Source organism: Pseudomonas sp. FeN3W (assembly GCA_030263805.2).
In the GTDB taxonomy this organism is placed as follows: Bacteria; Pseudomonadota; Gammaproteobacteria; order Pseudomonadales; family Pseudomonadaceae; genus Stutzerimonas; species Stutzerimonas stutzeri_G.
This window is the reverse complement of record CP136010.1, coordinates 4,587,521-4,701,111: the sequence shown is the minus strand read 5'-3', so window position 1 is coordinate 4,701,111 and position 113,591 is coordinate 4,587,521. Positions and strand designations below refer to the sequence as shown.

The 113,591-nt window shown below is 63.9% G+C and carries 109 protein-coding genes and 2 pseudogenes (2 of these 111 running past the window's edge); 38 read left to right on the top strand and 73 right to left on the bottom strand.

Features of this window, described 5'->3' with window-relative positions; translation table 11 throughout:
* The 3 genes in view from sppA to rluC are tightly spaced (each overlapping or abutting the next) and all read right to left on the bottom strand, a layout consistent with a single transcriptional unit that may run on beyond the window.
* A protein-coding gene (gene sppA, locus P5704_022190; protein ID WOF78673.1) for a signal peptide peptidase SppA crosses the window boundary here: on the bottom strand, positions 1 to 42 show its 5' end (the start). It extends 942 nt beyond the left edge of the window; the window shows 42 of its 984 coding nt (coding positions 1-42); it begins with the start codon at positions 40 to 42; the stop codon falls past the left edge of the window.
* Positions 32 to 718, bottom strand: coding sequence for an HAD-IA family hydrolase (locus P5704_022185; GenBank protein WOF78672.1), 687 nt, complete (start codon positions 716 to 718; stop codon positions 32 to 34). The genes sppA and P5704_022185 overlap by 11 nt, the downstream gene beginning before the upstream one ends.
* Positions 711 to 1,664 carry a 23S rRNA pseudouridine(955/2504/2580) synthase RluC gene (gene rluC, locus P5704_022180; protein ID WOF78671.1) on the bottom strand — a complete coding sequence of 318 codons (954 nt, stop codon included), beginning with the start codon at positions 1,662 to 1,664 and terminating at the stop codon, positions 711 to 713. The genes P5704_022185 and rluC overlap by 8 nt, the downstream gene beginning before the upstream one ends.
* A 557-nt stretch (positions 1,665 to 2,221) precedes the next feature.
* Here rluC and rne point away from each other — a divergent pair.
* On the top strand, positions 2,222 to 5,350 hold the full coding sequence (gene rne / locus P5704_022175; GenBank protein ID WOF78670.1) for a ribonuclease E: 3,129 nt from the start codon (positions 2,222 to 2,224) through the stop codon (positions 5,348 to 5,350).
* 105 nt (positions 5,351 to 5,455) lie between these two features.
* Positions 5,456 to 5,892, top strand: a pseudogene (locus P5704_022170) (IS3 family transposase).
* A 434-nt stretch (positions 5,893 to 6,326) separates the two neighbouring features.
* Here P5704_022170 and murB read toward each other — a convergent pair.
* The 8 genes from murB to P5704_022130 all read right to left on the bottom strand — a co-directional run bounded on the left by murB (position 6,327) and on the right by P5704_022130 (position 13,159).
* Entirely contained in the window at positions 6,327 to 7,346 is a 1,020-nt protein-coding gene (murB, locus tag P5704_022165; GenBank protein ID WOF78669.1) for a UDP-N-acetylmuramate dehydrogenase, read from the bottom strand.
* Positions 7,343 to 7,807, bottom strand: a complete 465-nt coding sequence (locus P5704_022160) for a low molecular weight protein-tyrosine-phosphatase (protein ID WOF78668.1) — start codon at positions 7,805 to 7,807, stop codon at positions 7,343 to 7,345. Before P5704_022160 ends, murB begins: the two co-directional genes overlap by 4 nt.
* A gap of 1 nt (position 7,808) precedes the next feature.
* Positions 7,809 to 8,573, bottom strand: a complete 765-nt coding sequence (kdsB, locus tag P5704_022155) for a 3-deoxy-manno-octulosonate cytidylyltransferase (protein ID WOF78667.1) — start codon at positions 8,571 to 8,573, stop codon at positions 7,809 to 7,811.
* Positions 8,570 to 8,755 (bottom strand): Trm112 family protein, encoded by a 186-nt coding sequence (locus P5704_022150; GenBank protein ID WOF78666.1) that lies wholly within the window; start codon positions 8,753 to 8,755, stop codon positions 8,570 to 8,572. The genes kdsB and P5704_022150 overlap by 4 nt, the downstream gene beginning before the upstream one ends.
* A gap of 45 nt (positions 8,756 to 8,800) precedes the next feature.
* A complete protein-coding gene (lpxK, locus tag P5704_022145) occupies positions 8,801 to 9,805 on the bottom strand; it encodes a tetraacyldisaccharide 4'-kinase (GenBank protein ID WOF78665.1) in 1,005 nt (334 codons plus the stop codon).
* Positions 9,805 to 10,233, bottom strand: a complete 429-nt coding sequence (locus tag P5704_022140; GenBank protein WOF78664.1) for a biopolymer transporter ExbD — start codon at positions 10,231 to 10,233, stop codon at positions 9,805 to 9,807. The genes lpxK and P5704_022140 overlap by 1 nt, the downstream gene beginning before the upstream one ends.
* Positions 10,230 to 10,862, bottom strand: coding sequence for a MotA/TolQ/ExbB proton channel family protein (locus P5704_022135; GenBank protein WOF78663.1), 633 nt, complete (start codon positions 10,860 to 10,862; stop codon positions 10,230 to 10,232). Before P5704_022135 ends, P5704_022140 begins: the two co-directional genes overlap by 4 nt.
* A gap of 71 nt (positions 10,863 to 10,933) precedes the next feature.
* Entirely contained in the window at positions 10,934 to 13,159 is a 2,226-nt protein-coding gene (locus tag P5704_022130) for a DNA internalization-related competence protein ComEC/Rec2 (protein ID WOF78662.1), read from the bottom strand.
* A 150-nt stretch (positions 13,160 to 13,309) separates the two neighbouring features.
* On the opposite strand from P5704_022130, the gene P5704_022125 reads away from it, so the two are divergent.
* Positions 13,310 to 13,825, top strand: a complete 516-nt coding sequence (locus P5704_022125) for a DUF2062 domain-containing protein (GenBank protein ID WOF78661.1) — start codon at positions 13,310 to 13,312, stop codon at positions 13,823 to 13,825.
* 6 nt (positions 13,826 to 13,831) lie between these two features.
* Here the strand turns inward: P5704_022125 and P5704_022120 are convergent, their stop codons facing one another.
* Genes P5704_022120 through P5704_022110 form a run of 3 tightly spaced genes read right to left on the bottom strand, consistent with a single transcriptional unit; the run spans position 13,832 to position 17,029 of the window.
* A complete protein-coding gene (locus tag P5704_022120; protein ID WOF81310.1) occupies positions 13,832 to 15,076 on the bottom strand; it encodes a lipoprotein-releasing ABC transporter permease subunit in 1,245 nt (414 codons plus the stop codon).
* Positions 15,076 to 15,774 carry a lipoprotein-releasing ABC transporter ATP-binding protein LolD gene (lolD, locus tag P5704_022115; GenBank protein ID WOF81309.1) on the bottom strand — a complete coding sequence of 233 codons (699 nt, stop codon included), beginning with the start codon at positions 15,772 to 15,774 and terminating at the stop codon, positions 15,076 to 15,078. The genes P5704_022120 and lolD overlap by 1 nt, the downstream gene beginning before the upstream one ends.
* Before the next feature lie 7 nt (positions 15,775 to 15,781).
* Complete coding sequence (locus tag P5704_022110; GenBank protein ID WOF78660.1) at positions 15,782 to 17,029, bottom strand: lipoprotein-releasing ABC transporter permease subunit; 1,248 nt, start codon at positions 17,027 to 17,029, stop codon at positions 15,782 to 15,784.
* 36 nt (positions 17,030 to 17,065) lie between these two features.
* Between P5704_022110 and P5704_022105 the strand changes: the two genes are divergently transcribed.
* From P5704_022105 to P5704_022095, 3 genes are read left to right on the top strand one after another with little or no spacing between them, the layout of a single operon-like run.
* The gene (locus P5704_022105) at positions 17,066 to 17,701 is read left to right on the top strand and encodes a PilZ domain-containing protein (GenBank protein WOF78659.1); all 636 of its coding nucleotides are present in this window, start codon (positions 17,066 to 17,068) and stop codon (positions 17,699 to 17,701) included.
* A 3-nt stretch (positions 17,702 to 17,704) separates the two neighbouring features.
* Positions 17,705 to 18,013, top strand: a complete 309-nt coding sequence (locus P5704_022100; GenBank protein ID WOF78658.1) for a phosphodiesterase — start codon at positions 17,705 to 17,707, stop codon at positions 18,011 to 18,013.
* A complete protein-coding gene (locus tag P5704_022095; GenBank protein ID WOF78657.1) occupies positions 18,010 to 18,732 on the top strand; it encodes a glycerophosphodiester phosphodiesterase in 723 nt (240 codons plus the stop codon). Before P5704_022100 ends, P5704_022095 begins: the two co-directional genes overlap by 4 nt.
* A gap of 143 nt (positions 18,733 to 18,875) precedes the next feature.
* Here the strand turns inward: P5704_022095 and sthA are convergent, their stop codons facing one another.
* From sthA to P5704_022045, 10 genes are all read right to left on the bottom strand, one after another.
* On the bottom strand, positions 18,876 to 20,270 hold the full coding sequence (sthA, locus tag P5704_022090; GenBank protein WOF78656.1) for a Si-specific NAD(P)(+) transhydrogenase: 1,395 nt from the start codon (positions 20,268 to 20,270) through the stop codon (positions 18,876 to 18,878).
* 166 nt (positions 20,271 to 20,436) lie between these two features.
* The gene (gene nqrM / locus P5704_022085) at positions 20,437 to 20,664 is read right to left on the bottom strand and encodes a (Na+)-NQR maturation NqrM (GenBank protein WOF78655.1); all 228 of its coding nucleotides are present in this window, start codon (positions 20,662 to 20,664) and stop codon (positions 20,437 to 20,439) included.
* Positions 20,661 to 21,584 (bottom strand): FAD:protein FMN transferase, encoded by a 924-nt coding sequence (locus tag P5704_022080; GenBank protein ID WOF81308.1) that lies wholly within the window; start codon positions 21,582 to 21,584, stop codon positions 20,661 to 20,663. The genes nqrM and P5704_022080 overlap by 4 nt, the downstream gene beginning before the upstream one ends.
* 130 nt (positions 21,585 to 21,714) lie before the next feature.
* A complete protein-coding gene (gene nqrF / locus P5704_022075; protein ID WOF78654.1) occupies positions 21,715 to 22,938 on the bottom strand; it encodes an NADH:ubiquinone reductase (Na(+)-transporting) subunit F in 1,224 nt (407 codons plus the stop codon).
* A 15-nt stretch (positions 22,939 to 22,953) separates the two neighbouring features.
* Positions 22,954 to 23,562, bottom strand: a complete 609-nt coding sequence (gene nqrE, locus P5704_022070) for an NADH:ubiquinone reductase (Na(+)-transporting) subunit E (GenBank protein WOF78653.1) — start codon at positions 23,560 to 23,562, stop codon at positions 22,954 to 22,956.
* Positions 23,562 to 24,236, bottom strand: coding sequence for an NADH:ubiquinone reductase (Na(+)-transporting) subunit D (locus P5704_022065; GenBank protein ID WOF78652.1), 675 nt, complete (start codon positions 24,234 to 24,236; stop codon positions 23,562 to 23,564). Before P5704_022065 ends, nqrE begins: the two co-directional genes overlap by 1 nt.
* Positions 24,233 to 25,027 (bottom strand): Na(+)-translocating NADH-quinone reductase subunit C, encoded by a 795-nt coding sequence (locus P5704_022060; GenBank protein WOF78651.1) that lies wholly within the window; start codon positions 25,025 to 25,027, stop codon positions 24,233 to 24,235. The genes P5704_022065 and P5704_022060 overlap by 4 nt, the downstream gene beginning before the upstream one ends.
* A complete protein-coding gene (locus tag P5704_022055) occupies positions 25,020 to 26,231 on the bottom strand; it encodes an NADH:ubiquinone reductase (Na(+)-transporting) subunit B (GenBank protein WOF78650.1) in 1,212 nt (403 codons plus the stop codon). Before P5704_022055 ends, P5704_022060 begins: the two co-directional genes overlap by 8 nt.
* Before the next feature lie 3 nt (positions 26,232 to 26,234).
* Positions 26,235 to 27,572, bottom strand: a complete 1,338-nt coding sequence (locus P5704_022050) for a Na(+)-translocating NADH-quinone reductase subunit A (protein WOF78649.1) — start codon at positions 27,570 to 27,572, stop codon at positions 26,235 to 26,237.
* 334 nt (positions 27,573 to 27,906) lie between these two features.
* Positions 27,907 to 29,358 (bottom strand): glyceraldehyde-3-phosphate dehydrogenase, encoded by a 1,452-nt coding sequence (locus P5704_022045; GenBank protein WOF78648.1) that lies wholly within the window; start codon positions 29,356 to 29,358, stop codon positions 27,907 to 27,909.
* Between the two features lie 158 nt (positions 29,359 to 29,516).
* Between P5704_022045 and mfd the strand changes: the two genes are divergently transcribed.
* The 4 genes from mfd to P5704_022025 all read left to right on the top strand — a co-directional run bounded on the left by mfd (position 29,517) and on the right by P5704_022025 (position 36,598).
* Positions 29,517 to 32,963, top strand: a complete 3,447-nt coding sequence (mfd, locus tag P5704_022040; GenBank protein WOF78647.1) for a transcription-repair coupling factor — start codon at positions 29,517 to 29,519, stop codon at positions 32,961 to 32,963.
* On the top strand, positions 32,964 to 33,482 hold the full coding sequence (locus P5704_022035; GenBank protein WOF78646.1) for a CsiV family protein: 519 nt from the start codon (positions 32,964 to 32,966) through the stop codon (positions 33,480 to 33,482). It begins immediately after the preceding gene.
* A gap of 73 nt (positions 33,483 to 33,555) precedes the next feature.
* Entirely contained in the window at positions 33,556 to 35,886 is a 2,331-nt protein-coding gene (locus tag P5704_022030) for a DEAD/DEAH box helicase (protein WOF78645.1), read from the top strand.
* A 145-nt stretch (positions 35,887 to 36,031) separates the two neighbouring features.
* A complete protein-coding gene (locus P5704_022025; protein ID WOF78644.1) occupies positions 36,032 to 36,598 on the top strand; it encodes a hypothetical protein in 567 nt (188 codons plus the stop codon).
* A gap of 37 nt (positions 36,599 to 36,635) precedes the next feature.
* Here the strand turns inward: P5704_022025 and sugE are convergent, their stop codons facing one another.
* The 6 genes from sugE to zwf all read right to left on the bottom strand — a co-directional run bounded on the left by sugE (position 36,636) and on the right by zwf (position 42,826).
* On the bottom strand, positions 36,636 to 36,956 hold the full coding sequence (gene sugE, locus P5704_022020) for a quaternary ammonium compound efflux SMR transporter SugE (protein ID WOF78643.1): 321 nt from the start codon (positions 36,954 to 36,956) through the stop codon (positions 36,636 to 36,638).
* Between the two features lie 369 nt (positions 36,957 to 37,325).
* Positions 37,326 to 38,189, bottom strand: coding sequence for an aldo/keto reductase (locus P5704_022015; protein WOF78642.1), 864 nt, complete (start codon positions 38,187 to 38,189; stop codon positions 37,326 to 37,328).
* Between the two features lie 12 nt (positions 38,190 to 38,201).
* Positions 38,202 to 39,830 carry an NADP-dependent glyceraldehyde-3-phosphate dehydrogenase gene (locus tag P5704_022010; GenBank protein ID WOF78641.1) on the bottom strand — a complete coding sequence of 543 codons (1,629 nt, stop codon included), beginning with the start codon at positions 39,828 to 39,830 and terminating at the stop codon, positions 38,202 to 38,204.
* 70 nt (positions 39,831 to 39,900) lie between these two features.
* On the bottom strand, positions 39,901 to 40,638 hold the full coding sequence (locus P5704_022005) for a bifunctional 4-hydroxy-2-oxoglutarate aldolase/2-dehydro-3-deoxy-phosphogluconate aldolase (GenBank protein ID WOF78640.1): 738 nt from the start codon (positions 40,636 to 40,638) through the stop codon (positions 39,901 to 39,903).
* An 18-nt stretch (positions 40,639 to 40,656) separates the two neighbouring features.
* Positions 40,657 to 41,370, bottom strand: coding sequence for a 6-phosphogluconolactonase (gene pgl, locus P5704_022000; GenBank protein ID WOF78639.1), 714 nt, complete (start codon positions 41,368 to 41,370; stop codon positions 40,657 to 40,659).
* A complete protein-coding gene (gene zwf / locus P5704_021995; protein WOF78638.1) occupies positions 41,357 to 42,826 on the bottom strand; it encodes a glucose-6-phosphate dehydrogenase in 1,470 nt (489 codons plus the stop codon). The genes pgl and zwf overlap by 14 nt, the downstream gene beginning before the upstream one ends.
* A 171-nt stretch (positions 42,827 to 42,997) precedes the next feature.
* On the opposite strand from zwf, the gene P5704_021990 reads away from it, so the two are divergent.
* On the top strand, positions 42,998 to 43,867 hold the full coding sequence (locus P5704_021990) for a MurR/RpiR family transcriptional regulator (GenBank protein ID WOF78637.1): 870 nt from the start codon (positions 42,998 to 43,000) through the stop codon (positions 43,865 to 43,867).
* Between the two features lie 66 nt (positions 43,868 to 43,933).
* On the opposite strand, the gene P5704_021985 is transcribed toward P5704_021990, so the two are convergent.
* The 4 genes from P5704_021985 to mdtD all read right to left on the bottom strand — a co-directional run bounded on the left by P5704_021985 (position 43,934) and on the right by mdtD (position 48,745).
* On the bottom strand, positions 43,934 to 44,893 hold the full coding sequence (locus P5704_021985) for a glucokinase (protein WOF78636.1): 960 nt from the start codon (positions 44,891 to 44,893) through the stop codon (positions 43,934 to 43,936).
* Positions 44,890 to 46,716 carry a phosphogluconate dehydratase gene (edd, locus tag P5704_021980; protein WOF78635.1) on the bottom strand — a complete coding sequence of 609 codons (1,827 nt, stop codon included), beginning with the start codon at positions 46,714 to 46,716 and terminating at the stop codon, positions 44,890 to 44,892. The genes P5704_021985 and edd overlap by 4 nt, the downstream gene beginning before the upstream one ends.
* Positions 46,717 to 46,824: 108 nt before the next feature.
* Entirely contained in the window at positions 46,825 to 47,085 is a 261-nt protein-coding gene (locus P5704_021975) for a hypothetical protein (protein WOF78634.1), read from the bottom strand.
* 232 nt (positions 47,086 to 47,317) lie between these two features.
* Complete coding sequence (mdtD, locus tag P5704_021970; GenBank protein ID WOF78633.1) at positions 47,318 to 48,745, bottom strand: multidrug transporter subunit MdtD; 1,428 nt, start codon at positions 48,743 to 48,745, stop codon at positions 47,318 to 47,320.
* Positions 48,746 to 49,017: 272 nt separating this feature from the next.
* On the opposite strand from mdtD, the gene P5704_021965 reads away from it, so the two are divergent.
* The 4 genes from P5704_021965 to P5704_021950 are packed head-to-tail and all read left to right on the top strand — an operon-like array spanning position 49,018 to position 52,142.
* On the top strand, positions 49,018 to 49,551 hold the full coding sequence (locus P5704_021965; protein ID WOF78632.1) for an iron transporter: 534 nt from the start codon (positions 49,018 to 49,020) through the stop codon (positions 49,549 to 49,551).
* Entirely contained in the window at positions 49,551 to 49,889 is a 339-nt protein-coding gene (locus tag P5704_021960) for a cupredoxin domain-containing protein (protein WOF78631.1), read from the top strand. The genes P5704_021965 and P5704_021960 overlap by 1 nt, the downstream gene beginning before the upstream one ends.
* Positions 49,890 to 49,911: 22 nt before the next feature.
* Positions 49,912 to 50,769, top strand: coding sequence for an FTR1 family protein (locus tag P5704_021955; protein ID WOF78630.1), 858 nt, complete (start codon positions 49,912 to 49,914; stop codon positions 50,767 to 50,769).
* Positions 50,766 to 52,142, top strand: a complete 1,377-nt coding sequence (locus P5704_021950) for a 4Fe-4S binding protein (protein WOF78629.1) — start codon at positions 50,766 to 50,768, stop codon at positions 52,140 to 52,142. The genes P5704_021955 and P5704_021950 overlap by 4 nt, the downstream gene beginning before the upstream one ends.
* 49 nt (positions 52,143 to 52,191) lie before the next feature.
* On the opposite strand, the gene P5704_021945 is transcribed toward P5704_021950, so the two are convergent.
* The 3 genes from P5704_021945 to P5704_021935 all read right to left on the bottom strand — a co-directional run bounded on the left by P5704_021945 (position 52,192) and on the right by P5704_021935 (position 55,132).
* Positions 52,192 to 52,887, bottom strand: a complete 696-nt coding sequence (locus P5704_021945; protein ID WOF78628.1) for an anaerobic ribonucleoside-triphosphate reductase activating protein — start codon at positions 52,885 to 52,887, stop codon at positions 52,192 to 52,194.
* A complete protein-coding gene (gene nrdD / locus P5704_021940) occupies positions 52,884 to 53,039 on the bottom strand; it encodes an anaerobic ribonucleoside-triphosphate reductase (protein ID WOF78627.1) in 156 nt (51 codons plus the stop codon). The genes P5704_021945 and nrdD overlap by 4 nt, the downstream gene beginning before the upstream one ends.
* A 74-nt stretch (positions 53,040 to 53,113) precedes the next feature.
* The gene (locus P5704_021935; GenBank protein WOF78626.1) at positions 53,114 to 55,132 is read right to left on the bottom strand and encodes a ribonucleoside triphosphate reductase; all 2,019 of its coding nucleotides are present in this window, start codon (positions 55,130 to 55,132) and stop codon (positions 53,114 to 53,116) included.
* Between the two features lie 230 nt (positions 55,133 to 55,362).
* On the opposite strand from P5704_021935, the gene P5704_021930 reads away from it, so the two are divergent.
* Positions 55,363 to 56,040, top strand: a complete 678-nt coding sequence (locus tag P5704_021930) for a Crp/Fnr family transcriptional regulator (GenBank protein WOF78625.1) — start codon at positions 55,363 to 55,365, stop codon at positions 56,038 to 56,040.
* A gap of 99 nt (positions 56,041 to 56,139) precedes the next feature.
* A complete protein-coding gene (locus P5704_021925; protein ID WOF78624.1) occupies positions 56,140 to 56,526 on the top strand; it encodes a putative zinc-binding protein in 387 nt (128 codons plus the stop codon).
* A 232-nt stretch (positions 56,527 to 56,758) separates the two neighbouring features.
* On the opposite strand, the gene P5704_021920 is transcribed toward P5704_021925, so the two are convergent.
* The 5 genes from P5704_021920 to norR form a co-directional block, all read right to left on the bottom strand.
* On the bottom strand, positions 56,759 to 57,253 hold the full coding sequence (locus P5704_021920) for an SCP2 sterol-binding domain-containing protein (GenBank protein WOF78623.1): 495 nt from the start codon (positions 57,251 to 57,253) through the stop codon (positions 56,759 to 56,761).
* Positions 57,247 to 58,137, bottom strand: coding sequence for a U32 family peptidase (locus tag P5704_021915; GenBank protein WOF78622.1), 891 nt, complete (start codon positions 58,135 to 58,137; stop codon positions 57,247 to 57,249). The genes P5704_021920 and P5704_021915 overlap by 7 nt, the downstream gene beginning before the upstream one ends.
* A 14-nt stretch (positions 58,138 to 58,151) precedes the next feature.
* Entirely contained in the window at positions 58,152 to 59,147 is a 996-nt protein-coding gene (locus P5704_021910) for a peptidase U32 family protein (GenBank protein ID WOF78621.1), read from the bottom strand.
* A gap of 202 nt (positions 59,148 to 59,349) precedes the next feature.
* Positions 59,350 to 59,559, bottom strand: coding sequence for a hypothetical protein (locus tag P5704_021905; GenBank protein WOF78620.1), 210 nt, complete (start codon positions 59,557 to 59,559; stop codon positions 59,350 to 59,352).
* A gap of 72 nt (positions 59,560 to 59,631) precedes the next feature.
* On the bottom strand, positions 59,632 to 61,158 hold the full coding sequence (norR, locus tag P5704_021900; protein ID WOF81307.1) for a nitric oxide reductase transcriptional regulator NorR: 1,527 nt from the start codon (positions 61,156 to 61,158) through the stop codon (positions 59,632 to 59,634).
* A gap of 145 nt (positions 61,159 to 61,303) precedes the next feature.
* Between norR and ytfE the strand changes: the two genes are divergently transcribed.
* The 4 genes from ytfE (at position 61,304) to P5704_021880 (ending at position 63,613) form a co-directional block, all read left to right on the top strand.
* Positions 61,304 to 62,023 (top strand): iron-sulfur cluster repair protein YtfE, encoded by a 720-nt coding sequence (gene ytfE, locus P5704_021895; protein ID WOF78619.1) that lies wholly within the window; start codon positions 61,304 to 61,306, stop codon positions 62,021 to 62,023.
* Positions 62,020 to 62,535, top strand: coding sequence for a DnrO protein (locus tag P5704_021890; protein ID WOF78618.1), 516 nt, complete (start codon positions 62,020 to 62,022; stop codon positions 62,533 to 62,535). The genes ytfE and P5704_021890 overlap by 4 nt, the downstream gene beginning before the upstream one ends.
* A 134-nt stretch (positions 62,536 to 62,669) precedes the next feature.
* Positions 62,670 to 63,353 (top strand): Crp/Fnr family transcriptional regulator, encoded by a 684-nt coding sequence (locus tag P5704_021885; GenBank protein WOF78617.1) that lies wholly within the window; start codon positions 62,670 to 62,672, stop codon positions 63,351 to 63,353.
* 68 nt (positions 63,354 to 63,421) lie between these two features.
* Positions 63,422 to 63,613 carry a DnrP protein gene (locus tag P5704_021880; protein ID WOF78616.1) on the top strand — a complete coding sequence of 64 codons (192 nt, stop codon included), beginning with the start codon at positions 63,422 to 63,424 and terminating at the stop codon, positions 63,611 to 63,613.
* 112 nt (positions 63,614 to 63,725) lie between these two features.
* Here the strand turns inward: P5704_021880 and dsbG are convergent, their stop codons facing one another.
* From dsbG to dsbD, 3 genes are read right to left on the bottom strand one after another with little or no spacing between them, the layout of a single operon-like run.
* Positions 63,726 to 64,493 carry a thiol:disulfide interchange protein DsbG gene (dsbG, locus tag P5704_021875; protein WOF78615.1) on the bottom strand — a complete coding sequence of 256 codons (768 nt, stop codon included), beginning with the start codon at positions 64,491 to 64,493 and terminating at the stop codon, positions 63,726 to 63,728.
* Positions 64,490 to 65,305: a TlpA disulfide reductase family protein gene (locus tag P5704_021870; protein WOF78614.1), complete on the bottom strand. Its 816-nt coding sequence runs from the start codon at positions 65,303 to 65,305 to the stop codon at positions 64,490 to 64,492. The genes dsbG and P5704_021870 overlap by 4 nt, the downstream gene beginning before the upstream one ends.
* Positions 65,305 to 67,041 (bottom strand): protein-disulfide reductase DsbD, encoded by a 1,737-nt coding sequence (gene dsbD / locus P5704_021865; protein WOF78613.1) that lies wholly within the window; start codon positions 67,039 to 67,041, stop codon positions 65,305 to 65,307. Before dsbD ends, P5704_021870 begins: the two co-directional genes overlap by 1 nt.
* Before the next feature lie 138 nt (positions 67,042 to 67,179).
* On the opposite strand from dsbD, the gene P5704_021860 reads away from it, so the two are divergent.
* Together P5704_021860 and P5704_021855 are read left to right on the top strand one after the other, a co-directional pair.
* On the top strand, positions 67,180 to 67,857 hold the full coding sequence (locus P5704_021860; protein ID WOF78612.1) for a response regulator: 678 nt from the start codon (positions 67,180 to 67,182) through the stop codon (positions 67,855 to 67,857).
* A complete protein-coding gene (locus tag P5704_021855) occupies positions 67,854 to 69,176 on the top strand; it encodes an ATP-binding protein (protein ID WOF78611.1) in 1,323 nt (440 codons plus the stop codon). The genes P5704_021860 and P5704_021855 overlap by 4 nt, the downstream gene beginning before the upstream one ends.
* An 8-nt stretch (positions 69,177 to 69,184) precedes the next feature.
* Here P5704_021855 and P5704_021850 read toward each other — a convergent pair whose 3' ends face one another.
* Complete coding sequence (locus P5704_021850; protein WOF78610.1) at positions 69,185 to 70,549, bottom strand: heavy metal sensor histidine kinase; 1,365 nt, start codon at positions 70,547 to 70,549, stop codon at positions 69,185 to 69,187.
* Positions 70,546 to 71,229, bottom strand: a complete 684-nt coding sequence (locus P5704_021845) for a heavy metal response regulator transcription factor (GenBank protein WOF78609.1) — start codon at positions 71,227 to 71,229, stop codon at positions 70,546 to 70,548. Before P5704_021845 ends, P5704_021850 begins: the two co-directional genes overlap by 4 nt.
* 212 nt (positions 71,230 to 71,441) lie before the next feature.
* Here P5704_021845 and P5704_021840 point away from each other — a divergent pair, with 212 nt between their 5' ends.
* The 6 genes and pseudogenes from P5704_021840 to P5704_021815 all read left to right on the top strand — a co-directional run bounded on the left by P5704_021840 (position 71,442) and on the right by P5704_021815 (position 76,159).
* On the top strand, positions 71,442 to 71,699 hold the full coding sequence (locus tag P5704_021840; GenBank protein WOF78608.1) for a heavy-metal-associated domain-containing protein: 258 nt from the start codon (positions 71,442 to 71,444) through the stop codon (positions 71,697 to 71,699).
* A 20-nt stretch (positions 71,700 to 71,719) separates the two neighbouring features.
* Positions 71,720 to 72,166, top strand: coding sequence for a DUF411 domain-containing protein (locus P5704_021835; GenBank protein WOF78607.1), 447 nt, complete (start codon positions 71,720 to 71,722; stop codon positions 72,164 to 72,166).
* Between the two features lie 209 nt (positions 72,167 to 72,375).
* Positions 72,376 to 74,175, top strand: a pseudogene (locus P5704_021830) (copper resistance system multicopper oxidase).
* Positions 74,176 to 74,186: 11 nt separating this feature from the next.
* Positions 74,187 to 74,507, top strand: coding sequence for a hypothetical protein (locus tag P5704_021825; protein ID WOF78606.1), 321 nt, complete (start codon positions 74,187 to 74,189; stop codon positions 74,505 to 74,507).
* Positions 74,497 to 75,471, top strand: coding sequence for a copper resistance protein B (locus P5704_021820; GenBank protein ID WOF78605.1), 975 nt, complete (start codon positions 74,497 to 74,499; stop codon positions 75,469 to 75,471). The genes P5704_021825 and P5704_021820 overlap by 11 nt, the downstream gene beginning before the upstream one ends.
* Before the next feature lie 10 nt (positions 75,472 to 75,481).
* Positions 75,482 to 76,159 (top strand): cytochrome c, encoded by a 678-nt coding sequence (locus P5704_021815; GenBank protein ID WOF78604.1) that lies wholly within the window; start codon positions 75,482 to 75,484, stop codon positions 76,157 to 76,159.
* Between the two features lie 38 nt (positions 76,160 to 76,197).
* Here P5704_021815 and P5704_021810 read toward each other — a convergent pair whose 3' ends face one another.
* Complete coding sequence (locus tag P5704_021810) at positions 76,198 to 76,737, bottom strand: DUF3087 domain-containing protein (protein ID WOF78603.1); 540 nt, start codon at positions 76,735 to 76,737, stop codon at positions 76,198 to 76,200.
* A 132-nt stretch (positions 76,738 to 76,869) separates the two neighbouring features.
* On the opposite strand from P5704_021810, the gene P5704_021805 reads away from it, so the two are divergent.
* Entirely contained in the window at positions 76,870 to 77,370 is a 501-nt protein-coding gene (locus P5704_021805) for a GNAT family N-acetyltransferase (GenBank protein ID WOF78602.1), read from the top strand.
* A 15-nt stretch (positions 77,371 to 77,385) separates the two neighbouring features.
* On the opposite strand, the gene wrbA is transcribed toward P5704_021805, so the two are convergent.
* Both wrbA and P5704_021795 read right to left on the bottom strand, forming a co-directional pair.
* The gene (gene wrbA, locus P5704_021800) at positions 77,386 to 77,985 is read right to left on the bottom strand and encodes an NAD(P)H:quinone oxidoreductase (GenBank protein WOF78601.1); all 600 of its coding nucleotides are present in this window, start codon (positions 77,983 to 77,985) and stop codon (positions 77,386 to 77,388) included.
* Positions 77,986 to 78,068: 83 nt separating this feature from the next.
* Entirely contained in the window at positions 78,069 to 78,767 is a 699-nt protein-coding gene (locus P5704_021795; protein ID WOF78600.1) for a pirin family protein, read from the bottom strand.
* A gap of 227 nt (positions 78,768 to 78,994) precedes the next feature.
* Here P5704_021795 and P5704_021790 point away from each other — a divergent pair, with 227 nt between their 5' ends.
* On the top strand, positions 78,995 to 79,336 hold the full coding sequence (locus tag P5704_021790; protein WOF78599.1) for an FKBP-type peptidyl-prolyl cis-trans isomerase: 342 nt from the start codon (positions 78,995 to 78,997) through the stop codon (positions 79,334 to 79,336).
* 46 nt (positions 79,337 to 79,382) lie between these two features.
* Here the strand turns inward: P5704_021790 and mdoH are convergent, their stop codons facing one another.
* The 6 genes from mdoH to P5704_021760 form a co-directional block, all read right to left on the bottom strand.
* Complete coding sequence (gene mdoH / locus P5704_021785; GenBank protein WOF78598.1) at positions 79,383 to 81,959, bottom strand: glucans biosynthesis glucosyltransferase MdoH; 2,577 nt, start codon at positions 81,957 to 81,959, stop codon at positions 79,383 to 79,385.
* The gene (locus tag P5704_021780) at positions 81,952 to 83,478 is read right to left on the bottom strand and encodes a glucan biosynthesis protein G (protein WOF81306.1); all 1,527 of its coding nucleotides are present in this window, start codon (positions 83,476 to 83,478) and stop codon (positions 81,952 to 81,954) included. Before P5704_021780 ends, mdoH begins: the two co-directional genes overlap by 8 nt.
* 187 nt (positions 83,479 to 83,665) lie before the next feature.
* Positions 83,666 to 85,957 (bottom strand): beta-glucosidase BglX, encoded by a 2,292-nt coding sequence (gene bglX, locus P5704_021775; protein ID WOF81305.1) that lies wholly within the window; start codon positions 85,955 to 85,957, stop codon positions 83,666 to 83,668.
* 98 nt (positions 85,958 to 86,055) lie between these two features.
* Positions 86,056 to 86,835, bottom strand: a complete 780-nt coding sequence (locus P5704_021770) for a PhzF family phenazine biosynthesis protein (protein ID WOF81304.1) — start codon at positions 86,833 to 86,835, stop codon at positions 86,056 to 86,058.
* 144 nt (positions 86,836 to 86,979) lie between these two features.
* Positions 86,980 to 87,690, bottom strand: coding sequence for an LrgB family protein (locus tag P5704_021765; GenBank protein WOF78597.1), 711 nt, complete (start codon positions 87,688 to 87,690; stop codon positions 86,980 to 86,982).
* Complete coding sequence (locus P5704_021760) at positions 87,687 to 88,052, bottom strand: CidA/LrgA family protein (GenBank protein ID WOF78596.1); 366 nt, start codon at positions 88,050 to 88,052, stop codon at positions 87,687 to 87,689. Before P5704_021760 ends, P5704_021765 begins: the two co-directional genes overlap by 4 nt.
* Before the next feature lie 300 nt (positions 88,053 to 88,352).
* Here P5704_021760 and ccoG point away from each other — a divergent pair, with 300 nt between their 5' ends.
* Positions 88,353 to 89,771, top strand: a complete 1,419-nt coding sequence (ccoG, locus tag P5704_021755) for a cytochrome c oxidase accessory protein CcoG (protein WOF78595.1) — start codon at positions 88,353 to 88,355, stop codon at positions 89,769 to 89,771.
* A 34-nt stretch (positions 89,772 to 89,805) separates the two neighbouring features.
* The gene (mapR, locus tag P5704_021750) at positions 89,806 to 91,215 is read left to right on the top strand and encodes a GntR family transcriptional regulator MpaR (GenBank protein WOF81303.1); all 1,410 of its coding nucleotides are present in this window, start codon (positions 89,806 to 89,808) and stop codon (positions 91,213 to 91,215) included.
* Positions 91,216 to 91,242: 27 nt separating this feature from the next.
* Here the strand turns inward: mapR and P5704_021745 are convergent, their stop codons facing one another.
* The 3 genes from P5704_021745 to P5704_021735 all read right to left on the bottom strand — a co-directional run bounded on the left by P5704_021745 (position 91,243) and on the right by P5704_021735 (position 94,125).
* Positions 91,243 to 92,580, bottom strand: coding sequence for a diguanylate cyclase (locus P5704_021745; GenBank protein WOF78594.1), 1,338 nt, complete (start codon positions 92,578 to 92,580; stop codon positions 91,243 to 91,245).
* A 122-nt stretch (positions 92,581 to 92,702) separates the two neighbouring features.
* On the bottom strand, positions 92,703 to 93,506 hold the full coding sequence (locus tag P5704_021740) for a Zn-dependent hydrolase (protein ID WOF81302.1): 804 nt from the start codon (positions 93,504 to 93,506) through the stop codon (positions 92,703 to 92,705).
* 25 nt (positions 93,507 to 93,531) lie between these two features.
* The gene (locus P5704_021735) at positions 93,532 to 94,125 is read right to left on the bottom strand and encodes a glutathione S-transferase family protein (protein ID WOF78593.1); all 594 of its coding nucleotides are present in this window, start codon (positions 94,123 to 94,125) and stop codon (positions 93,532 to 93,534) included.
* A gap of 134 nt (positions 94,126 to 94,259) precedes the next feature.
* Here P5704_021735 and P5704_021730 point away from each other — a divergent pair, with 134 nt between their 5' ends.
* On the top strand, positions 94,260 to 94,820 hold the full coding sequence (locus P5704_021730; protein WOF78592.1) for a TetR/AcrR family transcriptional regulator: 561 nt from the start codon (positions 94,260 to 94,262) through the stop codon (positions 94,818 to 94,820).
* Between the two features lie 31 nt (positions 94,821 to 94,851).
* Here P5704_021730 and P5704_021725 read toward each other — a convergent pair whose 3' ends face one another.
* Positions 94,852 to 97,932, bottom strand: a complete 3,081-nt coding sequence (locus P5704_021725; GenBank protein WOF78591.1) for an efflux RND transporter permease subunit — start codon at positions 97,930 to 97,932, stop codon at positions 94,852 to 94,854.
* A 5-nt stretch (positions 97,933 to 97,937) separates the two neighbouring features.
* Complete coding sequence (locus P5704_021720; protein ID WOF78590.1) at positions 97,938 to 99,038, bottom strand: efflux RND transporter periplasmic adaptor subunit; 1,101 nt, start codon at positions 99,036 to 99,038, stop codon at positions 97,938 to 97,940.
* 93 nt (positions 99,039 to 99,131) lie between these two features.
* Here P5704_021720 and P5704_021715 point away from each other — a divergent pair, with 93 nt between their 5' ends.
* The gene (locus P5704_021715) at positions 99,132 to 99,767 is read left to right on the top strand and encodes a TetR/AcrR family transcriptional regulator (GenBank protein WOF78589.1); all 636 of its coding nucleotides are present in this window, start codon (positions 99,132 to 99,134) and stop codon (positions 99,765 to 99,767) included.
* 32 nt (positions 99,768 to 99,799) lie between these two features.
* Here the strand turns inward: P5704_021715 and P5704_021710 are convergent, their stop codons facing one another.
* The 7 genes from P5704_021710 to ppc form a co-directional block, all read right to left on the bottom strand.
* A complete protein-coding gene (locus P5704_021710) occupies positions 99,800 to 100,576 on the bottom strand; it encodes a class I SAM-dependent methyltransferase (GenBank protein ID WOF78588.1) in 777 nt (258 codons plus the stop codon).
* 65 nt (positions 100,577 to 100,641) lie between these two features.
* The gene (locus tag P5704_021705; GenBank protein ID WOF78587.1) at positions 100,642 to 101,334 is read right to left on the bottom strand and encodes an extensin family protein; all 693 of its coding nucleotides are present in this window, start codon (positions 101,332 to 101,334) and stop codon (positions 100,642 to 100,644) included.
* Between the two features lie 68 nt (positions 101,335 to 101,402).
* Positions 101,403 to 102,263, bottom strand: coding sequence for a DUF72 domain-containing protein (locus P5704_021700; protein WOF81301.1), 861 nt, complete (start codon positions 102,261 to 102,263; stop codon positions 101,403 to 101,405).
* A gap of 11 nt (positions 102,264 to 102,274) precedes the next feature.
* Complete coding sequence (locus P5704_021695) at positions 102,275 to 102,619, bottom strand: hypothetical protein (GenBank protein WOF81300.1); 345 nt, start codon at positions 102,617 to 102,619, stop codon at positions 102,275 to 102,277.
* A gap of 64 nt (positions 102,620 to 102,683) precedes the next feature.
* Positions 102,684 to 103,361 (bottom strand): tRNA (adenosine(37)-N6)-threonylcarbamoyltransferase complex dimerization subunit type 1 TsaB, encoded by a 678-nt coding sequence (tsaB, locus tag P5704_021690; protein ID WOF78586.1) that lies wholly within the window; start codon positions 103,359 to 103,361, stop codon positions 102,684 to 102,686.
* A 143-nt stretch (positions 103,362 to 103,504) separates the two neighbouring features.
* Positions 103,505 to 104,152: an adenylate kinase gene (adk, locus tag P5704_021685; GenBank protein ID WOF78585.1), complete on the bottom strand. Its 648-nt coding sequence runs from the start codon at positions 104,150 to 104,152 to the stop codon at positions 103,505 to 103,507.
* 245 nt (positions 104,153 to 104,397) lie between these two features.
* The gene (gene ppc, locus P5704_021680) at positions 104,398 to 107,037 is read right to left on the bottom strand and encodes a phosphoenolpyruvate carboxylase (protein ID WOF78584.1); all 2,640 of its coding nucleotides are present in this window, start codon (positions 107,035 to 107,037) and stop codon (positions 104,398 to 104,400) included.
* 224 nt (positions 107,038 to 107,261) lie between these two features.
* On the opposite strand from ppc, the gene P5704_021675 reads away from it, so the two are divergent.
* The 3 genes from P5704_021675 to P5704_021665 all read left to right on the top strand — a co-directional run bounded on the left by P5704_021675 (position 107,262) and on the right by P5704_021665 (position 109,112).
* On the top strand, positions 107,262 to 107,612 hold the full coding sequence (locus tag P5704_021675) for a pilin assembly protein (GenBank protein WOF78583.1): 351 nt from the start codon (positions 107,262 to 107,264) through the stop codon (positions 107,610 to 107,612).
* Positions 107,613 to 107,886: 274 nt separating this feature from the next.
* Positions 107,887 to 108,279 carry a DUF4398 domain-containing protein gene (locus P5704_021670; GenBank protein WOF78582.1) on the top strand — a complete coding sequence of 131 codons (393 nt, stop codon included), beginning with the start codon at positions 107,887 to 107,889 and terminating at the stop codon, positions 108,277 to 108,279.
* Positions 108,280 to 108,329: 50 nt separating this feature from the next.
* Positions 108,330 to 109,112 (top strand): OmpA family protein, encoded by a 783-nt coding sequence (locus P5704_021665; protein ID WOF78581.1) that lies wholly within the window; start codon positions 108,330 to 108,332, stop codon positions 109,110 to 109,112.
* Between the two features lie 92 nt (positions 109,113 to 109,204).
* Here the strand turns inward: P5704_021665 and P5704_021660 are convergent, their stop codons facing one another.
* The 5 genes from P5704_021660 to lysS form a co-directional block, all read right to left on the bottom strand.
* Positions 109,205 to 109,531 (bottom strand): hypothetical protein, encoded by a 327-nt coding sequence (locus P5704_021660; GenBank protein ID WOF78580.1) that lies wholly within the window; start codon positions 109,529 to 109,531, stop codon positions 109,205 to 109,207.
* 58 nt (positions 109,532 to 109,589) lie between these two features.
* Complete coding sequence (locus P5704_021655) at positions 109,590 to 110,336, bottom strand: TIGR00266 family protein (GenBank protein WOF78579.1); 747 nt, start codon at positions 110,334 to 110,336, stop codon at positions 109,590 to 109,592.
* Positions 110,337 to 110,398: 62 nt separating this feature from the next.
* A complete protein-coding gene (locus P5704_021650) occupies positions 110,399 to 111,058 on the bottom strand; it encodes a Bax inhibitor-1 family protein (protein ID WOF78578.1) in 660 nt (219 codons plus the stop codon).
* A 50-nt stretch (positions 111,059 to 111,108) separates the two neighbouring features.
* A complete protein-coding gene (locus tag P5704_021645; protein WOF78577.1) occupies positions 111,109 to 112,404 on the bottom strand; it encodes a flavohemoglobin expression-modulating QEGLA motif protein in 1,296 nt (431 codons plus the stop codon).
* 90 nt (positions 112,405 to 112,494) lie between these two features.
* Positions 112,495 to 113,591, bottom strand: the 3' portion of a protein-coding gene (gene lysS / locus P5704_021640) for a lysine--tRNA ligase (GenBank protein WOF78576.1). It continues 406 nt past the right edge of the window; only the last 1,097 of its 1,503 coding nucleotides appear in the window; the start codon falls outside the window, past its right edge; it ends in the stop codon at positions 112,495 to 112,497.

The window sequence follows — 113,591 nt, the reverse complement described above, 5'->3', positions numbered from 1 at the left end:
ATCCTTGGATTCGTCCACCGGAGCGTTCCACTCATCCGACATTTGCATTCACCTCAGGAACCGCCAAGGAGCGCAGCCAATCGCCAAGCTCCGAAAAATGATTGATTGCAGTGCGCGGCTTGCACTGCTGCAGGATGTGCAGCGGTTGCGCACCATAAGCGACAGCCACGCCATCCACACCCGCGCGATGAGCCATCTGCAGGTCAAACACCGAATCACCGACCATCAGCGCCTGCTCCGGGCGCGCACCGCAGTGAGCAAGAATCTGATGAATCATCAGTGGATCGGGCTTGCTCGCCGTTTCGTCCGAACAACGAGTGATATCGAAGAAGCCTTCCCAACCCTGCCCAGCCAAAACACGATCAAGACCACGACGCCCCTTTCCAGTCGCGACAGCAAGCATATACCCGGCATCACGAAACTCGGCTAATGCCTTGGCGACCCCCGGATAAAGAGCTGAAGGCTGAGCCTCCAGAGACAGATAATGCTCGCTGTAGCAGTGACGGAAATCTTCGATCAGCGCGACATCTGCCTGAGCCGGATACAACACACCAATCGCTTCCGGCAACGCCAACCCGATGATGCCTTTGACCAAGGCATCATCGAGCTGCGGCAAGCCACAATTTTGCGCCGCAACATGTATCGACTCGACAATACGGCCGATCGAGTCGACCAAGGTACCGTCCCAGTCGAATATCAGAACCCGGTAATCACTCACCGAGACGCTCCAGTGTTCGCGCCCACATTTCGTCGACGGGCGCCTCCAGGGATAATTCACCGCCATCAGGTAGCGGAACCTTCAGCGCGTATGCATGCAGGAACAATCGCTTACCGCCCAGCTCGCGAATCTCGCGAGTGAACTCCTCATCACCGTACTTGCTGTCGCCGGCGATGCTGTGTCCGGCATGGCGCGCATGCACACGAATCTGATGCGTGCGACCGGTGACCGGCTTGGCCTCCACCAATGTCGCGAAGTCACCAAAGCGACGAAGCACGCGAAACAAAGTCAGCGCCTCCTTGCCATCCTCAGTCACTTCGACCATTCGCTCACCAGAGCGCAGCGTGTTCTTCAGCAGCGGCGCATTGACCTGCTTCTTCGAGGTTTCCCAACGACCACGCACCAGAGCCATGTAGCGTTTGTCTACACCGTCACCGCGCAGCGCCTGATGCAGGTGGCGCAACATGCTGCGTTTCTTGGCGACCATCAGCAGACCGGAGGTATCACGATCCAGGCGATGCACCAACTCAAGCTCTTTGGCATCAGGGCGTAGCTGTCGCAAAGCCTCGATCACCCCGTAGCTGAGCCCGCTCCCACCGTGCACCGCTATGCCGGCCGGCTTATTCAGCACGATGAGCGCCTTGTCCTCATGGACAATGGCCTTTTCCAGCCTTTCCAGTAGTCCCTGAGCAAGCGGCTCAGGCTCGTCGCGCTCGGCCAGGCGCAACGGCGGCACGCGCACCAGATCGCCGGCTTGCAGCTTGTACTCAGGCTTGATGCGCCCCTTGTTCACACGCACCTCGCCCTTGCGCAAGATGCGGTAGATCAGCGTCTTGGGCACGCCTTTGAGCTGGTTACGGAGAAAGTTATCAATGCGCTGGCCGGCAAGTTCCGGCGCGACCTCGAGTATTTGCACTGCGGAGGTCTGGGAGGGGGTATTGGTCATCGCGGCATCATATCAATTTTCATGGAATTGAAGCACTTAAACATTGCTGTTATAGTCGCGAACGCCGCCAAAAGCGGTCAGGTCCAGGGATGCCAGCGATACCGCCAACCCAGACCGGCAAAAAATGTTCTAGGACGTGAGGCCGTCCGACGGAGCTTCCCTCAAGTAGCGGAGAAGTTGCGAAACAAGCCTTGAAGACATGATGCGTGCCCCCTTTGGGGAATCGCGATAATCGACAACCCGCTCCCCGGATTCTGCGAGCGGCACCCGATTTTCAAAGTATGCGTGTTGGGTGGAGATGCACAGCATCGGATTGCGTAGCAAAGGCTTTCACAGACGCTTCATTCCGTCCGCTACCGATGCCTGATTCCTCCTCCCGAACCATTGCTTCTGTTCCGACAGCAAGCAGGAGACGTCGTCGCGACGCCGGCCCATTTGGCCGCACATCGCTGGACACTGGAGTGCCTTACAACCATTCCTGACTCACCTGACACCGACCGCGAGAGTCGTGTGTGCCGAACGCCGTTTCCGGATGCCACGGAAACCGACGGTACTACATGAAAAGAATGCTAATTAACGCAACTCAGCCCGAAGAGTTGCGTGTCGCACTGGTTGACGGCCAACGCCTGTTCGACCTGGACATCGAATCGGGTGCCCGCGAGCAAAAGAAAGCCAACATCTACAAGGGCAAGATCACCCGCGTCGAGCCCAGTCTCGAAGCCGCTTTCGTCGACTTCGGCGCAGAGCGCCACGGCTTCCTCCCGCTCAAGGAAATCTCCCGCGAGTACTTCAGCAAGGCCCCCGAAGGCCGCGTGAACATCAAGGACGTCCTGCGCGAAGGCCAGGAGGTCATCGTCCAGGTCGAAAAGGAAGAGCGCGGTAACAAAGGCGCCGCCCTGACCACCTTCATCAGCCTCGCCGGCCGTTACCTGGTGCTGATGCCGAACAATCCGCGCGCTGGCGGCATTTCGCGCCGCATCGAAGGCGAAGAGCGCAACGAATTGCGTGAAGCCCTCAACGGTCTCGACATTCCTGCCGACATGGGCCTGATCGTCCGCACTGCCGGCCTGGGCCGCTCCAGCGAAGAGTTACAGTGCGACCTCGACTACCTGTTGCAGCTCTGGACTGCAGTCAAGGAAGCATCCCAGGATCGCCCTGCTCCCTTCCTGATCTATCAGGAATCCAACGTCATCATCCGCGCCATCCGCGACTATCTGCGCCAGGACATCGGCGAAGTGCTGATCGACAGCGTCGAAGCGCAGGATGAAGCGCTGAGCTTCATCCAGCAGGTCATGCCGCAGTACGCCAGCAAGATCAAGCTGTACGAAGACTCGGTACCGCTGTTCAACCGCTTCCAGATCGAAAGCCAGATCGAGACGGCCTTCCAGCGTGAAGTGAAACTGCCCTCCGGCGGCTCAATCGTCATCGATCCGACCGAAGCGCTGGTGTCCATCGATATCAACTCGGCGCGCGCTACCAAGGGTGGCGACATCGAAGAAACCGCCCTGCAGACCAACCTGGAGGCGGCCGAGGAAATTGCCCGCCAACTGCGTCTGCGCGACATCGGCGGGCTGATCGTCATCGACTTCATCGACATGACGCCAGCCAAGAACCAGCGCGCCGTCGAGGAGAAGATGCGCGAGGCGCTGGAAGCCGACCGTGCACGCATCCAGGTCGGCCGCATCTCGCGCTTCGGTCTGCTGGAAATGTCCCGCCAGCGCCTGCGCCCGTCTCTGGGCGAGACCAGCGGCATCGTCTGCCCGCGCTGCAACGGTCAAGGCATCATCCGCGACGTCGAATCGCTGTCGCTGGCGATCCTGCGCCTGATCGAAGAAGAAGCCCTCAAGGACCGCACCGCCGAAGTACGCGCCCGCGTGCCCTTCCAGGTCGCCGCCTTCCTGCTCAACGAAAAGCGCAACGCGATCACCAAGATCGAGCTGCGCACTCGTGCGCGTATCTTCATCCTGCCGGACGATCACCTGGAGACGCCGCATTTCGAAGTCCAGCGCCTGCGCGATGACAGCCCGGACATCGTCGCCGGCCAGGCCAGCTACGAGATGAGCCAAAGCGAAGCCGAAGAGGCCCAGCCGATCAGCTCCACCCGCACCCTGGTGCGCCAGGAAGCGGCGGTCAAGACCGCACCGCAGCGCACCGCTCCGGCAGCCGCCGCAGCGCCAGCCGAAGCACCCACTGCCACGCCGGCACAGGAACCAAGTCTGTTCAAGGGCCTGATCAAATCCCTGGTCGGACTGTTCGCAGGCGAGACGAAAGAACCGCAGGCCACAGCCGAAGTCGAGAAGAAGCCCACCTCGCCGCGCCCGCAGCGCAACGACGAGCGCCGCAGCGGACGCCAGCAGAACCGTCGTCGCGATTCGCGCGGCGGCCGTGACGAGGAGCGCAAGCCGCGCGAAGAGCGTCAGCCCCGTGAGGAGCGTCAAGCTCGCGAGGAGCGGCAGCCACGCGAAGAGCGTCAGCCGCGCCCACCACGCGAGGAGCGCAAGCCCCGCGAGCAGGCCGAAGCTGCCGAGAGCCAGCCACGCCGCGAGCGCACCCCGCGCGAGGAGCGCAAGCCTCGCGAGGAGCGCAAGCGCGAACTTCGGGCCCCAATCGACGAAGCTCCGGTAGCGGTAGCTGCAGAAGAAGAGTCGGTCGAACGGCAGCCACGCGCTCCGCGCGAAGAGCGCAAGCCGCGCGCCGAGCGGCAGGCCCCGGCAGCCGCCGATGAGTTGCTGCAACAGGCCGAAGAGGCGAGTGAAGCGGATGATGCCCAGGACACCAACGAGGGCAGCGAAGGCAACGATGGGCGTCCGCGTCGCCGCTCCCGCGGTCAACGTCGTCGCAGCAATCGCCGTGAGCGTCAGCGTGATGCCAACGGCAACGAAATCGAGGAGGTCGACGAGAGCAACGCCCCGGTGAAAACCGAGGAAATCGCCGTCGCGGCAACGGCAGCTGCCCTGGCCGCAAACACCGCCGACACCGAAGCTGCTCCGCAGGCCAAACTTGCTGATGACGCCGTGATTCAAACCAGCGCCGAAGGTGTGGCGACGATCATCGAGCATGCGCCGAGCGTGGAAACCACGGACGAGCAGCGTACTGCGGTCGAGCAGCCGATGACTGTCGAAACTGCAGACGAGACCCCGCCCCACGCTGCCGAAGTTGCGCCGAGCGAAGCACCGCAATTCGCCCAAGCCGACGTCGCTTCGCAGCCTGCCCCGGAGCCGGTGGTCGAGAAAGTCGAAGTCGCCCCGGCCGCGGCGCCGGTGCTGACGCCTAGCGGACGCGCGCCTAATGATCCGCGCGAGGTTCGTCGCCGTCAGCGTGAAGCCGAGCGTCTGGCCAAGGAAGCGGCAGAGGCCGAAGCCAAGGCAGCAGCGGAGCAACCGCTGGCCAGCCCGGAGATCGTCGCCAGCGAGCCAGTCGTCGAAGCGCAAGCCGAGCAGGTTGCGGAGCCGGTGCCTGCCGACGCCCAGCCCGAGCAGATCGCCGAGCCGATCGCCGCTCCTCAGGAGCAGCCGCTCACCGAGACTGACGTGCCCGCCGAACAAGCGCAGGTGTCGGCCGCTGAAGTGGAGGAGCAGAAGCCAGAAGCCCCGACCAACGAGGAAGTGGCTCAGCTCTCATCTCAGCAGTCGGAACAAGCTGCAGAAGGCGATCAGCCAGATAACCGTGAGAAGCCGCAAGGCTAAACACCACTGGCGTAAAAAAGGGATGCTTCGGCATCCCTTTTTTTTGCTCTTTGTCCCGTCCTGAATAGGGTTTACACCTTCTGATCTGCTTTTCAGGAGGATGCGATGGAAACAGCAAAAAGGCGTAGCCAGCGGGACTACACGATGACCTTTAAATTATCGGTCGTCGATCAGGTCGAAAAAGGCGAGCTGAGCTACAAAGAGGCTCAGGAGCGTTACGGGATTCAAGGCAAGACGACCGTTCTGACATGGTTACGCAAGCACGGTCGGCAGAACTGGAATCCAGGCGCATATCTTGGCTCGCCGAGGATGGGATCCATGTCTGAGCAAAACCGCCCATTGACGCCAGAGCAGCGCATCAAAGAGCTTGAAGAGCAGCTCGCTCTGTCGAATCAGAAGGCACAGTTTTTCGAAGCTGTCGTGGATGTCTTGCAAACCGATTACGGTCTGTCTGTCGTAAAAAAGCGTCCCGGCAAGTCCTCTCGCAAAAACGAATCCAAAACCTGAGCATCAGCAGGGCTTGCCAGTTCATGGGGATAACCGCGAGCGTCCGCACCTGTCTTTGAGATATCAAACGCCCGATGCGATGCACCGGGCATTTGGGTGAAACAGGTGTAAACCTATTTCAGGACTAGACACCCTATCCTGCCCTGCTCGGAACTAAACCATCGCCCCGGTTCTTGAAGAGCAGACGCCAGAAGGCGAAGGCGTGCGACGCAGTCGGCGAGACTATTCATTGCCTCATCTCTCCCCAAGAAAGCCAGTCGCTGCAAGCCTGAGAAGCCGGACCGGCTGCAGGTCGAAATTTCCGACTCTAGATCGCTCACATCCGAAGCACATCGCAGGCTCTGCTTGATTACGCGCCAGACAGATTGAAGTGCGAGAGCAGACCAACTCAAGAGATACACGAGCAACCAGCCAGGCATCTGAAGGGCCTGAGCTTCAGAGCGGCCAAAACTGACCATACGACTCGCAGTCAGAGCACGTTTGGCTCGATCTCGAGAGTGACGCCGAAGCGCTCCAGCACATCGGCCTGGATACGTCGCGCCAGGTTCAGCAGCTGCTCCCCGGTGGCCTGACCATGGTTGACCAACACCAACGCCTGCAGCCGATGCACCCCCGCGTCCCCGTCACGAAATCCCTTCCAGCCGGCCTTCTCGATCAACCAGCCAGCCGCCAGTTTCACTCGACCGTCGCCTTGCGGATAACCGACCAGGTCGGGGTAACGGAGGCGCAGCGCTTGAGCAGCGGCAGCCGGCACCAGCGGATTCTTGAAGAAGCTCCCGGCGTTGCCCAGCTGCTGTGGGTCCGGCAGCTTTTCACTGCGGATGGCACAAACCGCTCGACTCACATCCTGCGCGGAGGGCGTGGTGATCCCCTGCTCCGCCAAACGCTGGCGAATCGGCCCATATTCAAGATGCAGTACCGCCTGGCGTCGCAACACGAAACGCACTCGCAGAATCAGAAAACGCCCGGGCTGTCGTTTGAACAGACTGTCGCGATAACCGAATGCGCAGTCGTCCAGGCCGAACTCGTGGAGCATTCCGGTTTCGCTATCCAGTGCAGTGAGTCCTGCAAATACGTCCTTGATCTCGACACCATAGGCACCGACGTTCTGGATTGGTGATGCGCCAACAGTCCCTGGTATCAGACTCAGATTCTCCAGGCCCACCAGGCCTTGCTCCAGCGTCCAGAGCACGAACGGATGCCAGGGCTCACCTGCTTCAGCCTCGACCAGAACCTGCTCGTCAGACGCGTCGATGATTTGCTTGCCACGGCTGGCCATATGCAGGACAAGCGCCGGCACATCACCAGTCAACAGCAGGTTGCTGCCCCCACCGATCGGCAACAGCGGAACGTCGAGCCGCCGCGCCTGGGTGAGCGCGTCGCGAACATCCTCATCGTTATGAGCAGCCGCGAAGTAGCGCGCACGCTGATCGACAGCGAACGTGTTGAATGCCTTGAGTGATCGATTCGATTCGAGAATCAGGCTCACAGTCGCCCCTTCAGCTCCACGAGCAGTGCATCACAGGCCTCCTCGAGGAGATCCAATACTTCCTCGAAGCCACCTGTCTCGCCGTAGTAAGGGTCTGGCACCACGTCACGCGCCAGGCCATAACGGCGTAACAACAGATCGAGCTCCGCCCTGCCCGCTTCGGGGCGCAAGGCCTCCAGTCGAGCCAGGTTATCGTGATCCATCGCCAGGATAAGGTCGAAACGCAGGAAGTCTTCCGGCTGCACCTGACGCGCGCGCAGCGCGGTCAGCCGATAGCCACGTTTGCCAGCCGCATCGCAGGCGCGCGGGTCCGGAGCCTTGCCCACATGCCAATCGCCGGTCCCCGCAGAATCGATCTCGATCCGACTGCCGAGCCCGGCCTGCTCGACGCGCTGGCGAAACATGCCTTCGGCAGTGGGCGAGCGGCAGATGTTGCCCATGCAGACGAACAGAATTTTCATCTCAGCCACCCAGCAGACGACGGACCCGCTCCAGGTCTTCCACGGTATCGACCCCCGCAGGCGGCGCCTGTACTGCGTCTGCAACGTGAATACGCTGGCCGTGCCAGAGTGCGCGCAGCTGCTCCAGGCACTCGGTATCCTCGAGCCAGCAAGGGCCCCAGGAAACGAAATCAGCGAGGAAACTGGCGCGATAGGCGTAGATGCCGATGTGCCGACGGTACGGCACGCCAACAGGCAGTGCGCTGCGATCGGAGGCAAACGCATCTCGTGCCCAGGGCAGCGGCGCCCGGCTGAAGGTCAGTGCCAGGCCATTGATGTCCGAGAGAACCTTTACCACGTTGGGATTGAATAACGCCTGAGCGTCTGCCAAAGGTTCGGCGAGCGTGGCGATGGCCACCTCGGAGTGCGCAGCCAGATTGGCGGCAACCTGATCGATGACAGCCGGAGGAATCAGCGGCTCATCGCCCTGCACATTGACCACAATGGCGTCACTCGGCAGGCCAAGCTGCTCGCACACCTCAGCCAGCCGGTCGGTGCCGGAGTTGTGGTCGGGACGGGTCAACACAACCTGCGCACCGAATGCCGCACAGGCCTCGACGATGCGCGAATCGTCGGTGGCGATGACCACGCGCTGAGCCGTGCTCTTGCTTGCCTGTTCCCACACGTGCTGGATCATCGGCTTGCCGGCGATGTCCTGCAATGGCTTACCAGGCAAGCGGGTCGAAGCATAGCGGGCGGGAATCACGACAGTGTAGGCAGTGCTCATTTGTCGAGTCGCTCATCCACGTCCAGCGTGCGGGCCTCGCTCTCGAGCATCACCGGGATGCCATCGCGCACGGGAAACGCCAGGGCGTCGGCCTTGCAGATCAGTTCCGACTTGTCATCGGTCAGCTTCAGCGGCCCCTTGCATAGTGGGCAGGCCAGTATGTCGAGCAGTTTGGTATCCATGCGCAGTCCTTGGAAGCGTTCGACTGCGATGGCAGTGCGAGCGGCTTAAGAGTGATCGGGCAGCAATCGCGCCAACTGGCCGTCGAACCAGGCGACGAAAGCCGCAGAAGGTACGGCATGCACCTGGAGATATGACCAACCCGGCGGTGCGAATGCCCGGCATTTCACCGCATCCTTCTCGGTCATCACCAACGGCAGGTCGGGGCTGAATTCCAGCTGCTCCTGACTGTAGACGGCGTGATCGGCGAAGGGGTGCGGAATCGGACGCCAGTGTAGCGTTTCGAGCGTGGTGAAGAAACGCTGCGGGTTGCCGATGCCAGCCACCGCGTGCAGCTGCTGGCCGGAGGGAAAGTGATCGAGAGGCCAGCGCTCGCCGGAACACAGCTCGACCAGCGCGACCGGCTTGAGGCTGAACGCATAGCCGTCGGCGGTATCCGCATCGGCGCCATTGCGCAGCACGGCATCTACGCTGCTCAGCCGCTCCGCCGGCTCGCGCAAGGGGCCGGCCGGCAGACAGCGCCTGTTGCCCAGCCCGCGTACCGCGTCGATCAATACGAGCTCGAGGTCCCGCGCCAGGCGATAGTGCTGCAGACCATCGTCGGAGAGGATCAGGTCAAGCGATTCGCTCTCCAGCAGGCACCGTACCGCGCGTGACCGGTCGGGATCTATCATCAGCGGCACGCCAGTACGCTGCACGATCAACAGCGGCTCGTCGCCAGACTGCTCCGCCGACTGTTCGGGTTGAACGCGCCAGGGCAGTTCCGGCGGCTTGGCACCGTAGCCGCGACTGACGACACCGACACGCAACCCGCGACTACGACAATGCTCGATCAGCCAGAGAATCAGTGGAGTCTTGCCGGTTCCACCCACGGTGATGTTACCCACCACGATGACCGGCACTGGCGCGCGATAGGCGGCGCTTTCACCTTCGAGAAAGCGCCGTCGCTTTGCCTCGACCACACGCCGATAGAGTAGCTCCAGCGGAGCCAGCAAGCGTAGGGCCGGATGCCCCTGATACCAGGCGCGTTGCAGGCGATCGGCGAATGACATCAGGGCGACGCCTGCGCCTCGACGGTGGTGATGCGCAGTTGGCCGAAGCCAAGCTTGCCGGCGGCATCCATCGCAGTGATCACCGCCTGATGCGGGGTTTTGCCATCGGCACTGATGATCATCGGCATCCGATTGTCACCGCCGGATTCCTTGCTCAGCGCCGCCATCAGCGAATTGAGGTCGCTCTTCAACAGCGCTTTGCCATTGAGCGAATAATTGCCAGCCACATCGATCAGCACTTCCAGCTGGCGGACCTCGGCATCCTGCGGTGGCGTACCGCTGGCGGCTTCGGGAAGATCGACCTTGAGCTGCGTTTCACGGGTGAAGGTCGTGGTGACCACGAAGAACAACAGCAGGATGAACACCACGTCGATCAGAGGTGCCAGCCCAATCTCCACGTTCTCCCGGGGTTTGCGACGGAATTTCACGCCTTGTCCTCACCGAGATCGACATCGCGGTCACCCTGCACCACTTCCACCAGTTTGATCGCTTCCTGCTCCATGCCAACGACCAGCTCGTCGACGCGACGCTGCAGGAAACGATGGAAGAACAGCGCTGGGATACCGACCATCAGGCCCGCCGCAGTGGTGATCAGCGCTTTGGCGATGCCGCCGGCGAGCAATGGTGCATTGGCCATGCCCGAACCCATGAAAGCACTGAAGATTTCGATCATGCCCAATACCGTACCCAGCAGCCCGAGCAAGGGTGCGATGCCGGCAATGGTGCCAAGCGCGTTGAGGTAACGCTCGAGGTCGTGAACCACCCTGGCCGCGGCTTCCTCGATACATTCCTTCATGATCTCGCGACCACGCTTGGAGTTGCTGAGGCCAGCGGCAAGAATTTCACCCAACGGCGAGTCCGCGCGCAGCTCCTTGAGCTTCTGGTTGCTGAGTTTCTTGTCCTTGATCCATTTCCACACCTGGCCAAGCAGGTGCGGCGGCGTGACGCGACTCGGACGCAGCGTCCAGAGGCGCTCAGCGACGATGCCAGCGGCGGCGATGGAACACAGGATGATTGGCAGCATTATCCAGCCGCCTGCTTTGACCAGCTCCCACACGAGATGAATCCCCCTCGAAAAAGTGGCGCCACTCTAGCATAGGGCCGCGGGGTCGCCGACGGCCGCCGTTCTCATTTTTCCCGCCAGAATCGACGCTCCGCACGCTGCTTCTCCGCCGCCGAGAAATCACCGAGTTCGATGTGAATGGCGCCGTGTAAGGCGGTGTCGTAAATGCCGATTGCGGCCGCTTCGAGGCGAGCGGTCACAGTTGGATGAGGATGACCGAAAGCGTTGTGCAGACTGCGCGAGATCAGCGCAGCGCGCGGTTCCACCGTGCGCAGGAATGGCTCCGAGGATGAGCTGCGGCTGCCATGATGAGGCAACAGCAACCACTGCGCCTTAACCTCCTGCCCACTGAGCAGCAACGCCTGCTCCGCAGCCTGGTCGATATCGCCGGTCAGCAGAATCCGTTCGCCATTGGCCTCGACAAGCAGAACGCATGATGCCTGATTGCTTTCCCGGGCCGCCTGCCATTGCCATAGGCTGAAACGCACGTCATTCCACCACCACTCCGCACCGCTTTCACAAGGCTCGGCATTCAGATCCGTCGCATGCCGTTGCGGCTCCCCACTGACGGTTCGGGCAACCGGAAGCAGTCGACGGATCGCCTGAGCGCCACCGGAATGATCATTATCGGCATGGCTGAGCAGCAGCATATCCAGCCTCTTCACACCCAGGCTTCGCAACGACGGGAACACGACACGCTCGCCCGTATCGAAATCGCCCTGTCTCGGCCCCGCGTCGTACAACAGGGCGTGCTCTCGGGTCCGCACCAGCACCGAAAGCCCCTGCCCCACATCCAGCACCGAGACCTGTGCCCGTCCTTCGGCCACTTGGGAATACGGTGGATACATCAACGGCGCCAACAGCATCAGCCCGAGCGCACGCAACGGCACACCTGCCGGCAACAACAGCAACAGCACGCCCAGCCCAATCATCAGCAAAGCCCAGGCGGGTAAGCCGACCGCCAGCCAGGCAGGTTGCCAGGTAGCCATACCGGATAGCAGCTCGAACAGCAGCGCCAGCGAAGTGCCGACCAACCAGAGTAGCGCCTCGCCGATAGCGCCCAACGGTAGAAGCAAAGTGCCGAGCAGCGCGAAGGGAACGGTGAGGCTTACCCAGGGGACGGCAATCAGGTTGGCCAAAGGCCCGCTGGCGCTGACCGGCAGTCCCAGCGTCAGTAACAGAGGCAGCAGACCGAGGGAAGCTGCCCACTGGGCGCGTGTCAGCGTTGCCCACCACTTCCATCGGCCGAGCCGTCCGGAGAACGCCAGCGCGAGCACCGCAACAGCCCCGAATGAGAGCCAGAAGCCTGGCTGCAACGTGACCAGTGGATCGACCAGCAGGACTCCATTCAGCGCCAGCAACAGCGGCTGCCAGATACCTAGATGACGAAAGCGCAAGCGCCAGAGCAGGACCACGGCGACCATGAGGCACGCACGACGTACCGGTACATCGAACCCCGCAAGCCATCCATAAGAGAGCGCACCAGCGAGAGCCAACGAGCATGCACAGGGAAGCCAGGGCCAACGGCTGGGCCAGAAACCCAATCGAGCTGCCAGCGCAACCAGTCCATATAGCAAGCCGGCCAGCATGCCAATGTGTTGTCCGGATATGACCATCAGGTGCACCGTGCCGGTATCCTGCAGCACCTGCCAATCCTGGCGACTCAAGCCGGAGTCGTCGCCGACCACCAGCGCCGCGATCGCACCTTGTCGGCCGGACGCAGAGACCTCCATCAGACGGAGCCTCAGGCGGTCGCGCCAACCATTCACCGAGTGGGGCGCGAAGAGGCGCTCTCCAGCCTTGACCGAGCCCGTCGCACCAATGCGGCGCGCCAGCAACCAGGCTTCGTAGTCGAACGCATGCGGATTGACCAGGCCACGCGGGCGCTTCAACCGAGCCGCAAACCGCCAGCGCTCTCCGGCCCGCACTTGCGGGCCGCCGTACCAGGACAGTCGCACCTTCGACGGCAGCCCAGCATGCCTCGACTCGATATCCTCCAACTCGAAGCGCACGACATCGCCCGTGCTGGTGGGCAATCCGCTGACCGTTCCCTGGATCCAGTATGTTCGGCCATCTTGCGAAACGGGCAGGCGATCATCAATGGCACTCTGGCACTGCCAGCATGCCCAGGCGAACCCGAGGAGAAGCAACCCGGACGACGCCCAGCGCCGACGCGAAAGCAGCAAGCCCCCCAGCACGCCAAGCACGCACAAGATCCAGACAGAGGGCAACGCCGGTAAGAAACGGGGCAAGACGAGGCCTGCCGCGAGCGCCAACATCCATGTGCGCATGCTTTTTCGACTCCTGGAATCCATTCCGGGACCGCTGTGGGCGGATGGTCAATTTGTCGCGGGCGTAGACCTAATGTCACAAAACTCCTGTCAGCGCCGCATCGCGATTCGAGGCATAATCGCCGGGCTGCAGCCTGCCAGAGAACCTTCATGCCGCGTCGCTTTTTCAAACGCTACATGCCGCACCCCGATCGCATCAAGACTAACAAGTCCCTGCGTTTTCTCGGCGCGCTGATTCACGATCCCAATCTCTGGCATCTCAATAGGCACTCGGTGGCGCGAGCCATGGCTATCGGCCTGTTTTGGGCGATGATTCCGATGCCCATGCAGATGCTCGCGGCGGCCGTCTGTGCACTTCCCGCGAGAGCCAATCTTCCCATCGCGGTAGGTTTGGTCTGGCTGACCAACCCGCTGACCATGCCTCCGGTGTTCTATTGCAATTACAAGGTCGGAACCTGGCTGCTGGATACACCGGCCTCTGACATGCCGGCAGAATTGAGCCTGGCCTGGGTAAGTCACATGCTGCAGCACAACTGGCAGCCGCTGTATCTGGGCTCGCTGGTTTCGGGCGTCGTTTTCGCCATTCTCGGCTACGTTCTAACTCAGGCTTACTGGCGCTGGTGGGTCGGGCGCAGCTGGCGCCGGCGACAGAACGGCCGGCGCTAACGGCCATCACTCGTAGCGCAGTGCCTCGGCCGGCTGGGTCTGCGCGGCTCGCCATGCCGGATAGAGCGTAGCCAAGAAGCTCAAGGTCAGCGCCGCGACCGATACCAGCACCACGTCCTCCAGACGCAGCTCCGATGGCAGGGTGCTGATGAAGTAGACGTCGGAACTAAAGATATGCTGGCCTGACACTTTTTCCAGCCAGGCCACCAGAGCACTTACGTTCAGCGCACCGAGTACGCCCAGAATCACGCCTATCACGGTGCCACTGAAGCCAATGATGCTGCCCTGAACCATAAAGATCGCCATGATCTGCCGTGGAGTCGCGCCAAGCGTGCGCAGAATCGCGATATCGGCTCGCTTGTCGGCAACGACCATGATCAGCGTCGCAATGATATTGAAGGCCGCCACCGCAACGATCAGCATCAACAACAGGCCAATCATGGTCTTTTCCATCTTCATCGCGCTGAATAGGCTGCCCTGCGTATAAGACCAGTCCTCCACGCGGTAGCCATCTCCGAGCATTTCAGCCACTTGCGCCGCCACCTCCGGCGCTCGATACAGGTCGCTCAGCTTAAGCCGCACGCCCTGCACCTGCTGCGGCGCCCAACGATGGATCTGCGCAGCATCGGCGCGGTGGATCATCCCCAGGCTGCCGTCCAGGTCGGCGCCTACCTTGAACACGCCAACCACATTCAGGCGCTGCATGCGAGGTGTGACCCCACCGGGCGAGGAGCTCACTTCCGGCACGATCAGTGTCAACTTGTCGCCCAGCTTCAGACCGAAGCGCCGGGCGGTCATCAAGCCGACGATGACGCCGAACTCACCCGGTTTCAGCGCATCCAGACTGCCTCCGACCAAGCGATCACCGACGATGGATACATCCGCCTCAGCCTGCGGATCGATACCGCTGATCTGTATCGGCTGCATGCTGCCCTTGAATGACAGCATGCCTTCGAGCTGGGTGACGGGTGCGCTGCCGACAATCTGAGGATGCGCCGACAGGCGCGACGCGACGGCCTGCCAGTCGTCCAATGGCTGATCACCAATGACGGTGGCGTGGGACACCATCCCGAGAATGCGCGAACTCATCTCGCGCTGAAATCCGTTCATCACGGACAGGACCATGATCATCGCCAACACGCCAAGTGCCAGGCCGATCAGCGAGGTCAGGGAGATGAACGAGATGAAATGGTTGCGCCGCTTGGCACGGGTGTAGCGGCTGCCGATAAAGACACTCAGAGGCCTGAACATCATTCGACCACCAGACGTCCGTCTTCCAACCGCAGGATCTGATCCATCTGCGCGGCAAGCTGACGGTCATGGGTAACCACCAGGAAGGCGGTCTGCAACGACTTGCTGAGCTCCAGCATGAGGTCCTGGATGCCTTGCGCCGTGTGATGGTCAAGGTTTCCGGTAGGTTCGTCGAGCAGTACCAGCGCCGGCTCGTTCACCAGCGCCCGTGCAATCGCCACACGCTGGCGTTCACCGCCCGAGAGCTCCGCCGGCTTGTGCTCGAGGCGATGCCCGAGTCCGACACGCGTCAACAGCGCAGCGGCCTTCTGCCGCGCTTCCGGGATCGGCGTCCGGCCGATCAGCAACGGCATGCAGACGTTCTCCAGTGCAGTGAATTCGGCGAGCAGGTGATGGAACTGGTAAACGAAGCCCAGCGCGCGGTTACGCAATAACCCGCGATCCTTTTCGTTGAGCGCCGAAAGCTCTTCACCGGCCAGCCAGACACTGCCCTCACTGGGCGTATCCAGCCCGCCAAGCAGGTTCAACAGGGTGCTCTTGCCCGAGCCGGAACTGCCGACGATGGCGACGCGCTGCCCCGGGAACAACTCGAGTTGCAGGCCGGACAGCACTTCCACCGACTCCGGACCCTGCTCGTAGCGTTTGCCAAGATTGCGGCAGCTCAGCACCGCGTGCTTTTGCGAAGAAAGCTCGTTCATAACCTGTTCACTCATAACGTAGCGCCTCTGCCGGCTGGGTGCGCGCAGCGCGCCAGGCCGGATACAGGGTCGCGAGGAAACTCAGGACCAGCGCGGCAACACAGACCTGGATGACGTCGGCCGCCATCAGCCGTGACGGCAGATAGTCGATGAAATAGACGTCGGCGCTGAGAAACTTGTGTCCGATCAGGCGTTCCAGGGCAGCGATCCAGCTACTGACATTGACCGCCGCGAACATGCCCAGCAGCGCCCCGACCAGGGTGCCGACGACGCCGATCACCGTACCCTGAACCATGAATATCGCCATGATCTGTTTCGGCGTCGCGCCCAGCGTGCGAAGGATGGCGATATCGCCGCGCTTGTCGGTTACTACCATCACCAGCGTCGAAATGATGTTGAACGCCGCCACCGCCACGATCAGCAGCAGCAACAGTCCGATCATGGCCTTCTCCATGCGAATCGCCTGGTACAGGTTGCCATGGGTGCGGGTCCAGTCACGGGAATAGAAATCGTCGCCGAGCTGGCCGGCCAGCTCCCAGGCAATGCGCGGCGCCTGGAACAGGTCGTCGAAACGCAGACGAACCCCCTGGACCTGGTCCGGCTTCCAGCGCTGCAGCCGTGCTATGTCAGCGATGTTCGCCAGCGCAACGTAGCCATCGATCTCGCCGGCTCCGACGTGAAAGATTCCGGTCACGGTAAAACGCTTCATGCGCGGGAACATCCCCGCTGGAGTCACGGTGACTTCGGGCGCCACGAAGGTGATCTTGTCACCCACGCCGACACCGAGCTTGGTCGCAGCCTTGTCACCGATGACGATGCCGAACTCGCCTGCGGCGAGATCGTCCAGCGAACCTTCACGGAAAAACTGATCGATGATCGAAACCCGCCGTTCGGCCTCGGGGTCCACGGCGTTGATCAGGATCTTCGTCACCTGGCCCTGATGGGTCAGCAACCCCTGGCTTTGAATGAAAGGTGCCGTCGCCGCGACCTGGGAGTGCCCTTCGAGGCGCTTCCCAAGTGTCTGCCAGTCGCCAATTGGCGTCGGGCTTTCGATCGTCGCATGCGGCACCATGCCCAACACGCGGGTACGCATCTCGTGATCAAAGCCGTTCATCACGGAAAGCACGACGACCATCACCAGCACACCCAGGGCGAGCCCGATCATGGATGTCAGGGAGATGAAGGAGACGAAGAGGCTACGACGTCTGGCGCGGGTGTAACGCGCGCCGATAAAGACGGACAGCGGTCTGAACATAAGATCGACGGGTTCGCTGGCGGGGGAAGAAACAACATGCAGCTGACGTCACCGCGGGGCCTGATACACTCTGGCCATTACTGCATCCCGGGTATCGCCATGCCGACACAAGACACTGAAGAACGCCGCGAATACTACCGTATCGAGGATCGTGTGGCACTGGAAATCATCCCGGCCGGCCAAGGCCAGGAGGCCGACGCAGCGCCCCTACCGCCGCTTTTCAGCCTGCTCGGCGAGCTGCACCAACTTGATTTCGAAGCGCAGCATTTGTTGCGGCAGATTGCCGAGAGCAATCGCACGCTGGCCAATTACCTGAAGGTGCAGAACAAACGAATCGAACTCCTGGGCCAGGCACTGGCGCAGGATCTGCTGAAGGATCAGGGCGCACCGCAGCCGGTGATATTGTCCGAAGGCGGTATCAGCTTCGCCAGCGAGCAGCCCAAGGCTGAAGGAGAGGGGCTCACACTGAAGCTGATTCTGCTGCCCCAGGGGCTTGGCCTTGTGCTGGCCGCGCGGGTTATCTACTGCACGCCGATGGATGACGGGCGTTACGATATCGGCACAGAGTTCGAAGCGTTGACTGATGCACAGCGACAGTTGCTCGCACGACATATCCTGCAGAAACAGGCGCTGGAGCGGCGCCTGGCCCTGGAAAGCCTGCAAGGAGATTGACCGATGCGCCGCCTGGCGACTCTGCTGCTCGTACTGACATTCAGTCCCGCCCTGTTCGCCGAAGACATTCGGATACCTGTTGGCCAACAAGGCCTGCCGGAAATGACCATGCCGAGTCGTGGCGACTCGAAGAACCAGGTTCTGGACCGCTTCGGCCTGGCCGATGAAGAGCGACCCGCCGTCGGCCAGCCGCCGATCACCCGCTGGGATTACCGGGAGTTTTCCGTGTACTTCGAAGGCGACCGGGTGATCAACAGCGTGCGCCATCATCAACGCACCCCATCATCCCCTAAGGAAGACTTGCAACCGTGACACTCATCTACGGCCATCGCGGCGCCAAGGGCGAAGCGCCAGAAAACACCCTGGTGAGCTTCGAGCAATGCCTCCAGCACGGCGTGCGCCGCTGCGAGCTGGATCTGCATCTTTCCCGCGACGGCGAATTGATGGTCATCCACGACCCGACACTCAAGCGCACCACCGGTCGCCGGGGAAAAGTCGTGCAACATGATGCCGACGAGCTTGTGAACTACGACGCCCGGGAAGGCGGACCTGGCTGGAAGACACCCTGCCCTATTCCGAGGCTGAGCGAGCTGTTCGAAAAATGCGATTTCGAGCACTGGCAGCTTGAGGTCAAGAGTGCTTCCCGGGTGCGCGCCGCGCGTACGGTCATGGCAATCAAGGAGCTGGCCGAACAGCATCGGTTGCTCGATCGCATCACCGTCACGTCGAGTTCTCGTGAAGTCCTGCGTGCGCTGAACCGGCTGGCGCCGGAGATATCACGCGGGCTGGTAGCCGAGTACACCTGGCTAGACCCACTGAAGGTCGCCCGTCAATATGGCTGCAGCCTGCTGGCATTAAAGTGGACGCTGTGCACCCCGGAGCGTCTGGAAAAAGCGCGTAAACAGGGCCTGCATGTATCGGTGTGGACAGTCAATGAACCAGCCTTGATGCGCCGCCTGGCCGACTTCGGCGTCGACAGCCTGATCACCGACTACCCCAGCCTGGCTGTCAGTACGCTATCGCGATCCTGACAGCCAACACCGCGGCACGATCCGGCAGCGCAGGCCGCTGCCGGATTCGCCCTCACCTGATCAGAAGCTCTCCCGGTTAGGCCAATGCCAATCACGAGAGTCGCCGCCCTCTCCAGCCGCCTCAGGCCAGCGGCCGGAGCTTCTCAAAAAAGCCGGTTGAGCCCGTCGAACGCAGCGACGCGGTAGGCTTCGGCCATTGTCGGGTAGTTGAAGGTGGTGTTGACGAAGTACTTGATGCTGTTCGCCGGCCCCTTCTGGTTCATGATCGCCTGGCCAATGTGCACGATCTCCGAAGCCTGATAACCGAAGCAGTGCACACCGAGCACTTCCAGCGTTTCGCGGTGGAAGAGAATCTTCAGCATGCCCACTGGCTCGAACGAAATCTGCGCCCGCGCCATGCTTTTGAAGAACGCCTTGCCGACTTCATAGGGAATCTTCGCCTGGGTCAGTTCGCGCTCATTCTTGCCGATCGAGCTGATCTCGGGAATGGTGTAGATACCGGTCGGTACGTCATCGACGAAACGCCAGGAGTCATTCTCGACGATGCTGCCCGCTGCCGAACGGCCTTGGTCATAAGCGGCACTGGCCAGCGACGGCCAACCGATCACATCGCCGGCAGCGTAGATATTGCCGATCTCGGTGCGGTAGTGCTCATCAACCTGGACCTGACCACGACTGTTAGCCTTGAGCCCGATGTTCTCCAGCCCGAGCTTGTCGGTATTGCCGGTACGTCCGTTGCTCCAGAGGAATGCGTCTGCCTTGATCTTCTTGCCCGACTTGAGATGCAGGATGACGCCGTTCTCCAGCCCCTCGACCCGCTCGTACTCTTCGTTGTGGCGAATCAGCACGTTGTTGTTGCGCAGGTGATAGCTGAGCGCATCGGAAATCTCGTCATCGAGGAAGCTGAGCAGCTGCTCGCGGTTGTCGATCAGGTCGACCAGCACACCCAGACCGCTGAAGATTGATGCATATTCGCAACCGATGACGCCGGCCCCGTAGATGATCATCCGACGCGGCGTGTGACTGAGAGTAAGAATGGTGTCGCTGTCGTAGATACGCGGGTGATTGAAGTCGATATCAGCCGGTCGATACGGGCGCGAGCCGGTGGCGATGACGAACTGGCTGGCAACCAGCTTTTCCACCATGCCATTGAGGCAGACCACTTCGACGCTCTGCTCATCGGAGAAGCTGGCAGTCCCGAAGAAGGTATCGATGCGGTTACGCGCGTAGTAACTCGTGCGGGAAGTGACCTGCTTGCTGATGACCTTCTCGGCACTTTTCAGCACGTCCGGAAAGGAGAACCAGCGTGGTTCGCCGATCTGGCGGAACAGCGGGTTGGTGTTGTACTGCATGATCTGCCGTACCGAATGGCGCAAGGCCTTGGACGGGATGGTGCCCAGGTGTGTGCAGTTGCCCCCAACCAGCGGACGGTTATCTACCACGGCGACCTTGCGTCCCGCCTTGACGGCATTTATTGCCGCGCCCTCCCCGGCCGGACCGGAACCCAATACCACCAAATCGTAGTTATAGACCGCCATATACACTCCTGAAAACGCAGCGGGAGACGCCGCTGCTGTCAACGAACTCGCCGATGTCCAAAGACGCAAACCAGCCACTTCTTTCAAGCTCTGCGCGCGCCGTGCCCGTCCGCGAGCCCGGCCAGGCAAGTCCGCTCAGGGCTGCCTGGACGCGCAAAGGTTCACATCAACGCTTGGTGGCGTCGTAGGCGAGATCGGCGTTACCCGCGTTCTTCGCCTCGTTCACTTCTTCGCACTTCTCGCGGCTACCGCCACAGATGGAGCACTCCTTCTCGATGCCCAGATTGGCGATACCCCCGCAGGAACCCGCGATGGGCTTGCGTCCCATGATCACGCCGATGGCCATGCCGAATACCACAAGCAGCATCACCAGAAAAACCAGTAACCAAGTCATTGCTCTACTCCCGCACCGAACAGCTCGTCAAAAGCCTTGGTGCTCGTTGTTACGAAGCCTTGCCCCTCGCGCACGACGAAGAACGCGGCGATCGCATTACGCTCTGCCAGTGCCAGCCCCCGCTCGGGGCCGAGCACCATCAACGCGGTAGACAACCCGTCAGCACGCAAAGTCGATTTATCGATGACCGTCACCGCAGCGAGGTGATGCTCGATCGGTCTGCCGCTTTGCGGGTCCAGGGTATGTGAATAACGCCGGCCGTCCTGCTCGAAATAGTTTCGATAGTCGCCGGAGGTGGATACGCCCAGACCATCGAGTTCGACGATCTTCTGCGCAACCCGCTGGTCATCCCTGGGCGCTTCAATGGCTATGCGCCACGGTGAATCATCGGGTTTGCGGCCCTCAGCCTTGAGCTCGCCAGTGATCTCAACAAGGTAACTGTCTACGCCGAGCGCCTTCAAACGCTCGACGACGCGATCAACCGCATAACCGGCAGCGATGCTGTTGAAGTCCAGCTGCAGCGCCACCGTCTTGCACAACTGATCGCCATCGATACGTAGATGCCGATGGCCGGTCAACGCCCGCGCCGCCTCGATATCCGCCGCGGATGGAACCTGTTCGCCACGACCTTGCGGACCGAAGCCCCAAAGGTTCAGCAATGGCTCGAGTGTAAGATCGAACGCGCCATCGCTGTCGGCCGATAGCTGATCGCCCGCTGCGACCAATTCGCGCACCGTATCCGGCATCGGCTCGCAGCTTCCGGCGGGCAGCGCATTGAAGCGCTCGACGTCGGAATCGCTACGGTAGGTGGACAGCTGTTTATCGATGTCACCGAGAATGGCCTCGACCTCACCGTGCAGCTCTTCCCTGGAGGGGACGTCGCCGCTGTTTACGTACTTGACGGTATAGGTGCTGCCCATCGTTGGGCCGCTGATGACCTCAACCCTGTCCTGAAACAGACAGCCCGTCAGGGCTGCCGCGAGAGCGACAGCGATGACGGGCCGGAGGTACACGACAGCATGGAGAGCCTGCAGTGACGCTCGGGTCATGCTAGCCGCCGAAGTCGTCGAGCAGAATATTCTCCGGCTCGACGCCGAGGTCGGTGAGCATCTTGATCACCGATGCGTTCATCATGGGCGGCCCGCACATGTAGAACTCGCAATCTTCCGGAGCCGGATGATCCTTCAGATAGTTCTCGTACAGCACGTTGTGGATAAAGCCGGTCGGACCATCCCAGTTATCTTCCGGCAGCGGATCGGACAGGGCCAGATGCCATTGGAAGTTCGGATTCTCCGCCTGCAACTGGTCGTACTCTTCCACGTAGAAGGCCTCGCGCATGGAGCGCGCGCCATACCAGAAGCTCATCTTGCGCTTGGACTTGAGACGCTTGAGCTGGTCGAAGATGTGCGAGCGCATCGGTGCCATCCCCGCGCCACCGCCGATGAAGACCATCTCGGCGTCGGTGTCCTTGGCGAAAAACTCGCCGAACGGTCCGTAAACGGTGATCTTGTCGCCCGGCTTCAGGCTGAAGACATAGGATGACATCTTGCCCGGCGGAATATCGTCACGGCCTGGCGGCGGTGAGGCGATACGGATGTTGAACTTCACCAGGCCACGCTCTTCCGGATAGTTCGCCATGGAGTAGGCGCGAATGACGGTCTCGTCGCATTTCGACACGTACTTCCACTGGTCGAACTTGTCCCAGTCGCCGCGATACTCTTCCTGAATGTCGAAGTCCCGGTAACGCACTTCATGCGGCGGGCACTCGAGCTGCACATAACCACCAGCGCGGAAGTCGACGTTCTCGCCTTCCGGCAGCTTGAGTGTCAGTTCCTTGATGAAGGTCGCGACGTTCGGATTGGACTCGACGGTGCATTCCCACTTCTTCACGCCGAAGACTTCTTCCGGAACTTCGATCTTCATGTCCGCCTTGACCGGAGTCTGGCAGGACAGGCGCCAGCCCTCGCCCGCCTCGCGACGGGTGAAGTGCGACTCCTCGGTAGGCAGCATCTCGCCGCCCCCGCTCTCGACGATGCACTTGCACTGCGCGCAGGTACCGCCGCCGCCACAGGCGGACGAGAGGAAGATGTTGTTGGAGGCAAGTGTCTGCAGCAACTTGCCACCGGCAGGAACGGTAATGGTGCGTTCGCCATTGATCTCGATGCTGACGTCGCCGCTGGAAACCAGCTTGGCGCGTGCCGCCAGGATGATCACCACCAGCGCGAGCACGATGGCGGTGAACATGCCGATGGCGAGGAAAATTTCGTAACTCATCTGTTCATCCCGTCCTTAGAGCTGTACGCCAGAGAATGACATGAAGCCCAGCGACATCAGGCCGATGGTGATGAAGGTGATGCCCAACCCCTGCAACCCATCCGGAACATCGCTGTACTTCAGTTTCTCGCGAATACCGGCCAGCAAAGCAATGGCCAGCGCCCAGGATGCGCCGGAGCCGAACCCGTAGACGACACTCTCGCCCAGGTTGTAGTCACGCTCGACCATGAACAAAGTGCCGCCCATGATGGCGCAGTTCACGGTGATCAGCGGCAGGAATACGCCCAGTGCGTTGTAGAGGCTAGGTACGTACTTATCCAGCAGCATTTCCAAGATTTGCACAATGGCCGCGATCACGCCGATGTAGCTCAGCAGACCGAGGAAGCTGAGGTCCACTTCAGGCAGTCCGGCCCAAGACAACGCACCGGCCTTCAGCAGGTAGGTGTAGATCAGGTTGTTGGCAGGCACGGTGATGGCCTGCACCACGATGACCGCGATGCCCAGGCCGATGGCGGTTTCCACCTTCTTGGAAATCGCGATGAAGGTACACATGCCAAGGAAGAACGCCAGGGCCATGTTCTCGATGAACACGGCACGGACGAACAGGCTGATGTAATGCTCCATTAGTAAGCCTCCTTGTTCGAGACTTGCGGCGCCATCTTGAAGGCAGGCTTTTCGACCTGCTCCTTCTTCCAGGCACGAATGCCCCAGATGAACAGACCGATCAGGAAGAATGCCGAAGGCGGCAGCAGCATCATGCCGTTGGGCTGATACCAACCGCCGTCGTTGACGACGGGCAGAATGGTGTAACCCATCAGTTTGCCAGCACCAGTCAGCTCGCGAATGAAGCCGAGTGCAATCAGCATGGCGCTATAGCCCAGACCGTTGCCGATACCGTCGAAGAACGACAGCATTGGCGGGTTCTGCATGGCAAACGCTTCCGCACGCCCCATCACGATGCAGTTGGTGATGATCAGACCGACGAACACCGAGAGCTGCTTGGACAGCGAGAACGCATAGGCCTTGAGCACCTGATCCACTAGGATCACCAGCGAGGCGATGATCACCATCTGCACGATCATGCGGATCGAGTTGGGGATCTGGCTGCGGATCATCGAGATGAACAGGTTGGAAAACGCCACCACCAGGGTCAGCGCGACAGACATCACCAGCGCCGTGTTCAGGTTGGACGTGACCGCCAGCGCCGAGCAGATTCCGAGAATCTGCAGGCCGATGGGGTTGTTATTGAAGATCGGATTGAGCAGAACTTCTTTGACAGTGGGTTGCGACATGATCAAGCCTCCCCAGCGCGCAGATTAGCGATAAATGGACCGAAGCCGTTCTCGCCCAACCAGAAGTGCAACAGCGAGTTGACGCCGTTGCTGGTCAGGGTCGCACCGGCCAGGGCATCGACCTGGTGGTCGGCTTTCGGGCTCTGAGGGTCGACACCGCCCTTGACAATCTGCACCACCAGTTTGCCGTTGTCGTCGTACAGTTCCTTGCCGGGCCACATGCCGCGCCACTTCGGATTGTCGACCTCACCGCCAAGGCCCGGGGTTTCACCGTGCTGGTAGAAGCCGAAGCCGGCAACGGTATTCAAGTCACCCTCGACTGCCATGAAGCCATAGAGCGTCGACCAGAGACCGTAGCCACGAACCGGCAGGATCAGCGTATCGATCTCGCCCTCGCCCTGCCCTTCGACGATATAAACGGTGCTGTAGCGCTCGCGACGCTTGATCGAGGCAATATCCTCTTCGCTCGGCAGCGCCTCGGACAGAGCAGGATCCTTGGCCGCGGCGAGCGGATCGAAGGTCTTGGCTTCGAATTCGTCGCTGAACTTGCCGGTTTCCAGATCGACCAGGCGGGCAACGATGCGTTCGTTGAACAACTGCTTGACCTGATTACCGGACATGCCCGCCTCGCCCAGCCCGGCGATCGCCAGAATGCTGCGCTGCTTGTCCAGCAGGCGGTTTTCCTGCTGAGTCGGACGAAGCGCCACGGCGGCGCCAGCCACGAAAATGGAGCACACCAGGCAGACCAACAGGGCTACCGTCAGCGTGCGAACGGTGGATTCTTTCTGACTAGACATTACGTGCCAGCCTCCGCTTGATATTGGCCTGAATGACGAAATGGTCAATCAGCGGCGCACACAGGTTGGCGAACAGGATCGCCAGCATCATGCCTTCCGGGAAGGCGGGGTTGACCACGCGGATCAGCACGACCATCACACCGATCAGGACGCCGAACACCCACTTGCCGGTATTGGTCATGGAGGCCGAAACCGGGTCGGTCGCCATGAAGATCATGCCGAAGGCGAAGCCACCGACGACCATGTGCCAGTACCAGGGCATGGCGAACAGCGGATTGGTGTCCGAACCGATCAGGTTGAACAGGAAGCTCAGACCGATCATGCCGAGCATCACACCGGAAACGATGCGCCAGGAGGCGATCTTGCTACCGATCAGGATCACGCCGCCGATGAAGATTGCCAGCGTGCTGGTTTCACCGATCGAGCCATGAATGGTGCCAACGAAGGCGTCCATCCAGGTGATGCCGTTGTCGATCACATTTTCGATACCGCCGGCAAAGCCGAGGCTCAGCGCAGTGGCGCCGGCATAGCCATCGACCGCAGTCCAGACGCCGTCACCGGACATCTGTGCCGGGTAGGCGAAGAACAGGAACGCCCGCGCAGTAAGCGCCGGATTCAGGAAGTTCTTGCCGGTACCACCGAAGATTTCCTTGCCGATTACTACGCCGAAGCTGATACCCAGCGCGACCTGCCATAGCGGAATGCTCGGCGGCAGGATCAGGGCAAACAGCACGGACGTAACGAAGAAGCCTTCGTTGACCTCATGCTTGCGGATCGAAGCGAACAGCACTTCCCAGAACCCACCGACGATGAAGGTCACCGCGTAGATCGGAAGGAAGTAGGCTGCGCCCTGGATGAAGTTATCCCAGAGACTGTTCGGATCGAAGCCCGCCAGTGCGCCGATCAGACCGAAGCGCCAGCCTTCTTGAGCTGAGAGCAGATCAGGGCTCTGCGCGAAGATCAGGTTGGCCTGGTAGCCGGTGTTCCACATGCCGAAGAACATCGCCGGGAAGGTACACATCCAGACGGTGATCATCATGCGCTTGAGGTCGATGCCGTCGCGCACGTGGGCCGTGGTCTTGGTGACGCTGCCGGGACGATAGAGGAAGGTGTCGGCCGCTTCGTAAAGCGCGTACCACTTCTCGTACTTGCCGCCTTTTTCGAAATGATGCTCGATCTTGTCGAGGAATGCGCGAATGCCCATGCCTTAACCCTCCTTCTCGATGCGGGTCAGATTGTCCCGCAGGATCGGGCCGTATTCGTATTTCCCGGCACAGACATAGCTGCACAGCGCCAGATCTTCTTCATCCAGCTCCAGGCAACCGAGTTTCTGCGCCACTTCGGTGTCACCCACGATCAGTGCACGCAGCAACTGGGTCGGCAGGACGTCCAGCGGCATGACCTCTTCGTAGTTACCTACCGGCACCATCGCCCGTGGGCTGCCGTTGGTGGAGGTCGAGAAGGCGAACTTCTTACCGGCCATCAGCTTGGAGATATAGATGTTGAGGATCGAATGCTTGTCGACGCCCGGGCGCATGTAATGGAGCATCTCGCGCTCCTTGCCCTCACGCAGGCAGGAAACCTGCTGGTGGTAGCGACCAAGGTAGGCGAACGCACCATGGGCGGTACGACCACCCAGCAGCGAGCCAGAAACGACGCGATTGGCTCCGGGTTGCAGCTCACCAGCGGTCAGTTCGTCGAGGTTGGCACCGAGACGGGCACGTACCAGACGTGGCTGCTCGACCACCGGGCCGGCCAGGGCGACAACGCGCTCCACCGACAAACGCCCACTGGTGAACAGCTTGCCCACGGCAATCACGTCCTGATAACCGATGGTCCAGACGCTTTTGCTGGCGCTTACCGGGTCGAGGAAATGGATGTGGGTACCAGCCAGCCCGGCAGGATGCGGACCGTTGAAGCTTTCGACCTGAACCTTGGCCAGGGACTCGCCTGGCAACGAGGCATTTGGCGCCTTGCACAGGAACACCTTGGCCAGATTAGTCAGGACCTTGAGTCCGGCTTCAAAGGCTTCAGGCTGTTCAGCGATGATGATCGCCGGATCGGCTGCCAGCGGATGCGTGTCGATCGCGGTCACGAAAATCGAGGCAGGCGTGGCATCGACGGCCGGCACCTTGCTGAACGGGCGCGTGCGCAGCGCGGTCCACAGGCCTGACTGCTGCAGGTTTTCACGCACCTGCTCGCCGCTCAGACCATCCAGCTGGGCTGGCGAATAGCTCGTGAAGGTGACCTCTTCATCGCCCTCGAGGTCGATGACCACCGATTGCAGCACGCGCTTTTCGCCGCGGTGAACTGCACTGACGACACCGGCGCCGGGCGCGGTGTAATGCACGCCTTCGGACTTCTTGTCGGAAAAAAGGATCTGCCCCAGCTTAACCCGATCACCGACCTGAACAGCCATGGTTGGCTTCATGGTCGGATAGTCGAAGCCGACGACGGCGACGCTGCGCACGGGCCTGCCGGCCTCGATACGCTGCGCCGGCGCACCGGCTATGGGCAAATCAAGCCCTCGTTTTATATTGATCATCGGTTTGCCTAACCACTGATTTTAGAAAGCTTTTTTTGCAGGCCCAGCGGCATGGCGCAAAGTAGGATTGCGCCGCGCGCGCCAATACGTTATTGACGCGACACCATGTCGCGGACCCAGGTAAAAAATCCGCCCGATTATAGAGGTCGCGGACCTTGACTGACCACCCAAGCATTGCGGATTTTTGACTCGAAACAAGAGAAGCAAAATTAGCGGCGCACGAAATCGAGCCGACCGCTCGGCCGCTCAACCCCGGCAGCTCGCGCGACTACTACCGCCCAGAAACGCGAAACGGGAGCCGAGGCTCCCGTTTCGATTTCACCGTCCGCAGCGTTTAGCGCGGGAAGGCTGGCGGGTTAACCCCCGCCATGTCTTCCATCACCCGCACGACCTGACAGCTGTAGCCGAACTCGTTGTCGTACCAGACGTAAAGCACGACACGGTTATCGTTGCAAATGGTCGCTTCGGCATCCACCACGCCGGCATGGCGCGACCCGACGAAATCAGTGGATACAACTTCCTGCGAGTTGACGAAGTCGATCTGTTTCTGCAGATCCGAGTGCATGGCCATCTGGCGCAGGTACTCGTTGATCTCTTCGCGACTGGTGGCCTTCTCCAGGTTCAGGTTGAGAATTGCCATGGACACGTTCGGCGTAGGGACGCGGATCGCGTTGCCAGTCAGCTTGCCTTTGAGCACCGGCAGCGCCTTGGCTGCAGCGGTGGCGGCACCCGTTTCGGTGATCACCATGTTCAGCGCAGCGCTGCGACCACGACGACTGCCCTTGTGGAAGTTGTCGATCAGGTTCTGGTCGTTGGTGTACGAATGCACCGTTTCCACGTGACCGTTGACGATGCCGTACTGATCGTTCACCGCCTTGAGCACCGGCACGATGGCGTTGGTTGTGCAGGATGCAGCGGAGATGATCTTGTCATCGGCGGTGATGTCGCCATGGTTGATGCCATGCACGATGTTCTTCAGCTCACCCTTGCCCGGCGCGGTCAATACGACGCGAGCAACACCCGGGCACTTGAGGTGCTGACCCAGGCCTTCGGCGTCACGCCACTTGCCAGTGTTGTCGACAAGCAGCGCGTTCTCGATGCCGTACTGGGTGTAATCCACCGAGGACGGATCGTTGGAGTAGATCACCTGAATCAGGTTGCCGTTGGCGGTGATGGTGCTGTTCTCTTCGTCGATGGTGATGGTGCCATCGAAAGGACCATGCACCGAGTCGCGACGCAGCAGGCTGGCACGCTTTACCAGATCGTTGTCCGCGCCCTTGCGCACGACGATGGCGCGCAGGCGCAGGCCGTCGCCACCACCGGTTTTCTCAATCAGGATACGCGCCAGCAGACGACCGATACGGCCGAAACCGTAAAGAACCACGTCAGTGCCTTTGTGACCAGCTGCGGCGTGACGCTTGTCGGCCACCTCAGCCAGCTCTTCACGGACGAACTGCTCGAGATTGCGACCGTTGCCCACTTCCTTGTACTTAGCGACCAGCTTGCCCAGGTCCACCGAAGCGGCGCCCAGGTTCATTTCGCTCATCGTCTTGAGGATCTGGAAGGTGTCGTGCACCGACAGCTCGGTTTCGTCGGCGATGCGGTGACGGGCGAAACGGTGTGCCTTGAGGATGGCGATCACCGAACGATTGATCAGGCCACGGCCGTAGATCGAAGTCACCACGTTGTTGTTGCGATACAGCTGACCAATCAGCGGAATCATCGCTTCGGCGAGCGCTTCGCGGTCAATCCATTCACCAAGACACTGGTCGGGCTTCTGAGTCACGGGCAGTTCCTTCCAACATGTAGGGGCTGAGAAAAGGGGCTACATTATGACGGCGCACCCTAGCGCCGGCAATCTGCAGCGGACGAAACACTGACAGCCAAGCGCCTCGATAGTTACAATCCCGGCGGCCTATTTTTTGATCGGAGCCACGCCCACTCGTGTCCGTCTTGCGCCTTCCCCCCCTGCCTGCCGCCAGCGGCAAGCAACATTGGGGCAATCTTCCAGGAGCTGCGCTAAGCCTGGCGATTGCCGAAGCAGCCAGCAACGCCAAACGCTTCACGCTCCTGCTCACTGCCGACAGCCAAAGCGCCGAGCGCCTGCAGGAAGAACTCGCCTTCTTCGCGCCACAGCTGGCGGTATTGCATTTTCCTGACTGGGAAACGCTGCCCTACGACATCTTCTCGCCGCACCAGGACATCGTCTCCCAGCGCATTGCCGCCCTCTACCAGCTACCGGAGCTGAGCCACGGCGTGCTGGTAGTGCCGATCACCACCGCCCTACACAGGCTAGCGCCAAAGCGCTTCCTGCTGGGTTCGAGCCTGGTGCTGGACGTCGGGCAGAAGCTGGATGTGGAGCAGATGCGCCTGCGCCTGGAAGCAGCCGGCTATCGCTGCGTGGACACCGTGTACGAGCACGGCGAGTTCGCCGTGCGCGGCGCGTTGATCGACCTGTTCCCCATGGGCAGCCCCCTGCCCTACCGCATCGACCTGTTCGATGACGAGATCGAGACACTGCGCACCTTCGATCCGGAGAACCAGCGCTCGATCGACAAGGTCGAGTCGATCCGCCTGTTGCCAGCACGCGAGTTCCCCCTGAAGAAGGAGGCAGTCACCGGCTTCCGCGCGCGTTTTCGCGAGCGTTTCGACGTCGACTTCCGCCGCTGCCCGATCTACCAGGACCTCTCTACCGGCATCACCCCAGCGGGCATCGAGTATTACCTACCGCTGTTCTACGAAGAAACCGCGACGCTTTTCGACTACCTGCCTGAAGACAGCCAGGTGTTCTCCCTGCCCGGCATCGAGCAGGCCGCCGAGCAGTTCTGGAGCGACGTTCGCAATCGCTACGAAGAACGCCGCGTCGACCCCGAGCGACCGCTGCTGCCGCCGGCCGAACTGTTCATGCCGGTGGAGGACTGCTTCGCTCGGCTCAAGCTCTGGCCGCGTGTGGTCGCCAGCCAACAGGATGTCGAGCCTGGCATCGGCCGCGAACGCTTCACCGCGCAGGCCCTGCCGGAACTGGCAATCGAGGCCAAGGCGAGCGAACCGCTGGGCAAGCTACGACGCTTCCTCGACGAATATGCCGGGCGTGTGCTGTTTACTGCCGAATCAGCCGGCCGCCGCGAAGTATTGCTGGAGCTGCTCGCCCGTCTGAAGCTGCGCCCGCAAGAAGTCGAAGGCTGGGAGGAATTCCTCGCCAGCCAGGAGCGCCTGGCGATCACCATCGCTCCGCTCGACGAAGGCCTGCAACTGGACGACGTCGCACTGGTTGCGGAAAGCCCGCTGTTCGGTCAGCGCGTCATGCAGCGCCGGCGACGCGAGAAGAGTCGCGACGGTGGCGAGAACGTCATCAAGAACCTCACCGAGCTGCGCGAAGGCTCGCCGGTGGTGCACATCGATCACGGTGTCGGTCGCTACCAGGGCCTGGTTACCCTGGAGATCGAAGGCCAGGCGCAGGAATTCCTGCTGCTGCAGTACGCCGAGGACGCCAAGCTCTACGTACCGGTCGCCAGCCTGCACCTGATCGCCCGCTATACAGGCAGCGACGACGCGCTCGCGCCACTGCACCGGCTCGGCTCGGAAACCTGGCAGAAAGCCAAGCGTAAGGCGGCCGAGCAGGTCCGCGATGTCGCGGCCGAGCTGCTGGATATTTACGCCCGCCGCGCCGCACGCGAGGGTTATGCCTTCAAGGACCCGCAGGTCGACTACGAGACGTTCGCCGCAGGCTTTCCGTTCGAAGAGACGCCCGATCAGCAGGCCGCCATCGACGCGGTACGCGAGGACCTGCTGTCGGCCAAGCCGATGGATCGTCTGGTCTGTGGTGACGTCGGCTTTGGCAAGACCGAGGTGGCCATGCGCGCCGCCTTCATCGCCGTCCATGGCGGCCGGCAGGTTGGCGTACTGGTGCCGACCACCCTGCTCGCTCAGCAGCACTACAACAGCTTCCGCGACCGCTTCGCCGACTGGCCAGTGCGGGTCGAGGTGATGAGCCGCTTCAAGTCCGCCAAGGAAGTGCAGAGCGCTATCGCCGAGCTTGCCGAGGGCAAGATCGATATTCTCATCGGCACCCACAAGCTACTGCAGGATGACGTCAAGTTCAGCAACCTGGGCCTGGTCATCATCGACGAGGAACACCGTTTCGGCGTGCGCCAGAAGGAACAGCTCAAGGCATTGCGCAGCGAAGTGGACATCCTCACGCTGACCGCCACGCCGATTCCACGCACGCTGAACATGTCCATCGCCGGCATGCGCGACCTGTCGATCATCGCCACGCCGCCGGCGCGCCGGCTGTCGGTTCGCACCTTCGTCATGGAACAGCAGAACACCGTGATCAAGGAGGCGCTGCTGCGCGAGCTGTTGCGCGGCGGCCAGGTCTATTACCTGCACAACGATGTGAAGACCATCGAGAAATGCGCCGCCGACCTGCAGGCACTGGTGCCGGAGGCACGCGTCGCGATCGGCCACGGGCAAATGCGCGAGCGTGACCTCGAACAGGTCATGAGCGACTTCTACCACAAGCGTTTCAACGTGCTGGTGGCCTCGACCATTATCGAAACCGGCATCGACGTGCCGAGTGCCAACACCATCATCATCGAGCGCGCCGACAAGTTCGGCCTTGCGCAGCTGCACCAGCTGCGTGGCCGGGTCGGGCGCAGTCACCACCAGGCCTATGCCTATCTGCTGACCCCGACCCGCAAGGCAATGACCGATGACGCGCAGAAGCGCCTGGAGGCCATCGCCAATGCCCAGGACCTCGGTGCAGGCTTTGTCCTCGCCACCCACGACCTGGAAATCCGCGGCGCCGGCGAGCTGCTCGGCGAGGGTCAGAGCGGGCAGATCCAGGCGGTTGGCTTCACCCTTTATATGGAAATGCTCGAGCGCGCGGTCAAGGCGATCCGCAAGGGCGAGCAGCCGAATCTGGAGCAGCCGCTCGGCGGCGGGCCGGAAATCAACCTGCGCCTGGCAGCCCTGATCCCGGAAGACTACCTGCCGGATGTGCATGCCCGCCTGATCCTCTACAAGCGCATTGCCAATGCGGCCGACGAAGACGGGCTGAAAGAACTGCAGGTGGAGATGATCGACCGCTTCGGCCTGCTACCGGAACCGACGAAGAACCTGGTGCGTCTGACGCTGCTCAAGCTGCAGGCGGAAAAGCTCGGCATTACCAAGATCGACGCAGGCCCGCAGGGTGGGCGCATCGAGTTCTCGGCCGACACCTCGGTCGACCCGATGGTGCTGATCAAGCTGATCCAGAGCCAGCCGAATCGCTACAAGTTCGAAGGCGCCACGCTGTTCAAATTCCAGGTGCCGATGGAACGCCCGGAGGAACGCTTCAATACGCTGGAAGCGCTGCTCGAGCGGCTGGCGCCCAATGAGCAAGGATCGTAGATGCCACTTCGCTATCTGGTCTTGCTACTGACGCTGCTGGCGCCTCAGGCTCACGCCGAGGCGCTATATCGCGTCGAGCTGATCCTGTTTCGCCACGCCCCGCCACTGGAAGCCAGCCAGCACGCACCCTACAACTGGGCCGATAGTGCGCAGGTGCTGGACAGGCGCGCCGAACGCCAGCCAGCCCTCGAGCATGTCGCCGCCAGGCTTACGCCGGACCAGGGCTACCAGGTACTGTTGCAACGGGCCTGGCAGCAAGCAGTCAGCGAAGATGCGCCGACCATCGCACTGCACCAGGGGCAACGCCATTTCGAGCACTACCCGATTCAGGGTCTGCTGAGGGTCAGACCCGGGCGCTATATGCAGACTGACATGACCTTCTGGGTGAACCGCTTCGGCGAGTACGGCCAACTGCTCGCCAGCGAGCGTCTGACGCAGCGCGTTCGCCTGGTCCCTGGGCGTCTGACCTACATCGACCATGACAGCCTCGGGCTGCTGATCGAACTGAAACCACTATGAGCATTTCGCGCCGATATCCGGCCGGTAGCCGGCTGGCCTGCCTTGCCGCACTCCGGCACAGAGGGCCCGGCAGATGAGCCCTCCGCTGGCACCTCGCGACGAACGGCTGATCGACGATCTGCCGCCCGTGCCGCTGCTCAGTCTCGGCAGTCATCTGGCAATCAACTACCAGCCGGGTAACCAGCGCATGGTCAGCGACCATCAGCACCGCGCCGGCCTGTCGTTTCTCTATGGGGACGCGCGCATCCACGGCAAGCGCGACGGCGAACGTGTCCGCCATCTGGTCGGCAACGAGCTACAGCTGATCGCACGCCATCCCCAAGCCGAACAGGCGCTGCGCAGACAGCTTGAACAGCTGGGCTTCCGGCCGGCGCTGCGCCAGAGCCTGGCGCTGCCGAAGGAGTCGGCGGAGATGTTCCAGCTGCCCGGCGAAGATGCCTGGCTCAGGTTCGTTCAGCAGCAACTGCCCGAACTGCGCCGACAAGGCTGGCAGATCGATATCCATCCCGGCTTCGCCTACGACCTGACCGCCATCGACAGCTGGTACGCGCAGATCGACGAGTCAGCTGATGAGGACTGGTTCGATCTCGATCTCGGCATCATCGTCAACGGGCAGCGTATCGGCATGCTGCCGATCCTGTTGCGGCTGATCCGCCAGAACCCTCAATTGCTCAGCCCTCGCGCCATCGCGCTGCGTAGCGATGAGGAGCAGCTGCGCGTGCAACTGGACCGGCCGGGACAACACGACAAGCAGGCGCTGCACGTGACGCTACCGCTGGGGCGCATCAAGCCGATTCTGGCCACCCTCGGCGAGCTCTATATGCGCGAGCAGATGGATGGGCCATCGCTGCGTATGAGCAAGGCCGACGGCGCGCGCCTGGCCGGGCTCGACAGCCTGGCACCGCAATGGAAAGGCGGTGAACGACTGCGTGAGTTCGCCGGGCGCCTGCGCAACCCTGATATCAAGGCCTGCCCGCCCCCAACCGGGCTCGCTGGCAAACTGCGGCCCTACCAGCAGCAGGGCCTGGTCTGGATGCAGACGCTGCGTGAGCTGGGCGCCGGCGGCATCCTCGGCGACGACATGGGCCTGGGCAAGACGCTACAGAGCCTTGCCCACATCCTCGCCGAAAAGCAGGCAGGACGGCTCGATCGTCCGGCGCTGGTGGTGATGCCGACCAGCCTGATTCCCAACTGGCAGGACGAGGCCAGCCGTTTCGCCCCGCAGCTACGGGTATTGACGCTCAAGGGCAGCACCCGGCAGAAACACTTCGGCGAACTTGGCGAGCACGATCTACTGCTGACCAGCTATGCGCTGCTGACGCGCGACATAGCCGCACTGCGTGAGCAGCCGCTGCACCTACTCATTCTCGACGAGGCGCAGCACATCAAGAACCCGTCCGGCAAAGCGGCCCAGGCCGTACGCGAAATGCAGACCCGGCAGCGCCTGTGCCTGACCGGCACGCCGCTGGAGAATCACCTCGGCGAGCTCTGGTCGCTATTCCACTTCCTCATGCCCGGGTGGCTTGGAGACGCCAAAAGCTTCACCCAGGAGTACCGCAACCCGATCGAAAAACACGGCGACGATGCACGACTGGCGCACCTGCGCGCCCGCATTCGGCCGTTCCTGTTGCGGCGCACCAAGGAACAGGTAGCCACTGAGCTGCCGGCCAAGAACGAGTTCGTCCACTGGGTCGAACTGAATGACGTCCAGCGCGAGGTCTACGAGACCTTGCGGCTGGCAATGGATCGCAAGGTGCGCGACGAGATAGAGCGCAAGGGACTCGCGCGCAGCCAGATGGTCATCCTCGAGGCGCTGCTCAAGCTGCGTCAGGTCTGCTGCGACCTGCGCCTGCTGAAGGGTGAGTCGGCACGAGCCGCACGCGGCAGCAGCTCCGGCAAGCTCGACAGCCTGCTGGAGATGCTCGACGAGCTGATGAGCGAAGGCCGGCGGGTGCTGCTGTTTTCCCAGTTCACCTCGATGCTGGCGTTGATCGAGCAGGCGCTGCACAAGCGCGGCATCGAGTACGTCAAGCTGACGGGTGAGACCGATGACCGACGCACGCCGGTCGAGCGCTTCCAGGCCGGCGAAGTGCCGTTGTTCCTGATCAGCCTGAAGGCCGGTGGCACCGGGCTCAACCTGACGGCGGCGGATACGGTGATCCACTACGATCCCTGGTGGAATCCCGCTGCGGAGAACCAGGCGACCGACCGCGCCTATCGCATCGGCCAGGACAAGCCGGTCTTCGTCTATCGTCTTATTAGCCGCGGCACCGTCGAGGGGCGCATCCGCGAGTTGCAGGCGCGCAAGGCCGAACTCGCGGCCGGCGTACTCGAAGGTGCAGTCGACGGCAGCTTGCAGCTTGGCGAACGCGACATCGACGCCCTGTTCGCACCGCTACCCTGACGCTATGGCGGCATGCAAACTTGTGACACCGGCGAGTGCAGCAGTTTGCGCTTTGCCAGATCATCGCCACCTCGCTTACGTTTCCGTCCCGAGGCGCCCCGCCGCCTCCACGATCACTGGCATCGGTTACAAAAGGAACCGCACCATGAGTCTCTACGAGATCGCCTTTTCCGGCCAACTGCTTCCGGGCGCCAAGCTCGAGCAGGTCGAGGCCAACCTGACCAAGCTGTTCCAGGCCGACGCCCAGCGCATCGCGCTGCTGTTCTCCGGCCGGCGCATCGTGATCAAGCAGAATCTGGACTTCGCCGCGGCCGAAAAATATCGCCAGGCGATGGAGCGTGCCGGCGCGCAGGTAGAAATCAAACCGCTGCCCGTCGATGTGGAAGAAATCGAACTGGCGCCGCCTCCGGCATCGACGGCGACCAGCGCGGCCAGCACCGAGAGCAGCGCAGGAAAAACGAGCGACGCCCCGGCCACACTCAAGGTGACGCCGCGTGACGAATACATGGCAGCCTTCGCCGACGTCGAGGCACCGGACTTCGGTATTGCGCCGATCGGCGTCGACCTGCAGGACGCCCGGCCCGAGCCAGAGGCGCCGCGCGTGGACCTTTCTCAGTTCAGCCTTGCCCCGGTGGGCAGCGACATGGGCGAAAAGCCGCGCGACACCACCGCCGTGGTGCCGGATATATCGCATCTGAAGCTGCAGGACTGACGGGCACACGTTCGGGAGTGAGCGCCGCAGAGACTCCTCAGGCGCTCAGCTTCAGACCAACCAGCCCAGCCAGCAACAGCAGCACGCTCACCAGCCGCGCGGGCGAGGCGCTTTCGCCGAAGATGAGAATGCCCAGCAGCACGGTACCCAATGCGCCGATACCGACCCAGATGCCGTAGGCCGTACCCACCGGCAGAACCTGCATGGCACGCGCGAGCAGGAAAAAGCTGCCAGCCATGGCCGCTATGGTGAGCACGCTGGGTAGCGGGCGGGTGAAGCCTTCGGAAGCCTTGAGGCCAATGGCCCAACCCACTTCCAGAAGGCCGGCAACGGTCAACATAATCCAGGCCGAATGCATGACGATGACTCCATCAACTGCAGGGCCGTCCCCGCACGATTCGACATGCCAGCGGGTCGTCCCGCGGCGGACGCGACCCTAGCACAGCGGCGCACTGTTTTGGACCACTCGCAGCGTCCGTCGATCGCAGGTTTACTGATTGCTGAACGGAGATCGATGTTGGTCCCATGCTCCAGCGTGGAACCATCAGCAGCTCCCGTGTCGGCGCCGGAGCGTGGGCATGGTCATCAAAGATGTAGCCGATGCGGTCCCATCGCGAATGCCACGCGGTGGATGGGTGAAGCGTCATCCACCCTACGAACCACCCCGTAGGGTGGAAAACTGCGAAGCATTTTCCACCTTGGATTGGCGGCAGATGAACACTCAGCCCTACGCCGCCTCATGCCCGCGGGCCGCTTCGCTGAGGTAGAACCAGGTGGGACGGTCGAGTGTCAGTTCGGCGCCTTGCAGTGCCTCCTCGATGCGCTCCCAGCGCAGGCTGCCGAGGATCGGCAGCGGACGTCCGGGCAACATGTTCAGCCAGGCCAGCGCCACCTGATTGGCCGTCGCGCCCCGATCCGTGGCGACTTCATCGAGGGCGCTGCGCAGTCGCTCGCCGAAGCGCCCACCAGCCATGGGCGACCAGGCCAGCACTTGCAGGCCCGCGGCCTGCAAGGCATGCAGACCGCCGTCCCATACCCAGTGCTGGGCCTGCAGCGAGAGTTCGATCTGGTTGCAGCGCAGCGGCACGCGCTGCGCCAATGCCTGGCAATGCAACACCCCGGCGTTGGAGAGCCCGACCCAGCCGACCTTGCCGCTGGCGATCAGCTCGTTCAGCGTGTCGGCCACCTCGTCGACCTGCAGCAGCGGGTCCGGGCGATGCAGCAGAAACCCGTCGAGCCGCTCGACACCCAGCCGCGTCAGGCTGCCGTCCACCGCCTGGCGCAGATAGCGGGCGCTGGAATCGTAGTGCTTGACCCGCCAGCGCGAACAATCCTGCCCGGCCGGTACGATGTCGGCCTTGCCGATGATCTGCAGGCGCTGGCGCAGCCCCGGTGCCTGACGCAGGGCCGCGCCGAAGTGCGCCTCGCAGCGCCCGCCAGCATAGATATCGGCATGGTCGAAACCGTTCAGCCCGAGCTCGACGCAGCGTTCGATGAACGCCAGCAGTGCCTGGGGTTCACCCAGCTCGGGGTATTCCAGCAGGCGCATCATGCCCAGCAACAGCGGCTGGGCGAGCACGGGCGAGGCCATGGCAAGGCTCCGTCAGAAGATGTAATCGGTGGTCAGGAAGCCCGAGCGACGCTCCCGGATGATGGTGTCAACCAACTGCTTGTTGGCCTCGTTGAAACGGGTCGCCACAAGGGTGCGGATGGAGAACACCCGCAGCGCATCGTGTACCGACAGCGTTCCCTCGGCCGAATTCTTGCGGCCGTTGAACGGATAGCTATCCGGCCCGCGCTGGCACTGGGCATTGATGTTGATGCGACCGACCTGGTTGACGAAGGCATCGACCAGCTCGCCGACCTGCGCCGGATCGTTGCCGAAGATCGACAGCTGCTGGCCGTAATCGGAGGCGGTCACATAGTCGATCACTTCCTGCAGGTCGCGGTACGGCACTACGGGCACCAGCGGGCCGAACTGCTCTTCGTGATAGACACGCATGGACGAATCAACCGGGCTCAGCACCGCCGGATGAAAGAAGGTCTGGTGCGACTCGCCGCCGCCGGCATTGATCACCCGCGCACCCTTGGCCACGGCGTCTTCGAGCACGGCATGCAGATAATCGGTCTTGCCCGGCTCGGGCAGCGGCGTCAGCGCCACGCCCGGCTCCCAGGGCATGCCCGGCTTGAGCGCGTTGACCCGCGCAGCGAAGCGTTCGAGGAAACCATCGAGCACCGCCTCATGCACGAAGAGGATCTTCAATGCCGTGCAACGCTGGCCATTGAACGACAGCGCGCCGGTCACGGCCTCTTCCACCGCGTTGTCCAGATCGACCTGCGGCAGGACGATGCCCGGGTTCTTCGCGTCCAGCCCCAGCGCAGCACGCAGGCGGTGCGGACGCGGATGCAGTTTCTTCAGATCGGCGGCGCCCTTGTGCGTGCCGATAAAGGCGAACACGTCGATCTTGCCGCTGGCCATCAGTGCACTGACTGTCTCGCGACCACGGCCGTAGATGACGTTGATGACGCCGGCCGGGAAGCTGTCGCGGAAGGCTTCGAGCAGCGGATGTACCAGCAGCACACCGAACTTGGCCGGTTTGAACACCACCGTGTTACCCATGATCAGCGCCGGGATCAGCGTGGTGAAGGTTTCATTCAGCGGGTAGTTGTACGGCCCCATGCAAAGCGCCACGCCCATCGGTACCCGACGGATCTGCCCCAACGTACCCTGCTCCAGCTCGAAGCGGCTGGAGCTGCGGTCCAGCTCCTTCAGCGCATGAATGGTGTCGACGATGTAGTCGCAGGTGCGGTCGAATTCCTTTTCGGAATCCTTGAGGTTCTTGCCGATCTCCCACATCAGCAGCTTGACCACCGCCTCGCGCTGCTCGCGCATGCGCGCCAGAAAGCTCTCGACGTGGGCGATGCGCTCAGCCACGCGCATGGTCGGCCAAGCGCCGCGGCCGTTATCGTAAGCGGCGACAGCGGCGTCCAATGCGCGTAGCGCGGCGTCGGCATCCAGCAGCGGCGTACTGCCAAGGACTACCTGGCGCTCGCAGCCGTCCGCCTCGCGCAGGAACACCGGGCTGCGTACCTCGGCCATAGGACCGTCCCAGTTCATCAGCTCGCCATCGACCAGATAATCGCGCTGCGTAACCGGTGCATCCGGACGATAGGCCTCGGGAATCTCATCCAGACGGGGGAAAAGCTCGGAAAGCGGGCGCGCGTTGCTCATGCAACCTCCAGGTAGCGAGAAGATGGGGAAGATGCGGCGGACCTTCGCCCGCCGCGAGGGGATGGGACGATTACAGCTCGCGCTGTTCGGCACGCTCGGCGCGCAGGTCGAAGTCGCGCGGCAGCTCGACCGCCGGCGCGCTGTCCAGCGCCTGCAGGGCCTGGCGCGTGGCGCTTTCGATGGCGGCCCAGTCGCCGGCACGCACGGCCTTGGCATCGACCATCCAGGTACCGCCGACACACATCACACTGGTCAGGGCCAGGTAGTCCCGCGCGTTGCGCGCATTGACGCCACCGGTCGGGCAGAAACGGATGTCACCGAACGGTCCGCCCAGCGCCTTGAGCGCTGCCACGCCGCCACAGATCTCGGCGGGGAATAGCTTGAAGCGGCGATAGCCCATGGCGTAGCCGAGCATGATTTCCGAGGCGCTGGCGACGCCCGGCAGCAGCGGCAGCGACCCTTGCAACGCGGCCTCGAGCAGCGCCGGCGTGCTGCCGGGCGAGACGATGAACTGTGCACCGGCGGCCTCGGCCTGCTCCAGCATGTTGGCGTCGAGCACGGTGCCGGCGCCGACGATCAGCTCCGGGCGCTGCTCGCGCAGCAGGCGAATGGCGCCCAGGCCCTGCGCCGAACGCAGGGTGATCTCGAGCACGCGCAGGCCACCGGCGGCCAGAGCATCGGCCAGCGGCAGGATGTCCGCCTCACGCTCGATGGTGATCACCGGCAGGATGCGCGCAGCGCTGCACCACTTGTCGATCAGGGCGATCTTGTCGTTCATGGCGTCAACGCTGGTTTGGATAGATGTCATGGAAGATTCCTTGCGGCCTCAGGGGCACCAGTAGATTTCGAGGGGACGGGCGAGGAAGGCGCGAATCGGCATCGCTTCGTAGGGCTCGCCAGCCAGGGCCTGGTTGAGCGTGGCCAGCTTGCCCGGGCCGTGCAGGGCGAGCAGGGTCAGCCGCGCGCTGACCAGCAGCGCCAGGGACATGCTCAGGCGCTGGCGCGGCACAGTCGGCGCCTGCATCGGCAGGCAACGCCGCGTGCCACGCGGGTCGAGCGCCTGCTGCAGATTCGGGCTGTCCGGGAACAGCGAGGCGGTGTGGCCGTCTTCACCCATGCCCAGCACCAATACGTCGATGGACGGCAGTTCGGCCAATGCGGCATCAGCACGTTCGGCGGCCTGCTCGAGGCTTGCCGCGCTCTGGTACAGGCCGACCAGGCGCGCCGCGGCGGCCGGCCCCTGCAGCAGGTGGCGACGCAGCAGGCCTTCATTGCTGTCGGGATGGCTGACCGGCACCCAGCGCTCGTCGGCGAGGCTGACGGTGACCTTGGCCCAATCCAGTTCCTGCTGCGCTAGGCGTTCGAAGAAGGCGATCGGGCTACGGCCGCCGGACACCACCAGCGTCGCCGCACCGCGCTCGGCAATCGCGCCGCGCAGGGCATTGCTCACGGTCAGCGCCAGTTCGCCGGCCAGCTGCTCGGCGTCACCAAGGCTGAAACCCAGGGTCTGCACCGGCAGATCGAGATTAGAGATCGTCATACCAACTCCTGCCATCACGGCTGATCAGGGCAATCGAGGCAGCCGGTCCCCAGCTGCCTGCTGCGTAAGGTTTGGGTGGGGCGCCGACGCGCTGCCAGCCGTCGATCAGCTGGTCGCACCACTTCCAGGCGTATTCGATTTCGTCCTTGCGCACGAAGAGGTTCTGGTTGCCCTTCATCACTTCCAGCAACAGCCGCTCGTAGGCGTCGGGGATGCGCGGGCTCTTGTAGGTTTCCGAGAAATTCAGCTGCAGCGGGCCGCTGCGCAGCTGCATGCCCTTGTCCAGGCCCTGGTCCTTGGTCATCACCAGCAGCGAGATGCCCTCCTGCGGCTGCAGGCGGATGATCAGCTTGTTGCCGATCAGCTGGCGCTGCTCCGGGGCAAAGATGTAGTGCGGCGGAGCCTTGAAGTGGATAACGATCTGCGACAGCTTCTGCGGCATGCGCTTGCCGGTACGCAGGTAGAACGGCACGCCGGCCCAGCGCCAATTGCAGATCTCCGCGCGCAGGGCAACGAAGGTCTCGGTGTCGCTCTGGGTGTTGGAGTTTTCTTCCTCCAGATAGCCCGGTACATGGCGGCCGAGGATGCTGCCGGCGACGTACTGGCCGCGCACCAGCTGCTGACCGAGCTGCTCCGGCGCAATCGGCGCCAGCGCCTTGAGCACCTTGACCTTCTCGTCGCGGATGCTGTCGGCCGAGAGGTCGCTGGGCGGGTCCATGGCGATCAGGCAGAGCAGCTGCAACAGGTGGTTCTGGATCATGTCGCGCAGCTGGCCGGCCTGGTCGAAGTAGCCCCAGCGGCCTTCGATGCCGACGGTTTCGGCAACGGTGATCTCCACGTGGGAGATGTGATTCTGGTTCCACTGGGTTTCGAACAGGCTGTTGGCGAAACGCAGGGCGATCAGGTTCTGCACCGTGTCCTTGCCCAGGTAATGGTCGATGCGATAGGTGCGGTCTTCCGGGAAGAAGCGCGCCACCGCGTCGTTCACTTCGCGGGACGACTCCAGGTCGTGGCCGATGGGCTTTTCCAGCACTACGCGGGTGCGCTCGGCCAGGCCCGCCTCGGCCAGCCCGGCGCAGATCGCACCGTAGACAGATGCCGGCGTGGCAAAGAAGGCGACGATGCTATCCGCATTGCCGGCCTTGTCCGCCAGCGCGGCAAAATCCTCGGCGCGGCGGAAATCCATGCTCAGGTAGTCCAGGCGCGCCATGAAGCGCTGAAGAACGGCTTCGTCGAGTTCGCGCTCGCCGACGTGGCGACGCAGATGTTCTTCGATCATCGCCAGATGGCTTGCCGCCTCGCCGCTCTCGCGAGCCAGCGCGAGCAGGCGCGTTTCGGTTGGCAGCAGACCGGCGCGATCGAGCTGATAGAGCGCGGGAAACAGCTTGCGCAGGGCCAGATCACCGAGGGCGCCGAACAGCGCCAGGGTGCAGGGTTCGACAGATAGTGGCGTCATGATGTTTGTTCTTCTACTAAAACTGCACTATGAATACACGGCGATGCCCGGTTATTCAAGCTCAATGTAGTAATAAAAACAACATTTACTGCAAAACAAGATTCCTATGGTCGCTCCGCATCTCGCTCAGTAGCATAGGCGACCCCTTTGGCAAGCCGCATCAGGACTGACATGGACCGCGTACACAACCTGCTCGAGCATATCCAGCGCCGCATCGACGACCTCAACAAGGCCGAGCGCAAGGTCGCCGAGGTGATCCTGCGCAACCCGCAGCAAGCCACCCGCTTCAGCATCGCCACCCTGGCGCAGACCGCGCAGGTCAGCGAGCCGACAGTGAATCGCTTCTGTCGCTCGTTCGGCGTCAGCGGTTATCCGGAACTGAAGATGCAGTTGGCGCAGAGCCTGGCCAGCGGCGCCGCCTACGTCAGCCAGGCGGTGGAACCCGACGACGGCCCGGCGGAGTACACGCGCAAGATCTTCGGCTCGGCCATCGCCTCGCTGGACAGCGCCTGCCAGAGCCTCGACCCACAGTTGGTCAGCCGCGCCGTGGACCTGATGATCCAGGCCAGGCAGATCCACTTCTTCGGCCTCGGCGCCTCGGCCTCGGTGGCGCTGGATGCGCAGCACAAGTTCTTCCGCTTCAACCTGGCGGTCACCGCGCATTCGGACGTCCTGATGCAGCGCATGCTGGCGTCGGTGGCGCACACGGGCGAGCTGTTCGTGATCATTTCCTACACCGGGCGCACCCGCGAACTGGTGGAAGTGGCGCGCATCGCCCGGCAGAACGGCGCCTCGGTACTCGGCCTGACCGCCGCCGGCTCGCCGCTGGCGCAGGCCAGCACGCTGAGCCTGAACATTCCGCTGCCCGAGGACACCGACATCTACATGCCGATGACCTCGCGCATCATCCAGCTCACCGTGCTCGACGTGCTCGCCACCGGCATGACCCTGCGCCGCGGCGTGGATTTCCAGCCGCACCTGCGCAAGGTGAAGGAAAGCCTCAACGCCAGCCGCTATCCGGCGGATGAAGAGCCGAGCTAGAGCAACCGCGCCGGCGGAGATGTTGTTTTAACAACATCTCGCCATCACACACCGGAACGCGCCGGATCAGCGTGCCAGCGCCTGCTCCAGCGCCACCCCGGCGCCCTCCAGTCCCGGAAACTCAGCAGTCACCAGCCACACCGGCACATCGCCAAGATAGCCGCTCATGCAGCCCTTGCTGGTAAAGCCGTGAGCAAAACCACTGGCCGCGAAGAAATCGGCGAAACGCGGCACCACACCACCGACGATATACACCCCACCGCGCGCACCGAGCGTGAGCACGTTGTTGCCGGCAACCCGGCCGAGCCACACGCAGAACTGCTCCAGGGTCGCCACCGCCACATGATCGCCCGCGAGCGCGGCCGCGGTGACTTCAGCCGGCGAAGCCAGTCGCGGCGACAAACCGGCCAGGGCACAGACCGCCCGGTAGAGCAGCAACAGGCCACCGCCGCTGAGCACGTCTTCGGCACGCACATGGCCAAGCTGCGCAAAAAGCATCTGCCACAGCGCCGCCTCGTGCGCATCCGCCACGGGCAGATCGACGTGCCCGCCCTCCCCCGGCAACGCACGCCAGTCGCCACCGCCCAAGGGCATCAACGCGGCGACGCCAAGCCCGGTGCCCGGCCCGATGACCAGCGCTGGCGCATCCGCCTCGGCCGCGCCAGCACAGATCAGGCGCCGCCCCGCTTCGCCCACCCGCGTCATGCCCAGCGCCATCGCGGCGAAGTCATTGATCAGCAGCAGCTCGTCCAACTGCAGGGCACCACAGAAGTCGCGGCGCGTCAGCCGCCAGTGATTGTTGGTGAAGGTGAACTGCTCACCCTTGACCGGCCCGGCACAGGCCAGACACATGGCGCGAACGCTGCCCGGTGCCAGGCCAAGCGTTGACAGGTAATGCTCGACCGCCTGTTCCGGGGTTTCGAAATCCGCTGCCGGCAGCACCCGTACCGACTCCAGCTGCGAGTCGCGCCACAGCGCCAAGCGCGCATTGGTTCCGCCGATATCTCCGACCAGCGCCAGCGTCATCGCAGCGCCTCCAGCCCGGCAGCGAACACGCTGGCGCCCTGCTCGGCGGAGCTGAATGCCGCCCGCATAAAACCGAACAACTCGCGCCCGCAGCCCTGCACACTCGCAGCCGGCGCAGCAGCCGGCGATCGGCCAGCCAGCTCAGCGGCATCGACCAGCACCTCGAGCACACCGTTCTGCCCATCCACACGCAGCAGATCGCCGTCACGCACGCGCGCCAGCGGGCCGCCATCGATTGCCTCGGGGCACACATGGATCGCCGCCGGCACCTTGCCCGACGCACCGGACATGCGCCCGTCAGTGACCAGCGCGACCTTGAAACCGCGGTCCTGCAACAGACCGAGATAGGGCGTCAGCTTGTGCAACTCGGGCATGCCGTTGGCACGCGGCCCCTGGAAGCGCACCACTGCAACGACGTCTCGCTCCAGCTCGCCCGCCTTGAACGCCTCGACCAGCTCCAGCTGATCGGCAAAGACCCGCGCCGGCGCTTCCACGACGCGATGCTCGGGCGCCACGGCGGACACCTTCATCACGCCACGGCCGAGATTGCCGCTCATCACCCGCAGCCCGCCTTCGGCCGAGAACGGTCGCGCGACCGGCCGCAGGATGCTTTCGTCCAGGCTCGCCGCAGCGCCTTCACGCCAAGTCAGCCGACCGTCTTCGAGGAAGGGCTCCTGGGTGTAGCGATTGAGGCCGCGACCCATCACGGTATGCACATCCTCGTGCAGCAGGCCGGCCGCGATCAGCTCGCGCACCAGCAGCGCGACGCCGCCCGCGGCATGGAAGTGATTGATGTCTGCTGAACCATTGGGATAGACCCGCGCCAGCGTCGGCACCACTGCGGAAAGGTCGGCCATGTCCTGCCAGGTCAGCTGGATGCCCGCCGCTTGGGCGATGGCCGGCATGTGCAGGGTGTGATTGGTCGAGCCGCCGGTGGCATGCAGCGCGACGATGGCGTTGACCAATACGCGCTCGTCGACGAACTCACCGAGCGGCGTGAAGCTGCCGCCCTGTGGCGTCAGTCGAGTGACCTGCCGCGCGGCCTCGGCGGTCAGCGCATCGCGCAATGGCGTGCCCGGGTTGACGAAGGAAGAGCCCGGCAAGTGCAGGCCCATGACCTCCATCAGCATCTGGTTGGTGTTGGCGGTGCCGTAGAAGGTACAGGTACCGGGACTGTGATAGGCCTGCATTTCCGCCGCCAGCAGCTCGTCGCGACCTGCCTTGCCTTCGGCGTAGCGCTGGCGCACCGCGGCCTTGTCCTTGTTGGCCAGGCCGGACGGCATCGGACCGGCCGGCACGAACACAGCGGGCAGATGACCGAAACGCAGCGCACCGATCAGCAATCCGGGAACGATCTTGTCGCAGATGCCGAGCAGCAGCGCACCATCGAACAGGTTGTGCGACAGCGCCACCGCGGTGCTCATGGCGATCACCTCGCGACTGGCAATGGCCAGCTCCATGCCCGGCTCGCCCTGGGTGACACCGTCACACATCGCCGGCACACCGCCGGCCACCTGCCCCACCGAGCCGATATCGCGCAGCGCCTGGCGCAGGTGCTCAGGGTAGTCCTCATAGGGCTGATGCGCCGAGAGCATGTCGTTGTAGGCCGTGACGATGGCGATGTTGGCCGCATCCGGTAGCCGCAGGCGCTGCTTGTCCTGCGCGCCGCAACCGGCAACGCCATGGGCGAAGTTCGCGCATTGCGCGCCGTTGCGGGCAGGCCCGGCACTGGCAGCGCCGCGAACCATGGCGAGATAGGCTTCGCGCGTAGGCCGGCTACGCTCGATCAGGCGCTGGGTGACTTCGACCACTACGGGATGCATGAAAACCTCCTGATTTGTAGTTTTTATAAACAATCAGGCGGCATCATAACGACGAGCGGGACGATTTCGAAGAAATATGTTTGTTTAAACAACAAAATCACACCACGCTCAACGACGTAGCAGTTCTAGCTGACGACGTAGCTGGGCGGCTTGCGCCTTTTCCGCCCGCAGCCCGGAAGTCAACTCAGCCTTGTCCTGCTCCAGGCGCACGATCACCTGACCAAGACCATCCAGCAGTTCGCGCAGCACTTCCAGTTCTCGGCATTGGCTCTGCCGGCCCATCCATAGCAGCCAGAGCAATACCAGTAGCACCATCACGCCGCACAGCGAGGTGCCGATCAGCAGCCAGGCGAGGCTCATTGCACTCATCGTTTCGCTCCTTTGATTGCGGCGCAGTGCCGCTTCCAGAGACTCAACGATATGTAGCTTATAATTACAGGTCGATAATGTTTACTTGCACAGGTAAACATTTGCAGCAGGTCATTGCCGCCATCTGCTAGTGGAGGACGGCTATGGACCACGCAGGCCGCCCGGCGATGTGCCAGCATGACGCAGAGCCACTGCGACCACCTGTCGTGATTCCTTACAGGTCGACAGAGGATTATTCGCCGACGTCCACCGGTCGCCGCACATCGTCGTCATGGCCAGGGTCGCGATGTTCCAGCTGCAGGAACAATGCGGCAGCGAGCATCGCCATACCGCCGACGCAGAGAAACGTCAGCTGAAATGCCCGCAGCACCTCGCTGCCCTGCGCGTCGTCCACGGTGAAGCCTCCCAGCAGCGCACCGGCGGTGGCGACGCCAAGGCTCATTGATAGCTGCACCACCACCGACAGCAGGCTATTGCCGCTACTGGCGTCGGCATGGCTAAGGCCGACCAGGGTGACGGTGTTCATCGCGGTGAACTGCATCGAGTTGACCATGCCGATCAGGCCCAGATGCACCAGCAGCAGCCAGGTCGGCGTTTGTCCATCGATGGTCGCCAGGCTGGCGATCAGGCAGCCGAGCAGCAGTGTGTTGCCGATCAGCAGACGGCGATAACCGAGACGATCGATGATCGGCTTGGCCAGGGATTTGACCGCCATCGCACCCAAGGCCAGCGGAATCATGCTCATCCCGGCCTTCGCCGGCGAATAGCCAAGCGCCACCTGCAGCAGCAATGGCAACAGGAACGGCAGCGCGCCACCACCCAGCCGGGCAAACAGGTTGCCGAAGATGCCCACCGCAAAGCTGCGCGTATGGAACAGCTTGGGGCTGAACAGCGGCGCATCGATGCGCCCGGCGCGCAGCCAGTAGGCCGCCATGCACGCTGCGCCGCCGAACAGCAGCAGCATCACGCGGGCATGCGACATGTGCATCTGGCCGAGCCCCTCCAGCGCAATGGTGACCAGCACCATCGCTGCGCCGAACAGCAGGAAGCCGAGCGTATCGAAGCGCACCCGCTCGGGCCCTTTGAGATCGGGCATGAAGCGCAGCGCGGCGATGCAGCCAATCACGCCCACCGGCAGATTGATCAGGAAGATCCAGTGCCAGGAGGCGTACTCCACCAGCCAGCCACCCAGGGTTGGCCCGAGCAACGGGCCGACCAGTCCTGGCAGCGCGATAAAGGCCATGATCCGCACGAAGTCGCTGCGCGGAAATGCCCGCAGCACCACCAGCCGCCCCACCGGCAGCATCAGCGCTCCACCCAGCGCCTGCAGCACGCGGGAAGCCACCAGCTGGTTGAAGCTGGTCGACAACGCGCACAACAGCGAGCCCACGGAAAACAGCACGATGGCAGTCACGAAGATGCGCCGGCTACCGAAGCGGTCAGCAATCCAGCCGGATGCCGGAATCAGCAGCGCCACCGTGAGCATGTAGGCGATCACCACGCCCTGCATGCGCAGGGGGTTTTCCGCCAGATCACGCGCCATGGCCGGCAGCGCGGTATTGAGAATGGTGCCGTCCAGCGTCTGCATGAAGAAGGCGATGGCCACCAGCCACGGAAGAATCCGCGCGGTACGGGCGTCGAGTGAGACGGGCGGTTGCATGAAGTCCCCGGATACGAAAGGTGCACCATCTTAGAGGATTCGTTCGGCGCCGGTTCGGGTCGCTGCACTCCGCACACCCACACCAAGAGCCACTGTGACGACCTGTCGCAGTTAGCCTGCAGCGCCCGCAAACAGCCGTCTGCAGCGGCATACAGCTTTGCATTCAGAGACCGGTAACAAAATATTTCTTGGGAAATTGACGCGAATCATTATCATTCGGAAGCGCAAGTGCAATCTTCGCTCCGTCTTTTTCTGTTTCCGGAGAATTCCCAATGCGCATCCCCGCCACACTGGCCATCACCACCCTGCTGCTCACCCCGCTCGCCCAGGCGAAGGAATACCCCATCGGCGAACCGCAGCAGTGCGGCGGCATGGAGGTCGGCGCGGTGTATCTGCAGCCGGTCGAAATGGACCCACCGGGCATGATGCGTGCCGCGGCCGAGTCCGACGTGCATCTCGAGGCCGATATCAGCGCTACCGAAGACAACCGCAACGGCTGGCAGGAAGGCAGCTTCGTGCCCTACCTGAGCATCCACTACACGCTGCGCAAGAAGGGTTCCGACGAAGTCGTCGAAGGCGATTTCCATCCGATGGTGGCAAACGACGGCCCGCACTACGGTGACAACGTCAAGCTGCGCGGCCCAGGCAAGTACCAGTTGACCTACAAGATCCTGCCGCCAGGCTCGGGGCACGCCATGTTCGGTCGCCACACCGACAAGGAAACCGGCGTCGCCCCCTGGTTCGAAGGCTGCGAGCTGACGTACGAGTTCACCTACGCCGGCATCGGCAAGAAAGGGGGCTACTGATGCGTCGCGCCGGGCAATCGCTGCTCGGCGTGCTGCCGCTACTGGTCGGGCTCGCGAGCCCGGCGCAGGCCGCGCTGCCGACGTACGAGCTGACCATACGTGACGGCCACTTCGAGCCAGCGACCATCGAAGTCCCTGCCCGTCAGCGCTTCAAGATCATCGTGCACAACGCCGGCAGCGGGCCGACCGAGTTCGAGAGCACCCCGCTACGCGTCGAGAAGGTGCTGTCACCCGGGGTGACCTCCTTCGTCGTGATCCACCCGCTGAAGCCGGGCCGCTATCCATTCTTCGACGAATTCCATATGGATCTTCCCGAAGGCGAGATCGTCGCCAAGTAGTTGCTTTTCTGAGGAGAGTCCCATGGGCCAATCCATGTTCATCGTCTGGCGCGAAAGCGTCGAGGCCCTGCTGGTCATCGGCATCCTGCATGCCTGGCTGCGCCAGCAACCAGGCGCGGCCAATGCGCTGCGCATGCTCTGGGCCGGTGTCGCTGCCGGTCTCGGTCTGGCCGCTGCGCTGGGCTGGGGCGTATTGCAGGCCGGCGACTGGCTGGCGGGCAGCGGTGGCGAATGGTTCCAGTGCGCGATGCTGCTGGTAGCCAGCCTGCTGATCCTGCACATGGTCGGCTGGATGCATCAGCATGGCCGCACGTTGAAGACCAGCCTGCAGAACAGCGCTGCGGAAAAGCTCAGCCAGGGCAGCGGCATCGGCCTGCTGCTGCTGGCCATGCTCGCCGTCGGTCGTGAAGGCAGCGAGACGGTGGTGTTCCTCTACGGCATCGGTAACCAGCAGGCGGGTATGGACCTCACCCGCTTCGTCATCGGCGGTGTACTCGGTTTCGTCCTCGCCCTACTCAGTTATGCAGCCCTGCAGGCCGGCAGCCGCTACTTCAGCTGGCGGCGTTTCTTCCAGGTCAGCGAAGTGATGTTGCTGCTGCTCGGCGGCGCATTGCTGATGGCCGCGCTGGATCGCTTCAGCGGCCAGCTGATGGGTATGGACGTACCGGAAGTGCTGTACACGGTGTTCGGCGATCCGCTCTGGGATACCTCGGCCCTGCTGGATGATGGCGGCACGCTCGGCGGCACCCTGGCCGGCCTCACCGGCTATCGCGCCATGCCTTCGCTGGCCGCCGCGGTAGTTCTGGGCCTTTACTGGCTCGCCGCGTGGGCATGGCTCAAACCGCGGGTACAGGTGCAGCTCGCTGCGAGGCCAGCATGATCACCCAGGCGCCGTGGCTGGCGCGACTCGGTGACCTGCTGCGCCAGCATGCGAAAGCCATTCGCGCGCTGCAGTGGCTGGTGGTGGGGTTCTACCTGACGCTACTGGTGATCCCCGCCTTTCTTGATCTGCCGCCGGCCCAGGCCGGCATGCTCGACAACCTGACGGTACTGGCGCAGTTCATCTTCTGGGGCTTGTGGTGGCCCTTCGTGCTGCTGTCGATGATCTTCTTCGGCCGCCTGTGGTGCGGAGTGCTCTGCCCCGAAGGCTCGCTCAGCGAGTGGATCAGCTGGCGCGGGCTGAACAAACGCACGCCGCGCTGGGTGCGCTGGAGCGGCTGGCCGACCATCGCCTTCATCCTCACCACCGTCTACGGCCAGCTGATCAGCGTCTATGACTATGCCCAGGCGGCACTGCTGATCCTCGGCGGCTCCACCGTCGCGGCGATGCTGGTGGGCTTTCTCTACGGCCGCGGCAAGCGGGTCTGGTGCCGCCATCTGTGCCCGGTCAGCGGCGTGTTCGCCCTGCTCGCCCGCTTGGCGCCGGTGCACTACAAGGTCGACGAACAGCGCTGGCTGGAAAATCGCGAACCGCACCTGCCGACACCCAACTGCGCCCCGCTGATTGACATCCGTCGCATGCAGGGCAATGCCGATTGCCATGCCTGTGGCCGCTGCAGCAGCCAGCGCGGTGCAGTGCAGCTGAGCGCCCGTTCGCCCAATTCTGAAATCCTCATCGTCGGCGGTCAGCAGCAAAGCGATCACTGGGACAGCACCCTGTTGCTGTTCGGCATGATCGGCCTGGCCATGGGCGCCTTCCAGTGGACGGTCAGTCCCTGGTTCATCACCCTCAAGCAGGCCGCCGCGGAATGGCTGGTGGATAGCGACATCATCTGGCCGCTGGAAGCCAACGCGCCTTGGTGGCTGCTGACCCACTATCCGCAGGCCAACGATGCCTTCACCTGGCTCGATGGCGCCGTGATCCTCACCTACATCTTCGGTGCCTCGTTGCTCGTCGGCGGCGCGTTGTGGCTACTGCTGCGCGCCGCCGTGCGGGTAATGCGCCGTGGCGACAATGTGTTCCAGCACCTCGCATTGGCACTGGTGCCGCTGGGTGGCGCCGGGCTGTTTCTCGGCCTGTCCGCCACCACGGTCAAGCTACTGCGCTACGAGGGCTTGCTACTGGCCTGGGCGCAACCGGCTCGCGCCGCGCTGCTGATCGGTGCCGTGGCGTGGAGTCTGTACCTGGCGTGGAACGTGATCAGCCGTCACGGCGGCAACGGCATGCGCCGGCTGCTGGCGTTCGCCTGCGTCAATGCCGGTTGCGCGCTGGTGGGCTATGGCTGGTGGCTGCAGTTCTGGGGCTGGAGCTGAGGTCGATCAGGCCTTGAGTGGGGTGCCCGTTGCGGCACCCCGCAGCGGCCTATCCACGCAGCACGAAGGATGGGAACAGTCGATCCAGGCGCTCCCACAGGCGCTGCTGATCGTAGGGTGCGCGGCTCTCGGCGAGGCTGTCGTCGAGCATGCGCGCGGTGCGCACGCACTGCACGGCGAAGCGTTCGACACCCAGCCGGCGCAGGCGCTGAGCCATGTCCCACAGCATGTCGGCGTCGAACAGTTGCCAGTGCACGGTGGTCCGGCACTCATGCTCGACGCCGCTTTCCAGCAGGTGTTCGAGACTCTTCCAGTTGGCCTTGCCGCTGCCATCCACGCCGGTGATCGCGCTGCTGTGCTCGGGTAGCGCCTTGATGTCGAAACCGACCCAATCCACCAGCGGCAGGATGTTGGCGAACAACTTCGGTTTGATGCCGGCGCTGTGCAGGCCGACCTTGTAGCCCAGCGCCCGCACCTGGGCGATGGCCTCGGGCAGCGCGGTCTGCAGGGTCGGCTCGCCACCGCTGAACACCACCGCCTCGAGCAGGCCGACGCGCTGTTCGAGAAAGGCGAGAATCTCCGACCAGGGCTTCTCCTCGTTGCCACAGGCCGGGATCAGCTGCGGATTGTGGCAGTAGCGGCAGCGCCAGCCGCAGCCCTGGCAGAACAGCACGCAGGCCAGATGGTCGGGGAAATCCAGTGTGGTCAGGGGGACCAGCCCCCCGACGCGAAGTGCTGCGGTCACCGCGCCGCTGCTTCAGTGAAATGCAGGCGCTCGCGATGCTCGGACTGCTTGCCCGGATTGAATGCGGTAACCGGGCGGTGATAGCCCATCACGCGGGTCCAGACTTCGCAACGTTGGCGCTGGTCCTGGGGCAGTTGGCTGGCTGGGTTCATGGTGACGCTCCTTTTGCTTAGGGTTGATTATGCGGCGCCGCACCTCTTGGAGCGGCGTGACACGGGATCGCAGATCAGACCGCCAGGGCCGCTTCGGCTTGCTGCTTGTGCAGCAGCGCCTCATCGCACTTCGGGCAGAACTCGTGCTCGCCAGCGAGATAACCGTGCACCGGGCAGATCGAGAAGGTGGGCGTTACCGTCAGGTAAGGCAGGCGGTAACGCGACAGCGCATTGCGTACCAGCTTCTTGCAGGCCTCGGCCGAGGAAATCTGCTCGGCCATGTACAGGTGCAACACGGTGCCGCCGGTGTACTTGCACTGCAGCTCGTCCTGCAGCTCCAGGGCCTCGAAGGGGTCGTCGGTGAAGCCGACCGGCAGTTGCGAGGAGTTGGTGTAGTACGGCGCCTCGGCCGAACCCGCCTGGAGGATGTCGGGGAAGCGCTTGCGGTCTTCCTTGGCGAAACGATAGGTGGTGCCTTCGGCCGGCGTCGCCTCGAGGTTGTAGAGGTGCCCGGTGTCTTCCTGGAACTGCACCAGCCGCGCCCGCACGTGGTCGAGCACCTCGATCGCCAGCGCGCGACCGGCAGCGGTCTGCAGACCCTCGGTGTCGTCGGTGAAATTGCGCACCATCTCGTGCAGCCCGTTCACCCCGATGGTGGAGAAGTGATTGCGCAGTGTGCCCAGATAACGCTTGGTGTAGGGGTAGAGCCCGGCATCCATATGGTGCTGGATGACCTTGCGCTTGACCTCCAGACTCTGCCGCGCCATGTCCAGCAGCGTATCCAGCTGCTCGAGCAGCGCCACCTTGTCGCCGCGGTAGAGATAGCCCAGGCGTGCACAGTTCACCGTCACCACGCCCAGCGAACCGGTCTGCTCGGCAGAGCCGAACAGCCCGCCGCCACGCTTGAGCAGCTCGCGCACGTCCAGCTGCAGGCGGCAGCACATCGAACGCACCTGGTTCGGCTGCATGTCCGAATTGAGGAAGTTCTGGAAGTACGGCAGCCCGTAGCGCGCGGTCATCTCGAACAGGCGCTCGGCGTTCTCGCTGTCCCAGGGGAAGTCGTGGGTAATGTTGTAGGTCGGGATCGGGAAGGTGAAAACCCGGCCGAGGCCGTCACCGGCCTGCATCACTTCTATATAGGCACGGTTGATCAGCTCCATCTCGGCCTGCAGCTCGCCGTAGGCGAAGGGCATCTCCTCGCCGCCGATGTAGGGGATCTGTTCGCGCAGGTCTTCAGGGCAGACCCAGTCGAAGGTCAGGTTGGTGAACGGGGTCTGCGTGCCCCAGCGCGACGGCACATTGAGGTTGTAGATGAACTCCTGAATGGCCTGGCGGATTTCGGCGAAGCCAAGGTTGTCCTTGCGCACGAACGGTGCGAGGTAGGTATCGAAGCTGCTGAACGCCTGCGCGCCGGCCCACTCGTTCTGCAGCGTGCCGAGAAAATTGACCATCTGCCCCAGCGCGCTGGACAGATGCTTGGGCGGGCCGGCCTCAACCCGCCCCGGAATCCCGTTGAAGCCCTCATTGAGCAGGGTCCGCAGTGACCAGCCAGCGCAATAGCCGGCGAGCATGTCCAGGTCATGGATATGCAGATCGCCTTCGCGATGCGCCGTGCCGATCTCCGGGCTGTAGACCTCGTCCAGCCAGTAGTTGGCGGTGACCTTGCCAGACACGTTGAGGATCAGCCCGCCGAGTGAGTAGCCCTGGTTGGCGTTGGCGCGCACCCGCCAGTCTTCGCGGGAGAGGTATTCGTTCATCGAGGCGGCGACGTCGACCACCACCTTGCGATCTCGGCGCAGACGCGCATGGCGTTCGCGGTAGACGATGTAGGCCCTGGCGGTATCGAAGTAGCCGGCTGCCATCAGGGCACGCTCGACGCCGTCCTGCACCTGCTCCACCTCCACCGCCGTGCGATGGGCCAGTTGCTGACGAACGACCTCGGCCAATGCCTGTGCCATTGCCAACTCGAACTCGCCGGTCGCCGCGCCTGCCGCCGCGATGGCGCGCTCGATCTTGTCCACTTCGAACGCCGCCAGTCGGCCATCGCGCTTGCGCAGTGAAACCGGTTTCGCCACCTCTGCCTGCCTGGGCATCAACGCCTCCATAACCATATGTAGTTAATTTATTCGCCGAAAACACAATATGGTGTGACTTTAGAGGTGGAACCTCATTACCGAATTGATCATCGTCAAGCACAGGCAAGTGATCGCCGGACGGCGCCGACGGCTCATGACCGACACTCTTGTCCGTGATCAAGGAAGCGGCGGACACCGGGCTCCTAGGATGCAGGCTGATAAACCCGGTTCAGTCCGGGGGAGGACACATGCTCACTGAAAAAACCCTGGTCGCGGAATTGCGCCGCCACCATCTGTTCAGCCGACTGCCCGAGGCGGCGTTACAGGAGGTGTGCACCTCTGCCAACCTGAAGCGCCTGCCTGCGGGGGCCTCGCTGTTTCATCAGGGCGACAAAGCCGATCGCTTCTATTTCCTCTTCAGCGGCCAGATCAAGCTGCACCGCGTAGTCTGCGACGGGCAAGAGAAGCTGGTGGAAGTGATGCGTGCCGGTGAATCGTTCGCCGAAGCGCTGTTGTTCAAGGGCACGCCGAGCTATCCGGTCAGCGCCACCGCGCTAAAGGCCAGCCTGGTGGCGAGCCTGAACGGACCGCATTACCGGCGCATTCTCGAGCAGCACCCGGATATCTGCCTGGACATCCTCGCCACCCTGAGCATTCGGCTGCACCAGCGTATGACCGAGATCGACACCCTCACCCTGGCCAACGCCAGCCATCGAGTGGTGCGCTTTCTCGCGCAATCGCAGCAGGACGACAGCGGCGTGGTGGTGCTTGATGTGCCGAAACGCTTGATCGCGTCGAAACTGGGCATTCAGCCGGAAACCTTCTCGCGCATCCTGCATCGGCTGATCGACGCCGGGACCATATCGGTCCAGCGGCGACGCATCGAGATTCTCGACAACCGCAAGCTCGCCGCCTATGACGAGTGACCTGCGGCAGAACGCCCCAGTGATCTTGATTGCTGTCAAAGCCAGTCGACGGCGCGCCTTGGAAAATGACCCGCGTCACGCCACCGTCAGGAAAACGCGATGATCACCACAACGCCTGCGCCCCTGGTCTATTCATGCTCCGGTTGTTCGAATGTCGCGCAGCTGGCCAACACCCTGGCGGTGCGCCTCGATCGCGCCGGGCTGGCGGAAATGTCCTGCATCGCCGGCGTCGGCGGGCGCGTTGCAGCGCTGGTGAAGAAAGCCAACTCCGGCCGCCCCATTCTCGCCATCGACGGCTGCCCGATGCATTGCGCCCGAGCCTGCCTCGCGCAGCACGGCGTGACACCCGACGTGCACATCACCCTCAGCAGCTACGGCTTGCGCAAGCGCTATCGGGAAGACTGCAGCGAGGAGGAGATCAGCGCGCTGTTCGATGACATGAAAGACATTATCGCCAGTGACCGGATGCAGCTGCGCACGGCCTGAAACCCACGGACTGAGCGTGTCGCTGGAATCGCGGAACAGGTCGTTCCAGCGGGTAGCGCGCCCTGCCGCCCCCCGCACTGCTGCGCCGCGCCGGGGTTCGGGCCGATACCTCGGTCCGCCTCCGGACGCTATCCAAAGCAGACTCGCTGCTACAGCGAATCGTCGGGGCGGTCCGCCAGCCTGAGCCTTGCGGGCACAGGCAGTTTGCGACGGCTGCGGGCGGAACAATCGGTCAGGCTCTGGCCGCCTGTGCCCGACCGGCCGCCGCTACCTCCTCGCCGGCACCCTGCAGCAGTTTCCACAGCCAGCTCGGCAGCGTGTCGGGGTCGAGACTGTCGATCAGATTCTTGATCGCCAGGCCCAGCTCGGTATCACCCTCGATAACCAGCCGGCGGCGGAAGAACAGCGTATCCGGGTCTTCCTGACGGCTGGCCAACAGCAGGAACTCGCGCCAGTTGCCGCGAATGGTCACCTCCACCGGTGCCTGCGCCGCAATGCGCAGCTGCTCGCGCTCGCAGGTCAGGCACCAGGCAAGGCCGAGGTCGGCGACTTCGAGCTTCATCCAGTGGCCGTCAAGCACGTCGAAGGCGCCATCGCTCAGTGCTTCGGCGAATACCTGATTGAGGCTGCGCTCCAGCGCCAGGCGCTGGAGCAGGAATGGCGTCTTGGCCGCAAGCGGCAACAGCCGCCCGCCGAGACTCACCAGATGGGCACGTGGATTCAGCATAATCCGGCCTCCTCGGCGCGCAGCATGCCCGGCTGGCCATGCCAATACCCATTGCAACCGTCCACTGCCAGCGGCGGCAGCGCGCCCTTGCGCACTGCATCGAAGGCAGCGATCACCTCGTCCATACCGGCAGCGCGCGGGCTCAGGCGCAGCAGGTCGGCACCGCTGTCGACCAGGCCCGCGTAGTCGGCGAGCAGGTTGCTGACCGCTGCGGACATGGTCTGGATACCGTTGATGGTGAACAGCGCCTCACCCTCCTGGCTCAGCAGCGGAATGCCCTCGGGATAGTTCTGGCAGCAGAACTGGCAGTCGTCCTTCGGCCGGTTCTCGGCACGGGCGGTGAAGCAGCGCGCCGAATAGGCCAGCGGCAGATGACCGTAGGCGAATATCTCGATTTCCGGCAGCGCCACGCCCAGCTCCTGCAGTTGCGCGCGGGCACTCTTGATCAGCTTGCCGGAGGCTTCCACCGGCGGCACCCAGCGGGTCATGCCGCTGGCCACCAGCTCGGCCAGGGCGTGGCCGTTGTAGAGATTCAGCGCCGGGCCGCCAACGAAGGGCAACTTGCGCTCGGACATCAGCTGCACCGCGCCCATGTCGTTGGCTTCCACCAGCAGCTCGCCGTTGTCGCACAGGCGACGCAGGCTTGATAGCTCGGAAGCGGCTTCGACCAGGGTCAGGCCGGACAAGACCAGTTGCGCCGAGGAGGCTTCAGCCAGATCGCGGGCCAGACCAAGCCAGTCGTCGAGCATCAGCGCGCGGCGCTTGGAGCAAACCGTCTCACCGAGGTAGATCACGTCCAGCGGCTGGCTGGCCATGTTGGCGTAGAAGTCCAGCGTCTGCTGTCGATCCCAGTAGAACAGCACCGGGCCCAGAGAAAGTTTCATGGGTGACTCCTCGTTCATTGCCAGGCCCGGTGATAGGCACCCAGGGTGGTTTGCGAGCCTTCGGAGAGACCGTCCAGCACCTGCCGCCAGCCGGGTTCGACCGCGTAGCGCTGCGGCGCCTTGAGATAGCTGTCCAGCGCCGCGCGCCAGACCCGAGTGACCTGCTCGACATAAGCCGGGCTGCGCTGGCGGCCCTCGATCTTCATCGCGGTGACGCCGATGGCGGACAGCTCGGGGATCAGATCCAGGGTGTTCAGGCTGGTGGGTTCTTCCAGCGCGTGGAAGCGCTGGCCATTGACCATGAAGCGACCTTTGCACAGCGTCGGGTAACCAGCCGATTCGCCTTCGGCGTAGCGGTCGATCAGCACATTGTTGAGGCGCGAGGTCAGCCCTTCCGGCTCCTCGCTCCAGCGCACCGCCTTGGCCGGCGAGCAGACGCCACAGAGATTGGGTGATTCGCCGGTAAGGTACGAAGACAGATGGCAACGACCCTCGGCCATGATGCACAGGCTGCCAAAGGCGAACACTTCGATCGGCACCGGACTGCTCGCCGCGACCTGCTTGACCTGCTTGAGCGAAAGCACCCGCGGCAGCACCGCGCGGCTGATGCCGTAGCGCTGCTGATAGAAGCCCAGCGCGGCGGCATTGGTAGCCGACCCCTGCACCGACAGATGCAGATTGAGTTTGGGATGGCGCTTGCTGGCATAGCCGAGCACGCCGGGGTCGGCCGCGATCAGCGCATCCACGCCCATGTCGGCGGCCTGATCCACGGCGCGCTGCCAGCGATTCCAGCCGTCCGGCTGGGCATAGGTGTTGACGGCGATATACAGCTGCCGGCCCTTCTCGCGGATCAGCTGCAGACCCTTGTCGAGCTGCTTTTCATCGAGATTGAGGCCGGCGAAATGGCGGGCGTTGGTGTCGTCGCGAAATCCGACATAAATGGCATCGGCGCCCTGCTGGACGGCGGCCTTGAGCGCGGGCAGGCTTCCTGCCGGGCAGACCAGGTGCATGATAACTCCTAGACATTCGGGTACATGCGCGCCACGCACCGATGGCGTGGCGGTCGTTCGGCTGAACGGAAAACAGCCGGCAGTCTAGGCAGCTGACCATTGGCCAGCATTGATAGGGGTCAAGTTTGCTCGGACGTCGCGACTGCGACGAAATGCAGCGGAAGGTGCGCGCCAGCTGTGCCGTGGCTGGCGCGCAATTGCCTCAAATGCCCTCGTCGCCCTCGAATTCCTCGGTGGCACGGGCGACCATCTGCCGCCACGCGCCGGACTCCTCACCAAGCAGGCGTATGGCCTTCAGGCTCGCAGCGAAGGCGTCGCGATAGTGCAGCGGATTGTTTTCGCTGGCGGCGCGTTCGGCGAAGGCCTGCGCCTCGCTCAAAAGTGCTTCGAATTCGTTCTGGTCCAGTGCCATGGAGCTCTCCTCGGTTGTGATATGAGGTTAGACCATGGTAGGTCGTCTGCGACTCTCGCCGGCCGACGGGCGCTACTTGAGCTTCAGCCGTCGCGCCAGTTTGTGCAGGTTGCTCGGGTCGACATCCAGCAGGCGGGCGGCCTGCGCCCAGTTCTCGCCGCTGGCCTCCAGCGCCCGGACGATGGCCTGGCGCTGGGCAGCATCGACGGTGTGGCGTAGCGGCAGCACCTCGTCGGCGACTACCGGCTCATCGGCCACCTGCGCCGCGACCACACCGACGGCATGGCTGTCCAGGTCCAGCAGATCGGGCTCCAGCGTCAGGATCTCGCTGCGCGACGCGCCACGGCTGAGCAGGCGCAGCGCCGCGCGGCTGACCACATGCTCCAGCTCGCGCACGTTGCCCGGCCAGGAATAGGCCAGCAGAGCGCGCTCGGCGGCCGGCGACAGGCGCATGCTGCGCAGCCCCAGCCGTGCGCGATTGAGTTCGAGGAAGTGCCCGGCGAGGATCAGCACGTCGTTGCCACGCTCGCGCAAGGGTGGAATCGGCGCCGGATAGACCGACAGCCGGTGATAGAGATCGGCGCGAAAATGTCCGTCACGCACGCTCTCGCGCAGGTTGCGGTTGGTCGCGGCGATGATGCGCACATCGACCTGGCGCGGCTTGTCCGCACCGAGGCGCTGGATCTCGCCGTTCTGCAAGGTGCGCAGCAGCTTGGCCTGCACCGTCAGCGGCAGCTCGCCAACCTCGTCGAGCAGCAGCGTGCCGCCATTGGCGGCGTCGAAACGACCGGGCCGATCAGTGGTGGCACCGGAGAACGCGCCTTTGACGTGGCCGAACAGTTCGCTCTCGGCTAGGGATTCCGGCAGTGCCGCGCAGTTGACGTGCACCAGCGGCTTGTTGCGCCGCCGCGAATGCCGATGCAGCCAGCGCGCGAACAGCTCCTTGCCGACACCGGTCTCGCCCAGCAGCAGCACTGGCAATTCGGAATCGGCCACCACCTGCAGTTCACGCAGCAGTTCGCGGATCACATCGCTCTGACCGAGAATTTCGCCATCGCCATGATCGAGTGCGGCCTCCATCACGTCGCTACGCGCCAGGCGCAGACCGCGATTCTCATGCTCCAGCCGGGTAACCCGCACCGCGGCCTCGATCACCAGGGTGTAGCGCTGCAGGTCGCAGCGGGCGTCATCGCCAAAGGTGCCGGCATGCAGCGCATCCAGCGTCAGCGCACCCCACAGCTTGCCTTCGACGTAGAGGCTGACGCCCATGCAGTCATGCACCGGCAACGGCTCGCCGATGTGCTCGTCGAGCAAACCGTCATAGGGGTCCGGCAGGCGGCTGTCGGGCTCGAACCAGGTCGGCTCGCGTTGGGAGAGGATCGCCGCCAGACGCGGATGCTGCGCCACGACGAAGCGCCGGCCCAGCGCCTCCTGCACCAGCCCTACCGCCGCCAGCGGGCGCAGGCTGTCCTCGTCAAGACGCAACAGCACGACGGCACCGCAGCGAAAGTGCTGGTGCAGGGTGTGCACCAGACGTTGCAGGCGCACCGCGTTGGGCAGTTCGGTGGTCAGGTCGGCAAGCAGTGCGTCAGCCATCATGGTGCTGAATACCCTCATGGTTTTTCGAACCATAACCGCTTCGGGTAATTTCCACCAGCAGCGTGTCGCAGTCGCCAGTTTCCGCGGTGTCGGTGCCTGGCACGGCTGTTGCGATGGACTGGTCATATCCATCAGGACCACTGCCATGACCACCGACCTAATCGACCAGACCCTCGGCAATCTCGCATGTTCGGTGCCGGGTGCCACCCGGGTATTCCGCCAGTTCCGCCTGGACTTCTGCTGCGGTGGCGACCTGCCGCTGAGCGAGGCCGCGGCGCGAATCGATGTCGATCCGCACATCATCGCCGGCGCCCTGCTCGCCCTCGAGCCGGAAGAATCCGAGAAGGACTGGCGCGCCGAGCCCGCTGGCCAGCTGATCGAATACATCCTGGCGCGTTTCCATGAGCGGCATCGCGACCAGTTCCCGGAGCTGATTCGCCTGGCCAGCCGGGTCGAGCAGGTCCATGGCAGCCGCCCCGAATGCCCCAACGGTCTCGCCGAACACCTGTGGCATATGCAGCAGGAGCTGGAAAGCCACATGCTGAAGGAGGAACAGATTCTCTTCCCGATGCTGCAGCGCGGCATGCGCTTCCCGCAGGCGCAGGGGCCGATCTCGGTAATGCGCTACGAGCATCAGGAGCACGGCAACGCTCTGGAGCAATTGGCAGCGCTGACCGATGACATCACTCCGCCGGCCAATGCCTGCAACACCTGGCGCGCGCTGTATCGCGGCCTGGAGGAAATGCGCAGCGATCTGATGCAGCACATCCACCTGGAGAACAACGTGCTGTTCCGTAACGCGGAAATGACCGCGCCGACAGCGAGCGACGAAGGCGTACAACGTATCGAGGTGGCTCAGTCATGAAACAGTATCTGCAACCTATCGCCTGGGGCGTGGCAATGGCCTCGGTCGTCGCTCTGGCCAGCAGCTTCGCCCTGAGCATGGCCGTCAGCACAGCGCAGGCGGCCACTGCACACGATCACAGCCACCCAACGCCCGTCGCCGCCCAAGCTACGCCAGGCGAGCGCTGGGCCACCGACGCCGCTCTGCGCGAAGGCATGACCCGTATCCACGAAGCCGTGCAACGCAGCATGCCAAGTGCCCCCGGCCAGCCGGTCAGTGACGAGTCGGCGGCCGCGCTGCAACGCGACATCGAAGCGGCGACCAGCTATCTCATCGCCAACTGCAAGTTGCCGGAAGCCGCTGACAATGCGCTGCATGGCCTGTTGATCGACCTGCTTAAGGGCGCCGAGGCGCTGTCCGATGCCGAGCAGCGTGAACAGGGCCTGCAGCGCATTTTCGAGGCACTGGAACGTTATCCGCAGCTGTTTGCCGAGCCGGTATGGCGTGACGGATTCGTCGCTCATCTGCACTGATCGCCGACGCGGTACCGAGCCGCGTATGGCCAGATCATGACCGTCATCAACTTCTAACCTGCGTCATCGCCCATCACATGCGCTAGGCTGAAGGCCGACGTTTGTTGTTGTTCAATTGAAACAGGACGCCTTGCATGGTGCTTCACCGCGTACACCACCAGATTCTCCGCAGCCACCACCTGTTCGAACCGCTGAATGAAGAGCAGATGGAAGAACTGCTCAATGCCAGCCAACTGCTCAACCTCGACAAGGGTGACAACCTGTTCCACCAGGGCGAGCCGGCACACAACTTCTACTTCGTCATCTCCGGTGCGGTTAAGGTCTACCGCCTGACGCCCGACGGCCAGGAGAAGGTCTTCGAGGTCATCGGCAACCGCCAGACCTTTGCCGAAGCCATGATGCTAATGGACACGCCCAACTACGTGGCCTCGGCCCAGGCGGTCTGCCCGTCGCAGGTCTACCGGTTCTCCAACGCGGCCTACATGCGCCTGCTGGAAGCCAACCAGCGCCTCACCTTCGCCCTGCTCGGCAAGCTCTGCGTGCGCCTGCACCAGCGCATCAACGAGATCGAAACGCTGTCGCTGAAGAACGCCACCCACCGCGTGGTGCGCTATCTGCTGACGCAACTGGCGCGAGTGAAGGACGGCAGCAACAGCTTCGAGCTACCGATGGCCAAGCAGCTGGTGGCCGGGCACCTGTCGATCCAGCCGGAGACGTTTTCGCGGATCATTCGGCGACTGATCGACGAGAGCATCATCACCCAGGAAGGCCGGCAGATCGCTATCCTCGATCGCCAGCGGCTCGAGCAGTTCGAGTGAGTTGATCGTCGTCAAAGCCCGCGGATTTTCCGCCGTGTCAGGCTTTACCGACCGAGAGGAGCGCCGCCATGCCCAGATGCCTGTACTGCCAGCAGGACAACCCGCCGAAGCAAGCCGAATGCGGCAACTGCGGCATGCCGCTGCCGGAACACGCCGACAGCGCCCCGGAGCGCCGGCAGCGGCGCTTCCTGTGGTTCTGCATTGGTCTCAGCGTCTTCTGCGCGGTGATGATCGTCTGGCTGCCGCGCCATCTGTTCTGATGGCGCCCCACCCAATGATGTCTACAGCGGATAGTCGCTTCGCAGTGAAACGCCGCCCCGTGCTGAAGCGGATGTGCCGCGAAACAGCTCAGCGACCACCCGCAGCAATCCTTCAGCGTGGCCCCATGATCTGCGCCAGCGCATCCGGCTGCGGTGCACCCTGGTGCTGCTGCAGGCGGTCGTTGTCGTCGAGATAGAAGATCGCCGGAGTCGCCTGGGCGCCCAGTTCGCTCATCAGCATCAGGTTGTCGGTGAGCTGTTTCTCCAGAGCTGCCGGGATCTTCTGCAACGGCTTCAGCTTGCTCGCCTTGCCGGCCGCCTCGTGCTCATTGAGCGCTGCCTGCGGATCCTTGGCGCTGAGCAACGCGGCGGACTTGCCGGCACTGTCGGCGCGCAGCATGCCGACCATGATGTGCCGCAACTGCACCTTGCCGGACTCGACCCAGGGCCGGGCCTGCTTCCAGAACATGTTGCAGTACGGACAGTTAGGGTCGCTGAACATGTAGATGATGCGCGGTGCGTCGGCCTTGCCGTCGGCGATCCAGGTGCTGTTCTCCATGCGCGTCCACATCTCCTTGCCCAGCGGTTCGTAGACCAGCTTCTCCAGGTGCGCGCGGGTCAGGTCGTCGCCTTTTGCATCGAGCAGGCTACCGATCAGCACGTGCTCGCCATCCGGGGTGAGATACAGCGCCATGCCCTGTCCGTTGTAACGCGCTGCATAGCCCTTGAGCCCGCCGGGTGCCGCGAAGCTGCCGACGACCTCGGCGCCACGCGCCTCGACGGCCTTGATCGCCTCCGGCAATTCCTCGGCCTGCGCCATGGGCAGGGCCAGCAGGCTGACGCCGGCCAGCAGGTAGGGTAACGGCTTGAATCGAATCACTGCGCTGCTTCCTCTTTCAGTTTTTCCAGCGCGCGCGCCAGGCTGGCGTGCGAGAGTTCGCCGAGATGGCTGCTGACCTGGCGGCCATAGGCGTTGTAGAACAGCGTGGTCGGCAGCGCCGTGGAGCCCACGTGCTGCCCGAGACGCCCGCCACTGTCGAGCAGGACGTTATCCAGACTCAGCCCCGCAGCTTCCAGAAAGCGATTGATCTCCCCTTCCCCCTCGCCCTGATTGACGAACAGAAACAGGGTGTCGCTTTCCCGGGCTTGGGCGTCAGCCAGCACCGGCATCTCGCGCCGACACGGCGGACACCAGGTCGCCCAGAGATTGATCACCAGTGGCTGACCGGAATAATCCTCCAGCGCCACCGGACGCCCCTGGTTGTCGCGCAGGGCCATTTCCGGCAGCCGCGTGCCCTGCTCGAAGGAGTGCCAGGCCAGATTACTGAAGCCCCAGCTGAGGATTCCCACCGTCAGCGCGATACCCAGCGGCTTGCGCAGTTCGCGGTCGCGCCAGCCCCACCAGATGCCCAATGCCAGCGCGGCGACCAGCCCCGGCCAGGCGATGAAGCCACCGTCGCGGATATCAATGACGCTCAGCCAGTCGTCTCGGTAGTACGCCCAGTACAGCGCGACAAAGGCCAGGCGAGCCACGAGCAGCGCCACCAGCAGCAGGCGAAACAGCTGCCGCTCCGGGTTGCGCTCGCTGCGACGGCCGACCCACCAGCCGGTCAGGGTCGCCAGCAGCAGGCTGCCCAGCAGCAATACATGGGGCACCGCCAGGGCCAGCGGCCCGATATTCACAGTCAGCATTAACCTCGCTCCCGGGTCTGGTTCCAGTTCTGCAGAAAGTCCCCGGCACCGACCTCGCCGGTGATACGGCGTTCGCGGCGCTCGACGCCATCCGGGCCGATCCACAGCAGCGTCGGCGGGCCGAGCACCTGGTAACGGTCCAGCAATTCGCGGCTGGCGGCGTCGCTGCGGGTCACGTCGGGGCGCAGCACGCGCACGCCGTCCAGGCTCGCCTGCACCTCGGCATTGCCGAAGACCTCCTTCTCCATGACCTTACAGGAGACGCACCAGTCGGCGTAGTAATCGATCAGCACCCACTGGCCCTGCGCCTTTGCCGCTGCCAGTTCACGATCGAGTACAGCCGGGTCGCTGAAACCGAGCGCGTGAGCGTCGGCGGAGATGGCGCTCGCCACGCCGCCGGCATAGATCGCCAGCGGCCGGCGTGGATCGTCCGCGCCGCCGGCGGCACCGAGCAGCATCGCTGCGCCCCACAGGCCCAGCAGAAAGCCGCTGGCGTGACAGAGCACGCGCTGACGTTGCACTGCCTGCGCCACATGCAGCAAGGCGGTGGCGAGCACCACCAACAGCGCCCCCCACAGGCCCAGCCACAGCCAGTCGGCCAGCAACGGACGCGCAACGAACAGCGCTGCCGCGAGGAAGAGAAAGCCGAACACCACCTTGACCCGATCCATCCAGGCGCCCGGCTTGGGCAGAAAGCGCTGGCCGACCGTCACCAGCAACAGCAACGGCGTGCCGATGCCCAGGCCCAGCGCGAACAGCACCAAGCCACCCTGCAGCGCACTGCCGCTCTGTGCGATGAACAGCAGCGCGGCGGCCAGTGGCGCGGTCATGCAGGGGCCGACCAGCAGGCCGGAGAGCACGCCCAGCGCGCCAGCCCCGGCGAGGCTGCCCCCGCGCTGGCGATCACCGAAACGCTGCAGACGATCGCGCAGCGCCATCGGCAATTGCAGCTCGAACAAACCGAACATTGGCAGCGCCAGCAGCACGAACAGCACGGCGAAGCTGGTCAGCAACCAGGGCTGCTGCAGCGCCGCCTGCAAGTTGGCGCCGAGCAGCGCCGCCAGCACACCGAGCCCGGCGTAGACCAGCGCCATGCTGATTACGTAGGTCGCCGCCAGGGCGAAACCACGGCGCGAGGTGGCACCGCTGCCGACCACGATGCCTGCCAGGATCGGCAGCATCGGCAGCGAACAAGGGGTGAAGGCCAGCAACAGACCGAGACCGAAGAACACCAGCAGGCTCCAGGCCAGAGCCTGACTCTCTAGGCCGCTGACCAGTGCCTGATCTTCGGCCAACCCGGACGCTGCCGACGCCGTGCCGTTACCGCTCAGCGACACCTCACGGGTCTGCGGTGGATAGCAGAGCCCGGCATCGGCGCAGCCCTGCCAGCCGAGGCGCACACTGTTCTCCGCGCCTGGCGGGATCAGCAGTTCGAGACTGTCTCGGTAGATCTGCGAATCGCCGAAAAACTCGTCGCTGTAGGGCTCGCCCTCGGGCAGCGGCGGCTGGCGCTCCGGCGGCAGGCCGTCGAACTGCAGACGCTGCTGATAGAGGTAATAGCCCGGTGCGATCCGCCAGTGCAGCCGCGTCGCGCCGTTCTCCTGCGGGCTGACCGTCAGCACGAACGCCTCGTCCACCGGCAGAAAATCACCCTGCGAGCCGCCGCCAAACAGCCCGCCGGCCGGCAGCGCCAATCCGGGCGCCAGCAGAAACAGCAGAAGAACCAATGTGCGCATGAGAGTCCTGGCCGAGAAATGACTGCCGCGCAGCATGCCGGGGCGGGATTAACGCGCCATTAACGCCATGGCACGGGCTGCATAACGTTGCCTTAATCGCTAAGGTCCACCCTTGAGCTTTTTCTGCGGACCCTCCCCATGCACGTGCTGCTTGCCGAAGACGACGCGCTGATCGCCAGCGGTATCGTCGCCGGGCTCAATGCCCAGGGCCTGATCGTCGACCACGCCGCGACCGCGGCGGCTACCGAAGCCCTGCTGCGCGCGGCGCACTTCGATGTGCTGATCCTCGACCTCGGCCTGCCCGACGAAGACGGCCTCGCCCTGCTGCGACGCCTGCGCCAGCAGGGCCTGGAGCTGCCGGTGCTGGTGCTCACCGCGCGCGATGCCGTCAGCGACCGGGTCACCGGCCTGCAGGCGGGTGCCGATGACTACCTGCTCAAGCCCTTCGACCTGCGCGAACTGGCCGCGCGCCTGCACACGCTGATGCGGCGCATGTCCGGGCGCAGCGTCAACCTCATCGAACATGGCCGGTTGAGCTACGACCCGAGCCGCTGCGAAGCACGCCTGGACGGCCGCCTCGTCGACCTGTCACGCCGCGAACAGGCACTGCTGCAGGCACTGCTCAACAATCAGGGCCGGGTGCTCAGCAGCGAGCAGCTCAAGGACGCGGTCTATGGTTTTGCCGATGATGTCGAGAGCAATGCCCTCAACGTGCATATCCACCACCTGCGGCGCAAGCTCGGCAGCGGCATCGTCGAAACCGTGCGCGGCCTCGGCTACCGCCTCGGTCCGGCAGGTGACGAGGACGCGTCATGAGCCTGCGTCTGCGCCTGACCCTGATGCTCGGCTCGGCCTTCGTGCTGCTCTGGGCGCTGGCCGCGACCTGGATGCTGGTCGATCTGCGCAGCCAGATGATGCTCTCGCTCGACCAGCGCCTGGCGGCCTCGGCGCGCATGGTCGCCGGCCTGCTGGTGCAGTTGCCGCAGCCGGTGCCCGGCGACGGCCCGCCGCAGCGCCTGAGCGCCGAGCAACTGGGCATCCCCAACGGCCTGGCCTGCCAGGTCAGCTCGCTGCGTGGCGAGGTGCTGGCGCGCAGCCACAGTGCGCCCGACCAGCAGCTCGACGCCGAGCAGAACGGCTTTCGCGACCAACTGATCGACGGCGTGCCCTGGCGCAGCTTCACGCTGGTGCAAGGCGAGCTGCGCATCACCACGGCCGACCGCCTGGATGAACGTGCCGCGCTGAAGCGCTCGGTGTTGCTGGCGGCGGCGCTGCCCGTGGCGGTCGCCCTGCTCGGCAGCCTGGGTCTGCTCTGGCTCGGCCTGGGCCGTGGGCTGGCGCCCCTGCGCAGGATTCGCGAGGCCCTGACCCGACGCAGCGCCGACTCCCTCGAACCCTTGCCGGTCGAAGGCCTGCCGGCGGAGCTGCTGCCGCTGGTGCAGACGCAGAACCAGCTGTTCCAGCGCATCGCCCAGGCCATCGAACGCGAACGCCGGCTGACCGGCGACGCCGCCCACGAACTGCGCAGCCCGCTGACGGCGATCAAGACCCACCTGCAGGTGGCACGCATGACCGAAGGTACCGCCGCCGAACAGGCGCTGGCCAACGCCGAGGCCGGCGCCGATCGGCTGCAGCGCACGCTGGAACAGCTGCTGTTGCTGGCCCGGGTGGAAGGCAGTCTGGATTTCGACGATGGCCTGCAGTGCACCGCCGCCGAGGTCGCGCGGCTGGCGATTCAGGACGCCAGTGGCGGCGATGGCGCGCCAATCCTGTTGCAGGTCCCGGCGGAATTGCCCGACACGCCGCTGGCGATGCCGCCGGTGCTGGCCATCGCCGCGCTGCGCAACCTGCTGGAGAATGCCCAGCGCCACACCGCGCCGGGCAGCGCCGTCACGCTGACCCTGCTGCCTGAAGCGGAGCGAGTACGCTTCGAAGTACGCGACCAGGGCCCGGGCATCGCTGCCGAACATCTCGAGCACCTGACCCGGCGCTTCTGGCGACACGCCGCCAGCAGCGGCAGCGGCCTGGGCCTGGCCATCGTCCAGGCGATCGCGCAACGCTGCGACTGCACCCTCACCTTCGACAGCCAGGCCGACGGCCTGCGCGTATCGCTGACGGTGCCGTTGCAGCGCTGAGCATGCGCTTAGCCGGGGAATTCCAGGCGGAAGGACGTCCAGCCCTGCGCGGAGGTGCAATGGATACGGCCCTGATGGGCCTGAACGATCGAACGGGTGATCGCCAGCCCCAGGCCGGCATTGCTCGGGCTGCCTTCGCGGCGCGCCGGGTCCACCCGGTAGAAGCGGTCGAACAGTCGCTCCAGATGCTCGGGCGCGATGGTCGCGCCGGGATTGCTTACCTCAAGCGTCACCTGGCCAGCGCCGCGCTCGATGGTCACACGAATCACCCCGGCATCCGGCGTATAGCGCAGCGCATTGGACAGCAGGTTCGACAGCGCCCGACGCAGCATCGACAAGTCGCCCTGAATCGTACCGGCACCGGACAGCTCGAAGCGCACCCCGCGCTCGTCGGCCGAGAGCTGGTAATAGTCCAGCAGCTGCGCGCACAACGCCTCCAGCGCGACGGGCTTGGCGTCCGGCACGATCAGCCCGTTATCCGCCTTGGCCAGAAACAGCATGTCGTCGATCATCCGCGACATGCGCTGCAACTCCTCCAGATTCGAATGCAGGTTGTCCTGGTACTGATCCAGCGTGCGCGCGCGGGTCAGCGCCACCTCGGTGTGGGTCATCAGGTTGCTCAGCGGCGTGCGCAGCTCGTGGGCGATGTCGGCGGAGAAGTTCGACAACCGCACGAAGGCGTCTTCCAGCCGCGCCAGCATGGCGTTGAAGGCCTGCACCAGCTGCTGCAGCTCGGCCGGGGTCGACTCGTCGGGGATGCGCTCGCGCAGCGACTTGGCCGAGACGGAGGCGGCCACCTGGGTAACCTCGCGCAACGGTCGCAAGCCGCTGCGCACCAGCAGCCAGCCGAGCAGCCCGCTGAGCAAGGCACAGAGCACCAGCGCCGACCATAGCCAGCCGCTGAACGTATGGAAGAAGGCCTTGTGCGCGGTGACATCGAGCAGGATGAGCAAGGTCAGCCGCTGCGCGCCGATCGCGACATGCCCTGCCTCGCCACGCCAGACGTGGCCGTCCAGTGTCAGCTCTCCCGCCTCCCGGCCGATCAGCTCGAGTAGCGGCGGTTCCGCTTCATCAACGCCCGGCTGAGGAAACAGCTGTGCACCGCGTTCATCGAAAATGAAACCGCGCATCTCGCTGTGCCCGCCGAGCAGCGCCTGCAGCTGTGGGCGAACGCGCTCGAAGTTCTGCAGGTCGTCCAGCTCCCCTAGCAGGCGTCGGCTTGCCTCGAGCTTTTCGTGCAGCGTATGGCGGTCCAGTTCGTCGAAGTGATGCTCACTGAGCTGGCTGAAGAAATAGCCGGCCGCCGCCAGCACGCCGGTCACCGCTAGCATGAACATCAGGCTCAGCCGCGCGGTCAGCGACAGCCGCTTCATGGCGCGTCCGGCTCGTCGAGCATGTAACCCATGCCCCGTGCGGTGTGGATCAGCTTGGGCTCGAAGCCATCGTCGATCTTCACCCGCAAGCGACGGATCGCCACCTCGATGACATTGGTGTCGCTGTCGAAATTCATGTCCCACACCTGCGAGGCGATCAGCGACTTGGGCAGCACCTCGCCGCGCCGGCGCAGGAGCAGTTCCAGCAGGGCGAATTCCTTGGCGGTCAGGTCGATACGCTGGCCAGCCCGCATGGCGCGGCGCTTGAGCAGATCGACGTCCAGATCGGCGATCTTCAGCTGGGTCTGCAAGGCCGCCGCGTTGCCTCGTCGCAGCAGCGTGCGCACGCGCGCCAGCAGTTCGGAGAAAGCGAACGGCTTGACCAGATAATCGTCGGCGGCCAGCTCCAGCCCCTTGACGCGATCCTCGACGCGATCGCGCGCGGTCAGAAACAGCACCGGCACCTCGTTGCCCGACGCCCGCACCAGGCGCAACACTTCCCAGCCATCCAGGCCCGGCATCATCACGTCGAGAATCAGCAGGTCATAGGGCGTACTCAGCACATGCTGCAGCGCGTCGGTGCCGCTGGTAACACGGTCGACGGTGAAGCCGGCCTCGCTCAGCCCCTGTTGCAGGTACATGCCGGTTTTCGGTTCGTCTTCAGCGACCAGCAATTTCATGGCGGCGAGTTCCTTCGGTGGCGACGCCGCAAGTGTGGCAGTGCCCGCAGCTGGGACGCCACGAAGCTGACAAAAAAGTAATCTTCCGATCAGCCTCTTGTCAGGCCGCCGGGGTTAGCGTGGTACTCAGAAAAATGAGGCTTGACCTTACCATCGCGTCAAGGTTGAGCATCAAGCCAGTGCTACCAGACTGGCTAACCGAGGACCATCCCATGACCAGCATTCAACTCAAGGTATCCGGCATGACCTGCGGCGCGTGCGTCCGGCATGTAACCGCGGCACTACAGCCCTTGGCGGGTGTCGAGCGCGTCGAGGTCGATCTGGCCGCCGGGCTCGCCCGGATAGACGGCACGGCCGATAGCGCGGAGCTGATCGCCGCACTCGACGAAGCCGGTTACCCTGCCGAGGTCACCACCGACTCGTCCGCCCCGACGCCCCGCAAAACCGGATGCGGTTGCGGCTGCAACTGAACATCGCTCTGGAGAAGCCCATGAAACTCTACCTCACCGCACTCGCCGCTCTGCTGATGTCCGGCATGGCCCACGCCGCGGATGTCATCGATGTGCATCGCGATGCCAACTGCGGCTGCTGCAAGGACTGGATCAAGTACCTCGAGGCCAACGGGTTCGAGGTGCGCGATCACGTCGAAAGCAACATGTCTGCGGTCAAGCAGAAGCTGGGTGTCGCGCCGCGCCTGGGCTCATGCCACACCGGTGTGATTGACGGCAAGTTCGTCGAAGGCCACGTTCCGGTTGCGGCGATTCATGAGCTGCAGAAGCGCGACGATCTCGCCGGTGTTGCCGTACCGGGCATGCCGGCGGGCTCGCCGGGCATGGATTATGGCCAGCCGCACCAGCAGTACCAGGTGATCGGCCTGACCACCAAGGGCCGCGATCTGGTACTCGGCGAGTACCTCGGCGCGCAGCCGGTTCGCTAAGCCGCGCTGCCATCAGGACACGCGATGCCGTTCGGCATCTCCGGCAGGGCCAGCCCGATTGCGGATGGCCACGCTGCCAGATGACAAAATCGTAATTTTCGCTTCAGGTCGCTGACAGATGCACCGCGCTATGGTGCTTGTCATAAGCGTTGCAACGTCGCGCCTGCGCGGCGGCAAACCAACAATTCGATCGACCGAACAGGACCCGCATGCAATTGACCAGTTCTCGGCGCACCTTCGTCAAAAGCCTGGCTGCCGGCGGCGCCGTCGCTGGCCTCGGGCTGTGGCAACAGCCCGTCTGGGCGCTGACCAGCCCAGGCCAGCCGACGGTGCTCAGCGGCACCGAGTTCGACCTCACCATTGACTCCATGAGCGTCGACTTCACCGGCAAACGCCGCACCGCCATGGCCATCAACGGCAGCATTCCCGGCCCGCTGCTGCGCTGGCGCGAGGGCGACACTGTGACCCTGCGCGTGCGCAACCGGCTGCCCCACGACACCTCCATCCACTGACACGGCATCCTGCTGCCGGCCAACATGGACGGCGTTCCCGGCTTTAGCTTCGCCGGCATCGCGCCGGACGGCATGTACGAATACCGCTTCAAGGTCGTCCAGAACGGCACCTACTGGTACCACAGCCACTCCGGCTTCCAGGAGCAGCTGGGGGTCTATGGCGCACTGATCATCGATCCCAAGGAGCCGGAACCATTCAGCTACGACCGCGACTACGTGGTGTTCCTCTCCGACTGGACCGACGAAAGCCCGGCGCGGGTGCTGGCCAAGCTGAAGAAGCGCTCGGACTACTACAACCAGGGCCGCCGCACGCTTGGCGATTTCATCGACGATGTCGCCGACAACGGCTGGAGTGACACCGTCAGCGAGCGCTGGGCCTGGGCGAAGATGAACATGTCGCCGACCGATCTCGCCGACATCAGCGGTGCCACCTACACCTACCTGCTCAACGGCCAGGCGCCGGACGGCAACTGGACCGGCCTGTTCCAGCCAGGCGAGCGAATCCGCCTGCGCCTGATCAACGGTTCGGCGATGAGCTATTTCGACTTCCGCATTCCCGGCCTCAAGCTCACCGTGGTCGCCGCAGATGGGCAGAACGTCGAACCGGTGCAGGTGGACGAAGTGCGCCTGGCCGTGGCGGAAACCCTCGATGTGATCGTCGAGCCGGACGGCAGCCAGGACGCCTACACCCTGTTCGCCCAAGCCATGGACCGCAGCGGCTATGCCCGTGGGACCCTGGCCGTGCGCGATGGCCTGCAGGCGCCGGTGCCCAAGCCGGACCCGCGCCCAGAGCTGAGCATGGAGGACATGGGCCACGGTGATCATGCCGCCCACGGCCAGGCTGCTGCGCCTGCGCCGAGCGACGATCCTCACGCCGGGCATGGCGACATGAATCACGGCGCGATGAATCAGAATGAGATGAATGGCCAGATGGACCACGCCACCATGGGCCACGGCTCGTCCGGCGGCGGCATGCAGACGCATCCGGCAAGCGAAACCGACAACCCGCTGGTGGACATGCAGACCATGATGCCGGTGCCCAAGCTGGACGATCCCGGCATCGGCCTGCGCGATAACGGCCGGCGCGTGCTGACCTATGCCGACCTGCACAGCACCTTCGCCGATCCGGACGGCCGTGAGCCGACGCGCACCATCGAACTGCACCTGACCGGCCATATGGAACGCTTCGCCTGGTCGTTCGACGGCATTCCCTTCGCCGACGCCGAGCCAATCCGCCTCAAGTATGGCGAGCGGGTGCGCTTCGTCCTGGTCAACGACACCATGATGCACCACCCCATCCACCTGCACGGGCTGTGGAGCGATCTGGAGGACGAACACGGCAATTTCCAGGTGCGCAAGCACACCATCGACATGCCACCGGGTTCGAAACGCAGCTATCGCGTCACCGCCGACGCCCTCGGTCGCTGGGCCTACCACTGCCACATGCTGATGCACATGGACCTCGGGATGTTCCGCGAAGTCCGCGTAGAAGAATGACGGAGAAAACCATGAAGACAATCAAGCGCACCGCCCTGCTCGCCTTCGGCCTGGCTGCGACGTTCGGCCTCAACACTGTCTACGCGCAGAGTGAGCACGATGGTCATCATCCCGCCAACGCGCCAGCCGAACAGGCCGCGCCGCAGGCCAGCCAGCACAAGCCCGGACAAAAGCAGGGCGACATGATGCAGGGCATGGACCACGACAAGATGCAGGACATGCACGACCAGCACATGGGTTCCGACCACATGGACCACGGCAGCATGGGCAACGGAAAGATGCAGAAGGACCTGCCAAAGGGCGCCGAACAAGGCAAGCCGCATGATCATTAAGACACTGCCGGTCGCCATCGCCCTCGCACTGGCTGCGACGGCGAGCCAGGCGCAGCAGGCCATGGATCATTCCGGACACGCCGGGCACGCTGCGCCAGCGGACCACAGCCAGATGGATCCTGGGCAGATGGATCACAGCCAGATGAACCATGAGCCCATGAACCAAGGCGGCATGGATCATCGCGATCACAGCAGCATGGATCACAGTTCAATGGCTCACCCACCGGTCACCGGCGTTGGCACCGGACAGGAGCCGCGCACGCCAATTCCTACGATCAGCGATGCTGACCGCGCCGCGGCATTTCCCGACCTGCCGCCTCATGCTATGCACCAGGGCGGCAGCAATTTTCTGTTCCTCGCCGATCAGCTGGAATGGCAGGACGCCGATGAAGGCAGCACGCTGGCCTGGAACATTTCCGGCTGGTATGGCGGCGATATCGACCGCCTCGCCTTCCGCTCCGAGGGTGAGCGCACCAATGGCCACACCGAGGAGGCCGAACTGCAGCTGCTCTGGAGCCGCGCCATCGGCCCCTGGTGGGAAACCGTCGCAGGCGTGCGCCAGGACTTCAAGCCTGGCTCGCCACAGACCTGGGCCGCCTTTGGCGTGCAGGGCATGCCGCTGTTCGGTCTGGAAACCGAAGCCACGGCTTTCCTTGGCGAGGGCGGCCAGAGCGCGCTGCGCCTGGAGGCTGAATACGACATCCTGCTGACCCAGCGCTGGGTACTGCAGCCCACCGCGGAGCTGAACCTGCACGGGCGCAACGACGAGGCGCGCGGCGTCGGCTCCGGCCTCAGCGACGCCAGTGTCGGTCTGCGCCTGCGTTACGAGATAAGTCGTCAGTTCGCGCCTTATGTCGGCGTCAGCTGGGGCCGTGCCTACGGCAATACCGCTGACCTGCTGCGTGCCGATGACGAAGACGTCAGCGAGGCGAAGCTGGTAGCCGGTATTCGCTTCTGGTTCTGAGGCCCCACGTATGAAGACTGTCCTGGCGACACTGGCACTGAGCACCCTGCTGGTCGCAATCGGCGGCGCGCTGGTGGTGTATTCCGGCATCATCGATGTCGGCGCGGACGCCCCGCACAGCGCGCCACTGCACGCCGTGCTGGAGACCACCCGTGAACGCGCCGTGGCCGTGCGCGCCCGCGACCTCGAAGTGCCGACGCTGGGGTCTGCGGAGCAGATTCGTTCCGGGGCGGGCAACTACGCGGCCATGTGCGTCGGTTGCCACCTGGCGCCCGGCGTCGAGCCGACCGAACTGAGCCAGGGCCTCTACCCCGCGCCCCCAACGCTTGCCGAGGACCGCGACAACGACCCGGCCGCGACTTTCTGGGTCATCAAGCATGGACTCAAGTCCACCGGCATGCCGGCGTGGGGCAAGTTCATGGAGGACCGCTACATCTGGTCGCTGGTCGCCTTCGTCGAACAACTGCCCTCACTCACCCCGCTGGAATACCAGACGCTGGTGGACTCTAGTGACGGCCACCTGCACGGTGGCGGTGAATCGGACATGCACGCTCCTGCCGCCGATCAGCAGCCGGCAGGCGCAGACCATCATCAAGGTGCCCAAGACGGCCATGCGCCGGCGCAATCAGAAGCAGCACCGGAAGTCGATGTACACCACCACCCGGACGGTAGCCGCCACGTGCATTGATGCGCAGCACGGGACAATTCGCCTTCAGACCGCGCGCCTCAGCGCTTCGCCTCGATCTGTCCGACTCGCTCCAGCCAACCCGACTCTAGGCGTGGCTGGTCGGTATCCATGTTCCGCGCCTCCATCGCCTCGCGGTGACGGTCAATCTCGGCAACCGAATCGCTGAGGCCGCTGGAGTTGCCATCGAGCCGATGCATCTGCGTCAACCCCAAGTGATAGAAGCGCAGCAGCTTCATCGCATCCGGATCGCCCGCACTTACGCCTGCCTTGACCTGGTGCATCATGTTGGTCACGCGCATCAGGCTGCGCTTGAGCTGCCAGCCGTACACCGCCGCTGCCATCCACGGCTGCTGCCAGTACAGCCACCTGACGACTCCGATCGTCAGCGCCAATCCGGCCACCACGCCACCGATGTTCAGCCGCAAGTTGTCGCCACCGGGCTCACCGAACAGCGCCACGGCCAGGGTCGACAAGCCCATGGCGAGGACGGCGAAGGTCGCCGCGACGATCAGCGTGCTGCGCCGGGTCTGCTGGCGATAGGTTTCGGGGCTGAGCGGAACGATCTCGAATAGCACCACGGGGCGATGTCCTTGGCTGAGGAGGGAGATGAGCGGCGACCATTATCACCGCAATCGCCGCGCGCTGACTGATGCAGCGCAGGTTCTTCCACAACCCGGCTATGCTGGGGCCCCCCCCGACCGGAGAACCTCATGCGCCGCCTTGCCACGCCCGCCGATCAGCAGCGGGTCTACGATATCTACATGCACCCGGACGTGGTGCCCTACCTGGGCTTCGATCCCATGCCGCGCGAGCACTTCGGCAAGGTCTTCGAGCCGTTGTTCGAGAGCGCCGGCTTCTATGTCTTCGAAGACGATGGCGTGGTGCAGGGCTTTTACAAGGTGCAGCGCCATCTGGGCCGCGCCGCCCATGTCGCCTACCTCGGCACCCTGGCCGTCGCGCCCGAGGTCCAGGGTAGCGGCCTGGCGCGACGGATGATGCGGGAAGCCCTCGACAGGCTGGCCGCCAGCGGCATTCGTCGTGTGGAATTGACGGTGGAGGCGGACAACCCGCGGGCGATCGCCTTTTACGAGCGCTTCGGTTTCGTCCACGAAGGCACGCAGCGCGACGCCTACAAGCGCAGCAGCGACGAGGGCTTCGTCGACGAACTGATGTATGGCCTGTTGCTGGGACCTGGGCAGGTCCCAGCGTAGCGACTGCGTCGTTCGTCAGCCCTTGAGCTTGCTGGTGATCTTCGCCACGTGCTCGCCCTGGTAGCGCGCGATGGTCAGCTCCTTCTGCGAAGGCTGACGCGAGCCGTCGCCACCGGCGATGGTCGTGGCGCCATAGGGCGTGCCACCGTTGGTTTCGGAGATGTCGAAGAACTCGCTGATGCCATAACCGGTGGGCACGATGACCATGCCGTGGTGCGCCAGGGTGGTCCAGGTCGAGGTGATGGTCATCTCCTGCCCACCGCCGGTGCCGGTCGAGGCGAACACGCTGGCGACCTTGCCGTACAGCGCGCCCTTGGCCCACAGGCCACCGGTGCGGTCGAGGAAGTTGCGCATCTGCCCGGACATGTTGCCGAAGCGGGTCGGTGTGCCAAAGATGATGCCATCGTAGTTCGGCAGCTCGTTCGGATCGGCGATGTCGGCGGGCTGATCGACCTTGCCGCCGGCGTTGCGGAAGGCGTCTTCCGGCATGGTTTCCGGCACGCGCTTGATCGTCACCTCGACACCCGGCACGCGGCGCGCGCCTTCGGCGACGGCATTGGCCATCGTTTCGATGTGGCCGTACATGGAGTGGTAGAGCACGAGAATCTTCGCCATCTTGCTTTCCTCTTTCGGTGGGTGAGTCTGAATAACGTTCTGGATGTGATAACGCGCCAGGCGGGTCGTTCCGACGATGGGTGTCAGAGCGACTCGACCAGGATGACTTCGCTGTCTGCCACGGCCCTGATGCTCAGCCGTGTTTCGTCGCGCACGGCCACGCCATCGCCGGCGGCGACCATGAGTCCGTTGACCTCGATCTGGCCACTGGCTGGCACCAGATACACCCGGTGCCCGGCGGCAATTTCGTAGTCGGCGTTCTGCCCTGCTGCAAGCGTAGCCGCTGCCAGCCTGGCTTCAGCACGAATCGGCAGCGCCTCGTCGTCGCCGGGCAGGCCACTGGCGAGCGTGACGAAAGCGCCGGCGCGCTCGCCAGTGGGGAACTGGCGAGTGCCCCAGGCCGGCGGCAGTCCGGTCTGCTGCGGATGAATCCATATCTGGAAAATGCGCGTTTCCACATCCTCCAGGTTGTACTCGCTGTGCACGATCCCGGTGCCGGCGCTCATCACCTGCACATCGCCAGCGACGGTACGGCCGCGGTTGCCGAGGCTGTCTTCGTGGGTAATGGCACCCTGGCGGACGTAAGTGATGATCTCCATGTCCCGGTGCGAATGCGGCTCGAAGCCCGACTGCGGCGCGATGCTGTCGTCGTTCCATACGCGCAGACGGCCCCAGCGCATGCGCTCGACGTCGTGATAACCAGCGAAGGAAAAGTGGTGGCGCGCGTTCAGCCAGCCGTGTTGCGCATGACCAAGCCGGGCATATGGACGTAGTTCGATCATCTCGCTCTCCGCAAATCGGGTCACCGGGGCGACCCCGGCCAATGAGAGAGATGATCGATTCAATCAGATCAATAATGTTTGCAATTTTCAGCCAATAGCTATCGATTAAATCGATACTTATACGGATGAACGGGCTTCGGTGAACCGGCGTAGCAGCCAGTCTCTTGCCCACAGCGCATTTACCTGCCACAAAGCGCTCCCTCTTTCAGCTTTCAGGAAGCGCATGAATGAACGATGAATTGCTGGTCGAAGACATTCAGCTCGGCGACGGCAAAGCGGTGGTCAAGGGCGCGCTGATCACTACCCAGTACCGCGGCACGCTGAGCGACGGCACGGAGTTCGACAGCTCCTACACGCGTGGCAAACCCTTCCAGTGCGTGATCGGCACCGGTCGGGTCATCAAGGGTTGGGACATCGGGCTGATGGGCATGCGGGTCGGCGGCAAGCGCAGACTGTTCGTGCCGGCTCATCTGGGTTATGGCGAGCGCCAGGTCGGCGCGCATATCCCGCCCAATTCGGATCTGCATTTCGAGATCGAGCTGCTGGAAGTACTTACGCGCGACGACTGATTAGCCTTTCTGGCGCCCCAAGCGGGCCGCCAGAAAGCCGCGCGTATCAAGCCTCGCTGGCGAGGTCCGGGCGTGCCACGCCGTGGGGATACTGTTCCCGATAGCGCGCCAGCCAGACGGCCCCGGCCGGATCTTCCCAGACGTGACGGTGCAACAGCGCCATGCCGTCCGGATCGTTCAGCAGGCGCCAGCGCGCCGCCTCGGCATCCGCGCCGTCAGGGCCGACCGTCAGCACTTGGGCGAGGCGTTGCTCGCGCAAACGCTCGGCGCCGGCGACCACCTTGGCATGCCGGGCGCGCGCCATGGCACAGGCGAGCGCGTTGTACAGGGGATCGACCACTGCCACGAGGAAGCCATGGCGCAAGGCAACGGCCTGGTTCTGTTGCTGATACAGGTCGGTATTGGCCAGCTCGGTCGGTGGGGCGTATTCCTCAGGAATCAGGAACAGCTTGCCGCGCCGCGCAGCCAGGCCCAGTCCGGTACGGCTGGTGATCACCGATACCGGCGCCGAGAGGATCAGCGACACCACGATCGGCGCCAGCCACCAGAGAAAGGCTGCATCCAGCCAGGCGACCAGGGCCGTCCAGAGCACACCGATGACGATCTGCGAGCCATGCCGGCGCAGCGCCTCGCCCCAGGGGGTGGCGTCATCGCCGCGCTGCGGCGATTTCCACTGCACCGACCAGCCGAGGAACGCCGCGGTGACGAATACGCTGTGAAAGAGCATGCGCACCGGTGCCAGCAGCACCGAGAACAGCGTTTCGATCAGCATCGACAGCACCACCCGCAGCCGCCCGCCATAGGCCTGGGCGCCCTGGATGCAGACCAGCAGCACACTGAGCAGCTTGGGCAGGAACAATAGCGTCATGGTCGCCGAGAACAGCGCGATGGCTTCCTGCGGATGCCAGCGCGGCCACAGCGGGTAGAGCTGATTGGGCTGCAGGAAGTACTCCGGCTCCATCAGCGTATGGATCGCCAGCAGGCCGGTGGACAGCAGCAGGAAGAGAAACCACAGCGGCGCCGACAGGTAGGACATCACCCCGGTGAGGAACACCAGGCGATGCACCGTGTGCACACCGCGCACCATGAACAGGCGGAAGTTCATCAGGTTGCCGTGACACCAGCGACGATCGCGCTTGAGTTCGTCGAGCAGGTTGGGCGGCAGCTCCTCGTAACTGCCCGGCAGGTCGTAGGCGATCCACACGCCCCAGCCGGCACGGCGCATCAGCGCGGCTTCGACGAAGTCGTGGGAGAGGATCGCCCCGGCGAACGAACCGGTGCCAGGCAACGGCGCCAAGGCACAGTGCTCGATGAACGGCTTCACGCGAATGATCGCGTTGTGGCCCCAGTAATGCGATTCACCCAGCTGCCAGAAGTTGAGCCCGGCGGTGAACAGCGGACCGTAGACGCGCGTGGCGAACTGCTGCAGCCGCGCATAAAGCGTATCCATGCCCGACGCCTTGGGCGCGGTCTGGATGATGCCGGCGTTGGGGTTGGCCTCCATCAGTCGCACCAGGCTGGTCAGGCATTCGCCGCTCATCACGCTGTCGGCATCCAGCACCACCATGTAGCGGTAGCTGCTGCCCCAGCGACGGCAGAAATCGTCGATGTTGCCGCTCTTGCGCTTCACCCGGCGCCGGCGGCGGCGATAGAAGATGTGGCCGAAGCCATCCACCGCACGGCACAGCTCGACCCAGGCCTTCTGCTCGGCAACGCAGGTGTCCGGGTCGTTACTGTCGCTGAGCACGAAGATGTCGAAATGCTCGAGTTCACCGGTCGCCTTGAGCGACTCGTAGGTCGCACGCAGGCCGGCGAATACGCGCGGCACGTCCTCGTTGGCGATCGGCATCACCAGCGCCGTACGCGCCTCGGCCGGTATCGGTTCGGTACCGGGGCTGCTGGCCGAGATGCTGTAGCGATCCTTGCCACGCAGCAGCTGGAAGAAGCCCATCAGCGCGGTCCAGAAGCCCACCGAGACCCAGCAGAACAGCAGTGCGAAGAGCAGCAGGATGCTGGTCTGCACCACATAGGGAAGGATCTGCCGGGCCGATTCGGACAGCGGCTGGACGAACACCTCCTGCATGTCGACCAGGAACCAGCCCTGGTAAGGCAGCACCGCCTTCATCTGCCAGGTGGCGAAGGCGGTCTGCCCGAGCATCAGCACCAGCAGCGCCGCGCGGCGCAGGGCTGCGACGCGGCGCCAGCGCGCTTCGTCGAGCGGCTGCGGACTGGGCTCGAAGTGACGCCGCGGCGGCGTGCGACCCAGCATCCGGCGCCAGCCACGGCGCAGGATATTGGTATGCCAGGGCTCCGGCACCATGCGCGTGCGCACGATCGGCGGGGTCGACTGCACATAGGCGCGCCCCTGGTGATCCTCGGCGATCACGCCGGCGCGGTCGACCAGATCGCCCCAGCCCAGCCGCAGTCGCGCGACCACCGAGTCGAGCAAACGACGCGACGGGCTGCGCTGCGCGCTGGTCTCGGCAGACAGTTCGTCATGCAGCGCGAGCAGATCACCCTGCTCGGCCGTCTGCCGGTATCTGGCCGGGTCCTCGGTGTCGTTCAACGCCAGACCGTCGCAATAGCTTTGCGTCAGGCCATTCACTGCATGCTGCTCATTCATGGGGAGCAATCTGGTAGGTCCAGGTTTCGGAAAGGGTCTTGTCGCCATCGACCAGCGCCGCGCGCATCTCGACCGGGCGCGCCGGGTCACGCACCTTCACGCGCAGCGTCAGGCGCCAGCCCTTGGTGACGGTGTTGTAACGCAGGTTGTTTTCCACCAGCTCGGCGTTGTCATCGACGCTGACGCGCGTGCTGACTGGCGCATCCTCGGCGAGCTGCTCCAGCACCGGCCCGACGAAGTCCACGATCAGTGCGGTGCTGCCGTCAGGCTGGCGGATCAGGTTGGCCTGTTTGACATCGCCGGTGGAAATACGGGTCTGCTGTACCCAGGCCAGCTCAGGATCGTGCAGGCTCGGTTCGTCCATGGAGAAATGCAGGCGGTATTCCAGATCCAGCGACTGGCCAGGCTCCGGCTGCTTTTCCGGGGACCAGAAGGCGACGATGTTGTCATTGGTCTCGTCAGGCGTCGGGATCTCGACCAACTCGACGTGGCCCTTGCCCCAGTCACCGCGGGTTTCCACCCAGCCGCTCGGGCGCAGCTCGTAGCGGTCGTCCAGATCTTCGTAACGGCCGAAATCGCGGGTGCGCTGCATCAACCCGAAGCCGCGCGGGTTCTCCACACTGAACGCGCTGACGGCCAGCCGCTTCGGATTGTTCAGCGGGCGCCAGATCCATTCGCCATTGCCGGCATGGATCGCCAGACCCTCGGAGTCATGCAGCTGCGGACGGAAGTTGGTGACGCTGCTCGGCTGGTTGGCGCCGAACAGGAACATGCTGGTCAGCGGCGCAATGCCGAGCTTGCCGACCTGCTCGCGAAGAAACACCTTGGCCTGCACGTCCAGCGTGCTGTCCTTGCCCGGCGTCAGCACCATACGATAGGCGCCAGTGGCACGCGGTGAATCGAGCAGCGCGTAGATCACCAGATTGCGCCGATCAGCCTGCGGCCGCTCGACCCAGAATTCGCGGAAACGCGGGAACTCCTCGCCGACCGGCAGCGCCGTGTCGATCGCCAACCCACGCGCGGAAAGCCCGTACCATTGGCCCTTGCCGATGATGCGGAAGTAGCTGGCGCCCAGCAGGGTCATCAGCTCATCCTGCTTGTCCTTCGTGTTCAGCGGATAGAGCACCTTGAAGCCGGCAAAGCCCAGCCCCTCCAGCGAGGCCGGGTCGATGTCGACGCCGCCGAACTCGAACATCGAGGGGTCGTAGCGAATTTCGCGCACTTTCGTCGCGGTGATTTCATTGATGCGCACCGGCGTGTCGAAGTGCATGCCCTGGTGATAGAAGTGCAGATGGAACGGCGTCTCGACGTCCTTCCAGTAGGCATGTTCCGGGTTGAAGCGCAGGCGCTGGTAGTCGGCGAATGCCATCTGGCGGAATTCGTCGGGCAGGTTGCTCACCGGCTCCTCGTAACGGCTGGCTGCCAGCTCCTGGGCCCGCTTGGCCACATCGTCAAGGCTGAACGCCAGCGCACTGCCGGCCATCAGCATGAACAGGCCACCCGCCAGACCGGCCAGCATACGTGCCGACTGTTTCCCCGTATTCCATTGAAAAATGCGTAACACACCGCCTCCGAATTACACGTTTGTGCAGAGTTCGCCCTGCTTCGCTGTGTTCTGATCACCTACAACCCGCGTGCCCCGCCGCTTTGCTCTGAAGCGCGGCAGCGACCGTGGGCTGCATGCAGATCGCCATACAGAAAAAGTCTTACAACAGCTCGAAACGCGCGCTTTGCACAGCCCGGGAATCGAGCCCCAGCTGCACTTCGAACTCGCCAGGCTCAGCCACGTAGTCGAGTCGCGCGTCGGGAAACTTCAGATCGTCCTCGCCCAGTTCGAAGCGCACTACCCGCGACTCACCCGGCTCTAACATGAGCTTTTCGAAGCGCTTGAGTTCCTTGACCGGGCGTACGCCGGAGCCGACCAGGTCCTGCAGATACAGCTGCACCACCGTCGCGCCGGCGCGTGCTCCGCTGTTCTTCACCGTTACGCTGACCTCCAGAATCTGGCCGCGTTTCAGCTGATGTCGTGAAAGCTGCGGCTTCGTCAGCTCGAATTCGGTGTAGCTCAGGCCATAACCGAACGGGTACAAGGCACCGTTGGGTTCTTCGAAATACTGCGAGGTGTAGTTGCCGGGGCGACCCTCGACGTAGGGCCGGCCGAGTCGCGGATGGTTGTAGTAGGTGGGAATCTGCCCCACCGAACGTGGAAAGGAGATCGGCAGCTTGCCAGAGGGGTTGTGTGTGCCGAACAGCACGTCGGCGATGGCATTACCGCCCTCGGTACCAGCGAACCAGGTTTCCAGCAGCGCATCGGCATGTTCACTGACCCAGCCCAGTTGCAACGGGCGGCCGTTCATCAGCACCACCACCAACGGCTTGCCGGTGGCGACCAGGGCTTCGAGCAGCGCCTGCTGGCTGGCCGGCAGCGTGAGGCTGGTACGGCTGGAGGATTCGTGGGACATACCACGTGACTCGCCCACGGCAGCAACGATCACGTCAGCCTCGCGCGCGGCTCGCACGGCCTCGTCGATCATCGCCTGCGGCGGCCGCGGGTCCTGCGTCACTTCCGGGCGGTCCCAGTTGAGGAAGTTCAGGTACTCGATCAGTCGAGGATCATCGCTGACATTCGCACCGCGGGCATGGATGACCCGGCCGGAATCGCCAATCGCTGCCTCGAGGCCCTGACGCAGCGTCACGGTTTGCGTCGCCACACCGGCCGCCGACCAGCTGCCGAGCATGTCGACGTGGGAATTGGCCAGCGGGCCGACCAGCGCGATGGTCGCGTCCTTGCGCAGCGGAAGAGCGTTGTCACGGTTTTCCAGCAGCACCAACGATTCGCGTGCGACCCGCCGCGCGGCCTCGCGATGCAGGCGGCTTTCGGCATTGACCTCCACGGGATCGTCCACCGCCTTGCCAATGCGCCGGTAAGGATCATGGAACAGACCGAGGTCGTATTTGGCGCCCAGCACACGCCCCACAGCCTGGTCGATCAGCTCGATCGGCACCTCACCGCGCTCGACCAGCCCCGGCAGTTCCTGGAGATAGAGCGAGTCATGCATGCTCAGATCGATACCCGCCTCGATCGCCAGGCGCGCGGCCTCGCGGCCATCGCGGGCCACGCCGTGGCGCAGCAGTTCGTCGATGGCGCCGTGGTCGCTGATGTTCAGCCCGCGAAAGCCCCAGTCATCACGCAGCAGGTCGCGCAGCAGCCAGCGATTGGCGCTGGCCGGCATGCCGTTGACGGTGTTCAGTGCGATCATCACGCCGCCGGCCCCGGCGTCCACCGCGGCACGGTATGGCGGCAGGTAATCCTGATGCATACGCTGCAGGCTCATGTCGACCACGTTGTAGTCGCGGCCCCCTTCCACCGCGCCATACAGGGCGAAGTGCTTGACGCTGGCCATCACGCTGTCCGCAGCGCTCAGGCGCTCGCCCTGATAGGCACGTACCAGCGTGCCGGCGATCTGCGAGACCAGGTACGGATCCTCACCGAAGCCTTCGGAGGTCCGGCCCCAGCGCGGGTCGCGGGTGATGTCGACCATCGGCGCGAAGGTCAGGTCGAGGCCGTCGGCACTGGCCTCGCTGGCCGACACCCGACCGCTCAGGGCGATGGCCTCCAGATCCCAGCTCGATGCCAGCGCCAGGCTGATCGGGAAGATGGTGCGATGGCCATGAACCACGTCGTAGGCGAAGAAGATCGGAATGCCCAGTCGGCTGCGCAAGGCCGCGTCCTGCATGGGGCGGTTGTCGGCTCGGGTCACCGAATTGAAGGTGGCACCGATGCGGCCGGCCGCGATCTCCTCGACGATGCGCTCGCGCGGCATGTCGCCACCGATGCTGATCAGCCGCAGCTGGCCAATCTTCTCCGCCAGGGTCATGCGCTCGAGCAGGGTCTCGATCAGTGCCTGCCGGTCATCCAGCGGCAGCATGGGCTGTGCCACGCAGGCGAAGGAGCCCATTGCGCTGGCAAGCAGGACAAACTGCAACAGCCTTTTCATCATCACAACCCCATTCCCCTATCAACCGATCAGCCACACACAGGCACACCCATCGCGCCGGACATGAAGACCGATCGCCATGGGTTAGAGCGTTTTTTTTAAAGTTCGATGGTGCCGTCGAGATACTGCACGGCCTGCCCGGCCACCATCACACGATCCGCTTCGACCCGGCAGTGCAGGATGCCCGTGCGCGCCGACGCCTGCAGCGCCACCAGTTCGTTGCGTCCCAGCCGCTCGGCCCAGTACGGCGCAAGCCCGGCATGGATGGAGCCGGTGACCGGGTCCTCGTCGCCGCCGTTGGCTGGCCAGAAATAACGCGAGGCGAAATCCTGCTCGCGTCCCGGCGCGGTCACTACCACATCCAGTGGTGCCAGCGCGCGCAGCGCTTCCAGATCGGGGGCCAGGGCGCGCACCTGCTGCTCGTCGCGATAGACGGCGAACCACGCCTGGCGATTGCGCAGCACCGTTTCCGGCTCGCATCCAAGCCCCTGCAACAATGCCGCCGGCGGTTCGGCAACTGGTTCCGGCGCACGATTGGGGAAGCTCATTTCCAGCAGACCGTCAGCCCGCCGCTGCACAGTCAGATCGCCTACGGCAGCGGCGCGAAAGGTCAGCGGCGCCTGGGCCAGCCCCTGCTCCAGCAGCACGAAGGCGCTGGCCAGCGTGGCATGGCCGCAGAAATCGATTTCGGTGAGCGGCGAGAACCAGCGGATATGAAAGGCCCCGTCCGCCTCGCGAACGAAGTAGGCCGTCTCGGAAAGGTTGTTTTCGGCGGCGATGGCTTGCATCAGCTCGTCCGCCAGCCAGGCCTGCAAGGGGATCACCGCCGCGGGATTGCCCCGGAAACGTTCAGCGGTGAAAGCATCGACCTGGAACATCCGCAATTTCATGGTTTGCACCCTGTGCACGGTCAAGCGACCGCCGCCTACTCTAACGGGTCTGACGGGGTGCTAGCCAGTGGCGCGTGAGGGCTGAAGGGCCCGGAATCCGTCCGTTTCATCTACTTGCGACGGCGCCGCACATCAGCCCAGGGCAAACGGCAGCAGCAACGCGATCAGAATGCCCAACAGACTCATGCCCAGCGCAGCGAAGGCGCCGCATTCGTCACCCTCCTCCAGCGCCCTGGCGGTACCGATGGCATGGGCGTTGAGGCCATAGCTCAGGCCGCGCGCGGCGGGATGCTCGACGCCTGCCCAGCCGAGAAGCAACGGTCCCAACGCGGTGCCGATGACCCCGGTGAGCATGACGAATATCGCCGCCAGCGAGGCCAGCCCACCGAGCTGCTCGGCCACCAGCATGGCGATCGGCATGGTCGCCGACTTCGGCGCCAGACTCATCAGCACCGGCAGCTCTGCGCCCAGCGCCCAGGCGATCGCCAGCGTCAGCACGACGCTGAGCACGCCACCCACGGCAAGGGTAATGACGATCGGCCAGAACAGCTGCTGGATACGCTTGAGATTTCGATGCAGCGGCACCGCCAGCGCCACGGTGGCCGGCCCCAGCAGCATGGCGACCAGCGACGCGCCGTCGCGGTAGCGCGCATAGTCGAGATCCACCAGGGTCAGCGTGCCGACCACCAGCAGCATGCCCACCATGACCGGTTGCAGTACCAGCCAGCCGCTGCGGCGATAGAGCATCAGCGCCAGCTGAAAGGCGATCAGCGTCAATGCCACGGCGAACAACGGATGTACCACGATCGCCGCCCAGGCAGTGCGCCAGTCGAATACGCTCATGCCTGATCCTCCCGCTGGCGATCGAGTCGGCGGATCAGCCGCTGCATCAGCCAGCCGCAGAACGGCACGGTGATCAGCAGCGACAACACCAGCCCGGCGGCGATCGCTGGCAGGTCATCCAGCAGTGCGCCGGCGCTGGTCATGATGCCGGCGGCCGGCACGATCAGCAGCAGCGGCAGATACTGCAGCAGCAAAGCCGCGGTCTTCTCCAGCGACTCCGGAATGCTGCGGCGCAATAGCAACAGGCCGAACAGCAACAACATGCCGATGATCGGCCCCGGCAGCGCCGGCAGCAGCACCAGGTTGATCAGATTGCCGAGCAGCTGCAGCAGCACGAGCCAGGTCAGGCCTTGGAGAATCATCGGCGGTGCTCCCTAGGCAGCGTTGGATGAATCATGCGGTGGCTCCTCTTCACTCGGCAAAAGGCCTCGACTATGGCCGGCTTGGTGACGACAGAACAGCATCAGTTGCGCACGAAAAAAGCGGATCAGCCGATCCCGACAGCTTCCGCTGACGCAGGTCAAAGCCTAGCGGTGCCTGCGTTCCGGTAGTGCCGCCGCGTCTCATCTGATCCGTATTTAGCCGTCGTATCTGAGTCTGTTATGCATCGGTCTCGACGCGGATCATCCGCCTCGCCTGAACTGCCTATGGGGCGAAGCCAAATGACCGACCGCATACCCGCGCAGATCATCGAAACCGTTGATCCCAGCCAACCGATCCGCCTGACGCCCGCGCAGAGCGGCGGCCCAATTCATACGCGTAGTTTCAGCGGCCGCTTCCGCAACCTGCGCCTGTTGGGCGGCGCACTGCTGATGCTGCTCTACTTCGGCACCGTCTGGCTGAACTGGAACGGGCGCCAGGCGGTGCTATGGGATCTGGACCGGCAGCAGTTCCATATCTTCGGCGCCACATTCTGGCCGCAGGATTTCATCCTGCTCTCGGCGATCCTGATCATCGCCGCCTTCGGCCTGTTCTTCATCACCGTACTGGCCGGGCGCATCTGGTGCGGCTACGCCTGCCCACAGAGCAGCTGGACCTGGATGTTCATGTGGGTGGAAAAGATCACCGAAGGCGATCGCCTGCAACGCATCAAGCTCGACGCCGCGCCCTGGTCCGCCAGCAAGCTGCTGCGCCGCAGCGCCAAGCATGCGCTATGGCTGGCGATCAGCCTGGCCACGGCGCTGGCCTTCGTCGGCTATTTCACCCCGGTACGCGACCTAGTGGGCGACTTCGCCCGCTTCGAGCTCGGTACTACCACCGCCTTCTGGTTGCTGTTCTTCACTGCTGCGACCTACATCAACGCCGGCTGGCTGCGCGAGCAGGTGTGCCTGCACATGTGCCCCTACTCGCGCTTCCAGAGCGTGATGTTCGATGCCGACACCCTTCTCGTCTCCTACGACACGGCCCGTGGCGAGAACCGCGGCGCCCGGCGCAAGGGCAGTGATCCGCGAGCCCAGGGCCTCGGCGATTGCGTCGATTGCACGCTGTGCGTGCAGGTCTGCCCCACCGGCATCGACATCCGCGACGGCCTGCAGCTGGACTGCATCAGCTGTGGCGCCTGCATCGACGTCTGCGACAGCGTCATGGACCGCATGGGCTACGCCCGCGGCCTGCTGCGCTACACCTCTGAACGCGCACTCAAGGGCGGCGCCACCCGCTTCTTCCGTCCACGGCTGGTCGGCTATGCCGTGGCGCTGACCGCCATGATCGCCGCCTTCATCTGGGCACTGGACACGCGGCCACAGCTGCAGCTGGACGTCACCCGCGACCGCACCCTGTACCGCGAGAACATGCAGGGGCAGATCGAGAACATGTATCGCCTCAAGCTGATCAACAAGACGCAGCAACCGCGCCGCTACGCGCTGACATTGGAAGGCGGCCCCTTCTCGCTGCAGGGCCCGCGTGAGATCGCCCTGGCAGCGGGTGAGATCGCCGATCTGCCGGTCAGCGTGGCGCTGCTCGACAACGCCGGGGACTTCAGTCGCGAGCTGCACTTCCAGCTCAGCGACCTGGCCGAGCCGGACAGCCGGGTGAGCACACCGAGCACCTTCGTCGCCCCCATCGCGGCGCTGCGCCAGTAGACTGGCCATGCTCAACCGCCACGGCCCGGACACGATGAAGCGCTACGAGAAATTCGCCGACGAGATTGCCGAACTGATCCGCAGCGGCGTGCTCGCGCCGGGAGAAAAGGTGCCCTCGGTGCGCCACGCCAGCCGCACCTATGGCGTCAGCCCGTCCACCGTGTTCCAGGCCTACTACCTGCTGGAAGACCGCGGGCTGATCCAGGCGCGGGCGCGTTCGGGCTATTTCGTCCGCGAACATGCCAAGCGCCCGTTGCACGAACCGGACATCAGCCTGCGTCCGGCGGAAACCACCGATGTCGGCGTCAGCGAGCTGGTGTTCTCGGTGCTCGCCTCGCTGCGCGACCCGGCCACGGTGCCCTTCGGTTCTGCCTTTCCCAGTCCCGAGCTGTTTCCCCTGCAGCGCCTGGCGCGCTCGATGGCACAGAGCGTGCGCGACATGCCGGCACGCGAGGTGATTGCCGAGATGACCGCCGGCAACCCGGACCTGCGCCGGCAGATCGCCCTGCGCTACATGGTCAGCGGCGTGATGCTGCCGATGGACGAACTGGTGATCACCACCGGTGCGATGGAGGCTCTGAACCTCTGCCTGCAGGTGGTGACCGAACCGGGCGACCTGGTGGCCATCGAGGCGCCAGCGTTTTACGCCACGCTGCAGGTACTGGAACGGCTCAAGCTCAAGGCGGTGGAGATTCCGGTGCACCCGCGCGAAGGCATCGACCTCGACATCCTCGCCGACCGCCTCGCGCACCTGCCGATCAAGGCCTGCTGGTTCATGAGCAGCCTGCAGAACCCGCTGGGCGCGAGCATGGGCGAGGCGAAGAAGCAGCAGCTCTATGAGCTGTTGCAGCGCCACCAGGTGCCGTTGATCGAGGACGACGTCTACGCCGAGCTGTACTTCACCCGCGAGCCGCCCAAGCCGGTGAAAAGCCATGATCGCGAAGGTCTGGTGATGCACTGCGGCTCGTTCTCCAAGAGTCTCGCGCCCGGCTACCGGGTCGGCTGGGTTGCCGGCGGTCGCTATGCCGAGCAGATCGCCCGGCTCAAGCTGATGACCACCATTTCCCCTTCCGTGCCGGCGCAGGCCGCCATTGCTGATTACCTGCAGCACGGCGGCTACGACCGTCACCTGCGAAAGCTGCGTCACGCGCTGGAGATGCAGCAGGGTGCGATGCTTGCCTCCGCGGCCCGCCATTTCCCTGCGAGCACGCGAGTCACCCGGCCCAGCGGCGGCTACTTTCTGTGGTTCGAATTTCCCGAGCAGGTGGATTCGCTGCAGCTGCTGCAACTGGCGCTGGCCCAGGGCATCAGCCTGGCGCCAGGGCCGATCTTTTCGGCGACCCAGCGCTTTCGCAACTGCGCGCGGCTGAATCACGGCCATCCATGGGACGCCCGCAGCGAGCAGGCGATGGAGTTGCTGGGCAGGATGCTGAAGTCGTTCTGAGGCGCGGTGCCGATATGTCCGGGACCTTCAGTCGCAATCCTGCGGCTGACCGCCACGGGCCTTCATCAGATACATGCGGTCGTCGGCCTGCTTGAGCAGCTGGGCCTCCGCATCACCGTCTTCGGGATATAGCGCGGTGCCGATGCTCAAGCCGATATCGAGACTGTGCTCGGCGATCTGCATCGGCTGCTCGAAGGCCGCGCGGATCTTGTCGACGACGCCGCGGGCATCTTCTGCCTCGGCGATGCTTTCCAGCAGCACCACGAACTCATCGCCACCCAGCCGCGCCACGGTATCGGTGTCGCGAACGCAGTGCGTGAGGCGATCCGCCACTGCACGCAGCAGCTGGTCGCCGCCACTATGGCCATAGGTATCGTTGACCTGCTTGAAGCGATCCAGATCCACAAAGAGCAAGGCGACGCGTCCGCCATTGCGGCGCACTCGCGCCAGGGCCGTGTCCAGCCGGTCGCGAAAGCAGGCGCGGTTCGGCAGGCCGGTGAGTTCGTCGTACTGCGCCATCCGGTGCAGGCGCGCATACAGCTGCTTGCGCTCGATTGCCGTGACCACTTGGGTAGAAACGAATTGCAGCAGCTCCTGATCTTTCTCGGTGTAGGGCGCCGCCATGCTCTTGAGCAACAGCACACCGATCACGCCCTCGCTCGAGTTGAGCGGCACGCCCAGCCACCAGGCATGGATATCCCCGTCTCCAAGCGGAAGCGCCAGCGCACGCATCGAGTCAGCGTTGAAGCACAACGACTGCGCGCCATGCAGGACGGAAAAGCACAGGGAAGCCGCAGGCTCCGCCGGCGGATCGGTCGAATCGAGCGCCAGCGCCTGGTAGGGATAAGTCAGCTCGCCGTGGGCTGCGTTGCGGATGGCGACGATGAAATCGTCCACCGGCAGCAGCTGGGCAATGGTCAGATGAATCTGCTGATACAGCGCTGCGAGGTCCTTGGCCCCGTGCGCCGCCTCGGAGATCGAATAGAGCGCCGCTTGCATCGCTTCGGATTGCTTGCGCTGGGTGATGTCGCGCGCCACGCCGATGCGCAGCTTGTTATCGGTCGACCAGCAGGCCGACCACATGATGTGCACGACACCGCCGTCCTTGCGCACGTAGCGGTTCTCGAAGTGCAGCAGCGGCTGATCGGCCATGACCTCCTTGGCCGCGGCCAGGGTCCGGGCACGGTCTTCGGGATAGACCATCTCGATCATCCGCTTGCCGAGCATCTCCTGCGGCGTATAGCCGAAGATGCGCTCGCAGGCGGCGCTGACGTAGACGAAGTTGCCCTGCGCATCGACCACGCAGATGGCATCCAGCAACAAATCGATGACACTCGCCAGAGGCGCGTAGCTATCCGTCTTCACAGCGGCAGACCTACTTCGGCCATTGGGCATGGGCCTGGCGATCGGGGCGGCGCCGTCGCGCGGCTGATCGCTCGTTCCCATGCCCTAAGCATCGCCCAAATCCGCAGCGGCCGCGCTGTTTTTTATTGTCCGGCTCCCTCCACCCAGCGCGGATAGAAGCCGAGCGCAGCCTGGGTGTTGGCATCCTGCAGCACGATAACGTCCTCTGGCGCATCGCCGGCGTCCCGTTCCAGTCGGTCGCCGCGAAAGAAGAAGCGGCGGCCATCGGCGAGTGTGAGGAACAGACCGACCGCCCCATGGCCGTCCAGCGGTACCAGTACGACCTGGCCGTCGCCGAACAGATCCAGGCTGCGACGGTGCTGCCGATAGGGGCTCGCCTGGAATTGCAGCGACTGCCAGCGGACCGGGTGGCGAAACTGGCTGGGCAACACCGCGGGCGGCGTGGCGGCCTCCAGATAGCTCAGGCTGTCCGCGCTGGCCAGTACCGGCACCTCGGGGTAGTCGGCCAGCCCCGAAGCGTGCTCCCAGCGCACGCAACCCAGCACGATACGGTCGATCTCAAGTCCGTCCTGCTCCAGCTGATCGCGCACGGGGCGCAGGTTCGCATAGCGCTTGGTTCGCCAGGGCACCTCGGCGTCCAGTTGCGCGTCGATCTGTCGGCCGAGCCCCGTACCGAACAGCAAGCGGCTGCCGCGATGCTCGATCAGGATCGCGATGTGCTGAGTCGGCGGCGCCTCCTGCCAACCGTTCCGCCCCAACAGAAAGTCGCCACTGTCGCTCTGTGCGGTCTTCACCAGGCTGAAGCGCAAACCTTGCGCAGCCGAAGCATTTTCGACGAAGCCAAACAGCGAGGCTGCCAGTCCGATCACCAGCAGCAGCGATGCTCCGACCCGCCGGTTCGAGTGCCGGCCCCGCTCGCCGGGCATCCGGCCATTCTGCGCGTTCATGGCGTCACAGCCCCGGCATGCCGACATAACCCGGCAGCGCGCGGACGCGGGCGAACCAGGCCTGCAGCGCCGGATGGGCTGCCAGATCGAGCCCGCCGTCACCGCCCAGCGCGACGTTGGGGTAAACGGCGATATCGGCGATGGTCGGTTCATTCGTCTGCGCGAGCCAGACGTGCTGCGCAAGATGCCGTTCAAGCGTGCGCAAGGCGCTGGCCGCACGAGCCTGGGCCAGCGACTCGTCGATAGGAAGGCCGAACAGTTTGCCCAGGCGCACAGTGCCCGGGCCATGCTGCACCTCGTTGGCGGCGAAACTCAGCCAGTTGGCGATGTGGCCTTGGGTCTCGGCATCCTGCGGGTACCACTCACTGGCATAACGCTGGGCCAGATAGACCAGGATCGCTTGGGAATCCCCCAGTCGAAATTCGCCGTCCTCGAGTACCGGAATCTGTCCGCGCGGGTTGATTTCACGAAACGCCGGCTGCTTGTGCTCACCCGCCAGCAGATTCACCGGCACCAGCTCCACCGGCTGGCCGATCAGACTGAGAAACAGGCGAACCTTGTGGCAATTACCGGATAGCGTCAGGTCGTAAAGCTTCATGGTGTTGCCCTCGTGATTGGCTGCGACTGGATAATAGACAGACCTGTCTGTATGCTGCAAGCACCAACGCAACTCCGCCCAACTGGAGCAAGCCGCGAGCGCTCCCGCATAATGTCGAACCACAGGAGGTATCCATGGCATCGAACAAGCGCGACCAGCTGCTCAACACCGCAGAAAATCTGTTCTATCGCGAGGGTTATCACGCCACCGGCATCGATCGCATCCTGGCCGAATCCGGTGTGGCCAAGATGACGCTGTACAAGCACTTCAAGTCCAAGGACGAACTGATCCTGGCCGTGCTGGAAGCGCGCCACGAGCTGATGCTGACGCGCCTGCGCGAACGCGCCACCAGGCTGCCACCGCGTGAGGCGCTACTGGGAATTTTCGATGGATTGCAGGGCATGATTCACGGCAACGACGCCTTCTGCGGCTGCCTGTTCATCAACGCAGCGGCCGAATATCACGACCGTGACCACCCGATTCACCGCCGCTCGTCCGCCTACAAGGCAGAGTTGCTGGCCTACCTGCGCGAGCTGCTGGAACGCCTGAACGCGCCGCAGCCGCTGCAGCTGGCGCGCCAACTGCAGTATCTGCTCGAAGGCGCGCTGAGCATGGCGCATATCGAGGGGCCGGGCGAGCAGGCACGGGACGCGAAAGTCGCCGCCGAGCGACTACTCGAAGCCGCCGGCATCTAGGCGCGCCGCAGTGGGCGCGCCCTCTTGCCGTTCAGAGGGTGCTGACTTCTTCTTCGCGTACCTTGAACCAGGCGGCATACAGGGCCGGCAGGAACAGCAGCGTCAGCGCCGTGGCAACGATCAGCCCCCCCATGATCGCCACCGCCATCGGCCCGAAGAAGATACTGCGCGACAGCGGAATCATCGCCAGTACCGACGCCAGCGCAGTCAGCACGATGGGCCGGAAGCGCCGCACGGTGGCATCGACGATGGCGGTGAAGCGCGCCTGACCGGCACCGATGTCCTGCTCGATCTGGTCCACCAGAATCACCGAATTGCGCATGATCATCCCCGACAGCGCGATGGTGCCGAGCATGGCGACGAAACCGAACGGCTGACCGAACAGCAGCAGGAACAGCGCCACACCGATGATGCCCAGCGGCGCGGTGAGAAACACCATGGCCGAACGCGAGAAGCTCTTGAGCTGCGCCATCAGCAGGGTCATCACGACGATGACGAACAGCGGCATGCCGGCATTCACCGAGCGCTGGCCGCGCTCGGAGTCCTCCACCGTGCCGCCGACCTCGAGCAGGTAGCCGCCGGGCAACTGATCGCGAATGTCCGCCAGGGTCGGCTCGATCTCACGCACCAGTGCCGCCGGCTGCTGCTCTCCGTACACATCGGCACGCACGGTGACCGTTGGCAGGCGGTTGCGGTGCCAGATCACGCCCTCCTCGAAGCCGTACTCGAGCGTCGCCACCTGCGACAGCGGCACGCTGCGCCCGCTCTCGGTGGGAATCGCCAGGCTCGGCAGCATCGACAGCTCGAGCCGCTCGCGCTCGGTGCCGCGCAGGAGTATCTCGATCAGCTCGTTGTCCTCGCGGAACTGGCTGACGCTGCTGCCGGTGAAAGTGCGCCGCAGGAAGCCGGACAGCTCAGCGGTGGTCACGCCCAACGCCCGGGCACGATCCTGATCGACGTTGAGCCGGACCATCTTGCTCGGCTCCTGCCAGTCCAGATGGACGTTGGCCACGTGCGGGTTCTCGTTGACCTTGGCAGCGACCTGGCGAGCCAGCCCGCGCACCACGTCGATATGCTCGCCGGTGACACGGAACTGCACCGGATAGCCCACCGGCGGGCCATTCTCCAGCCGCGTCACGCGACCACGCAGGCTCGGGAAGTCCTCGCGCATGCGTTCGATCAGCCAGGCGCGCAGGGACTCGCGGGACTCGATGCTGTCCGCCAGCACGACGAACTGGGCGAAGCTGGTCGCCGGCAGCTGCTGGTCCAGCGGCAGGTAGAAACGCGGCGAGCCGGTGCCGACGTAGGCCACATAGTTGTCGATGCCGGCCCGTTCCTTGAGCAGCTGTTCCAGCCGCGCCACCTCTGCTTCGGTCGCCTTCAACGAGGCGCCTTCGGCCAGTTTGAGATCGACCATCAGCTCCAAACGGCCGGAAGCGGGGAAGAACTGTTGCGGCACCAGACGGAACAGCACCACCGCGGCGACGAAGATCGCCAGCGTGAGCAGGATGACGGTCTTGCGCCGGCGCACGCAGAACGTCACCACGCGACGCACGCGCTGGTAGAACGGCGTTGCGTAAGGATCGTGGCCTTCGCTGCTTGTGCCGTGCTTGTGTGCAGATTTCTTGGCCAGGTCAGGCAGCAGTTTTTCGCCGATCAGCGGTACGAACATTACCGCGGCGATCCAGGACGCGATGAGCGAAATGGCCACCACTTGGAAGATCGAACGGGTGTATTCGCCGGTACTGGAATTGGCAGTGGCGATCGGCAGGAAACCCGCCGCGGTGATCAGCGTGCCGGTCAGCATCGGAAACGCCGTGCTGGTCCAGGCAAAGCTGGCGGCCTTGAGGCGGTCGTAGCCCTGCTCCATCTTGATCGCCATCATCTCCACCGCAATGATCGCGTCGTCCACCATCAGCCCGAGAGCCAGGACCAGGGCGCCAAGGGATATCTTGTGCAGGCCGATGTTCAGATAGCTCATGGCGGCGAAAGTCATCGCCAGCACCAGCGGAATCGACAACGCCACCACCAGCCCGGTACGCACGCCGAGCGAGAAGAAACTCACCAGCAATACGATCACCAGCGCTTCGATCAACACCTTGACGAACTCACCTACGCTGGTCTTCACCGCAGCGGGCTGATCCGAGACCTTGCGCAGCTGCATCCCCGCCGGGAGCTCCTGCTGCAGGCGGGCGAACTCCTGCTCCAGTGCCTCGCCCAGCACCAGGATGTCGCCACCGCTTTTCATCGAAACCGCCAGACCCAGGGCAGGCTCGCCCATGAAGCGCATGCGCGGCGCGGGCGGGTCGTTGAAGCCGCGATGTACCTCGGCAACATCGCCGATACGGAAGGTGCGGCCGGCAACGCGGATGGGGAAATCACGAATCTCCTTGACCGTCTCGAAGCTGCCGGTGACGCGCAGCTGCACCCGATCGCTGATGGTCTCGACGAAACCGGCAGCCGTTACCGCGTTCTGCGCCTCCAGCGCCTGGCGCACGGCTTCCAGTGGGACGCCGAGCGTGGCTAGTTTGACGTTGGAGAGTTCGATCCAGATCTTCTCGTCCTGCAGGCCGATCAGCTCGACCTTGCCGACGTTCTTCACCCGCTGCAGCTGCAGCTGGATGCGGTCGGCGTAGTCCTTGAGGATCGCGTAGTCGAAACCTTCGCCGGTCAGGGCGTAGATGTTGCCGAAGGTGGTGCCGAACTCGTCATTGAAGAAGGGCCCCTGTACACCCGGCGGCAGGGTGTGGCGAATGTCGCCGATCTTCTTGCGAATCTGGTACCAGAGCTCGGGAATGTCCTTCGAGCGCATCGAGTCTCGCGCCATGAAGGTGACGTTGGATTCACCCGGCCGGGAGAACGAGACGATGCGCTCGTACTCGCCGGTCTCCATCAACTTCTTCTCGATGCGCTCGGTGACCTGACGCGACATTTCCTCGGCGGTAGCGCCAGGCCATCGCGTCTGGATGACCATGGCCTTGAAGGTGAATGGCGGGTCCTCGCTCTGGCCGAGCTTGCTGTAGGACAGCGCACCGACGATTGCCAGCAGCAGCATAAGATAGACGACGATCTGCCGGTTCTGCAGCGCCCAGGCGGAGAGATTGAAGCGCATCGCGATTACTCCTGGGCGGCCAGCTCGACGGGGCGATTGTGGCGATCCACCGGGCGAACCGGCTGGTTATCGCTGAGCAACTGCACCCCGGCCAGGACGACCCAGTCGTCGGCCTCCAGCCCTTCGAGGACTGGCACCAGCTGTTCACCGAACGGCCCGGCCCGAACCTCGACACGCTCCACGGTGGAATCGGCTCTGAGTCGCCAGACATGTGCCCGGCCCTTTTCCGCACTCAGCGCTGACAGCGGCACCGCCAGTGACACCTCACCGTCGCGGCGAATGCTCACCAGCGCACTCTGCCCCAGCTCGGCTGGCACCTCTTGTTCGCTGAAGGCGACACGCGCGGAATAGGTCCGCGACTGCGCATCGGCTGCTGGCGAGAGTTCGCGAATCTTGCCGAGATAGTGGCGCCCCGGTTGCGACCAGAGTTCGACCTCGACGTCCTGACCAACCCGGTAGCGCTCCAGCGATTGCTCCGGCAGATCGATGGCCACTTCCCGCTCGCCATCCGCCGCCAGTACGAACGCGGTCTGCCCCGCAGCGACCACCTGCCCGACCTCGACTCGACGCTGCGCGATCAAGCCATCGCGGGTGGCGCGCAGTACCGCGTAATCGACCTGGTTGCTGGCCACATCGAACTCGGCGCGTGCCTGCTGCAAACGAGCAGCCGCGGCGCGATAGGCGTTGTCGGCATTATCGAACTGCGACTGGCTGACCAGCTGGCGACCGAGCAGCGCCTTGTAGCGGTCATGTTCGGCCTTGGCCAGGCGCAGATTGGCTTCCGCCGCCGCCACCTGCGCACGCATGCCGTCCAGCTGCAGCCGCACGTCCTGCGGATCGAGACGTGCCAGGGGCTGGTCCTTGCGTACGCGGTCGCCCGCTTCGACCAGGCGCTCGACGACCTTGCCACCGATGCGGAAGGCCAGCTCAGGCTCGTAGCGCGCGTGCACTTCGCCGGGATAGCTCTCGCGTGCCTCGCTGGCAGGCTGCGGCTGCACCACCATGACCGGGCGCGGCAGCTGCTGGGGCGGCTCGCCGTTGCCACAGGCGACCAGAACAAGTGCACAACCGAGCATAGAGGCAAGGGGCAAGGCATGTCGGAACACGATGAAGTCTCTCTGTCGCGAAGCGGATTGGAATACTTATACTGCCGGGTATAGTAAAAATACCGTACCAGCCAGTCCACTATTAAAACGCCCATGACAGAAAACCATTCCGTATCGCCTGGCCCCGGTCGTCCGAAGGACCCAGCCAAGCGCGAGGCGATCCTCACTGCCGCGCAGGTGCTGTTCCTCGGCAACGGCTACGAAGGCAGCAGCATGGAGGCCATCGCCGCCGAAGCCGGCGTTTCCAAGCTCACGCTGTATAGTCACTTCAAGGACAAGGAGGCGCTATTCAGCGCCGCCGTGAAGACCACCTGCGAAACGCGCCTGCCGAGGCGGCTGTTTCAGGTGGCGGCGGATTGCGACATCGAGAAGGTGCTGCTGGCGATCGGCGGCGCCTTCAATCAGCTGGTCAACAGCCCCGAGTCCATCGGCCTGCATCGGGTGATGGTGGCGATGGCGACGCAGAATCCGGGACTGGTGAAGATGTTCTTCGATGCCGGCCCGCAGCAACTGCTGTGCGATCTGCAACAGCTGTTCAGCAGGACCAACGCGCTGGGCTTGCTGGAGATCGACGATCCACTGCGGGCCGCCGAGCATTTCTGCTCGCTGATCAAGGGTGCCCAGCACTTCCGCTTGCTGGTCGGCTATTCCGAGGCGCCAACCGATGAGGAAGGCAACCTGCACGTACGGGATGCGGTGAGCGTATTTCTGCGCGCCTATCGCCGCTGACGTGAGCAAGCGAGAGGCTGCGGACCGGTGAATCAGCCCTGCAGCTTCTTCTTTGGATAGATGTCATAGCGGCTGGATTTGCCTTCCAGGCTGTAGCCGGGCTTGCTTCCCTCGATTGCCGGCGCCTTGCGCGGGCGTTTGACCACCACCCGATGGCTGGCCAGCTCCAGCGCCGCGGCCAGCAGTGCCGGTGCGTCCATATCGTCGCCGACGAAGGGCCGGAACAGGCGCATCTCCTTCTTCACCAGCGCACTCTTGTCGCGATGGGGAAACATCGGGTCGAGGTAGATGACCTGCGGCGCCTCGCCCTGCCACTGCCTCATCAACTCGATGGCATTGCCCTTGAGCAAAGTCATCCGCGCGGCGATAGCGCCCACCTCGGCGTCGCCTGACGCGCGACTCAGACCATCCTCCAGCAGCGCGGCAATCAGCGGCTGGCGTTCGATCAAGCTCACTTCACAGCCCAGCGTGGCCAGCACAAAGGCATCGCGCCCGAGCCCCGCTGTAGCATCCAGCACCCGTGGCCGGATACCGGGCTGGATGCCCACGGCCTTGGCGATCATCTGCCCACTGCCACCACCGAACTGACGCCGGTGCGCTGCGGCCCCCTCGACGAAATCCACCCGTACCGGCCCCGGTGCCTGCGCCTCGAGCAACTGCAGCTGCAAGCCGTCCGCGCCAATCTGCAAAGCGAATTCGGCCGCGTCCTGAATTTCCGGCAAGTCGAGACGCTGCGCCCATTGGTGGGCCGCAGCGGCGAACTGAGGAGTCAGCGGTTCGACTCGAACCAAAGGGTTGCGTGCGGACATGGGGCATCCAGCGGTGATGGAAAGCCGCGCATTGTGCCAGAGCATTCCAGGCTGCGCGCGAGCGTTCAGCGGCACATGCCGAAGCCACCCATGTCGACGTGAAAGTGGTCGTGGTGGGCCGCGTTGTACTCCGGCCCGAGCGTCACGTTGAACGCATCGCAGGCGGCATCGCGAACCAGACGCAGGAAACGCGCCTTGTCGCCGTCGCCCTGCCAGTCCCGCGCCACGGTGATGCGGGTACCATCCGCAAGGCGAAAGCCCGCCATATCCAGAGCATTGGCGCTGGCGTGCTGGCTGCGGCGGTTACTGCGGGCGATGTTGCGACAGGCAAAGCTGCCGAAGTGGTCGATGCGCACCACCGGCTGCTCGAATACTGCCTGGGCCGCCGGCTGAAGCCCGTGCAACTCGAACATCGCATAAGCCGCTGCCAGCGGACAGGTGGCGAGAAAAGGCCCGTTGAAACGTACGTCCGAGCCCTGCACCCGAACGCTGTTCTCGACCGGACAACCTGGCTCCGGCGTGCTGTCCGGCACGGCTGCATAGCGCAGCGGTGCGGTGGCGAGTGCCTGTTCGCAGAGCGTTCGGTCCTGCTGCAAGCGCCGTAGCTTGAGCGGCGTCAACAGGTTCGGCGGCTCACGGATGTCCAGCGGCGCCCAGGGATTCCAGCGCGGCGGAATGTCGATCAGCTCCTGCCGCACCGCCAGGGCGAAGCCGGCAAGCAGCAGCAACAGGAGAAGGAAGAAGCGGCCAAAGGTCATTCCTTATGGGCAACAGCCAGCCCGCGAAGTTGAGCGGGATGTTTACAAAACTGGTCGAAACCGCTCCTTCAATCGGTCAGCAAGGACATCTGCGGCACAGGGTGCATTGCAGGCAAGGCAGGCAGGCCGGGCAAGCGCTCGCTCAGCAAGCCGTGAAAACGCATCGCCAGTTGCGGCGCGCAGTGATTATCGGGGGTATGCAGATAGACGTGCGGCGCCTTGCCCGCCTCGATCCAGCCAGCCACCTTGTCCAGCCAGGGCGCCATGAACGCATCGTTCGCCTCCAGCTCGGGGTGACCGACGAAGCGCACCTGCGGCGAATCGCTGAATGCCACCGGGCGCACCGGCAGACGCGGCTTCTTGCTCTGCGCGTGCAACACGGCGGGGTCGCGAGACTGGCAGCTGAACAGCGCGCGGCTATCGAGGCAGATGCGTTCGATGCCGCGATCACGCAGCAACCGGTTCAGGGCACGCTCGCCCTCCCCTCTGTCGAAGAACGCGGGATGCCGCACCTCGATCGCCAGCGCTGCGGCGAAGCCATCGATGAACGCCGCCAGCTCGCCCAGCCTTGACGGCCCAACGCTGGCAGGCAGCTGCAGCCAGAACGGCGTCACCCTTCGCCCCAACGGCAGCAACAGCCGCTGGAAAGCATGCGCCTGCTCCAGAGCCGCCGGCAGATCGCCAGCCTGACTGATATCGCGGGGAAATTTGGCACAGAACCGGAAGCCGTCGGGCATCTCGCCGGCCCAGCGCTGGACCTTCTGCTCCGATGGCCAGGCATAGAGCGTGGTATTGCCTTCGACCGTATTGAAGGTGGAACAGTAGCCGGCGAGGAAATCGGAAGCTGGCGTAGCCGTCGGGTACAACGAGCCGAGCCAGGCACTCTCGTTCCAGGAGGGGCAACCGAGGTAATAGGGAAGCTCTGGCAGATCGAACCGCCTTAGGCGTAGAGGTCGAGCCCGAGCACCTCTGCGCCGTCGAACTCGACGCTCATGCTGGCGGTGCTGGCGTAGCTGGCCAGCGCCTGGGCCACGCGGCTGGTCAGCGGACGCTCGGGCTGCGGCTCGTCATAGCGGAATGCGGAGTAGCGCTCGACCAAAGCGCTGGAATTGACCCGCTGCTGCGGACGATCGGCCTGGGGTTGGTAATCCTGACCGGAGCGGCTGTCGACCCCGCGCTGCGCCTGCGCGGCCCGCTGCGTTTCCCCATAGCTATCCGTCGCCCTGCCGGTACGGGCAGAACGATCCGTTGAATAGGGAACGGGAAAGGAGCTTTCGATGCGCATCATTGGACTCGATCAGAGGCCCGGCGACTCTAACGGGCAGCCAGGACTTTGGCAACGTTCCTCGTCATTTGATCCCTTTGGGCGTCGCGACATTGTCGCGCAGGTAGACCGGCTGGGCCTGATCGGCCTCCAGCGCCTCGCCTCGGCGCCAGGCGAAACTCGCCAGATTCAGCAGATCTTCGGCGTGCGGCAGCATACCCGCGTCGTGCGCACGTACGGCGACGGGTATCCGCTCGGCATAGCCCCAGCCGGTGCCAGCGCCAAACCAGTCGTCACCCGCAGCCCGCGGCAGCACAGCCTGCTCGGGTGGCAGCACAGCCTCGCTGCCGACCAGCTGCATCTCCCCCGCCTGTTCGCGATAACAGCCCCAGTAGACCTCGTCCATGCGCGCATCGATGGCCGCCGCGACCTGCGCTGCACCGTGCTCACGCCAGGCCCTCTGGGCGATGGTCGCCAACGTCGAAACCGGCAACACCGGGCGTTGCAATGCGAACGCCAGGCCCTGTACCACGCCGATGGCGATCCGCACGCCGGTGAAGGCACCCGGCCCCCGCCCGAAAGCGATGGCATCCAGCGCGGACAGCGCGACTCCAGCCTCGCCGAGCAGCGTCTGCACCATCGGCAGCAGCCGCTGGGCATGCAGGCGCGGAATCACCTCGTAGTGACTCAGCACCCTGCCGTCGTGCAGCAGCGCGACTGAGCAGGCTTCGGTGGCGGTATCCAGGGCCAGCAGAGTGGTCATCGGGTCGGTCCGGTAGGTAAAAAGGCGCCGATTCTAACGTATTCGCGGAGCGGGTTCTTTCGCGCTCGTCCTGACCTCTGGGCAAAAAAATGCCCGTATCCTTCGATACGGGCATTTCTATCGCTCGCGCCAGGCAGCTTCGATCAGCTCAGCGCAGCGAACACCTTGGCAGTGATTTCGTCCACCGAACCGACACCCTCGATGCGGCTGTACTTCGGCGTGCCTTCCGCAGCCGCCAGGCTCTGGTAGAAGTCCACCAGCGGCTTGGTCTGCGCATGGTAGACGGACAGGCGATGACGCACGGTCTCTTCCTTGTCGTCTTCGCGCTGGATCAGCTCATCGCCGGTTTCGTCGTCCTTGCCAGCAACCTTCGGCGGGTTGTGCTCGGTGTGGTAGACGCGACCGGAAGCCGGGTGCACACGACGACCCGCGATGCGGCCGACGATTTCTTCGTCGTCCACGGCGATCTCGATGACGTTGTCGATGCGCACGCCAGCGTCCTTCAAAGCTTCGGCCTGCGGAATGGTGCGCGGGAAACCGTCGAACAGGAAGCCATTGGCGCAATCGGGCTGGGCGATGCGCTCCTTGACCAGGTTGATGATCAGGTCATCGGAAACCAGGCCGCCGGCATCCATCACGCTCTTGGCCTTGAGGCCCAGCTCGGTGCCCGCCTTGACTGCGGCACGCAGCATGTCGCCCGTGGAGATCTGCGGAATACCGAACTTTTTGGTAATGAAGCCAGCCTGGGTACCTTTTCCGGCACCGGGCGCTCCCAGCAGAATCACACGCATGATGAGTCCTCGAGTTTCTTAGAAGGGGGACGATTCTGCCAGCCGGCCGGAGCGGCTCATCGCTGACGAATCAAAAATTCTGGTTTGCCGCTATGCGACAAAAGGTTGAACACGATACACAGCGCACCGAGACGGCACAAGCCGTCCCGAAAGCGTGTATCGACCCGCATAAACGTCACGATTAGACACGAGTTGCGCTCAACGACTACGCATCACGCAGCCGTTTAGCGCCGGGAGCCGCCACCTCAGCCGGTGTTGCGCAAGCCCGCCGCGATACCGGCCACACTGACCAGCAGGGCCTGCTCGAGTGGGCTGTCTGCCGGGTTCTGCTGCTGCCTTGAGCGAGCCAGCAGCTCGATCTGCAGCAGGTGCAACGGATCGAGATAGGTGTTGCGCAGGCTGAATGCCTCCTGGGTCTTCGGGCTGTGATCGAGCAGATCGACCTGGCCGGTCACGCTCAGCACAGCGTCGACCACCTGCGACAATCGGTCACGCAAATCGCCACCCAGCGAAAGCAGCTCCGGCTGCACCAGGCGTTCGTCGTAACGCCGCGCGATATCGGCGTCGGCCTTGGCCAGTACCATTTCCAGCATATCGATGCGCGTGGTGAAGAATGGCCAACGCGCGCGCATTTCGGCCAGCCGCTCGCCCTCCCCGCGCGCCAGTGCGCTCTGCAGTGCCCGCTCCCACCCCAGCCAGGCCGGCAGCATCAACCGCGTTTGCGTCCAGGCGAAAATCCAGGGAATCGCCCGTAGGCTTTCCACCCCGCCCTCGCGGCGCTTGGAGGGGCGACTGCCCAAAGGCAAACGGCCCAGCTCCAGCTCGGGTGTCGCCTGGCGGAAGTAATCGACGAACAGCGGATGCTCGCGCACCACGCCACGATAGGCCGCCACCCCTTCGGCAGCCAGGCGATCCATGCTTTCACGCCAGCCGGCTTCGGGCATCGGTGGCGGCAACAGCGTCGCCTCGAGTACCGCAGCGAGGTACAGGTTGAGGTTCTGCTCGGCGATGTCCGGCAGGCCGAACTTGAAGCGAATCATTTCGCCCTGTTCGGTGGTACGGAAACGCCCGACTACCGAACCCGGCGGCTGCGACAGGATCGCTGCGTGCGCCGGGCCACCGCCGCGCCCCACGGTGCCGCCGCGGCCGTGGAACAGCAACAATTCGACGTCGTGTTCGCGGCACACGTCCACCAGCCGTTCCTGAGCGCGGTACTGGGCCCAGGCGGCGGCGGTGGTACCAGCGTCCTTGGCCGAGTCGGAATAGCCGATCATCACCTCTTGCGGGCCATGCAGGCGCTGGCGATACCCCGGCAACGCGAGCAGGCGGTCGATGATCGGCGCGGCGTTGTTCAGGTCATCCAGGGTTTCGAACAGCGGCACCACGCGCATCGGTCGCTGCAGGCCGGCTTCCTTGAGCAGCAACTGCACGGCGAGTACATCGGACGCCGCATGGGCCATGGAAATGACGTAGGAGCCGAGTGATGCCCCCGGCGCCTCGGCGATCACCGCGCAGGTGGCGAGCACCTCGGCGGTATCGGCCGACGGATGATAATGCGCCGGCAGCAGCGGTCGGCGATTGCCCAGTTCGAGCTGCAGCCAGTCCAGCCGCTGCTGCTCGTTCCACTGCTGGTAGTCGCCCAGCCCGAGGTAATCGGTGATTTCCGCCAGTGCCGCGGCATGCCGTGCGGCATCCTGGCGGATGTCCAGCCGTACCAGGAACAGCCCGAACACGGCCAGTCGTCGCAGGCAGTCGAGCAGCGCACCATCGGCGATCATGCCCATCCCGCAGGCATGCAACGAGCGGTAGCAGAGTTCCAGCGGCCGACGCAGTTCCGCGCAGTCCTGCAGCACTTCCGCCGGCGCTGGTTGGCCATGCTCGATGGCGGCTCGCGCCCACTCGCGGGTCGCCCGTAGCCGTTGGCGCAGGGGTTTGAGCAGGACCCGGTACGGCTCGGCCGAATCACCGGTCAGACGCAGCAGTTCCTCGCTGGCTTCGCTCATCGACAGCGCGGTGATCAGCCCTTCGATCTCACGCAGGTACAGATCGGCGGCCACCCAGCGGGCGGTCAGCAATACTTCGCGGGACACCATCGCGGTCACGTTCGGATTGCCATCGCGGTCGCCACCCATCCAGGACGCGAAGCGGATCGGCGCGGCTTCCAGCGGCAGGTGCAGCCCGGTGGTACGCCTGAGCGTCGCATCGGTCTGGCGCAGTACGTTGGGTATGGCCTTCCACAGCGAGTTCTCGATGGCGGCGAAGCCCCACCGCGCCTCTTCCACCGGCGTCGGTCGGTTGCGACGGATTTCCTCGGTGTGCCAGACCTCGGCGATCAGGCGTTGCAGCTGCAGCTCGATCTTCGCCTGCTCGGCGTCGGAGAGGTCGGTGTGGTCCCGTGCAGCCAGCTGCTCGGCGATGGCGTCGTACTTCTGGATCAGCGTACGCCGTGAAACCTCGGTGGGATGCGCCGTCAGCACCAGTTCGATTTCCAGGCGACTGACCTGCCGCGCGATGAATTCATTGTCGTGCCCGGCCGCCTTGAGGCGTTCGATCAGATCGGCGAACACGCTGGCTTCGAAGGGCGCCGGCTCGCCAGCCGTACGACGACGAACCTGATGGTACTGCTCGGCGATATTGGCCAGATTGAGGAACTGGTTGAACGCCCGGGTCATTGGCAGCAGTTCATTCTCGTCCAGGCTGTCCAGGGTTTCGGACAGCAGTTGCGCACCCTCGGTCGAGCCTTTGCGTGCCGCCTTGGCACCCTTGCGGATGCGTTCGATCTTGTCGAAGAACTGGTCGCCGTGCTGGGCACGGATGGTGTTGCCGAGCAGTTCGCCAAGCAGGTGTACGTTGTCGCGCAAGCGCGCGTCGATGATTTTCGCCATGACCTTCTTGCTCCTCCTGGGCTGCCGCCTTCACATGAGTGACTCGCCGCTTCTTATCAGACGCGCCGCGGAGAAAACGATCCTGAACGGCTACGCTGAAATTACCTCCAACCAGAGTGCCCACCGCATCCGGCCCTGACAAGGCGTCAACGCCGACGACCATGTTGCGGACAGCACGATTGCACACGTCATCACCGCTCGTAAGCGCGGGCAAAGGAGTAATCATGAGAATTTCCGAGCTGGTCAGCCATTGGGAACGGGACGCCAAGGGCCATATGAGCCAGACCACCTACAGCATTCCGCTGGACGTCGAGAGCGCGGCACGGCTCGCGGCGCTCGCCGAGATGTATCCCAAGCGCAGCACCGAAGCGCTGCTCGGCGAGCTGGTCGGTGCGGCCCTCGAGGCCGTCGAAACCAGCCTGCCCTATGAGCGCGGCACCCAGGTCATCGCCACTGACGAACAGGGCGATCCGATCTACGAGGACGTTGGACCCACCCCGCGCTTTCTCGAGCTCTCGCGCAAACACCTCAAGCGCATGCTCGACGCTGAAGCGTCTTCCACGCCGCCGGCCTGATCGGTAAAGCGCAACCTGCACGCTTGGCGCCCGCCTTGGGCGCCTGCTCACTCGACCGACCCCGCTTCGTCCGCGCAGATCACCCCTGCCTCTGGCAAACCCGCTCACGGCGGTTCTCTCGATGACAACCGCTCTAGCCCGCCAACTTTCACTGAACGTTTAGCGCCGTTTGGCCTCACAAAAATATGTCCCGACATCGGTAGTGCCCTATTCAGCACACTGCCCGGCCAGGGACGGTAGCTATTCGTTGAGTAATTCGAACTGGAGACTGACCATGAACAAAGCTGTCGCAACCCACGCTTCGAGATTTCAGCTACCCAAGCTGGCGGCCATTGCACTTGGCGGCCTTCTGCTGACCGCATGCGCCGGTAATCCACCGACCGAACAGTTCGCCGTGACTGAATCGGCCGTACGCAGCGCCGTCAGCGCGGGAGGCACCGAGTATGCCGCAGTGGAAATGCGCGCCGCGCAGGAAAAATGGAAAGAGGCCGAACTGGCCATGCAGAAAGAAAACTACGAACAAGCCCGCAAGCTGGCCGAACAGGCCGAATGGGATGCCCGCGTAGCCCAACGCAAGGCCGAAGCGGCCAAGGCGCAGAAGGCCGTGGAGGACGCACAGCAGGGAATCCGTGAACTGCGCGAAGAAGGCATGCGCAGCGTTCGCTGAGCCCGCCTCAGGTTCGACATTCCGTTTATTGCACAAAGGATGAATTCGTCATGCACAAGCTCGTAACCCTACCGACTCTTCTGGCACTGAGCATTGGCTTGGTGGCCTGCGCCAACCAGCCCAATCAGAACCTCGAAGAGGCACGCAGCAGCTTCTCCGCACTGCAAAGCGACGCCCGTTCCAGCAAGGTCGCAGCCCTGGAGACCCAGGACGCCAGCAACATGCTGGACAAGGCCAACAAGGCGTATCTGAATGATGCCGACGAAGAGACGGTGGATCAGTTGGCCTACCTGACCAAGCGCCGCATCGAACTGGCCGAGCAGACCATCGCCCTGCGCGCGGCCGAAGAGGAGCTAGGCAAGGCCTCCGCGCAGCGCGCCGAAGCCCGCCTGGAAGCCCGGGACGCGCAGATTCGCAAGTTGCAGGAAGACATGCAGGCCAAGCAGACCGAGCGTGGCACCCTGGTGACCTTCGGCGACGTGCTGTTCGATTACGACCGCGCCGAGCTGAAGCCAGGCGGCATGCGCAGCGTGCAGAAGCTCGCCGAGTTCCTAAACGACAATCCCGAGCGCAAGGTGATCGTCGAAGGCTACACCGACAGCACCGGTTCTGCTGAATACAACCAGCGTCTTTCCGAGCGTCGTGCCGACGCTGTACGTATGGCCCTGGTGAAGATGGGCGTGGACTCGCAGCGCATCGTGTCGCAGGGCTACGGCAAGGAATATCCGGTCGCGAGCAACAGCGACTCGGCCGGCCGCGCCATGAATCGCCGGGTGGAAGTGACCATCTCCGACGATAACAAGCCGGTGGCACCGCGCTCGTCGATGCGCTGATACAACCAACGCCTCAGGCGCTAAACGAACGCTCCCGACGCATCAGTGCGTCGGGAGCGTTTCTGTTTCAGCGTGCCGCACACCTGTAGGCGTCAACGCAGAAGGCCAGCCGGGACTTGCTCTTCCATGCAGCGCACGGCGCGCTTCTTGTTGTCGACCAGCACGCCGGTCAGGCCCTTTTGTTCGGTATCGAACAGCACCAGCACACCATCGATGCACTGAGCCACCTGCGACGCCGGCTTCAGCGATACCCGGTAATCCTCGCCGGGAACGGTCTTGAGCATGGTGTAGTCAGCCAGCAGCAACGCATCCTCCGGCTTGGCGATATGCACGTAGCCGTAATAGGACAGCACCGCGACCGTGCCTAGCACGCTGCCGATGGCGGTCAGGATCAGGGGAATGGGATTGCGTTCGGGCATGGACGGTCTCATCGAGGCAAAGAGGCGCATTGTGACAAATTCGAGGGTCTTCGGCGGCTCATTTACCACCGGCGCGGGTTTCGCCACGGGCCTGTGATGTCGCCTCGTAGACCCGCTCGGCCAGGCGCGAGAATGGCAGGCTCTGGATCCAGACACTGCCGGTGCCCTTGAGGGTGGTGAGCAGCAACCCTTCACCGCCGAACAGCATGCTCCGCAGGCCACCAGCGAGCTGGATGTCGTAGTCGATGCCCTGGGTGAAGGCCACCAGGCAACCGGTATCCAGGCGCAGGGTTTCGTTGTTCAGCTCCTTGCGGATCACCGTGCCGCCGGCATGCACGAAAGCCAGCCCATTGCCCTCCAGACGCTGGAGGATGAACCCCTCGCCACCGAAGAAACCTGCGCCGATGCGCTTGCTGAAGCTGATGCCGATGCGCGTGCCATAAGCCGCACAGAGAAAGGCATCCTTCTGACAGAACAGCTTGCCGCCCGCAGCAGCAAGATCAATCGGCACCACTGTGCCCGGGTAAGGCGCGGCGAAGGCCACACATGCCTTGCCCTTGCCTTCATTGGTGAAGTGAGTGAGGAACAGCGACTCACCGGTGATCATCCGCTTGCCCACGCCCCACAGCTTGCCGAGCACGCCGCTCGCCGAACCGTCGCCCATGCGCGCCTCGAACCGCACGCCGTTGGTCATATAGTTCATTGCACCGGCTTCGGCGATCACCGTCTCGTCTGGATCGAGGATGATCTCCACGCTTTGCGCGGATTGACCGAGGATTTCGTATTCGAGTTCGTGGCTGGACACGGCGAGCTCCTGAGGCGATCGGGTTGCGGCGCAGCAAGGATCCGGCAGCGTCCCGCCGTTACCTATTTGCGCCCGAGAATGCGCAGGATACGCAGGAACAGGTTGATGATGTCCATATAGAGCGCGGCGGCGCTATCGATGGCGTTGTCCAGGGTCTTGGGGATCTGGTTCGCCCGCCCCCAGTCGACACCGACATAACCGCAGAAGATCAGCACCACGATCCAGTCGATCACGCCGTGGTGGATGCCGAGGATGAACAGCTCGACCAGTTCGACGACGATCACCAGCAGCAGCGCCACCGTCAATGCGCTGGCGATGCTGGCGAAGAAGCGCGGAAACAGCGTGCCGAGCGCCATCATGCCGAGGGTCACCAGCGCGGTGATGCGGATCGCCTCGTGCACCAGCGCGCTGTCGTAGCGGCTGACCACCAGGTTGACGATCAGCCCGAACGGCACCACCACCAGGTTGTAACCGAGGAAACTGACCCAGGGCTTGTTCGAACTGTGAAACAGCCAGGCGCCGGTCAGGCAGCTGGCGAAGTACCCGCCGAAGAACAGCCAGGGATGGATGCTGCGAATGGACTCGACCGGAATGTTGCCGACCATCCACCAGTTGACCCAGAAGCCCCAGCAGAGGGTCAGGCCGATGACGAGGTTGTAGGCGCCAGCCGAGAGGGTACGGTCCAGTGGGCTGGACTGGCGGGCAAAGACGGAGTTTTCCATGTCGTTACGCTTCCTTGCGTGTTGGTGTTCGTGGTTTGCGCCGAATCGACTCAGAGGATGTTGGCGTAGTCGGCTTCGATGCGATCCAGGCTCAGGTGATTCAAGAAGTTGGAGAAGCACATCCAGGCCGACAGCGCGTTGAGGTCCTGGAACTGCTGCGGCAGGTACCGGGGCGGCACCACCATGCCCTCGTCCACCAGCTGGCGCAGGGTGCGCATGTCCTCCAGGGTGGTCTTGCCGCAGAACAGCAGCGGGATCTGCTCGAGCCGCCCCTTGCGCACGGCGAGCTGGATGTAGTTGTAGATCATGATGAAGCCCTTCAGGTAGGACAGGTCCTTGGTGAAGGGCAGGCCATCGGGCGTCGAGCCACGGAATACCCGGCTGGCATTGCTGTAGCAATCCTCGTCGGCGTAGCCCTGCTCGCGGAAGAAGCCGAAGACGTCGAGGAAGTCGGCGCCCTCCTCGGCCATGTGGATGGCGCGGGTACGGTTGGTCAGCTTGCGCAGGCGCGTCGGATAGGAGGCGAAGGCGATCACCTCCATGAGGATCGCCAGGCCTTCCTGGGTCACCGTGGACGACGGCGGGCCCTTGGCGAGGAAGGTGCAGATCGGCTGGTTCTGCCCGTTGAGCGTGGTGCCGACGTGCACCAGGCCCTCGTGGACCTCCAGGGCGCGTACGTCGCGTTCATTGAACAGCGCGTCGCTGCGGATCTTGATGTAGTCGGCGCCGGCCGCCGCGTCGGCGAGGATGCCGTCGGACTCGAAGACGCGGATCACACCCTCGCCTTCGCCGAATACCACATCCAGGCGCTTCTGCAGCAGCTCGACCGCCTGCGGCGCAGTGAGATTCTTCGGCTCGTCGCGCAGGTCGCCACGATCGGCGATGTTGTTCAGGTAGTCGGAGAGCATCAGGCCGAGATCGGCCAGGGTCGGGTCGCCGGCGTGGAAGGCATCGGATGCCGCGCCGTAGAGTTCCTGGGAGATCATGCCGAAGTCCGGCGTACCACGCGCCTCGAGCATACGGATGACCATGCGGTATTCCTTGCACATGCGCCGCATGATCTGCCCGACCGGGTTGAACTGCCCTAGCTGACGGGTGATGTCGCGCTCGATGTCCTGGAATTCCTGCTTCTTCGCGCTGGAATCGAAGGCCAGCGGGCGGCCTTCGTAGTAGCCGCGATCGATCTGCGGCAGCTCACGGCCCTTGGCGGCGAAGAACGCCTGGCGGGTCGCGTCGTCCCACTTCACCGCGTCCAGCACGCGCACCGGCGTCTGCGCCTCGACGATGCGGTCGGACAGCCCGCGCACGATGGTCTGATACTCGTCCAGGTTGTTACGGCTGTTCATCAGTCCCTCTTCACGGATGCCCCGTACCCTTGAGGTTATACCCGCAGCGACCGAGGTCGGCACACTGCGGGTCAATCGACGCTCAGTGGATCAGAGTTCCGGACGCATGTGCGGGAAGAGGATCACGTCGCGGATCGACGGCGAGTTGGTCAGCAGCATCACCAGACGATCGATGCCGATACCCTCGCCGGCGGTCGGCGGCATGCCGTATTCCAGCGCACGGACGAAGTCGGCATCGAAGTGCATGGCCTCGTCGTCGCCGGCGTCCTTGTCGGCCACCTGGGCGTGGAAGCGCTCGGCCTGATCTTCGGCGTCATTGAGCTCGGAATAGGCGTTGGCGATCTCGCGGCCGCCGATGAACAGCTCGAAGCGATCGGTGACGTTGGGGTTGCGATCGTTGCGCCGGGCCAGCGGCGAGACCTCGAACGGGTACTCGGTGATGAAGGTCGGCTGCTCCAGCTTGTGCTCGACCAGCTCCTCGAAAATCATCACCTGCAGCTTGCCCAGGCCTTCGTGGCCGAGCAGCTTGGCACCGGCCTTCTTGGCGATGGCGCGGGCCTTTTCCAGATCGTTGAGATCGGCGGCCAAGATCTCCGGATTGAACTTGAGGATCGAGTCGAACACCGACAGCCGCGCGAACGGCTCGCCGAAGTGGAACACCTTGTCGCCGTAGGGCACGTCGGTGCTGCCGAGCACGGCCTGGGCCAACTCGCGGAACAGCTCCTCGGTCAGGTCCATGTTGTCTTCGTAGTCGGCATAGGCCTGGTAGAACTCGAGCATGGTGAACTCGGGGTTATGCCGGGTCGAGACCCCTTCGTTACGGAAGTTGCGGTTGATCTCGAACACGCGCTCGAAGCCACCGACCACCAGACGCTTGAGGTAGAGCTCCGGTGCGATACGCAGGAACATCGGCATGTCCAGCGCGTTGTGGTGGGTCTCGAACGGCTTGGCCGCGGCGCCGCCAGGGATGGTCTGCAGCATCGGCGTTTCGACTTCGAGGAAGTCACGCTCGGCGAGGAACTTGCGGATGTGGGCGATGACCTTCGAGCGCACGCGGAACGTCTCGCGCACTTCCTCGTTGACCATCAGGTCGACGTAGCGCTGACGATAGCGCTGCTCGGTGTCGGTCAGGCCGTGAAATTTATCCGGCAGCGGGCGCAGCGACTTGGTCAGCAGGCGCACGTTGT

Coding starts and splice junctions, on each gene's coding strand:
- P5704_021695 (WOF81300.1), bottom strand. CDS start 102,619: ATGCGCATCGAAAGCTCCTTTCCCGTTCCCTATTCAACGGATCGTTCT.
- sugE (WOF78643.1), bottom strand. CDS start 36,956: ATGCATTCGGCCTGGATTATGTTGACCGTTGCCGGCCTTCTGGAAGTG.
- P5704_021715 (WOF78589.1), top strand. CDS start 99,132: ATGACAGAAAACCATTCCGTATCGCCTGGCCCCGGTCGTCCGAAGGAC.
- P5704_021950 (WOF78629.1), top strand. CDS start 50,766: ATGATCACCCAGGCGCCGTGGCTGGCGCGACTCGGTGACCTGCTGCGC.
- P5704_021965 (WOF78632.1), top strand. CDS start 49,018: ATGCGCATCCCCGCCACACTGGCCATCACCACCCTGCTGCTCACCCCG.
- P5704_021675 (WOF78583.1), top strand. CDS start 107,262: ATGAGAATTTCCGAGCTGGTCAGCCATTGGGAACGGGACGCCAAGGGC.
- nqrM (WOF78655.1), bottom strand. CDS start 20,664: ATGACTTGGTTACTGGTTTTTCTGGTGATGCTGCTTGTGGTATTCGGC.
- P5704_022125 (WOF78661.1), top strand. CDS start 13,310: ATGCCGCGTCGCTTTTTCAAACGCTACATGCCGCACCCCGATCGCATC.
- lpxK (WOF78665.1), bottom strand. CDS start 9,805: ATGTCATTCGCCGATCGCCTGCAACGCGCCTGGTATCAGGGGCATCCG.
- P5704_022060 (WOF78651.1), bottom strand. CDS start 25,027: ATGTCTAGTCAGAAAGAATCCACCGTTCGCACGCTGACGGTAGCCCTG.
- P5704_022105 (WOF78659.1), top strand. CDS start 17,066: ATGCAGCTGACGTCACCGCGGGGCCTGATACACTCTGGCCATTACTGC.
- P5704_022160 (WOF78668.1), bottom strand. CDS start 7,807: ATGAAAATTCTGTTCGTCTGCATGGGCAACATCTGCCGCTCGCCCACT.
- P5704_021845 (WOF78609.1), bottom strand. CDS start 71,229: ATGAAATTGCTGGTCGCTGAAGACGAACCGAAAACCGGCATGTACCTG.
- P5704_021870 (WOF78614.1), bottom strand. CDS start 65,305: ATGCTGACTGTGAATATCGGGCCGCTGGCCCTGGCGGTGCCCCATGTA.
- P5704_022130 (WOF78662.1), bottom strand. CDS start 13,159: ATGCGCACATGGATGTTGGCGCTCGCGGCAGGCCTCGTCTTGCCCCGT.
- nqrF (WOF78654.1), bottom strand. CDS start 22,938: ATGAGTTACGAAATTTTCCTCGCCATCGGCATGTTCACCGCCATCGTG.
- P5704_021670 (WOF78582.1), top strand. CDS start 107,887: ATGAACAAAGCTGTCGCAACCCACGCTTCGAGATTTCAGCTACCCAAG.
- rluC (WOF78671.1), bottom strand. CDS start 1,664: ATGACCAATACCCCCTCCCAGACCTCCGCAGTGCAAATACTCGAGGTC.
- sthA (WOF78656.1), bottom strand. CDS start 20,270: ATGGCGGTCTATAACTACGATTTGGTGGTATTGGGTTCCGGTCCGGCC.
- P5704_021815 (WOF78604.1), top strand. CDS start 75,482: ATGAAGACTGTCCTGGCGACACTGGCACTGAGCACCCTGCTGGTCGCA.
- P5704_021820 (WOF78605.1), top strand. CDS start 74,497: ATGATCATTAAGACACTGCCGGTCGCCATCGCCCTCGCACTGGCTGCG.
- P5704_021765 (WOF78597.1), bottom strand. CDS start 87,690: ATGAGCGTATTCGACTGGCGCACTGCCTGGGCGGCGATCGTGGTACAT.
- kdsB (WOF78667.1), bottom strand. CDS start 8,573: ATGAGCACTGCCTACACTGTCGTGATTCCCGCCCGCTATGCTTCGACC.
- mapR (WOF81303.1), top strand. CDS start 89,806: ATGAAGCGCTACGAGAAATTCGCCGACGAGATTGCCGAACTGATCCGC.
- P5704_021735 (WOF78593.1), bottom strand. CDS start 94,125: ATGAAGCTTTACGACCTGACGCTATCCGGTAATTGCCACAAGGTTCGC.
- P5704_022025 (WOF78644.1), top strand. CDS start 36,032: ATGAGTCTCTACGAGATCGCCTTTTCCGGCCAACTGCTTCCGGGCGCC.
- P5704_021885 (WOF78617.1), top strand. CDS start 62,670: ATGGTGCTTCACCGCGTACACCACCAGATTCTCCGCAGCCACCACCTG.
- P5704_021855 (WOF78611.1), top strand. CDS start 67,854: ATGAGCCTGCGTCTGCGCCTGACCCTGATGCTCGGCTCGGCCTTCGTG.
- P5704_022035 (WOF78646.1), top strand. CDS start 32,964: ATGCCACTTCGCTATCTGGTCTTGCTACTGACGCTGCTGGCGCCTCAG.
- P5704_022055 (WOF78650.1), bottom strand. CDS start 26,231: ATGGGCATTCGCGCATTCCTCGACAAGATCGAGCATCATTTCGAAAAA.
- lolD (WOF81309.1), bottom strand. CDS start 15,774: ATGAACGAGCTTTCTTCGCAAAAGCACGCGGTGCTGAGCTGCCGCAAT.
- P5704_021780 (WOF81306.1), bottom strand. CDS start 83,478: ATGCTGGCCGGTCTGGCGGGTGGCCTGTTCATGCTGATGGCCGGCAGT.
- P5704_021930 (WOF78625.1), top strand. CDS start 55,363: ATGCTCACTGAAAAAACCCTGGTCGCGGAATTGCGCCGCCACCATCTG.
- P5704_022005 (WOF78640.1), bottom strand. CDS start 40,638: ATGACATCTATCCAAACCAGCGTTGACGCCATGAACGACAAGATCGCC.
- P5704_021925 (WOF78624.1), top strand. CDS start 56,140: ATGATCACCACAACGCCTGCGCCCCTGGTCTATTCATGCTCCGGTTGT.
- P5704_021955 (WOF78630.1), top strand. CDS start 49,912: ATGGGCCAATCCATGTTCATCGTCTGGCGCGAAAGCGTCGAGGCCCTG.
- P5704_021725 (WOF78591.1), bottom strand. CDS start 97,932: ATGCGCTTCAATCTCTCCGCCTGGGCGCTGCAGAACCGGCAGATCGTC.
- P5704_022150 (WOF78666.1), bottom strand. CDS start 8,755: ATGGATACCAAACTGCTCGACATACTGGCCTGCCCACTATGCAAGGGG.
- P5704_022030 (WOF78645.1), top strand. CDS start 33,556: ATGAGCCCTCCGCTGGCACCTCGCGACGAACGGCTGATCGACGATCTG.
- P5704_021910 (WOF78621.1), bottom strand. CDS start 59,147: ATGCACCTGGTCTGCCCGGCAGGAAGCCTGCCCGCGCTCAAGGCCGCC.
- P5704_022100 (WOF78658.1), top strand. CDS start 17,705: ATGCGCCGCCTGGCGACTCTGCTGCTCGTACTGACATTCAGTCCCGCC.
- tsaB (WOF78586.1), bottom strand. CDS start 103,361: ATGACCACTCTGCTGGCCCTGGATACCGCCACCGAAGCCTGCTCAGTC.
- P5704_021990 (WOF78637.1), top strand. CDS start 42,998: ATGGACCGCGTACACAACCTGCTCGAGCATATCCAGCGCCGCATCGAC.
- P5704_021645 (WOF78577.1), bottom strand. CDS start 112,404: ATGAACAGCCGTAACAACCTGGACGAGTATCAGACCATCGTGCGCGGG.
- wrbA (WOF78601.1), bottom strand. CDS start 77,985: ATGGCGAAGATTCTCGTGCTCTACCACTCCATGTACGGCCACATCGAA.
- bglX (WOF81305.1), bottom strand. CDS start 85,957: ATGAAAAGGCTGTTGCAGTTTGTCCTGCTTGCCAGCGCAATGGGCTCC.
- P5704_022010 (WOF78641.1), bottom strand. CDS start 39,830: ATGAGCAACGCGCGCCCGCTTTCCGAGCTTTTCCCCCGTCTGGATGAG.
- ytfE (WOF78619.1), top strand. CDS start 61,304: ATGACCACCGACCTAATCGACCAGACCCTCGGCAATCTCGCATGTTCG.
- P5704_021710 (WOF78588.1), bottom strand. CDS start 100,576: ATGTCCGCACGCAACCCTTTGGTTCGAGTCGAACCGCTGACTCCTCAG.
- P5704_021880 (WOF78616.1), top strand. CDS start 63,422: ATGCCCAGATGCCTGTACTGCCAGCAGGACAACCCGCCGAAGCAAGCC.
- P5704_021760 (WOF78596.1), bottom strand. CDS start 88,052: ATGATTCTCCAAGGCCTGACCTGGCTCGTGCTGCTGCAGCTGCTCGGC.
- P5704_021960 (WOF78631.1), top strand. CDS start 49,551: ATGCGTCGCGCCGGGCAATCGCTGCTCGGCGTGCTGCCGCTACTGGTC.
- P5704_021860 (WOF78612.1), top strand. CDS start 67,180: ATGCACGTGCTGCTTGCCGAAGACGACGCGCTGATCGCCAGCGGTATC.
- P5704_022015 (WOF78642.1), bottom strand. CDS start 38,189: ATGGCCTCGCCCGTGCTCGCCCAGCCGCTGTTGCTGGGCATGATGCGC.
- P5704_021660 (WOF78580.1), bottom strand. CDS start 109,531: ATGCCCGAACGCAATCCCATTCCCCTGATCCTGACCGCCATCGGCAGC.
- P5704_021890 (WOF78618.1), top strand. CDS start 62,020: ATGAAACAGTATCTGCAACCTATCGCCTGGGGCGTGGCAATGGCCTCG.
- P5704_021665 (WOF78581.1), top strand. CDS start 108,330: ATGCACAAGCTCGTAACCCTACCGACTCTTCTGGCACTGAGCATTGGC.
- P5704_021650 (WOF78578.1), bottom strand. CDS start 111,058: ATGGAAAACTCCGTCTTTGCCCGCCAGTCCAGCCCACTGGACCGTACC.
- zwf (WOF78638.1), bottom strand. CDS start 42,826: ATGACGCCACTATCTGTCGAACCCTGCACCCTGGCGCTGTTCGGCGCC.
- P5704_021905 (WOF78620.1), bottom strand. CDS start 59,559: ATGGCACTGGACCAGAACGAATTCGAAGCACTTTTGAGCGAGGCGCAG.
- P5704_021850 (WOF78610.1), bottom strand. CDS start 70,549: ATGAAGCGGCTGTCGCTGACCGCGCGGCTGAGCCTGATGTTCATGCTA.
- P5704_022110 (WOF78660.1), bottom strand. CDS start 17,029: ATGTTCAGACCGCTGTCCGTCTTTATCGGCGCGCGTTACACCCGCGCC.
- P5704_022050 (WOF78649.1), bottom strand. CDS start 27,572: ATGATCAATATAAAACGAGGGCTTGATTTGCCCATAGCCGGTGCGCCG.
- norR (WOF81307.1), bottom strand. CDS start 61,158: ATGATGGCTGACGCACTGCTTGCCGACCTGACCACCGAACTGCCCAAC.
- P5704_021705 (WOF78587.1), bottom strand. CDS start 101,334: ATGACCTTTGGCCGCTTCTTCCTTCTCCTGTTGCTGCTGCTTGCCGGC.
- edd (WOF78635.1), bottom strand. CDS start 46,716: ATGCATCCCGTAGTGGTCGAAGTCACCCAGCGCCTGATCGAGCGTAGC.
- ppc (WOF78584.1), bottom strand. CDS start 107,037: ATGGCGAAAATCATCGACGCGCGCTTGCGCGACAACGTACACCTGCTT.
- P5704_021985 (WOF78636.1), bottom strand. CDS start 44,893: ATGACGCTGGCGCTGGTCGGAGATATCGGCGGAACCAATGCGCGCTTG.
- pgl (WOF78639.1), bottom strand. CDS start 41,370: ATGACGATCTCTAATCTCGATCTGCCGGTGCAGACCCTGGGTTTCAGC.
- P5704_021840 (WOF78608.1), top strand. CDS start 71,442: ATGACCAGCATTCAACTCAAGGTATCCGGCATGACCTGCGGCGCGTGC.
- P5704_021835 (WOF78607.1), top strand. CDS start 71,720: ATGAAACTCTACCTCACCGCACTCGCCGCTCTGCTGATGTCCGGCATG.
- P5704_021825 (WOF78606.1), top strand. CDS start 74,187: ATGAAGACAATCAAGCGCACCGCCCTGCTCGCCTTCGGCCTGGCTGCG.
- P5704_022080 (WOF81308.1), bottom strand. CDS start 21,584: ATGGGCAGCACCTATACCGTCAAGTACGTAAACAGCGGCGACGTCCCC.
- P5704_021790 (WOF78599.1), top strand. CDS start 78,995: ATGAACGATGAATTGCTGGTCGAAGACATTCAGCTCGGCGACGGCAAA.
- P5704_021730 (WOF78592.1), top strand. CDS start 94,260: ATGGCATCGAACAAGCGCGACCAGCTGCTCAACACCGCAGAAAATCTG.
- P5704_021740 (WOF81302.1), bottom strand. CDS start 93,506: ATGCCCGGCGAGCGGGGCCGGCACTCGAACCGGCGGGTCGGAGCATCG.
- nqrE (WOF78653.1), bottom strand. CDS start 23,562: ATGGAGCATTACATCAGCCTGTTCGTCCGTGCCGTGTTCATCGAGAAC.
- P5704_021770 (WOF81304.1), bottom strand. CDS start 86,835: ATGTTCCAGGTCGATGCTTTCACCGCTGAACGTTTCCGGGGCAATCCC.
- ccoG (WOF78595.1), top strand. CDS start 88,353: ATGACCGACCGCATACCCGCGCAGATCATCGAAACCGTTGATCCCAGC.
- nrdD (WOF78627.1), bottom strand. CDS start 53,039: ATGAACCCAGCCAGCCAACTGCCCCAGGACCAGCGCCAACGTTGCGAA.
- P5704_021975 (WOF78634.1), bottom strand. CDS start 47,085: ATGAGTGCAATGAGCCTCGCCTGGCTGCTGATCGGCACCTCGCTGTGC.
- P5704_021915 (WOF78622.1), bottom strand. CDS start 58,137: ATGAAACTTTCTCTGGGCCCGGTGCTGTTCTACTGGGATCGACAGCAG.
- mdtD (WOF78633.1), bottom strand. CDS start 48,745: ATGCAACCGCCCGTCTCACTCGACGCCCGTACCGCGCGGATTCTTCCG.
- P5704_021805 (WOF78602.1), top strand. CDS start 76,870: ATGCGCCGCCTTGCCACGCCCGCCGATCAGCAGCGGGTCTACGATATC.
- P5704_022120 (WOF81310.1), bottom strand. CDS start 15,076: ATGTTCAGGCCTCTGAGTGTCTTTATCGGCAGCCGCTACACCCGTGCC.
- P5704_021935 (WOF78626.1), bottom strand. CDS start 55,132: ATGCCCAGGCAGGCAGAGGTGGCGAAACCGGTTTCACTGCGCAAGCGC.
- adk (WOF78585.1), bottom strand. CDS start 104,152: ATGCGTGTGATTCTGCTGGGAGCGCCCGGTGCCGGAAAAGGTACCCAG.
- P5704_021795 (WOF78600.1), bottom strand. CDS start 78,767: ATGATCGAACTACGTCCATATGCCCGGCTTGGTCATGCGCAACACGGC.
- dsbD (WOF78613.1), bottom strand. CDS start 67,041: ATGCGCACATTGGTTCTTCTGCTGTTTCTGCTGGCGCCCGGATTGGCG.
- P5704_021920 (WOF78623.1), bottom strand. CDS start 57,253: ATGCTGAATCCACGTGCCCATCTGGTGAGTCTCGGCGGGCGGCTGTTG.
- mdoH (WOF78598.1), bottom strand. CDS start 81,959: ATGAATGAGCAGCATGCAGTGAATGGCCTGACGCAAAGCTATTGCGAC.
- rne (WOF78670.1), top strand. CDS start 2,222: ATGAAAAGAATGCTAATTAACGCAACTCAGCCCGAAGAGTTGCGTGTC.